The sequence below is a fragment of the Holophagales bacterium genome (genome assembly GCA_016719485.1).
In the GTDB taxonomy this organism is placed as follows: Bacteria; Acidobacteriota; Thermoanaerobaculia; order UBA5066; family UBA5066; genus UBA5066.
Map to the genome: position 1 here is coordinate 173015 of JADJZB010000002.1, position 115343 is coordinate 288357.

Consider the following 115343-nt stretch of genomic DNA (forward strand, 5'->3'; position numbering starts at 1 on the left):
GTTCGACCGCCGCCGTCACGGCATGGTGATCGGCGCGGGCGCCGCGGCTTTCGTCGTCGAGAGCGCCGAGGCCGCCCGCGAGCGCGGCGTCACCCCGATCTGCCGGCTCCTCTCCTCCGTCGCCGGCAACAGCGCTTTCCACGGCACGCGCCTCGACGTGAACCACATCGCCCAGGTGATGGAGACGCTCGTCTCCGGCGCGGAGCGCAAGTGGGGCGTCGATCGCCACGCCATCGCGCCGCACACCGTCTTCGTCTCCCACGAGACCTACACCCCGGCGCGTGGCGGAAGCGCCTCGGCCGAGGTCTTCGCCCTCCGGAGCGTCTTCGGCGCCTCGGCCGACAGCATCGTCATGGCCAACACGAAGGGCTTCACGGGGCACGCGATGGCCACCGGCATCGAGGACGTCGTCGGCGTCAAGATGCTCGAGACGGGGCTCGTCCCGCCGATCCCGAACTTCAAGGAAGTCGATCCCGAGCTGGGCGTGCTCAACCTCTCCAAGGGAGGCCGCTACGACTGCGACTTCGCGCTGCGCCTCGGCGCGGGGTTCGGCTCGCAGATCACCATGACCCTGATGGAGCGCGTCCCGCCCCCGGACGGACGCCGTCACGCGCCCGACGCGCTGGGCTTCGCCTACCGGATTCACGACCCGGCCCGTTTCCGTGCCTGGCTCTCGGCCGTCAGCGGCTACGACGCCCCCGAGACGGAGGTCGAGAAGCGGACCTTCCGCGTGAGGAACGCCGGTGCGCCCCCGCGCCCCTCGCAAAGGCTCGACGCGCCGGCGGCTCCGGCTCGTGCCCTGGCTCCGGCTCCCGTCGCAGCGGTTCCCGTGCCTGCGATGTCGCCGGCGGCCGCACCGGCAAACGCTCCCGCCTCCTTCGCGTCCCTGGCATTTCCGGTCCCGGCGGCCGTGCAGGTCGTCGCACCCGTTCCGGCGGCTGCGCCGGACCGGGACCCCGTCGAGACGCGCGTCCTGGCCATCGTCGCGGAGAAGACCGGCTACGCCTCGGAGATGCTCGCCCTCGACCTCGACCTCGAGGCCGACCTCGGCATCGACACCGTCAAGCAGGCCGAGCTCTTCAGCGCCGTGCGCGAGGAGTGGGGCATTCCCCGCGACGACAGCCGCAAGCTGCGCGAGTACCCGACCCTCGCCCACGTCATCCGGTTCGTGCACGACGGACGACCCGACCTCGCGAAAACGGCGTCCGCGGTGCCGGCGAGCGCCGTCCCCGTCGCCGCAGCCGCGCCGGCCTCGCCTTCTCCGGCCGCGTCCACGGGAGACCCGGTCCTGGTGCGCGTCCTCGCCATCGTGACCGAGAAGACGGGCTACCCAGCCGAGATGCTCGATCCCGACCTCGACCTCGAGGCCGACCTCGGGGTCGACACGGTCAAGCAGGCGGAGCTCTTCAGCGCCGTGCGCGAGGAGTGGGGGATTCCCCGCGACGACAGCCGCAAGCTGCGCGAGTATCCGACGCTCGCGCACGTCGTCCGCTTCGTCTACGACAACCGTCCCGACCTGCCGAAGCAGGGTACGGCTCCCGGTGCTGCGCCAGCGCCGTCCCTCGCTGCGGCCCCGCTCGCGGCAGCCGCATCCACGGCGCAGGCCGCTCCCGCGGCGATCGTCGTGCCACTGGCCGATCCGGTCCTGGCGCGGGTGCTTTCCATCGTCACGGAGAAGACGGGCTACCCGGCCGAGATGCTCGATCCGGAGCTGGACCTCGAAGCGGACCTCGGCGTCGACACGGTGAAGCAGGCCGAGCTCTTCAGCGCCGTGCGCGAGGAGTGGGGGATTCCGCGCGACGACAGCCGCAAGCTGCGCGAGTACCCGACGCTCGCGCACGTCGTTCGCTTCGTCTACGACAACCGTCCCGACCTCGCGAGGCCGGAGGCGGCGGTACCCGCGGCGTCGCCCATGGCGCCTGCGGCCGTACGCGCCCCGGCGCCGGTCGCGCCCTCGGCAGCGGCCGTGGGTGCTCGTGCGCCCGTCGTGTCCGTGGCGGCAGCGTCGACCGAGGACCCGGTCCTCGCCCGCGTCCTGGCGATCGTGACCGAGAAGACCGGGTATCCGGCCGAGATGCTCGACCCCGAGCTGGACCTCGAGGCCGACCTCGGCGTCGACACGGTCAAGCAGGCCGAGCTCTTCAGCACGGTGCGCGAGGAGTGGGGAATCCCGCGCGACGACAGCCGCAAGCTGCGCGAATACCCGACCCTCGCGCACGTCGTACGCTTCGTCTACGACAATCGCCCCGATCTCGTTCGCGGGGCCGGCGCCGCCGGGGCTGCCGCCGGCTCCGCGGCGGCCGCGGCGCACGTCACCGATGGGGCCCTCTCCGTCCCCGCCGTCGCCGGCAGCTTCGTCGAGGCCGGGAAGATCCCGAGAAGGGTCGCCGTGTCGGTCCTGAGGCCAGCGCTGCCTCACTGCAAGGCAACCGGCGTCTCGCTCGATAGCGGGCGTCGCGTGGCGGTCATGTACGACCGCGGTGGCGCCGCCGAGGCCCTCGTCGAGAGACTGCGCACCCGAGGCGTCGACGTCCTGACGCTCGAGAACGGTGCCTCTGCCGAATCGCTCTCAGAGCGGATCGCCGAGTGGCTCGCGGGCGGCCCGGCCCACGGCCTCTTCTGGCTCCCGGCGCTCGACGCCGAGGGCGACCTTCGTTCCATGGATCTCGCGGCGTTCCGCGAGGCGCTCCGGATCCGGGTAAAGAACCTCTACACGACGGCTCGGGCGGTCTACGAGATGCTCGGCGCCGCCGGCACCTTCCTCGTCTCTGCCACGCGCCTCGGCGGCCGCCACGGCTACGACGCCGCGGGGGCCGTCGCCCCGCTCGGCGGCGCAGTCACCGGCTTCACCAAGGCGTTCAAGCGCGAGAAGCCGGAGGCGACCGTGAAGGCGGTCGATTTCGGCCCCGACGCCGCGCCCTCCGTCGTCGCCGACCTCCTCATCGAGGAGGCGCTCCGCGACCCGGGCTGCGTCGAGGTCGGCTACGCCGACGGCCTGCGCACGTCGGTCGGAATGCGCGAGCTGCCGATCCTCGACGGGACGCCCGGGATGACGCTCGGCCGCGAGAGCGTCTTCGTCGTCACCGGCGCGGCCGGGAGCATCGTCTCGGCCATCACGACCGACCTGGCCGCCGCGTCCGGCGGCACCTTCCACCTCCTCGACCTTCTCCCCGAGCCCGACCCGAGCGACCCCGACCTCGCCCGCTTCACGACGGACAAGGACGGCCTCAAGCACGACATCTTCGAGCGCCTCAAGGCGAAGGGCGAGCGGGCCACGCCCGCCCTCGTCGAGAAGGAGCTCGCGCGCATCGAGCGGCTCGCGGCGGCCCTCGTCGCGATCCGCGCCGTCGAGGCGGCCGGCGGAACCGTCCACTGGTACGCGGGCGACCTTCGTGACGCCGCGCGCGTCGGCGAGATCGGCGCGGAAATCCTCGCGAAGAGCCCGCGCGTCGACGTCCTCCTCCACGGCGCGGGTCTCGAGATCAGCCGTTTCCTGAAGGACAAGGAACCGCGGGAGTTCGACCTCGTCTTCGACGTCAAGGCCGACGGTTTCTTCAACCTCCTGAACGCGCTCGGCGACGCGCCGATCGGCGCCACCGTGGCGTTCAGCTCCGTCGCCGGCCGTTTCGGCAACGGCGGGCAGACCGACTACAGCTCGGCCAACGACCTCCTCTGCAAGCTCTCCTCGAGCTTCCGGACGACGCGTCCCGGCACCCGCGGCATCGCGCTCGACTGGACCGCCTGGGGCGACATCGGCATGGCGACGCGCGGCTCGATCCCGAAGATGATGGAGCTGGCCGGCATCGACTTCCTCCCGGCGGCTTCGGGAATCCCGATCATCCGCCGCGAGCTCGTCTCGTCCTCGTTCGCGGGCGAGATCGTCGAGGGGCTCCGGCTCGGCATCCTCGCGAAGGAGTGGGACGAGACGGGCGGCCTGGACCCGGCCGTGGCGCCGATCGTCGCCGCCGGCCCGATGTCGGGCCGGCGTTCGGCCTTCCTCCTGCACGGCGGCCTCGCCGTCGAGACCGAGCTCGATCCCAAGGTCCAGCCGTTCCTCTTCGACCATCGGATCGACGGCACGGCCGTCCTGCCTGGCGTCATGGGCATCGAGGCCTTCGCGGAGGCTGCCGCCGCTCTCGTACCCGGGTTCCGCGTCGCGTCCGTCGAGGACGTCGACTTCCTCGCCCCCTTCAAGCTCTACCGCGACGAGCCGCGGAGCGTCCGCATCGAAGCGATCCTGCGACCCGCGGGGGACGGCGTCGAGGCCGAGTGCCGCCTCGTCGGGCGCCGGGCCCTTCCCGGGCAGGCCGAACCGCAGGAGACGGTCCACTTCCGGGCCCGCGTGAGGCTCGAACGCGGCGACGCCCGCCCGAGGCGGTCGCCGCCGTGCTCGAGAACCCCGGTGCGCCGCTGGCGGCGGCCGACATCTACTCGGTCTACTTCCACGGCCCGGCCTACCAGGTCCTCGAGAGCGCCTGGAAGAACGGCTCGGGGGTCGTCGGACTCCTCGCCGACGCGCTCCCGCCGAACCACGTCCCGGAGGGCCTGCCGACCCTCGTCGCCCCGCGGCTCATCGAGCTCGCCTTCCAGACGGCGGGTGTCTTCGAGCTCGGGACGCGAGGCCTGATGGGCCTGCCACTCCGCGTCGAGCGCGTCCGGTCCGTCCGGCCGCCGGAAACGGCCAGCGGGCGGCTCCACGCGGTCGTGACGCCGTCCCCTTCCGCCAACGGCAGCTTCGACGCGCGGGTCGTGGACGCCGACGGCAACGTCTACCTCGTCGTCGACGGCTACAGGACCGTCGAGCTCCCCGGGGCCGCCTCGGCCGCGCAGCTCGAGCCGTTCCGCGCCGCGATGGCCTGACCTGTTCCTTTGGTGCCCCTCGCGGGGCGGTCCGAGGACCGCCCCGCGAAGCCGCCCCATCTGGAGGAGACATGCACCCCGAGTTCGAGCGCGTGGCGATCGTCAACCGCGGCGAGGCCGCGATGCGCTTCATCAACGCCGTCCGCGAGTTCAACCAGGAGCGCGGCACGCGCATCCGGACGATCGCCCTCTACACCGACCCCGACCGGCAATCCATGTTCGTGCGGGAGGCCGACGAAGCGTTCGGGCTGGGACCCGCCACGGTCACAGATCCGCGCAACGGCGAGAGGCAGCTGGCCTACCTCGACTACCGGCGGCTCGAGGCTGCGCTGGCGGCCTCGAAGGCCGACGCGGTCTGGACGGGCTGGGGCTTCGTCTCCGAGCACGCCGGCTTCGCCGAGCTCTGCGAACGGCTGGGCATCGTCTTCATCGGTCCGCCCCCCGACGCGATGCGCCGGCTCAGCGACAAGATCAGCGCCAAGAGGCTGGCGGAGGAGGCGCGCGTTCCCGTCGTCCCGTGGAGCGGCCGGGCCGTCGCCGGAGTCGCCGACGCGGCCTCCGCCGCCCAGGCCCTCGGCTACCCGGTGCTCGTGAAGGCGGCCGCGGGCGGGGGAGGGCGCGGCATCCGCCTCGTCACCCGGGCCGAGGAGATGCCCGAGGCGTTCGAGGGCGCCCGGAACGAGTCGCTCCGCGCCTTCGGCGACGCGACCGTTTTCGTCGAGAAGCTCCTGCAGGGCGTGCGGCACGTGGAAGTCCAGGTCCTCGGGGACGCGCACGGTACGACGTGGGCCGTCGGCGTGCGCGACTGCACCATCCAGCGGCGGCACCAGAAGGTCCTCGAGGAGTCTCCCGCCCCCACGCTTCCGGCCGACGTGGACCGCGACCTGCGCGCCGCGGCGCTCCGGATCGCGCGAACGGCCGGCTACCGCAATGCCGGCACCGTCGAGTTCCTCTTCGACCCGAAGAGCGTCACGTTCGCGTTCCTCGAGGTCAACGCGCGCCTGCAGGTCGAGCACGCCGTCACGGAGGTGACGACCGGACTCGACCTCGTGAAGCTCCAGATCCACGTGGCCCGCGGCGGGCGCCTCGTGGGCGACCCGCCGCCCCCCTCGGGCCATGCCATCGAGGTACGGCTCAACGCCGAGGACCCCGACGCCGGCTTCGCTCCCGCGCCGGGCAGGTTCGTCTACTTCCGCCTCCCGACCGGTCCGGGCCTCAGGATCGACCGCGGCGTGACGGAGGGGGACTCGGTCGCACCCGAGTTCGACCCGATGATCGCGAAGCTGATCGCGCACGGCACCGACCGGGGCGAGGCGCTCGCGAGGCTTCGCCGGGCCCTTTCGGAGAGCGCCGTCGTCCTCGACGGTGGCACCACGAACAAGGCGTTCCTCCTCGAGCTCCTCGATCGCCCCGAGGTGAGGCGTTCGCAGGTCGACACCGGCTGGCTCGAGCGCTGGGCGGCGGAGCGCGTCGACGCCATCCGCCCCAACGCCGGCGTCGCGCTCCTCGCCGCGGCCGTGGAGGCCTACGACGACGAGCTACGGCTGGAGGAAGAGCAGTTCTACGAGTCGGCCGCCCGGATGCGTCCCGAGATCCGCAAGGAGGTCGGCCGCACGATCGAGTTCCGGCACCGCGGGCAGAACTACCAGCTCAAGGTCTTCCGGCTGGGTCACCACGACTACCGCGTCGAGATGGACGGAGCGCGGAGCGAAGTCCGCGTCGAGCACCTCTCCCGCTTCGAGCGATGGCTCCTCGTGGGCGGGACCCGTTACCGGATTCTCTGCGTCCTCCAGGGGCTCGACTACCTCGTCGAGGCCGATGGCGTGCCGCACCGCTTCTCGCGCGACGACCTCGGCATCCTTCGCGCGCCGTCGCCGGCGGTCGTCGTGTCGATCGGCGTCACCCCGGGCGAGCGGGTCGAGAAAGGGCGCCGCATCGCCACCCTCGAGGCGATGAAGATGGAGATGCCGATCCCGGCGCCGTTCGCCGGCACGGTGAGGACCGTCTTCGTCGTCCCGAACGTCCAGGTCGGGCCCGGGACGCCGCTCGTCCAGATCGACCCCTCGGCCGCGGACGAGGAGCCGAGAACGGTGCAGCGGATCGCCCTGCCCGCGGAGCCGGTCTCAGCGGACTCGGGCGACCCTGCTGGCGCTCTCGACGTTCTCGACGAGATCCACAGGCTCGTTCTCGGGTTCGACGTCGATCCCGGCGACGTCCGCCGCATGGCGCGGACCTACGTCGAGAGGGCCCCGGCCCTCTCCGGCGACGACGCGGTACTGGAAGCGGAGGAGGGGATCCTACGGGTCTTCGCCGACGTCTCGTCGCTCTTCCGCCGCCAGACGGGCTCCGAGGACCCGTCGGGCGTGGCGGCCGTTTCGACCGGCGAGTACCTGCTGACCTACCTGCGGACCTACGACACGCAGACGCCGGACCTGCCGGCCCGCTTCATGGGCCGTCTCTCGCGCGCGGTCGATCACTACGGCGTCGAAGGGGCGAAGAAGAGCGCCTCCCAGAGGGAGGCGCTCCTCTGGATCTGGAAGTCCCGGCAGAGGGCCGAGCACCAGGTCGAGCCGGTCCTCGCGATTCTCGAGCGGCGGCTCGCCGCCGCCGAAGCGGGCGGATCGTCGGGCTCGCCGGCGTTCCGCTCGCTTCTCGACCGTCTCGTGAGCGTCTCGGAGAACCGCTGGCCCGCGCTCGGCGACGTGGCGCGCGACCTGCGCTACCGGGTCTTCGACCAGCCCGCCTTCGAGGCCGCGCGGAAGAAGGTCTACGCCGAGATGGACGAGGTCCTGGCGAGCCTCGTCGCCGGACCCGACGGGCCGGAGCGCGCGGAGCGGGTCCGGCTGCTCGTCGACTGCCCGCAGCCCCTCCAGAGCCTCTATCTCGGCCGCTTCGAGTCGGCGGGCGCGGCGACCCGCGAGGCGATGCTCGAGGTCCTCACGAGGCGCTACTACCGCTTCCGGCCGCTGGAGAACTTCCGCGCCGCATCCTTCGCGGGCCGGGCCGGCGGGCTCGCCGAGTACGCCTTCGAGGGAACGAGGCACCTCGTCGTCTCGACCTACGCTCTCGAGGCCGACCTCGAAGCGGCCCTTCGGGACGTCGCGGCTCACCTCGCCGCCTCTCCCTCCGAGCACGACGTCCTCATCGACGTCTTCTCCTGGCGGCCCGGTCCGCTCGGCGACGCCGACGCGAAGGCCGCGGAGGTGAAGGCCGTCATCGACGCGGTCGGGCTCGGGCCGCGCGTCGCGAGGGTCGTGGTCGGGCTCGCGGGGGCGGGTGCCGGCCTCGGCATGGGCGGGATGCAGCACTTCACCTTGCGGCCCGGCGAGGGAGGGTTCACGGAGGACGAGGTCTACCGCGGGATGCACCCGATGATCGGCAAGAGGCTCGACGTCTGGCGTCTCGAGGGATTCCACCTCGAGCGGCTTCCCTCGGCCGAGGACGTCTACCTCTTCCGCGGCGTCGCCCGCGAGAACCCGAAGGACGAGCGGCTCTTCGTCCTCGCCGAGGTGCGGGACCTGACTCCGGCGTACGACGCTCACGGGCGCCTCGTGAGCCTGCCGCAGATGGAGCGGACGCTCCTCGAGGCGTTCGAAGCGATCCGGCTCTTCCAGGCTCACCGCAGGGCCGAGGACCGCCTCCAGTGGAACCGCGTCTTCCTCTACGTCTGGCCGCCGTTCCCGCACGGGGCCGCCGTCGTCCGCGCCTTCGCCCGCCACGTGGCGCCCGCGGCCGAGGGGCTCGGCCTGGAGAAGGTCGCCATCCAGGCCCGCGTCCCCGACGCCGCGGCCCCGGGCGGCCTGAAGGAGGTCGTCTTCTCGGTCGCGCAGGCGGGACGCACGGGCATCACCGTCTCCGTCACGCCGCCGAGCCGAAACCCGCTGCGCACGCTCTCCGAGTACGAGCAGAAGGTCGTGCGCCTCCGGCAGCGCGGCCTGACGTACCCGTACGAGATCGTGCGGATGCTCACGCCCCCGAGAGACGCCGCCCACGCCGATTTCCCGGCCGGGACGTTCGCGGAGTGGGACCTCGACGAGAAGGACGAGCTCGTCCCCGTGGACCGGCCCCTCGGGAAGAACCGGTCCAACATCGTCGTCGGGCTTCTGACCAGCCACACGGCGAAGGTGCCGGAGGGGATGACGCGCGTCGTCCTCCTCGGTGACCCGATGGGGGCGATGGGCTCGCTGGCCGAGCCGGAGTGCCGCCGCATCCTCGCCGGTCTCGACCTCGCCGAGAAGATGCGGATCCCGCTCGAGTGGTTCGCGCTCTCGGCCGGCGCGAAGATCGCCATGGACTCGGGCACCGAGAACATGGACTGGATCTCCCGCGTCCTGCGCCGCCTCATCACGTTCACGCAGGCCGGCAACGAGGTGAACGTCATCGTCTGCGGCATCAACGTCGGCGCCCAGCCCTACTGGAACGCCGAGGCGACGATGCTCATGCACACGAAGGGGAATCCTCGTCATGACGCGGGACGGGGCGATGGTCCTTACCGGAAAGACCGCCCTCGACTACTCCGGCTCCGTCTCGGCCGAGGACAACCTCGGCATCGGCGGCTACGAGCGCGTCATGGGACCGAACGGCCAGGCGCAGTACTGGGCCCGCGACATCCCCGACGCCTGCCGGATCCTCCTCAGGCACTACGACCACACCTACGTCGTGCCGGGCGAGCGCTTCCCGCGCCGCGCCGTCTCGACCGACGCGATCGACCGCGACGTCTGCCGCTCGCCCCACGGCGGGGACGACCCCGACGCCTTCACCCTCGTCGGCGAGATCTTCTCCGACGCGACGAACCCCGGCCGCAAGCGCCCCTTCGAGATCCGCAAGGTCATGGCCGCCGCGGCCGACCAGGACCATCCGCCGCTCGAGCGGTGGGCCGGCATGCGCGACGCCGAGAACGGCGTCGTCTGGGACGCCCACATCGGGGGCTGGCCCGTCTGCCTTCTCGGCTTCGAGTCGCGCCCCGTCAAGCGCATCGGGTTCGTGGCCACGGACGGTCCCGAGAACTGGACGTCGGGCACGCTGTTCCCGCTCGCCTCGAAGAAGATCGCGCGCGCCATCAACGCGGCCAGCGGCAACCGGCCGCTCGTCGTCCTCGCAAACCTCTCCGGCTTCGACGGCTCGCCCGAGTCGATGCGGAAAGTGCAGCTCGAGTACGGCGCCGAGATCGGGCGCGCCGTCACGAACTTCCAGGGGCCCATCGTCTTCACCGTCGTCTCGCGGTACCACGGTGGCGCGTTCGTCGTCTTCTCGAAGACGCTGAACGACAACATGGAGGTCGCGGCGCTGGAGGGCACCTACGCCTCGGTCATCGGGGGAGCCCCCGCGGCCGCCGTCGTCTTCGCGCGCGAGGTCGACCAGAGGACGAAGAAGGACCCGCGCGTCGTCGCTCTCGAGAAGGAGATCGCGACCGCGCCGGATGCCGCGAAACGCAAGCTCCGCAAGAGCCTCGCCGACCTCGTGAAGTCGGTCCGGTCCGAGAAGCTGGGACAGGTGGCCGACGAGTTCGACGGCATTCACAGCGTCCAGCGAGCGCTCGCCGTCGGCTCTCTGGACCGGATCCTTCCCGCGGCGCAGCTGAGGCCCTACCTCGTCGATGCGATCGAGAGGGGCATGGCGAAGGAGCGGACACGACTCGGCCTCTGAGCACCCTGCACTGGCTCGCCGGGCGACAGGAAGAGCTGCCGCGCGGCGAAGCCTGGCTCACGGGGGCCGAGCGCGAGGTCCTCTCCCGCCTGCGGGTCCCGAAGAGGCGTGGCGACTGGCTCCTCGGCCGGTGGGTCGCCAAGAGGGCGCTCGTCCTGGCCGGGGAGGCCCAGACGGAGGACGGAGTGGCCATCGTGGCTTCCGCGTCCGGCGCTCCCGAGGCGTTCCTCCCGAACGGTCTCCCCGTCGGGGTCTCCCTCTCCCTCACGCACAGCCACGGTGTCGCCGTCGCGGCGCTCGGACCGGCCGGCATCCGCCTCGGCGTCGACCTCGAGGCCATCGAGGAGCGCCCCGCGACGTTCCTCGGGGACTGGTTCACCCCGGCGGAGCAGGCCTTCGTGGCGGAGAGCGAAACGGGGACGGCCGCGCTCGCCGCCACCCTCGTCTGGAGCGCGAAGGAGAGCGTGATGAAGGCGCTCGGCGAAGGTCTCCGGATTCCTCCGAAGGCCGTCGAGGTGGCGCCCGACCGGGGCCCGGCAGACGGCTCGTGGCGAGCGTTCGTCGCGCGAGGTCCGGGGGAGGAGAGCTGGCACGGATGGTGGCGGGCGGACGCGGGTTTCGCCCTCTCCGCCGTGGCGCGTCCCGCCTCCGGACCGCCCCGGCCGATCGGGTAGACTGGCGGCACATGGGACTCTTCGGATCGAAAACGCCACCGCGCCCCGAAGGCGAGCGGCCCTCCCATCCCCACGAAACGCAGCGGCCGGCGGCCGCCCCGGCCCCTGCCGGGCAGAGAGCGCCGGCAGAGGTGAAGACAGCCGTGATCGGACCCAACATTCGCATCCAGGGTGAGCTTTCGGGCGACGAGGACCTCGTCGTCGAGGGGCGCGTCGAGGGAAAGATCTCCGTCACGAAGGGCCTTCGCATCGGCCCGCAGGCGCAGGTGAACGCCGAGGTCAAGGCGCACCACGTCGTCATCGCGGGACGCATCGTCGGCAACGTGATCGCCACGGAGAAGGTGGAGATCCTCCCTTCGGGGATCCTCGAGGGGAACATCCGCGCTCCGAAGATCGCCATCGCCGAGGGCGCGCAGTTCAAGGGGAGCGTCGACATGGGCGGCAAACCCGCCGCCGAGACGGCCGCGGCGCACGCCCCGAACGCGCCGAACGCGCCGAACGCTCCCGACAAGAGGGACCCGAAGGACCACGGCAAGAGCTGACTGCGGTCGCGTCCGCACTGGAACACGGTCCCCCGGCGTCGCGACTGCGGGGCGGGGGCCCCGAGCACGTGAGGGAATCGCGATGAGGTGCCGGACTCTCTTCCTCCTCTCCCTGCTTCTTCCCGGCGTCCCGATCCGCGCGAGCGAGCCCGTCGCGGACGAGGGGTGGCAGCGCATCCGCTCCACCGTCCTGAACGAGGACCGGGAGTTCCAGGTGCGCCTTCCGGAGAGCTACCGGTGGGCGAAGGACCGCCGTTATCCGGTCCTCTACCTCCTCGACGGGAAGTCCCACGTCGACCACACCGCCGCCTCCGTGGCCTTCCTGGCGACCCACGGAGAGATCCCCGAGATGATCGTCGTGGCCGTCGCGAGCACGGTGCGCGTGCGGGACTTCACCCAGTCCGACTGGCCGAAGGCGTGGATCGGCGGGGGCGGTGCCGCCAACTTCCGGCGCTTCCTGTCCGCGGAGCTGATCCCCTGGATCGAGAGGGGCTACCGCGCGAACGGCTTCCGGATCCTTTACGGCCACTCCGCGGCCGGGCAGTTCGCGCTCTACTGCCTCGCTTCCGAGCCTTCGCTCTTCCGGGCCTACTTCGCCTTCAGCCCCAGCCTCGACTGGGACGACAACCTGCCCCGGCGCTCGCTCGAGAAGTCGCTCGAGGCGTCGAAGGGCCTGTCGGCGTTCCTCTATGTCGCCCGCTCGGACGATGCGGGGCGCGCGCTGGCCGACTACGAGGACCTCGTCCGGGCGCTCGAGCGGAAGGCGCCGTCTGGCCTTCGGTGGAAGAGCCGGGCGTGGCCGGAGGAGCGGCACGTCACGATTCCCCTCCTCGGGCAGGTCGACGCCCTCCGCAAGCTGTACGACGGGTACCGGTTCCACGACGACCTCCTCCCGAAGGGTTACCCGTTCGCGAAGAAGCACTACGAGACCGTCTCGAAGACGGTCGGATGGCTCATCGACATTCCGGAGGGGGTGCTGAACGAGCTCGGATACGCCGCGCTGTCCGAAGGGAAGACGCAGGACGCGATCGGGCTCTTCCGGCGGAACGTGGAGGCGAACCCGAATTCGGCCAATGCCTGGGACAGCCTCGCGGACGCCCATGCGAAGGCCGGAGACGCGAAGGCCGCCCTCGAGGCCTCCCGCCGGGCCGCGGCGCTCGCGACGGAGTTCGACCTCCCGAATCGCGTCCTGTTCGTCGAGCAGTCCAAGAAGAGGGAGCGCGAGCTGGCGGAGACGCCGGCGAAGCTCGACTGACGCGGGAAGCCTTACGCCTTCGACGGAACGCTCGTTTCCCCAATTGCGGAGGCGTTTCCCGATCCCGGGAGGTCCCGGGGTCTCCTGGCGGTCAGATCCCCTTCGCAGCGCGGCACGGCCTATGCTGCATCGCCGGCGTTGCCCTCAGGAGGCTCCATGCGCGAATGTCTCAGGCGTCCGGTCCTCTCCACCGTCCTCGTTCTGGCCGTCACCCTCTCGGTCGTGGCCCCGGCGGCGGATGCGCCCCGGGCCGGCTTTCCCGACACGCCCGCCGGCCGCCGCGTGGCCGCGTTCTTTGCGGCGTACCTCTCCGGGACCGAGGAGAGTCTCGCGGCCTTCTTCTCCGGGGCCATCGGACCGGAGGCCCTGAAGCAGCGGACGGCCACCGAGCGCGCACGGCGCATCGTGGCGATGAGGGGCCAGCTCGGCGACGTCGAGGTCCGCCGCGTGGACGCGCCCTCGGCGGAGCAGCTCGTCGTCGTCACGGAAGGCCCGGAAAAGCGGCTCGACAAGTGGGCGTTCTCCTTCGGCCCCCCGCCGGATGCATTCCTCCTCGGGATCGGCGTCGACGACGCGGACGAGAGCGACCTCGCCGGCCCGCCGCCGCCTTTGACCGAGGCGCAGGCCCTCGCCCAGATCGCGAAGGCCGCGGACGAAGCCGCCGCCGCAGATCGATTCTCCGGCGTCGTTCTCGTGGCGCGCGACGGCAAGCCTCTCCTCCATCGCGCCTGGGGCCTCGCGAACCGCGAGCACGCCGTCCCGAACCGAGCGGACACGAAGTTCAACCTCGGCTCGATCAACAAGCTCTTCACGAAGATCGCCATCGGGCAGCTCGCCGAGACCGGCCGCCTCTCGCTCGACGACACGATCGGGAAGCACCTGCCGAGCTACCCGAACGCCGAGGCGGCGCAAAAGGTCACGATCCGGCAGCTCCTCGACATGCAGTCGGGAATCGGCGACTTCTTCGGCGAGGAGTTCGATGCCACGCCGAAGGACCGCCTCCGCAGAAACGCCGACTTTCTCCCTCTCTTCGCGGGCAAGCCGCTCCTCTTCCCGCCCGGGACCGACCGGCGCTACTCCAATGGCGGCTACGTCGTCCTGGGGGAGATCGTCGCGAAGGCGAGCGGCCGGGACTACCACGACTACGTCCGCGAGAACGTCTACGCCCGGGCCGGAATGACCGATGCAGACTCCTTCGAAGCCGACGTCCCGGCGCCGAACCTGGCCGAGGGGTACTCGCGCATCCGGGGCTTCGGGGAGCGGACCGAGGGCCCTCGGCGGCGGAACGTCTACACGCGCCCCGCGCGGGGGAGCGCGGCGGGAGGCGGCTATGCGACGGCGCCCGACCTCCTCCGCTTCGCGACCGCCCTTCTCGGCGACAGGCTCCTTTCGGCCCCCTTCACCGAGTGGATCGTCGCGCGCACCGAGCCCGCTGCCGGCAAGCCCGTCGGCGACCGGCGGCGCGGAGGGCTCGGCGTGGCCGGAGGCGCGCCGGGAATCAACGCGGCGCTCGAGGTCGACCGCGAAACGGGCCTCGTCCTCGTGGTCCTCGCCAACGACGACCCGCCCGCAGCCGAGACCCTGGCGAAGAAAGCCCGGCGCCTCCTCGACGCGATCCGGCGCTGACCGGGACGCTTTGGCGGGCGGACGGTTTCCGGATCAGGCTCTACCGGAACCCGCGGATGAGGACGGCGTCGCTGCTGTCGGTGCCGGCCGAAACGACGAGGCGGCGGCTGTCGGGCATCCAGCGGACGGAGAAGATCTCGAGCTCCGGGAACTTCGTGGCGCGGACGGGCCGAGTCCCGTCCGCCTCGGTCACCCAGAGGTCGACCCCCTCCCGCGTTCGGATCGTGACGGCCAGCTTCCGGCCGTCGGGGGACCAGAAGTGGCCCATCAGCCGGCCTTCGGTGAAGCGCGTCACCTGGACCGGCTCGCCCTCGTCGAGGCCCTGCCGGAAGATGTTCCAGGCGGGGTCGGCGCGCCGGCGGAAGCTGAGGCCGCGGCTGTCCGGCGTCCAGGCGAGGCCGAGGGCGCCGTCCGGGACGGGAAAACTCGGGAGCGCCGACCCGCCCGCGACGGGGATGGCGTGGAGGAGCGGGCGGGCCTGCCCCTTTTCGTCCGGCTCGAGGCGCGTCACCAGATACCGCTTCGAGTCGGGTGAGAACCCGAAGGAATTGCCGGAGCGTTCGAAGAGCTTCGACACTTCGCCGGTCGCAAGGTCGGCGAGGTGGATGTCGCCTTCGGCCTCCCACTTCTCGAAGGCGGCGAATCGTCCGTCGGGCGAAACGTGGCGGATCAGCTCCCCTTTGCCCGAGGTCACCTGCTTGCGGCCGGTGCCGTCGGGCGCCATGCGCCACACGTGGGCACCGGTGTCGTCGAGCCGGTCGAAGAGGACGACCCCGGGGGCGGCCCTGCTGTTGAACGTGTGGGCGGAGTCCGTCGTGAGGATTCTCGCCTCTCCTTCCGCGGCGTCCACGCTCCAGATCCGGAGCTTCCCGTCGCCGGGCACCTCGTAGAGGACCTGCTCCGGTCCGGGGACGGACACGTTCCACGGCGAGCCCTCCGGGCTCGTGACCGAAGTGAGCTTTCGGGCCGCGCCCCCCGACACGTCGGCGATCCAGAGATTCGCGAGGCGGGACGTGCGGACCGCGGCAATCGCCTCGTCGGAGGTCGAGACCGAGACGACGCCGTAGTTGTAGAAGTCGTTCGTGACCCGCTGGAGGCGGCCTCCGGGATACGCGACGAGGAAGACCTGCCCCTGGAGGATCCCGTGCAGGCTGACGCCCGTCCCGACGAGCCCGCTGCCGTCGGCGAGCCAGCCGACGCTCGAGAGCATCGCGTTCGGCAGCATCAGGGTGGACCGGCGGGCGCCGGTCGCGGCGTCGAACGAGTGGATGTTCGAGCCGAGCCCGGGAGGTGGAGCCTGGCTCAGTGTCGCGAGGGTGAGTCCGTCCGGGGACCAGGCCGGCGAGCCCACCACCGGGTCCTCCGGACCAAGGGTGGCGAGGACCTTCTCCTCCGATGTCTCGAGGTCGAAGACGACGAGGTGGCTCTCCTGCTTCTGCGGCACCCCGCGCCAGCAGGCCAGACGCTTGCCGTCGGGAGAGAAGCTCGCCTTCGAATCGACGTCGAAGAGCCGCTCCCGCGGCGCCCCGCCCAGCGAAGGGACGACGAAAAGCCCCTGGTATCTCCTGTCCTCGGGCTTTCGGGCGAGGTAGTAGACGTAGTTCCCGTCGGGGGAGAAGGCGACGTTCGAGAGGCCGGCCTCGCTCGGAGCCAGCACCTCCACGTCGCTCCCGGTCGCCACCTGGCGCACGCGCAGGCCCGCGGACCCGCCGCGGCCGTGGAGGTAGGCGAGGTAGCGGCCGTCGCGCGAGAGGGTGGCGTCGAAGACGTCGCCGCGGCTCGTCTGCGTGGACATCCGCATCGTCTGGAAGGCCTGCGCCGGCTCGGGGTTCTCGCCGCCTCCGCGCCGGCCCCGGAGGCCGAAGGCGAGCCCCGCGACGACGGCCAGCATCCCGGCCCCGGCAGCGACGAGGACGAGAGGCCGCGCCCGCTTCGTGGCGGCGGCGGCACCCGGCCCGGACGCGACGGAGCTTCCCGAGGCGGGGAGCGAGTCCCACTCGTCCACGATCTCGCGGAGCTGGAGCGCGAGGTCCTTCACCGACTGCACGCGCTGGTCGGGGGCCTTCGCGAGGCAGCGGCGGATGACGCGCCGCAGCTCCGCGGGGGCCTTCGGGTTCAGCTCCTCCACCGGGACCGGCTTGTCGTTCAGGATCCGGTGCATCGCCTCGACCGCCGTGGCGGCCTCGAATGGGCGCCGGTGCGTGGCCGCCTCGTAGAGGACGCAGCCGAACGAGAAGACGTCCGACCTGTGGTCCACGGCGCGGCCCGCCACCTGCTCCGGGGACATGTATCCCGCCGTGCCCAGGACGCTGCCTACCGCGCTCCCGGGAGACTCCATCGTCGGCGCGTCGGAGAGGTCCGACCCGCCCTCGCGCGCTTCGGCCAGCTTCGCGAGGCCGAAGTCGAGGACCTTCGTGAAGCCGTCGGTGGACACCATGATGTTCGCGGGCTTCAGGTCCCTGTGGACGATGCCCGCCGCGTGGGCCTTGGCGAGGCCGTCCGCGGCCTGCGCCAGGTAGCCGACGAGGGTTCTGAGGTCAGTCTTCTCCTCGTGGATGAGGCTCGCCAGGGTCCGCCCGCTCACGAGCTCCATGGCGATGTAGCGCACCGGGCCCGAATCGGGCTCGCCCGCCATCCTCACGGGCGCGTTCCCGATCTCGTAGATCGTGACGATGTTGGGGTGGTTCAGCTGCGACGCCGACCGGGCCTCCAGCTCGAAGCGGCGGATGCGGTCCTCGTCCCTGACGAGCTCGGGCGGCAGGATCTTGATCGCGACCCGGCGCTGCAGGCTGCGGTCCTCGGCCAGGAAGACCTCGCCCATGCCGCCCGCGCCCAGCGGGGAGACGATCCGGTAGTGCGCGACCTCGGCCTCCGGGCGCAGGGTGCGCGCGGTCTGGTTCGACATCGTCCGGCCTCCTGGGGTTGCGGGAAGTCTACCGTTCACAACCGCGAAACGCCGCGGAGGGTCGGATTCGGCGTAACCTCCCTCGTTCCCGATTCCGCGCGCCTGCGAGGCGAGAGGTGTTTCGATGATCCGACCGGTCCGGGTTCTCGTCGCCTGCGGGGCGCTTCTCGCCGCGTCGGGCTGCACGTCGCCCGCGAGAAGCCGCGCCCTGACCCTCGCCGACGGCGGCGCCGCGGTGGCGAAGGCCGCCGCGGCCTCGATCGTCGAGACGCAGGCGGCCGTCGACGGCTACATCGAGGGGCAGTACCTCCTCGGCCCGCTCACGGGTCGTCCCGAGCCGGGCGAGGAGACCCTGGCCAGCCTCCGGCGGGTCCGCGACGCCCTCGGCGCCCGCGCCGCCGTCATGCAGAGCCTCGACGCCGCCTACGCGGCGCTCCACGCGCACGCCTCGTTCGACGCCGCCGGGCGCGTCGAGAGGGGGTGAACGGCCTCGCCGGCGCCGTGAACGCGTACGGCGGGGCCCTGCTGGGGAAGCAGCCCGGCGACTCCTCCGGGGCGTGGGGCCTCGGAAAGGCCGGCGGCGTCCTCGCAGGAGCGAAGCAGGAGAGAGAGCTGAGGGCCGCGAGCGCCGCCATCCGCGAGAGCGTGGAGCGCGTCGTCGAGCTTCTCCGAAGAGAGCGTGACATCCACGTCTCCCTGCGGGCCATCCTCGTGGAGGCCAGGGGCGCCGCGGCGCGGCAGCTCTGGCTGCTCGGGCTGGGGCGTCCCGGCGCCCTCCTCCAGCGGCACGTCACGGGGTTCGGCCTCGTCTGGGACGACAAGCAGCTCGACGGCGTCCTCACGCTCCTGCGCAAGGAGCCGTCGATCACCGGCGGGTCGGACCGCAGCCGCGAGGACGACCTGCGCCTCGCCGTCGGGCGGGTGCTCGAATACCGCGTGCAGCGGCAGGCGACCCTCGAAGGAGAGATCCTCGACGAGACGCTCGCAGGGCTCGAGGGGCTCGCCCTGGCCCACGCGGCGTTCGAGGCGAAGGAGGAAGTGGACCTAACGCGGCTGGAGACGCTCGTCGCCGCCCTCCGGGCGACGCTGGACGAGTACCGCGGGCCTTCGGGCAAGTAGGGAAGCAGGGGAGAAGGACGATGGCAACCTCGAAGGCGAGCCACGAGCGACTGCTCTCGAGCATCGAGACGACCTACCGGCTGGCCGAGCGCAACTTCGACAGGCTCTTCGCCGCGGCGGCGACGCCCCAGGCCAGGGAGCAGGTGAGGGACCTCTACGGCGCGGCGCGCGACGCCTACTGGAAGGCCGTCGTCGCCTCGCTCGAAGACCACAGCAGCGTCGTGTCGTCCATCCACGACGACCTGAAGCGGACGAACCGGGAGCTGAAGAAGTCGCTCGAGAGCCTGGAGGACGTTGCCAGAACGCTCGCCGTCCTGACCGAAGCGGTGAAGCTGGCGGCCTCGCTCGTGACGCTCGGGGCGGTGTAGGGCGCGTCGTCCCGCTGAACGATCAGGGCCCTGACGGCGGGGCGAGGAGGAGCCCCAGGAAAGCGGCGTCGGAGAAGCCGGTTCTCTCGCCCCGGAGCGCACGAAGAATCCCCTTCGCCTGCCTCACGACGACCAGGGAACGTCCACGGCTCACGTAGAGCCGCTGGTCGCCCGCACCCGCCGCGAAGACGAGGTCGCGCGGGACGCCGGGCACCTCCCACAAGGAGGCCGCGTTCCGCCGGAGGACGGGAATACTCAGCGCGAGAGGCCGGTCGATCGGCCGGTTCAGCCACCAGCTCAGGCCGTAGCGTGGGTTCGCCGCCGTCCCCTCGAAGCAGGCGTCCAGCGCTTCCGGGTCGAGGAGTGCGACGCCGTTCCGCCTCCCTCCGAGCCTCACGAGCTCCCCGAGCTTCGCCCAGTCTCGCGCCGTCAGCGCCGCTCCCGAGGGGAGGTGCGGGTTGCCGTCCACCCCCCGCCTCCACCGCCCCGCGGAGAGACCGATCGGGTCGAGGACCCTTCGCCGAAGGTACTCGAGCGGCCCTTCGCCCCGCGGAGCGAGCTTGCGGCGCATCACCTCTCCGAAGACCTGGAACGGCACGGCCCCGTAGGAGAAGCGCTGGCCCGGTGCGTCGGCCAGCGGCGCTGCGACGGCGTCGGCGTACGTGGGAACCCGGCCCCTCTCGCCCCCGGTCTTCACGCCGCTCGTCAGGCTCAGGAGCTGCCGAACCGTGACCTTCGCTTTTCGCGGGTCGACCCGCCACTCGGAGATCGAGTCGACGACCCTCTCGTCGAGGCGCAGGAGACCGTCCTTCACCGCCGCGGCCGCCATCACGCCCGAGAAGCTCTTCGTCCCGCTCGCCAGCTCGTGCGGGCGGGTGGCGGCGCCCCCGTTCGGGTAATCCTCGAAGACGACCCGGCCTTCGACCAGCACGAGGAAGGAGATCCCCTCGCGCGCGGCGCTGTACGCGGCGGCGGCGTGCAGCGCCTCGATGGGAGGAGAGGACGGTGGGGTGGCCGTTCCGGCGTTCGCCCGAGCCGCCAGCGCCGCAGCGAGGAGGAGGATGGCGCGTCTCACGGCGGATTCGACGCGCGGGACCCGGTACCGGTTGACCCTTGCCGATCGCCGACGGCGTTCGCGCGGGAATCGGCCCTCGGAGTCCCGTCGCGCTAGACTGATCCGTCCGCGGCGCCGGCCACGACGTACCGTGGACGCGGAGGGCACGATGCGACAGATCGGGCGGGCCCGCTGGCTCCCCATCGTCCTTGCGGCAGCCGTCTTCATCGTTCCGATCCTTCCGTCGGCGCGCGCGTTCCCGGGCTCGGGCAGCGCCCGGGTCGTACCCTTCGGAGCCCTGGCGACTCCGCCGGTCATCTACGTCCCGGCATCCGCGCACGCCGGGGGAGCGAACGGGGCCGACTGGCGCACCGACCTGCAGATCCACAACGCGGGAACGGCGGCGACGACCGCCACGATCGCCCTCCTCGTCCGCGACGCCGCGAACCCCTCGCCCCAGACGCGGACCGTGCCCGTGGCGGCCGGGACCTCGGTCCGGCTGCCGGATGTCCTCCTGAACACGTTCGCGTTCACGGGCGCCGCGGCGCTCCGGGTGACCTCGTCTTCCGATCGCCTCGTCGTCACGAGCCGCACCTACAACCTCGTCGGCCCCGGCGCCGCGGGGCTCCCGCAGGGATCGTCGTTCGGCCAGTTCGTGCGCGGCGTCTCCGAGGAAACCGCCATCCCCTACGGACAGGAAGGCCGGCTCATCCAGCTCACGCAGCGCGACGCCTCGAGCGGCCTCGACTTCCGGACGAACGTCGGCTTCGTCAACCTCACGGCGTCCACGCTGGAGATCCGAATCGACCTCTACCGGTCGGACGGGACCTGGCTCGGGGCGCGCTCGGGGGACGAGACGCGGCTCAGGGCGTACGAGTTCCGCCAGCTCACGGAGGTGATGAAACCGTACGGCACGATCGCCGACGGCTATGCCGTGCTGCGCACGACGACGCCCGGCGGCCGCTTCCTCGCGTTCGCCACCGTCATCGACAACCATCTCTCGGGCGACCCCGTCTTCGTTCCCGCCGCGGTGACGAGCGCCGCCGCCGCGCCCACGCCCACTCCCACGCCCACTCCAACCCCCCCGACGGGCGCCCGGCCGAACCTCGTCCTCCACCAGCCCGCGGGCTGGTCGGAGTGCTTCTCGGCCAGCTCTGCCGCGGGCTGCTGCAACGACACGGTCTGCTGCGTGCCGTCGCTGTCGACCTTCTCGAGCACCTACATCCAGTTCTTCCTCGCGAACGCGGGCAGCGCGATGCTGACCGGACCGGTGGCCTTCGTCCTCCTCATCGACGGCGCCGTCGCGGGGAGGGCGGGCTGGACGAACGGCACGGGGCTCGACTGGGGGTACGGCCTCGTCCTCACCTGGGAGTTCAAGGGCGCCGTTTCGCCCGGCGCTCACAGCCTCCAGCTCGCGATCGACCCGGACGACGAGATACCTGAGTCGAACGAGGGAGATAACGCTTGCAACATCCTGGCCACGTGGGGCGGCGAGCCGCTCGTCACGCTGCCGCTCTCGGCCGGGCCGTTGACCGCCGACCAGCTCGAGGCGGGAGCGCCGATCCCTCTCGGCGGCCGCGTGCCGCGCCGCGCGCTCGCCGCGGCTGGCGAGACCTGGCTTCCGGCCACGGCGCACGCCTCCGGCCTGAACGGAGCGAACTGGCGGACGGACCTCGAGATCCACAACCCGGGCTCGACGGCCGCGAGCTTCGCGCTGCAGCTCCTCCCGCGGGACGCGAACAACACGACGCCGGCGGGGGAGCTCGGCTTCTCGCTCGACCCGCAGAAGTCCGTCCGGTACGTCGACGTCCTCGACTCGGTCTTCCGCTTCACCGGAGCCGCCGCACTCCGCATCGTGCCGACCGCGGGGACGGTCGTCGCCACGAGCCGAACCTACAACCTCGTCGGCGCGAACCCGGTCGGCCTGCCGGTCGGGGCGTCCTTCGGGCAGTTCGTGCCGGGTCTGCCGGAGACCGCGGCGATCTCGTCCACGGAGGAAGGCCGCCTCATCCAGCTCACGCAGCGCGACTCGGGGAGCGGCACGGAGTTCCGGACGAACATCGGCATCGTCAACACCACCGGCGCAACCGTCGACGTCCGGCTCGACTTCTTCAGGGCGGACGGGACGTGGCTCGGCGTGAAGCAGGGGAGCGACACGCGCCTCCCGCCCTTCGGCTTCCGCCAGCTTTCGGAGGCATTCGCGCCGTGGGGCGCCGTCGCCGACGGCTACGTCGTCGCGCGCCCGACCACGGCGGGCGGACGGATCTTCGCGTTTGCGACCGTCATCGACAACCACCTCTCCGGCGACCCGATCTTCATCCCGGCCGAGCGGATGGCCGCCTCGGCGATCCCGACGCCGGGCCCGACACCCACGCCGACCGCGACGCCGACGCCCGGGGCGGGCGTCATTGCAGGTCCGGGTGGGACGACGATCGCCCTGCCGCCGGAGACCGCGTCGAGCGGCGCCTCCGTCACGCTCGTCGCGGGCGACGGGACGACGCTGCCGAAGGCGGGCGAGACGCTCGTTTCCACCGTCGTGAAGACGAGCGTCGACGGCACGGGTGTCGCGATCGGGAACGGGACGTTCACCGTCACGCTCCCCGTGACCGGCGCCGTGTCCGACCCGGAGAAGCTCCTCCTGAAGGTGGCGGTCTCCACCGGCCGCGTCTACCCGGTGGCGGGCGTCTACGACAGCACGAAGAAGACCTTCACCGCCGAGCTGATGAAACTCTGGGACGGCTGGACGATGGGGGTCGTCACGAACCCGGGCCTGACCGTGACCTCGACGACCACGCCGGGCCCCGCTTCCGACGTCTCGACGACGGGCTGGGCCACGCCCACCGACTGGGAGACGTGCGAGTTCCGTGTCGTCGACGACGCGCACGCGGCCTCGGCCGCGTTCAAGAGCGGCATCCCCAGCGGCATGAAGAGGGCGTGCGAACACCTGCGGGGCGCCGAGTTCCGGTCGCCGCAGCTCTGGATGGACCGCAGCCGGAACCGGAAAGAACGCGTGTTGCACCTCGTCCAGGGGACCGGGCCGAACGACCCGGAGACGTCGTTCTCGCTGTCCACCGGAGAGGAGGCCGAGGCTTTCTCGATCGCCGGCTACACCGACGCCCAGATGCAGAGCCTCGGGCAGGTCTACTTCAACTGGGACGGGTGGACCGCCGTCGAGCAGCCGAACGGCTGGTCGTACGAGAACATCACGATTCACGAGCTCCTCCACGCGGTGCAGGCGGGGTACGACTTCCGCGGCAAGTGGTGGCGATCGGGAGAAACGTGGCGGCATTCGGCGCTGGGGATCATGGAAGGGACGGCGACGCTCGTCGGGCAGGCCTTCCAGTCGAACCCGAATGGCATCTACGGCGGCGACATTCCCGTACGCTTGCCGGATCCGCCGGCGAAGGTCGACCAGCCCGTCCTCTGGCCCTCGGGCGTTCAGGCCTACGCCCGCCAGGACTTCTTCGCCTACGTGGCCAAGCGCTGGAACGGCGGGAGCCTGCGCGACCTTCGGTGGCTCTTCCAGCACCTTTCCGACCAGACGGACAAGCAGTTCGGCAAGTCGGCCGAGGAGTACTGGACGCTCTACCGGAAGGCGATGGACATTCATTACCAGAGCGCCTTCGGCATTTCCCTGCCCGAGCTCTACGCCGAGTACGCGCGCGACCGGGCCTACAGGCACGAGACGCCCGCGCTCCTTCGCGCAGCAGACTCGAGCCTGAAGAAGAACTCTCTCGACCGCTCGCTCTTCATCGACGCGCCCACGTTCGATCCCGCCGCAGGCACGCCCCTCGAGCTCAAGGACATCTGGCCGCTGGCGGCCCGCGCGGTCACGGTCCCGGTGTCCGGTGCCGCTCGGGCTGCGAAGAAGCTCACGATGACTCTGTCGCTCAAGGGCGCCACTCTCGGCAGGCAGGGTCTGCGGATCTTCGTCTACCCCGAGAAGGACGGGGTCCTCGAGCCAGGGACCGACCTGGAGCTGACCGACCTCAGCAAGCCCGTGGAGGTCCCCGTCGGTCCGGAGACGGCCATGCTGACGGTCCTCGTCTTGAACGGGTCGGTCGCGCCGGACCTCGCGACCGTGACGTTCTCGTCGTCGAGCGGGCCGTCCATCACGACCGGAGACTTCTGCAACCTCGCCGTCGGCCAGGCTCTGACGGTCGAAGGCTCGGGCTTCGGCGCCGTCCAGGGCAACAGCGTCTTTCACTTCGGTGGGCTTACAGGGAACCTCGCTCGCATCACGTCCTGGTCCGATACCCGGATCACGCTGGTCGTTCCCGATCCGTTCGCCGCGGAGCCCGGAAAGACGTCGGACGCCGGGGGTGCCGGCGTCTGCCGAAGCAGCGGAAGCATCGGGTGCAGCAAGTCCGTGTCCTACGTCATCACTCGCAACGGGACGTTCCCCACTATGGATCCCGTCGGCTACAACTACTGCAAGTCGCACTTCTATTACTGACCGGCCGGGTCGAATCGAGAGCAGCAACATGGTTCCCTGGAGCGCTCTCGGTACCTGGATACGCTCTCCTGACACGGATACGCCGGGAGAGCTCCGAGGTTCAGGGCTCCTGTCGTGCCGGGGGCGAGGGGCCGACCGAATCTACCCGCACCCGTAAGGAGACCATTCGCAGTGGACATCCCACGAATATTCAACGTCACAGAAGGGGCTCACCGCATCCACAACCCGATCACACCCGAGAAGCTCGCCACTCTCGGCGCGGCGCTGCGTCTGGAGTCCGGGGCCCGAGTGCTCGACCTCGGCAGCGGTTCGGGGGAGATGCTGTGCACCTGGGCACGCGATCACGGCGTCGTCGGCACCGGCATCGACATGAGCGAGTCGTTTACCGCGCAGGCGAAGCTCCGTGCTGAAGAGCTCGGCGTCGCCGATCGAGTCCGTTTCATCCATGGCGATGCGGCCGGCTATGTCTCTGCCGAGAAGGTCAGCGTGGCCGCCTGTGTCGGCGCCACCTGGATCGGCGGCGGAATCGTCGGCACGATCGAGCTTCTGGCGCGGAGCCTGCGTACCGGAGGGATCATCCTGATCGGCGAGCCCTACTGGCGGCAGGCACCGCCGACGGAAGAGGTGGCCAGGGGGTGTCTTGCCAACGCAGTCGCCGACTTCCTCATGCTCCCGAAACTCCTGGCGTCCTTCGGCCATCTCGGCTACGACGTCGTCGAGATGGTTGTGGCGGACCAGGACGGCTGGGACAGATACGAGGCGGCAAAATGGCTCACGATGCGCCGTTGGCTCGAAGCGAATCCTGACGACGAGCTCGCGAAAGAGGTTCGGGCGAAGCTGACCTCGGAGCCGGAACGGTACGCCGCCTACACGCGTGAATTCCTGGGCTGGGGTGTGTTCGCGCTGATGCCACGGTAAGGCCACGCGACTGAGATCCCGGCCGAGGAGGTCTGCGCCCATGCCCGGCCGCGACGCGCCTCGTAGAGCCGGCTTCCACCCCGACACCGTACCCAGCTTACGGCCAGCCTCGCGGGGGCGATGGGAGGGAAGCGCGGGGCCCCGGTGGCTACGCGGTCGTCCCGACCGGATGCGTCGGACAGTTGCGGCGATAGTGCTCGCGCGCCTTGACGCGGTTTCCACAGATCTTCATGTCGCACCAGCGCCGTGAGCGGTTCTTGCTGCGGTCGACGAAGAACCTGCGGCAGGTCGGGTGGTTGCAGCGCCGGACGAGCGCGAGAGCCTCGGGCGAGGAGAGGAGCCGTGCCGCCGCGAGGACGACGGGGCCGAGCAGGGACTCGGGTCGCTCGCCTGTGACCGTGAGCCTCGGCGTGAGAGCGCCTGCGGCCGGGCAGAGGACCACCGCCGCCTGAGCGGCGGCGAGGCGCTCGTTGAGCAGACGCAGGTCGTCCGCAGCCGGAGGACGGCCCGCGAGCAGCGCGGTCAGGATGCGGCAGAGGCCGTCCCGGAGCCTGAGGGCGCGCCGGAAGGTCGTGCGCGCCACGCGCGGGGTCGCGGCTTCCAGGGCGCGCAGCGCGCCGGCGACGCGCGGCGTCATCAGTGAGGCCGCCGCCCCCCAGTCGACGAGATCCCGCCAGGACGTCAGTGCTTCCTCCGGCATCGGGCCGTCGTGGTACTCGCGCGTGTTGACGAAGTCGAGGCCCAGGTCCCCGGCGATGAACTCGAATGCCACCGTGTCACGGCCTCCCTGCATAACCAGCATAGCGCACTTGACCGGTTAGGGCGCCGGCTCTACGCTTATAACCGGCGTAGCGCAGTTAGATGGTTAGGAGATCGAGCCGTGAGCCTCCCCCCAGCGGTCCCGTCCTCGTGCCCGCCGTCGCGCATCCTGCTGATCCTCGCGTTTGCGGCGGTCTTCCTCGTTTGGGGCACGACGTTCCTCGCCATCCGCTACGCCGTCGAGACGATCCCGCCGCTGACGACGGCCGCGGTCCGTCACGGGGTGGCAGGAAGCGTGCTGCTCGCGCTCGCCTGCCTGCGCGGGTACCGGCCGCACCGCGCGGACTGGGTGGCGGGCGTCGTGCTGGGAGCGCTGTTCTTCCTCACGGGGCACGGGCTTCTGCACTGGGCCGAGCTGCACATCGCTTCCGGGCTCGCCGCCGTCCTCATCGCCACCGAGCCGCTGTGGATCCTCGCGATCGGCGCCGCCGTGGGCCGGCAGAGGTTCAACCGGGCCAACGTCATTGGGCTGCTGCTCGGGCTCACGGGCGTCGCGCTGCTCACCCTGCCGGAGCTCGGCGTGGTGCGCCCGGCCGGCTGGGCCATCCTCGCGACGCTGCTGAGCTCGCTCGCGTGGGCGCTCGGCGTGGCCGCGGGACCGTTCCTGAGGCTCCCCGTAGACCCGCTCGGGCGTGCCGCCGTGGCCGCGCTCTCGGGCGGCGCGATGCTGCTCGCGCTCGCTGCCGTAACGGGAGATCTGGCAGCGTTCCAGCCGAGCGAGGTGTCCGCCAGGTCCGCTCTCGGGCTCGCGTACCTGATCACCTTCGGCTCGGTCCTCACCTTCGGGGCGTTCATCTGGCTGCTGCAGCACGTGTCACCGGCGGTCGTGGCGACGCACGCGTTCGTCAACCCCGTGGTCGCAATCCTGGCGGGCTGGGCGTGGGCCGGCGAGCCGCTCAGCGGCGAGCTGGCGCTCGCGGCGGCGGCGATCGTCGCGGCGGTGGTGCTGATTCAGAGGGGGGAGCGCTCGCCGGTGGCGGCGAAAGCCCTCTGAGATCGGTCATCCGAGGTACGATTCAAATGAGGTCTTCCTGGACGTGAATACCGCCGCTCTCTGCCTCGCAGTCTGCATCGTGGGCTTCTTCGTGTCGGTCGTGCTGCTGGTTCTCGGAAAGAGCAGTGCGAAGTGGCCGAGGGCCGATGGCGTGGTTCTCTCGTCACGCGTCGTACGCCGCAGGAGCAGAACCCCCTACGTCTCCGCTCGCGTCTCCTATGAGTATCGAGTGCTCGATCGTGTCCACCGTGGTTCCCGAATCGCCTTCGGCTATCAGGGCATGAGTGATTCCGGCGATAGCGCCGAGAGCATCGTGCAGCGCTTTTCCACTGGCACGCGCCTCTCGGTTGCCTATCTCCCAGGATGGCCTTCTCAATCAGTCCTCATTCCTGGCATTCGCAAACGCGTGTTTCTCTGGCTCGTCTTCTCCCTCCTGCTCGGCCTCGTTTGTCTCAGTCTCTACGCGTCGGGTCACACCTAGCTCTGTTCGCGCCGGGGCCATGATCCGATCAGGCGTTTCACATCATCGCGGTCAGGAGGTCACATGAAGGCGGCCACAATCATCCTGCGAAGTCTCATGGGCCTGTTGTTCGTCTTCGCATCGTTGTCCTTCTTCCTCGAGCTCATAACCCCTCCGCCACAGACAGGCGCGATGAAGCCCTTCAGCGACGGGATGGCGGCTTCGGTCTACCTCCTTCCGACGGTGAAGGCGATCGAGCTCATCTCCGGCGTCGCGTTCCTGACGGGCCGGTTCGTCCCGCTCGCAACGGTGCTGATCGCACCGATCATCGTGAACATCACGCTACTTCACGCGTTTCTCGATCCGAAGGGTCTCCCTGTCGCCCTCTTCCTCGTCCTCGCGAGCTCATTCGTGGCCTACGCCAACCGGGAGAGCTACAAGCCCCTGCTGAGGCCATAGGCCGAGCGCCCAGAACCGGGCGAGAACGCGTTCGATCGCAGCGGGCTCATTACCGTTGTCGCCCTCGTTCTCGCCTCTAACTTTCGCCCCAGGAGTCCCATGCCGCTTCCGCTGGATCCGCTCGCACCTCCTGATTTCGACTTCGTGATCGGCGACTGGCGCGTTCATCATCGGCGCCTGAAAGCGCGGCTCGCCGGCTGTTCCGACTGGGATGCGTTCGACGGCCTGTCGTCGACCCGCAAGACGATGGGGGGCTTCGGAAACGTCGAAGACAACCAGATCTTCCTGCCCGGAGGCAGCTACCGGGCTGTCGCGATCCGCTCGTACGATTCGCAGGCCCGCACGTGGTCGATATGGTGGCTGGACGGGCGTTCCCCCCGTGCCCTCGACACACCTGTCGTCGGCAGCTTCAGCGGAGGTGTCGGCACGTTCTTCGCGGATGACACTCTTGACGGCCTTCCCATCAGGATCCGGTTCACGTGGTGCATCTCCGCCGAGGGCAACCCCCATTGGGATCAGGCCTTCTCAACCGACGGGGGCGTCACCTGGGAGGTCAACTGGGAGATGGAGTTCGTCCGTCTCGACAAGACGGACCCTTCTCTCGCACACTGAGTTCACGCGCTGAACGGAGTCGACATGTTCATTCCCGTCTGGCTGCTCGTCGTTCTCGCTTTCGCGGCGCTTGGTCTCGCCGGCTGGACGTACCTTCTCGCGTCGGGGAGGAATCCGCTCCCGTTCCCCGACCCCGGGTCCCGCATCTTCTCGGCCCCGACACCCGAGGCGAAGGAGGCCGTCGTCGCGTTGCTCGGACGCCACGGGCTCCGCGAGCGCTTCCGGTTCGACAGCAGCGGGATCCGGCGCTCGATCCTCCAGGACGGGACGATCATCAACTGCTCGCCGCCGGAGGTGCTTCGCAAGCTCGACTCCGCCGGAGCCAGCATCGGGATCGTCTCGACGGACCCGGTCGCGGACGCCGAAGGCGCCGCTGCGTTCCTTCGCGGCCGGGGTTTCGAGGCCCGTGTGGAACGGGACGCCGAGCCCGAGCTGCCGATCGCATTCGTGGTGACGAACGCCTTGTCGTGCACGGTCCTGAACTTCCGCAGGCACGTGATCCACCTCCCACGGCCGACGCCGGTTCGCGGCGGCGCCGGGGCCTGAACGCGGCGCTCCTGCCGCGGCGTCGCTGCCGCCGCAGACAGCCGGAGTCGGATGAAGATCACCGGCGAACTGCTCCTCCTGCAGCTGGCCTCCGCAGCGCCCATCCTCTCGACGACACCCTCATCCGCGGGGCGCGGTCCGCACACCATCGTGCTCAAGGAGGGAGCGGACGAGGGCGTTCGTCCCGACGATCGACGAGGCCGTCTGCCGGGCCGCTGACGCCCGGGGCTAGGCGCCACACGTACGGTCGTGGTACTCCATCCGTCCGGGAGGTCCTATGAACCCGTTTCTCCGCCTTCTCCTGATCCTTCTTCCCTTCACGACGCTCTCACTGAAGGCAGAATGGCGTGCCACTACGCCAGCAGCCGCAGAGTCCGTGAAGGCGCCCCGCATTGCTGCAGCCCTGAAGGCTGCGATGCGCTTTGACATGGCGATTCTGGCGAAGGACGCCGTCGTGTTCGAAAGCATGTTCTCCGACGATGCCGTCGTGAACAACCCGTTCAACAGGATCGCCACGAAGCAGGACGCGGTCAACAACCTGAGGACCGGCCTGATCGACTACACGAGCCTCGATCGATCCGTCGAGTACGCCGCTCTGCGTGGAACACACGAGGTCGTGCTCATGGGTGAAGAGACACTGACCCCTGTAGGCAAAGCCAGATTCGCTGGCAAGAGCGTCCGCCGCCGCACCACCGAGATCTGGACTGACGTTTCGGGCTCCTGGCAACTCTCCTTGCGCCAGGCGACCATCTATTCCGCGGAGTGATCGAGCACGCGCTCTCGAAGGCGGAACGTCACGCCGAGGCTGCGATCGGGAGGGTGAAGTGGAAGGCGCTCCCCTCGCCCAGCCTGCTCTCGGCCCAGATCCGTCCCCCGTGTCCCTGCACGATGCACTTGGAGATGTAGAGACCGAGCCCCAGGCCGCGACGGTCCGTCGCGTCGACCTGGAGGAACCGTTCGAAGATGGACTCGAGCCGGTCCTCGGCGATGCCGATGCCGGTGTCGCTTACCGTGAACGCCAGCTCGTCCCCGATGCATTCGAGCCGGACGACGACCTTCCCGCCTGCAGGGGTGAACTTGATCGCGTTGCCGAGCAGGTTCGCGAGCACCTGCAGGACCCTGTCGGGATCGAAGGCGCCGGCGGTCGCCGGAGGCATCGTGTCCGCCTCGAGACAGAGCCCGGCCGCCGAGGCCTGCGCGTGGAACGTGTCCACCGCTTCGGCCACGACGTGAGAGGGGTCGGCCACTTCACGCGTCACCGCGAGCATTCCGGCGTGGATGCTCGCGACGTCGACCAGGTCTCCGACGAGGCGGTCCATCCGGGCCGCCGCGCGCTGGATGCGCTGGGTATACGGGAGGATCTGGTCTGGAGGATCTCCCCGTGCGACGAGCCTCGAGATCAGCGCGGCGAGGCTGACGACGCCGCCCAGCATGTTGCGTATGTCGTGGCTGACGATGCCCAGGAATTCGTCGCGCGTCGCGATGACGTCGTCGGAGCGGGCGCGCTCGCTGAGAAGGTCCCTGTCGGTTGCGTCGCGCTCGCGCGAAAGAATGGCCAGGTGCGCGGCTCGTTCGGACCGCACCGTTTCGTCCGCGTCCGCTCTCTCCTTGCGGACGACCTGGTCCTCCCGATCTCTTTCGATCGTGACTCCATCTACAGGCGGCACGCTCGAGGGCCGGAGCCCGCGATCCGTCCGCGCCCGCGTCGCTGCGAGCACCCGGTCCGCGCGCGCCCGGGCGCGGTTGATGACGGCGTCGGCCGTGTCGTCGAGGAGAGCGAGCTCCGCGCCGAAGGCCAGATCCGCCCTCTCGCGTTCGAGGCGCAGGCTTTCGTCCGTCTGCTGGCGTTCGGAGTTCTCGAGGTCGACAGTCATGGTGGAAGTGTACCGGGGAGAGCCTCGCCATCGACGCGTTCGGCGTTTCAAGACCGCCCGAGCGCCATCGCCTGGCTGCTCGAGGAGCTCGCGCCTACACTCGTGTCGGGAGGTACCTCATGAGTTCCGGGAGTACTCACATTGACGGTTCGCCAGCCGCGCGATGCCTCGCCGCGAGAGCCTCCTGCCTGGCGCTCCTGCTCTTCGCGGTCGAGGCGGCCGCCCGGGTGATCCCGAGCGCCCCCGTCTCTCGCTGGCCCGTCATTCCATCCGTCCAGAAGCGCGCCGCGCGGCATGCGGTGGTCGTCGAGCTCGTCACCTATGGAGCGTCGTGCTACTACTGCGTTGCGACCCGCGCCCGGGTCGTCGTCCACGATGCGCTGGGTATCGAGGAGCCACGGGACGTGACGCCAGGCGGAACACCAGCAGACTTCTCCGCGGCGGCGGCCTGGGAGGGTGCCGACGGGACCCTGCGGCTTCTCGTGAGCGGAAACGTCGGCCTTCCGGGCGATCCTCCACAGGCGGGGAGCATCCTCTACAGCCCGAACGGCGGAACGACGTGGAGCCGGGTCGCGCTCCCCGCGGGATCTGGCCTATGGGCCCCGGAACCTCCCTGGAAAGACCTCGGCGGGCCAATGGCGTACGCCGTCGGCTCGCCGATCCGGCTCGGGACGGCCGAAGTTCCCTTCGTCCTCTCGGTCGTGAGCTCGGGCGCCGCTGGCATCTGGGGGGTGCGCGCGGACGGCTCGGCGTACTCCCTCACCCCGCCGAACCTGGGCGGCCAGCTCCTCGGCTCGGACCTGGGTGGAACGAGGTTCCTCGCGCTGCTCTATCCGGCGCCCCCCGCGAATGCCGCACAGAGCCCGTGGACGCTCTCGGTTCTCGACCTCTCCGGGAACATGTCGAAGATCTTCGACACTTTTCATTTCGCGTGGAACCCGTGGATGGAGGGATGGATCACTCCCGACGGGAGCGCGTACATCAACGTGGACTGGACCTGGGGCGGCAACCGCGTCTCCCCCTCGAAGCCTCCGATTCTTCCGTCGACCCGCTCCCTCGTGCTCTGGAAGGACGGGACCCTCAAGGAGGTCGTTTCGTCCGAGACGGGGAGTGTGCTCGGCGTTCCCACCCCGAGCTTCTCGGGAGCGTGGATCGTCCGCCGCGACAACGAGTCGACCTTCCTCGCGTCCCACAGCGACGCCGGTGGCCTCGTCGAAGCCTGGCGGGACGCATCCGGGCCTCGCATATCCGGGATCTTCGCCGCGGACTCCGGGCAACGCCTCCTGTTCCTCAAGACGCACCTGGGGCGAAGCGAGCCCGGATCGTTCGATCTGGCCGTCTGGAACGTCGGTGAGCCCGCGCCCGCCACCTGGGACCGGGTCGCCCTGAGCGCAGAGGGGTCTCCCACGCTCCTGCACCTCGACGTCGATGCGGCGGCAACGGCGGGAGCTTCGGTATTCGTCGACCCCGGGTCGCCACTGAGCATCGCCACACCCTCGGGGGAGCCCTGGCCGCCGACGTCGCCAGCGTTCTTCCCTTCGGCACCGCTGACGCGGTTCTCCCTTTTGCAGCAGCTCGTGATTCCCGCGTCGGCGCGAGTGCCGGGCCTCTTCGGTGCCAGCTGGCGCACCGACCTGATCCTGCGGAACCCGGGAGAGAGCCCTCTCCCGGTCACGGTCCGGTTCCTGCCGAACCCGGAGACTTCGACCTCCGCGCCCGACGCGAGCGTGACCATCGGCCCGCGCGCGATTGCCGTCCTCCCCGACGTGCTCGGAAGCCTCTTCCACCTCGATCGCGGGTCAGGGGCTCTCCTCCTGCTCCCGGCTTCCGGCGGGACGCTCGAGGCGACGAGCCGGGACTACACCGTCTCCTCGTTGGGCGCCTACGGAATGGCCGTCGACGCCGAGGACGTCATCGTCGCCGCCCGCCCCGGGTATTCACAGCCCTTCTCGGCGGGGCTTTTCGGTTCGGGCTTCCGCACGAACCTCCTCTCCTGCGATCTCTCGGGGGAAGGATCTCGCGCATCGCTCGTCCCGTCGGCTGCGGGCGGGACGGCTGGGGGGCCGCTCTCCATCGAGGTCCCGCCCGGCGGCCAGGAGCAGCTCGATGACGTGGCGAACCGGACCGGCACGCCAGGTGCCTCGACCGGCTCCTTCCTCGTCACGTCCGGCTCCGGCGCCGCCCTGACCGGCTTCACCGCCATCGACAACGCGACGAACGATCCGATGTGGTCCGGGCCGGACGTCCGTCCCGGGTTTCTCGACATTCCCGCCGTCGTCCATTCCGATGGCGCGCACGGAGCCCGGTACCGGACGGATCTCTTCTTCTTCAACCCCGATGCCGTCGTCCGCTCGGTCCGGCTGCGCGCCGTACTCTGGGATGAGCCCGGCAGGGAGCTCTGGGCGAGCGTGATCCTCGCGCCGGGCGAGTCGAGGCGCGTTCCGGATGCTCTCTTCACCGTCTTCGGCCTGACCGGCGTGGCCCGGCTGAGCCTCGAGACCGGTTTCCCGAGCGGCGGCGTTTCGACGACGTCGCGCACGTACACGCTCCTCCCGGACGGCTCGACGTACGGCATGCACGTGCCTCCTCTCGTCGCCTCGCAGGTCGCCGGGCGCGGCGAGAAACTCGAGATCCTCGGCCCGACCGGGGGAGCGTCCTCTCGCACGAACCTCTCGCTCGTGAAGCTCGACGCCCGTCCGGGCCTGGTGCATGTCGAGATCCTCGACGAGAACGGGACGCTTCTCGATGCGTTCGACCAGGAGATAGCAGGCCGGGGCGGCGTCCAGGTGAACGACCTCTTCCGCACGCGCGGACTCGGCGACGGCCCGAGGGCGGCCCTCCTCCGTCTTTCGCTGCTTCTCGGCGACCCATACGAATACGGAGCCAGGCTCGCGGCCTACGCCACGACGATCGACAACGGCACGAACGATCCCGTCTACTTCGTCGGCCGCCTCGCGACGGGGGACTGAGGCACTCGCCCCAGCCTTTCCCGCGTTCGTCACGCCGTTCACGGCGCCGGACCCATTCCCGTGGCAGGTGAAGAATCGCGGCCACAACCTGGAGCCGGGAGGTCCGAAGCGGTCCGGCGGCGCGGCGGGAGTCGTCGCAGCTCCGGATCGTGGCCTCCCGGGAGGTTCAGATGAAGGAACCGTGGTTTCGTTGCGCGGGAGCGCTCGCGCTCGCGCTCCTGACAGGTCGCCTCGCGGCGGCCGAGGTCCCGGCCGTGGCCTCGGCGCCCGTCCGCGCGAACGAGCTGGGGCTGGAGGTCGTCCGGCTCAGCCCACGGGTCGTCGTCGCCTATGGCGGCCCCTGGGACAACGGCATCGTCGCGATCGCGACCCGGAAGGGGATCGTCGTGGTGGACGCGCCGTTCTCGAAGAGGATCGCCGGGGCCTTCCGCGAGGCGATCCAGGCGGAGCTCAAGCGCAGCGACGTCGCGTTCCTCGTCGACACGCACGAGCACGTCTGCCACGTGGGAGGGAACGAGGCCTTCGCCGACGTTCCGATCGTCGGGCACGCGTCTCTGCGGAAAGAGATGCTCGCGATGATGGCGGACCCCGGACGGCCGGCGAAGGTCTGCGAGATGGGGGACAGGCAGCTCGCGATGGTGCGCGGGTACCTGCAGAAGGCCGACCCGAAGAAGCTCGAGGGGGCCGAGTGGGCGGCGTACGAGAAGGCCTGGCGGACGATGCAGGAGGACCTGCGCGCCAGCGCCGCCCTCGTCCCGCCGACGATCACGTTCGAGAAGGAGATGACGCTCCACCTCGACGACGTCGACGTCCGCCTCGACTGGTACGGCCATTCCCACGGCGTCGGCGACACGGTCGTGACGGTTCCAGAGGAGAACCTCGTCCTGACCGCCGGGGTGTTCTACCCGACGAAGGTCCCGGCCCTCGACGCCGTCGCGGAGCAGGCCACGCCCGCGCTCATCGACAACTGGTTCGTCTTGATGCGCCGGGTGCTCGCCGAGGCGAACGAAGAGACGAAGTTCCTGGCGAGCCACAGCCGCGCCGTGATGAAGAAGGGGCAGTACCAGGACTTCGTCTCGTACCTCGAGGGCGTCTGGAGCGGCGTGCGGCGCGCGCGGACGGCCGGGAAGACGCTGGACCAGGCGAAGGCCGAGGTCCCGCTCGCGAAGTTCCCCGCGATCGCGAGACTCCCCAACGAGGAGCTCCGGGGGACGGAATGGGAGAACCTCGACATCCACGGCCACAACGTCGAGCGCCTCTGGAAGGTGCTGGATCGGGGCCCCGCCTGACGCCGGAGCGGGCCTCCCGGCCCCCTCGAGGAAACCCGTCCGCCGCTCAGACGTATCGGGAAGGAGATATCCACAGGACTCGGGTGGAGCCCGGGAGTCGAAGCGGGCTTCGCCGTTGCCCTGCAGACAGGAGGGTTCCCTATGCGTCTTTCCAGATTCGTCCTCAGCGTCCTGGTGGTGGCGGCCTCTCCGGGCCTCGCCCAGGTGCCCCCGCTTCAGCTCCCGCCCGGGAGCCCGAAGGCGACGGTGACCCAGAAGGTCGGCCTGACCGACGTCACCGTCCGCTACTCGAGGCCGGCGGTGAACGGCCGGAAGGTATGGGGCGGGCTCGTGCCGTACGGCGAGGTCTGGAGGACGGGCGCCGACGAGAACACGACGCTGTCGTTCTCCTCTCCGGTCACTGTCGGCGGGAAGACGCTGCCGGCCGGCACCTACGGGCTCCACACGATCCCGGGCGAGAGGGAGTGGACGGTGATCCTGAGCACCCAGGCCGCCGCGTGGGGGAGCTACAGCTACGACGCGAAGGAGGATGCCGTCCGGCTTGTGGCGGCCCCGAGAGGAGGGCCCCCACGAGGAGAGGCTTCTCTTCACTCTCGCGGACCCGACGGACCGCTCGGTCACCGTGACGCTCGCGTGGGAGAAGGTCCGGGTCTCGTTCCCGCTGGAAGTCGACACGAAGGCCGTCATTCTCGCGAGCCTCAGGGAGCAGCTCCGCGGTCTCCCGCGGTTCGGGTGGCAGGGCTGGAACGGCGCCGCCGCCTGGTGCGTGAAGAACGACACCGCCCTCGACCAGGCGGAGGAGTGGGTGGACCGCTCGATCAGGATGAACCGCAACTTCACGAACCAGTCGACGAAGGCCTCGCTCCTGGAGAAGAAGGGGGACGCGAAGGGCGCGGCCGAGCTGCGCGAAAAGGCGCTGGCGCTGGCGACCGAGCCGGAGCTGAACCAGTACGGGTACCAGCTCCTCGGCCAGAAGAAGACCGACGAGGCGATCCGTGCCTTCGAGAAGAACACGAAGGACCACCCCGCCTCGTGGAACGCCTGGGACTCGCTCGCCGAGGGCTGGGCCACGGCAGGAGACAAGAAGAAGGCCATCGCCAGCTACGAGAAGGCGCTCTCGATGACCGAGGACGAGGAACAGAAGAAGAGGATTCGCGGGGAGCTGGCGAAGCTGAAGTGAGCGATCGACGATGTCCAGGCGCTTTCTCCTCCCCATCGTCGTCGTCCTGGCCGTCTGTGAGGCCGCGTTCGCCCAGCCTGCCCCTCCTGGTCCGATGAGCCCCGGCGGGGCGCTGAGGGCCGAGGGGGACATCCCGGGAGCCATCGCCGCCTTCGAGAAGAGGTATAGCGAAGACCCCGGCGACCGGAAGAACCTCCTCGAGCTGGCGGGCGCCCTGTCGATCAACAGGCGCCTCGACGACTGCTTCAAGTACCTGGCCATTGCCGTCGAGCTCGACCCGACCGTCGCCCCCCTGATCGATCCGGACCTCGTCACGGCCCGGGACGACAGGCGCTGGGCGGCCTTCGAGGACGGCCTCGTCGCCCGGATCAACGCGAAGCCCGACCCGCCCATCAAGGACGTTGCTTTCGCCAAAGCGCTCTGGAAGATGGCGGCCTGGGACCAGGCGTTCTTCCACGAGGTCGGCATTGCGGCCCGGAAGACCGGCATGAAGTCGTCCGTCGTGGAGGCGCTCTGGAAGCTCAAGCTCCTGGTCCAGCAGAGGAACCAGCGCGAGCTCGAGGTGCTCGTCGCCCGGAAGGGCTGGCCGCGCGCCGGCCAGGTGGGGAAGGAGGCGGCCATGGGGGCATACCTCGTCGTGATGCACTCCGAGGATGGGGCGCAGAAGAAGTACCTGCCCGCCGTCAAGGCGGTCTGCGAAGCCGGGGAGCTGCCCTGGGTGCGCTACGCGAACATGTACGACCGGAGCCTCTTCAACGAGAACCTGCCGCAGCGCTACGGGACCCACACGCGCTACAACGAGCGGACGAAATCGGAAGAGCTCCATCCGCTCGAGGACGCGTCCAGGGTGGACGAGTGGAGGCGAGAGGTCGGACTGCCGCCGCTCGAGGAAGCCCTCGCGCCCCTGGGGATCGTCTTCGTTCCCGGGAAGAAGTAGCCTGCGGGTCGGGCGGACCTCCGACCGGAGCCCGAGCAGGACTCATGACGAAAGCCACGATTGCCGGCGGAGTACTCGCCGCCGCACTCCTCATCCTCGCGCTGGTCTTCGCAGCCCGTCACAGAGCCGGCGAGCAGGGCGTCGCTCCCACCGAACCGGCCCCGGCCGCGATCACCCCGTCGCCCGCGCCGACGGCCGCGGGGGAGGTCCATCCGGGCTTCCTCTACGGCCGCGTCACCACGCTTGGCGGCGCCATTTACGAGGGGCGGTTGCGTTGGGGTGGCAATCAGGAGGCGTTCTGGGGCGACTTCTTCAACGGCCGCAAGGACGCGAACACCTGGGTCGCCCACGTGCCGCCCGAGCGGATACCAAGGGAGCGCCGCGGCTTCTCGATCTTCGGGATCGAGATTGGCGGCCGGAAGAGCGAGGCTGACTTCGTCCGGCTCTTCATGGCGCGATTCGGCGATCTCGCACGCATCGAGGCGCGCGGCGGAGACGTGCGGGTGACCCTGAAGAGCGGGGCGGTGTTCGACCTCGACCGCCTCGAGGCGAGCGACTTCGACGACGGCGTGCGCGTCTGGGACGGCCGGCGCGGCGAGGTGAACCTCGATTCTTCGAGGATCCGCGCGATCGACCTTCTCCCCGCCGGTCCGTCCGTCGCCGTCCCGACCCGGCTGCACGGAACGGTGCGGACGCGGCACGGGAAGTTCACCGGCTTCGTCCAGTGGGACAGGGAGGAGTGCGTCGGCACGGACGAGCTGGATGCCCGAACCGCCGCCGGCGAGCAGAGGCTGCGCTTCGACAGCATCCGATCCATCGCGCAACGCCCGTCCAACGGCTCGCTCGTGACGCTCCTCGACGGCCGCAAGATCGCGCTCACCGGCTTCCGCGAAGCCGGTGACGGAAACCGCGGGACCTACGTCGACGATCCGCGCTACGGCCGGGTGCTCGTCTCCTGGGACGCCTTCGAACGAATCGACTTCAGCCCCGGCGGCAGCGGTCCCGCGTACGGCGACTTCCCGCCGGGGCGCCCGCTCACGGGAAGCGTGACGACCCGCGACGGCCGCCGCCTCGCCGGGCGGCTCGTCTACGACCTGGACGAGAGCGAGGTCACCGAGACGCTCGACGCCCCGGCGCAGGGCGTCGACTACACCATCCCATTCGGCCTGGTCGCCTCGATCGTCCCGGCCGGAGGCGATGAGGGCGGCACACCGCACGCCCGGCTGACGCTTCACGGCGGCGAGGAGCTGAAGCTCGAGCGCAAGGGCGACCTCGGCGAGAAGAATGCCGGGATGCTCGTCTTCGTCGACGGCCAGAAGCGCCCCGAGTACGTGATCTGGGCCGAGGTCGCCAGGGTCGACCTCGAGCGCCCGGAGGCGTTCTACCCGCCGCTCGCGGCGCGCTGAGCTAGTCGACGCTCGGGAGGCTCGACGCCTCGGCCGCACCGTCCTCCTCGGTCCCGTCGCCGTCCTCGCCCGACGGGCTGCGCGGAGGGAGGAGGCGGGCCCTCGAGAGCGCGGCCTTTCCGAACTTCTCCCGGATCCCGTCGGCGGCCCGCGAGAGGTTCCTCAGCTTCTCCTGGCGTCCGTCGCTGAAGAGGGCGGCCTGTCCTGTGCCGGCGGCCTCGAGGCCGCTGACGCCGAGGCCGAGGAGGCGTACGCCGCGGCCCTTCAGGAAGACCCGCTCGCGGAAGAGCTCGCAGGCCGCGGCGAGGACGACCTCGGCGAGGTCGGTCGGTTCGGAAAGAGTCCTGGAGCGGGTCACCGTCTCGAAGTCGCCGGTCCGGACCTTGAGGTGGACGGTGCGGGCGACGAGGGACTGATGGCGCAGCTCGCGGGTCACCCCGTCGGCCCGCGCGAGGAGGGCCTTCTCGATGTCGGCGGGGCGCGTCAGGTCCTCGCCGTAGGTCCGCTCCTCGGAGATGGACTTCGCCTCGCGCCCCGGATCCACGGCGCGGTCGTCGCGTCCGTGCGCGAGAGCGACGAGGTGCTCCGCGCTCGACTCCCCGAGGATGCGCGCGAGGCGCCCTTCGGGCGCGTTCGCGAGGTCCGCGATCGTCACGAGACCCTGCTCCCGAAGCCGCTCGGCCGTCTTCGGGCCCACGCCCCAGAGTCGCTCGACGGGGAGCGGCCAGAGGCGGGACGGGACCTCCTCGAGCGGGAACACGACGAGCCCGTCGGGCTTCTCCAGGTCGGATGCCACCTTCGCCAGGAACTTGTTCGGCGCCACGCCCGCCGAGCCGGTCAGCCGTTCGCGCTCCCGGATCTCCTGCTTGATCGCCGCGGCGATCCGGCGGCCGTCCGCGAGGTCGCGGGCGATGCCCGTCAGGTCGAGGAACGCCTCGTCGATGGAGAGAGGCTCGACGAGAGGGGATTGCCTCTCGAGGATCTCCCGGATCCGGTGCGAGACCTCGACGTAGAGGGCCATCCGGCCGGGCAGCCAGACGGCCGCCGGGCAGAGCCGTTCCGCGATGACCGATGGCATCGCGGAGCGGACACCGAAGCGCCGCGCCTCGTACGAGCAGGTCGAGACGACGCCGCGCCGGCCCCGGTGCCCGATGATGACGGGCCGGCCGGCCAGCGACGGGTCCTCCCGCACCTCGACCGCCGCGTAGAAGGCGTCCATGTCGAGGTGGAGGACGACGCGGGGCGACGGCGGGCGGGGCACGTGAGGAGGTTACCTCCGGGCGGCGCGGTGGCAGAATCCGCGGACCCGAGGAGACAACCATGGCAGAGCTGAAGACGAAGCCGACCGGAGTGAGCGTGAAGGCCTACCTCGACGCCATCGAGGACGAGAGCCGACGGAAGGACTGCAAGACGATCGCCGCGCTCATGAAACGCGTCACCGGCTGCGCGCCGAAGATGTGGGGCCCGAGCATCGTGGGCTTCGGCAGCTACCACTACGAGTACGCCAGCGGTCACTCGGGGGACATGTGCCTCGCCGGCTTCTCCTCGCGAGGGAGGGAGATCGTCGTCTACCTCCTGGTGGGCGACGAGATCTCGGAAAAGCTGTTCTCCTCGCTCGGGAAGCACCGGCGAGGGAAGTCCTGTCTCTACTTCAAGAGCCTCGCCGACGTGCAGCTGCCGGTCCTCGAGGAGCTCGTGGCGCGGTCCTACGCCGAGACGCGGCGCCGGTACCCGGAGGTGGGCCGCGGCGCCTGATGCTGCAGGGCGGCAAGGCCGGCAAGTGCGGGGAGTAGACTGGCTGCGGTGCGCTGCGCATGCCGCAGGCGCCAGCGGATGGACGGCCGCACGGTTCACCGCTGTCCCGTTCGGGTAACCAGGAGGTCCAGCCATGACCGAGTCAGATGCCATCGACGATCCCATAGAGGTGCGCGTGCAGGTGGTGCGAAGCGCGCCGAACCGAGTCCGCGTCTGGGCTCTCGACGGGTCCGGCTCTTTCATCGCCGATCGCAGCGACAAGCAGTTCGCGCAGCTCACGGCGGGCGACACCAACCTCCTCAAGGTCCCGAGCCGGCGCGTGAAAGTCGTCGCGTGGCCCGAGCACCCGACTCACATGTCGCGTCCGGATTTCGAGTATTACCGGGACTCCGAACCGCTTCCGGAGACCACCACCACGTAGGACCGGACTCGTCCCTGCGTCTCCCGTCTTCACCCCGCCTTTTCCGCTTTCGAACACATCCCGGTGGCTTGAAAGCGAGATCGGCCGCACCTTCGAGACCGGGACGAGCGCCGGAGCTTCCGGTCGCTCCCCGCGGCGCCCCGGAGGTGTTTCGTGAATCGACTCTCGACCGGGACCGGCCGGCTCTGCCGGCTCGCTCTCGTGGTCCCGCTCTGGGCCTCCCGGCTCCTGGGCATGGACGGCCCGCGCGAGGCCGCCGGAAACCTGCCCGCGGGGCCCGCGTACCTTGAGGAGGCCCCGTCGTCGGCCCCCATTACCGGCTACATCGACCAGGCGCCTCCCGGGCCCACGCCACGGCTTTTCGAGCTTCAGACGCGCGAACGCTTCTTCGCCAGCGACCGCATCGCCATATCGAAGGACGGCGAGGAGCTCTATTTCACCGAGGTCACCAGCACCTGGAGCGACACCAACATCCGGTACTACGAGTACGCCGACGACAGATGGAACGGGCCACTCGACCTCTTCGCGGGTTTTCTCGGGCCAGCGCTCTCCGTTGATGGCAGGACGATGTACTTCGAGAGATACGGCGACCACAAGACGTGCTGGCAATCGAAGCGGACCGGCACGGGTTGGAGTGCACCCACGACGTGCACCGACCTGCCGGATCCGAAGGACAAGCACTACCGGCAGGACACGGACAGCGGCCGCATCTACGCATCGTCGGAAGACGCTCTGAAAGGGCTCGGACGCATGGACATATCCACGTATGAGAGGTCCGGCGTCAATGGCGCGTATCGCAGTCTCGGGAGCCCACTGAACTCTCCCGGGAACGAGGGCGATTTCTACGTGGCGAGAGATGAGGCCTTCATCGTGTTCGCCTCCCCGCACAGAGGAGGCTTCGGAGGCGCCGATCTCTTCGTCAGCTTCAGGGAGGGTGATGCCTCGTGGTCGGAACCGGCGAATCTCGGCGCGACCATCAACACGCCGGGTTTCGAGTTCGGGCCATATGTCACAGATGACAGGAAGTTCCTCTTCTATTCGAGCTCCTCGGATTTCACTCGCGTCGACATCCATTGGGTTCGGTTCGACAGCCTGCTGGAGACGTTGAGGAAGAGATAGGAGTGGCCGCCTCGCCTGGCCCGGCAGACTTCCTGCTCTCGTGGGACCGGCTCGGCTTCCGCATCCTCGTCTTCGGAGGACTGGGCTCCCTCTGGATCGTTCAGGGAAGGCTGGCGGGCCAGCCCTGGTCGGACCTCATACGGGGTGAGCTGGGCGGGCTGATGCCATGGGCGTTCCTCGCGCCCATAGTTCTCTGGATCGGCAAACGGGTCCGGATCGACCACGTCGGTGTGGGTCGCTTCGTAGCGGCCCATCTCGCCGGCATGGTCCTGGTCTTCGTTCCCTACTGGCTCATGCTGCGTGGGATCTCTCTGATCTGGAGCGGCTTCGTCCTGGGCTGGGATGCGGCCCGGCTCGCGAATCTCATTCCGACCCGCCAGAACCTGCTCGGGGGCTTCCTCAACGTGCCCTTCGTCTATTTCCTGATCCTCCTCGGCGCGGAGGCCATGCAGCATGCCCGGGCCCGGCGGGAGGAGGAGCTCCAGGCCACGCGCCTCGCCGGGCAGCTCTCCGAGGCGCGGCTGGCCCTTCTCCAGCGGCAGCTCCACCCGCACTTCCTCTTCAACTCCCTCCAGGCGATCTCGACCCTTCTCCACCGCGATCCGGAGAATGCGGACCGGCTTCTCATGCGCCTTTCCAGGCTGCTGCGGGCCATGCTCGAGGATGCCTCCGGGCAGACCCTGGACCTTCGGACCGAGCTCGACCTCACGAAGAGGTACCTGGAGATCGAGCAGGTGCGCTTCGGGGACCGGCTCTTCGTCGAGTGGAGCGTCGACGAGTCGATCCTCGATCGCCAGGTCCCCAGCCTGGTCGTTCTCCCGCTGGTGGAGAACGCGATCCGCCACGGGCTCTCGACGAAGGTGGGGCCGGGTCACCTGAGGATCTCCGCCCGCCCAGAAGGCGAGACGCTGGCCCTGGACGTTCAGGACGACGGGCTGGGCGCGACGCTGCCCCTCCGGCAGGGTGTGGGGATCGCGAACACCCGCGCGCGCCTCGAGGCGATGTACGGCGCGCGGGCGAGCCTGGAAGTCGAGACCGTGCCGGACGGCGGCTTCCGCGCCCGGATCCGGATCCCGATTCCGGGAGACCGGGCATGATCCGGGCCCTCGTCGTCGACGACGAACCGCTGGTGCGGGAGCGGCTCTGCGCTCTCCTGGCCGCGCACGCGGACGTGCAGGTGGTGGGCGAGAGGGGAGACGGACCTTCGGCGCTGGAGGCGTTCCGGGAGCTGGCCCCTCAGGTGGTCTTCCTGGACATCCAGATGCCGGGCCTGAGCGGCCTCGAGGTTGCGGAGACGTGGCGAAGCGAGAATGCCCTGCCGGTCATCGTCTTCGTCACGGCCTTCGACCAGTTCGCGGTGGAGGCCTTCCGGCTTCACGCGCTCGACTACCTCACGAAGCCCATCGACCCGGAGCGCTTCGCGGAATCGCTGGACCGGGTGCGGGAGTCCCTGAAGCCGCAGAACCGGGGCGACCTCGACCGGCGCATCCAGGCGATGCTCGAGCTGCACGAGCGCCGGCAGGCCGTGCGGCCGCACCTCGTCGTGAGGGAGCAGGAGCGCTACATCCTCGTCCCCACGGCCTCGGTCCACGCCCTCGAGGCGACGGGCAACTACGTCTGCCTGCACTGCGATCGCGCGAGCCACCTCCTGCGCGGCACGCTCTCCGCGATCGAGGGCCGGCTCGACCCGCGCCGCTTCCTGCGCACCCACCGCTCCTGGATCGTCAACCTGGACCACGTCCGGGAGGCCCAGACAGTGGGAAGGGGGTCCTGGATCCTCCTGACCCGGAGCGGAATGAACGTCCCGGTGGGCCAGCAGTATCGCGAGGCGCTGCTGAAGATCCTGGGGTAGCCCCGCAAGAAGGAAAAGTCATGATCGTGTCGCGATTCCGCCTCTTCGTCTTCCTCGCGCTCGGTGCATCTCGAGCCGCGCTCTGCGCCGATCCCTCGACCCTGCCTCTCCCGGTCGAGTCCGGGAAGCTGGAGTCGGCTCACCTCGGAGAGACCCGCGAGTTCTGGGTCTCGCTGCCCGACGGCTACAGGGAGGCCGGGAAGCGGTTCCCCGTCATCTACATGCTGGACGGCGAGATCAACTTCAATTCGGGGTGCATCGGAGGCGTCCGCCTCGCGGCCCAGATGGAGCAGATTCCGGACTTCATCATCGTGGGGATCAGGAACACCGATCGCGGAAAGGACCTCTACCCGGAGCCGGTCACGTACGCGGACGGCAGCAAGGAGGGGGGCCGGGCCAACCAGTACCTCGACTTCGTCCGCGAGGAGCTGATCCCGAGGGTCGAGAAGACGTACCGCACCGACGGATACCGGGTCTTGTACGGCACGTCCAACACGGGGTTCACGGCCGTCTACGCCCTCTTTCGCAACCCCTCTACGTTCGACGCCTACGTCGCAGCGAGCGCGACGCTGTCGATTCCGTACTTCCGCGAGAAGCGGGAGAGCCTCGTCCGCGAGTTCAAGGGCGGGAAACGGCAGCTCTCCCTCGTCATGGGAGAGAACGACTTCCCCACGGTGATCAGCCAGAACGGCGCGCTGAAAGAGGTCATCGCGACGACGGCGCCCGCCGGGCTGACGTGCCGTCTCGCCGTCGTACGAGGTGCCGGGCACGTTCCGGTGAGCAGCCTCGTCGAAGGGCTGCGCGACCTGTTCGACGGCTGGAAGCCCGCGCCGGACCTCACGAAGAACCCGCCGGCATGATCGCGGGTTGGTCGAGCGGGCAGCGGATCGGTCCTACGTTCCCGTCTCGTGGAACGGCTGGCCTGCGCGGTAGAGGGCGAGGCGGCTCTCGATCTGGCCCGCCAACGGCATGAGGCCGGCGCCGCGCGCGAGGTCGAGCGCTGCGCCGGCCGTGGAGACCGCATCCCCGAACCGCCCCGCCTCGGCGTAGGCGGACGCCAGGACGTCCAGGACCTGCGGGTCACGGTGCCCGGTGAGCTGGGCCGCCCTCTCCGCCAGCGCGACGGCCCGAACGCCGTTGCGGATGCCGGCGTCGCCGCTCACCGCGAGCGTCCGGGCGAGACCGAGGAGCGCGGTCCGCGAAGAGGCGTCCCGCTCGAGTGCGGCCTCGAAGTGGGGAAGCGCCTCCCTCGGCCGGCCGAGAGCCACCAGCGCGAACGCGATGTTGTTGCGCGCTTCGAGGAGGCCGGGCCTGAGCCTCAGGGCCCTGTCGAAATGGCCGACCGCTTCGTCGAGCCGGCCCTTCACGAAGAGGGCGTTGCCGAGGTTGACGTGGGCGTCGGGGTAGTCGGGCCAGACCTGGAGGGCGCGCCTGTAGTACCCGATCGCCTCGTCGACGCGGCCGCGCCGGGCGAGGACGAAGCCGCCGTTGTTGAGCGCCGCCTCGTACTCCGGGTTCAGCCGCAGGGACTCGAAGAAGAGCTTCTCCGCCTCGGCGTCGTCGCCGCGCTCCAGGCAGATGACCCCGAGGTTGTTGAGCGCCAGCCAGGAGCCCGGGTTGCGCTCGAGAGTCCCGCGGTAAAGGGTCTCGCTGCTGGCGTAGAGCCGGCTCTGGCGCGAGGTGAGGCCGGCGAGCGCCGCCAGCACGAGGAGGGACGCGGCCATGCCCGCCGTGTGGCGCCAGCCCGCCTGCCGCCCCCACCACGTTGCGGCGAGCGCGCTGGCGAGGACGATGACACCGAGGCTTGCGAGGTACTGGAAGTGATCGGCGACGTACGAATAGCGGAACGGGTAGACGTCGACGAAGCCGAGCGCCGGGAGGAGAGCGATGACGAAGAACAGCAGCGCGGCGAGGGGTCCTCGCGAGCGCTTTCGCAACGCCCAGGCCCCGATCGCCAGGAGGACTGCGGCAGAAGGGAACAGGATCGCCCGCCACTCGACCCGGCTGAAGTCCCAGCGCGGATAGAAGAAGACGAGGTCGGCGGGCCAGAGCAGCTTGCCGAGGTAGAACCAGAAGGCACGGCCCGCGAGGAGGACGCGGTCCATCGGGCCGAGCCCGAACTGGACCGCGAGCGCACCGATGATGTAGCGCTTCTCGACCCACGCCGTCAGGAGGCCGGCGCCGAGCCCGAGCGCGAAGAACGGCGCCAGCGACGCCACGTCGCGCCGCCACCCGAGGCGTCCATGCCGCCACCAGAGGACGACGAGGAGCGCGGCGGGGAGGACCGCGACGACCGTCTTGGCCATGAGCCCGAGCACGAAGAGCGCCAGGGCCGCGGCCCAGGCCCGTTTCCGGCGGCTGGCGTCGAACCGGAGATAGGACAGCACCGCGGCGGCGAAGAGCGTCCCCGACAGGGTGTTCTTCAGCTCGGTGATCCAGGCGACCGATTCGACGTGGACGGGGTGGAGGGCGAAGACGGCGGCGGCCAGGAACGCGCCCCTGATCCGCAGGGTCCGGAGGATCGCGAGGAGAAGCAGGGCGGTGGCGAGGTGAAGCGCGATGCTGACGAGGTGATACCCGAACGTGTCGTCGCCCCAGAGCCGGTGCTGGAGCCAGAAGGCGGTGTGGGTGAGCGGGTAGTACTGCTGCGTCGCCCCGAGCTCGAGCCAGATACGCCCGAGGCCGTCGATCGACTGCAGCTCGGGACGGGTCAGGTGCGCGGCGTCGTCCCAAAGATTTCCGCCGTGCCACGCCGGCCGGTACGCGAGGAACGTCACGAGCGTCAGCGCCAGCACGAGGAGCCAGAGAGGCACCGCGGGCGCGACAGTGCGCTCGTCCACGGGCACGCCCTTCCGGGCTCTCCTGGCTGTCCGGGGGCGAGGACTCATCGCCGCGCCCGATCGTATCCGAGGGTCGGACGCGGCGGTGCTCAGTAGGCCGTTGGGCTCGGTCCGGGCGACAGGGTCCGGCCGCCGCTGGCCGGAGTCGCGGAGGCGAGCTTCCGGAGGAGGCCGGCCTCCTCGCAGAAGAGGCCGATGCGGTGCTGCTCCAGCTTTCGATACATGTCCAGCCAGACCACCTGCATGGTTCTCGCGGTGAGCACCCGGAGCTGTTCGGCCTCCACCTCGGGATAGCGCTTCCGGAGCTCTCCGGCGATGCTCTGCTGGAGCGCCGTGTCGATCGCGAAGACCTCCGGGTCCGTCAGTTGCAGGAGAGTCCTGATCGCCGGGTCCATGTGCATGAAGACGGACTCGCAGGCGCGCTCGGCAGCAGCGAAGACGTCCCGGACCTCCGCCGCGCCGAGCCGCGACCAGGTGCCGCCCATTGCCGCACCCGCCGTTGCTCCCGCCATCAGGCTCATGGCGTTCAGAACGCGGTGGTAGATGAAGGCGCCCGACTGCCCGGTCAGCACGGACGGTCCGATGATGCCCTGCAGCGGCCCCAGGCTCGGCGTGCGAATCGCCCACTGCATCACGCTCGACACGACGCCGGTCGGCGGCGGCATCCGGGCGATCAGCTCGCGGGTGCGCGCAAGGGAATGGGCGGTGGCGCCCAGGCTGCGGACCGCCGAGAGGGCGAACCCGACGCCGAGGCTCAGGATCCCGGTGATCGCGGTGATCTTCACGTCCTGGACGGCCCGGTCCATCTGCCGCGCGAACGTCAGGTGGCGGTCGGTCTCGACGATGTTCGTGTAGTGCAGCATGAAGGTCTGCGCGAGCTCGCAGCGCGGCCTCACGGTGTCGAGCAGGGCCTTCGTGGCCAGGTAGTCGGAATAGAGCTTCACCGTCAGGTCTTCTCCCACGACGACCTCCTATCCCAATCAGGTCCAATCCGGTCCTGAATAAAGATGGGCGCTACCCATACAGACGTCAACGGTTGATTGCACGGATCTGGTCGCGCCGAAGACTCGAGAATCCGGGAACCCGGGACCTATGGTGGCGAGCCTCTCCGGATCGTTCCCGTCCCCGGCTCAGGAGTCCCCGCCAGGGTGCGGCCCGGAGCCCCCGGGCGCCCACGGGAAGACGAAGCAGGGCTCGTCGAAGAGTGAATAGTCCGCCTTCCCGTTGACAGCCAGGGTCCGGACGACGGCGGCGTCTCTGAGGACCTCGCGGGCGAGGGCGAGTGTTGCGCCCGTTCGGGAACGGTCGTCGACGACGAGGACGCGCCGTCCGCGGTGGTCGAAATCGGGCGGCGCGAGGAGAACGGGGGCGTCGTGCCGGGGGCGGTGGCTTTCATCGCGGAAGTTGACGCGCAGCCCGGCGACGGGAAGGCCGAGCTTCTCGGCGAGGAGGCGCGCCGGCTCACGGCCTCCGTTCAGGACGGCGACGACGAGGTCGAAGTCCTCGTCGAACCGGATCTCGTCGATCCGCCGGAGGACGTCGGCAAGGTCTTTCTTCCGCACGCGAGGGCCAGTGTCTCACCAGGGGAGGGCCGGGTACATCTCTCACACCGGGCGAAGCTGATCGGCCACCGAACGGGTCCTGTCGGTGACCGTCGTGCCCGTGTGGAGCGTCGACTTCCGCTCGATGAGAAGGAGGTGGCACTCGTTCTCGGCCACGGGGTTGTGCCGTACGCCCTTGGGCACGACGTAGAGCTCGCCCTCGCCGAGCTCGACCGAGGTGCCTTCCATCTCGATGCGCAGGTGCCCCGCGAGGACCAGGAAGAGCTCGTCCTCGTCGTCGTGGCTGTGCCACGCGAGCGAGCCGTGAACCTTGGCGACCTTGACGTAGGCGTCGTCGACCTCGGCCACGACGCGGGGTGACCAGAGTTCGACGAGCGAGGCGGCAACGTGCCTGGGCGAAGTGGCTTTCGGCATGGTGACTCCTGATGACGCGCCGCGCGAGGTGCCAGATCGCGTCACCCTGTGACGTCCCGGAGTGTGCCGGCGTTCCGTCCCCCGGTGCAAGGAGGCGCCGCGCAGCTGAGCCATGGACGGACAGGACCGAGACCGGCAGACCGGCTGTCCTGGGCCGACCTGCGGCTAGAATCCCCGCCCAACGAGATGACACTGAACGCGGGTTCCCGGCTCGGTCCGTACGAGATCGTCTCCCTGCTGGGCGCCGGCGGGATGGGAGAGGTCTACAAGGCGCGCGACACGCGGCTCGAACGCGAGGTCGCCGTGAAGGTCCTCCTCCCGGGCGGCACGTCGTCCGACGAGATGCGCCAGCGGTTCGAGCGCGAGGCGAAGGCGATCTCGCAGCTTTCGCACCCTCACATCTGCGCCCTCTACGACGTGGGTTCTCACGAGGGGACGGAGTACCTCGTGATGGAGTACCTCGAGGGCGAGACGCTCGCGACCCGCTTATCGAAGGGCCCGCTCCCGCTCGACCGGCTGCTCGCATTCGGCATCCAGGTCGCGGAGGCCCTCGACCGCGCGCACCGCCAGGGGATCGTCCACCGCGACCTCAAGCCCGGCAACGTCATGCTCACGAAGAGCGGCGTGAAGCTGCTCGACTTCGGGCTCGCACGGACGCTCGCCCCGCAGGCGGGCCCGTCGGGGATGACGTCCCTGCCGACGATGGCGCAGCCGACCCCGCTGACGCAGAAGGGGTCGATCCTCGGGACGTTCCAGTACATGGCGCCGGAACAGCTCGAAGGGGGCGAAGCCGACGCGCGCAGCGACATCTTCGCCTTCGGTGCCGTCCTCTACGAGATGGCGACGGGCAGGAAGGCGTTCGAGGGGAAGAGCCAGGCGAGCGTCATCGGCTCGATCCTGAAGGACGAGCCACCGGCCGTCTCGTCGCTCGCGCCCATGACGCCGCCGGCCCTGGACCGCGTCGTCGCGACGTGCCTGGCGAAGGACCCGGACGACCGCATCCAGACGGCGCACGACGTCAGGCTCCAGCTGCAGTGGATCGCCGAGGGTGGGTCGCAGGCGGGCGTGCCGGCGCCGGTCGTCGCGCGCCGGAAGAGCCGCGAGCGCCTCGCGTGGACGGTCGCCGCCGCGGCGCTCGTCGCGGCTGCGGGGCTCGGCGCGGTCCTGCTCCTCGCCCCGAAGAAGACGGAGCGAGTGTTCCGGTCGGCCCTGCCGCCTCCGGAGGGGACGAGCTTCTGGCTCGAGTCGAACACTCCGGGCCCGGCCGTCGTCTCCCCGGACGGGAGGATGGTCGCGTTCACCGCCGCCGACGGCAACGGGAAGTTCCAGCTCTACGTCCGCTCGCTCGACGCCACCGAGGCCCGGTCGCTCTCCGGCACGGACGGGGCCCAGTACCCCTTCTGGTCGCCCGACAGCCGATCCCTCGGCTTCTTCACGACGGGAAAGCTGAAGACGATCGAGGTCAGCGGCGGCGCGCCGCTGACCCTGTGTACCGCCCCGGAGGGGAAGGGCGGGACGTGGAGCCCGGCCGGGGTCATCGTCTTCGCGGCGAGCCCGACCGCGGGGCTCTTCAGGGTGTCGGACAAGGGGGGCGAGTCGGCCCCCGTCACGAAGCTCGACGTGAAGCGCGGCGACGACTCGCACAGGCACCCGAGGTTCCTCCCGGACGGGAAGCACTACCTCTACGTCGCGCGGAACCAGCGGGCCGCGGGCGAGGGGAGCCCCGTCATCGTGGCGTCGCTCGACGGAGGGGCCGAAAAGGTGCTCCTGCGCTCGCCGGCCGCGGCGATCTACGCCTCCGGTCACCTCCTCTACCTGCGCGAGGCGACGCTGATGGCGCGTCCCTTCGACACCGTCCGCCTCTCCTTCACGGGCGACGCCGCGCCGGTCGCGGAGGGGATCCTGATGCCGGCGCCCGCGACGGCCATCGGGGTCTTCTCTGCGTCGCAGAACGGGGTCCTCGTCTACCAGACCGCGCGGGGCCATCTGACGTCGGCACTTCAGTGGTATTCGCGCGACGGGAAGGTGGACGGAACCCTCGGCGAGCCTGCGGACTACGCAGAGGTCGTCCTCTCTCCCGACGGGAAGCAGGCCGCCGTGACGATCCTGGACGCGGCCACGGGGACCCACGACGTCTGGGTCTTCGACCTCGGCCGCGGCGTGCGCACCCGCTTCACGTTCGACCCGGCGGACGACGTGGCCCCGGTCTGGTCTCCCGACAGCTCCGCGCTCGTCTTCTCCTCGAACCGCAAGGGACACTACGACCTCTACCGAAAGTCCCTCGACGGCTCCGCCGAGGAGGAGGTGCTCCTCGTGTCGGAGCGCGACACGTACGGCGCCACGTTCACCGGTGGCGGAAGCTCCCTCCTCTTCACGCAGGTTTCCCCGGAGGCGGGTTTCGAGATGCAGCTCCTGCCGCTCGGGGGGAGCCGAAAGCCGGAGCTGCTGCGGAAGTCGAAGCTCAACGAGATCGCGTCCCCGCTCTCGCCCGACGGCCGGTGGCTCCCGTACAGCTCGGAGGAGTCTGGGCGCTGGGAGGTCTACGTCACGTCGTTTCCGGGCGCGGGGAGAAAGTGGCAGGTCTCGAAAGGTGGAGGCGCCTACGCGTACTGGAGCGCGGACGGCCGGGAGATCATCTACCACGACCTCGGCGGGACGCTCCACGCCGTCGCCGTCGCGGCGCGCGGCGAGACCCTCGAGGTCGGCGAGCCCAAGCCGCTCTTCCGGGTCCCCGGGCCCAACCCCTCGGGCTCGACCTTCTGGCCGACGGCGGACCACCAGCGGTTCCTCGTCGTCGGCGGAGGGCAGAAGCCGAACGCGTTCCTGGACCTCGTCGTGAACTGGCCCCTCCAGCTGCGCGGCGCGAAGTAGGAGGATGCGGCCGGGGCCTCTCGGGCCTTAGCAGCCTCCTGCTGGCGCCTATCGTGCCTCGGGACTCCCGGGGCGCGCCTCGCTACTTGACCCTCCACTGGCCGCCCTCGAGGACGAAGGGGATCCCCACGGTGGTCGACGTCGACTGGACGACGCCGGGCTCCTTCGACTTGCTTTCGACCGTGATGACGTTGAGGGTCGCCACGTTGTCGTTCTCGATGAAGAGGACGCCCCCGGAGCGAACCCCGGCGGCGAGGTCGGCTCTCTTCGGGATCGTCTTCCTGTAGTAGGCCGCGATTTCCTTGCGTTCGCTCTCGGGCTCGGCCTTCCAGTCCGCCTGCCTCTTCGCAGAGGAGAGCTTCAGGAACGCTTCGGGCTTTCCGGAATGGACCGCGTCGGCGTACTCGAGGGCGAGTGCGTAGATGGCGTGCTTCAGGATTTCCTCGCCCTCGATGCGGACCTGGGTCCCGGGGGCGGGCGCGCCGGCCATCACCATGGGACCCAGCGAGGCGTACCACTTGCCCGCTTCGAGGGTGAACATCGCCATGACCTCTCCGCCGTTTGCGTAGGGCGACTCGAGGCTGGCCCGGTCCGGGAAGACGGTCAGAACTCCTCCCTTCCGGATCGCGGCGGCGAGGAGCTTCGGGTCGGGGGCACGGTCCTTCGCCCGTTGGGCCCAGTCCGCGCGCTCCGCTGCCGATTCCTTCTTCAGCTCAGCCTGGTCCGCGGCGGTCCTCAGACGAATGACGTCGTCGATCTTTCCCGCGGCGAGGAGCTCGGCTGCATGGATGGCGAGCTTCCCGGCAGGGTGAGCCAGGATCGCCTCTCCCTTGATCATCGTCGGCACCTGAGCGGCGACCGGAGCGGTGGCGAGGGCTGCGAGAAGGAGCAGCGGAACGGCCGTGGCGGACACTTTCGCTGATTGCATCGGAACTCCTTTTCTGAAGATGCTACGCCGTCTCAGAACAATGGCCAAGTGACTCTCGGGCCACGAGATCGGAAGTCACGTCGCGCTCTGGCCCGGAGCGTGCGAATCTTCACGCCGTATGAGCAGACACGACGTCGTCGTCGTCGGGGGCGGGATCAGCGGCCTGACGTTCGCCTTTCACGCCGCACGGGCCGGACGGTCCGTCCTCGTCCTCGAGAGCGCCGGAAAGCCGGGCGGCTGCATCACGACCCGGAGGGCGGACGGCGGCTACTGGTTCGAGGTGGGCGCGCACACCTGCTACAACTCCTACCTCGGATTCACCGGGCTGATCGACGCATGCGCGTTGCGCGGTGAGGTACTGCAGCGGGCGAAAACGCACCTGCGCTTCCTCGACGGCGACCGGCTCGTTCCCGGATCGAATCTCGGCGTGATGCTGCGGCTCTTCGGATGGTTCGAGGCGGCGGTGAGCCTTCCGCGGATGATCGGGGCGAAGAAGGAAGGGAAGACGGTCGCTCAGTTCTACTCGAGCATCGTCGGAAAGCGGAACTACGCGAAGGTCCTGGGCCCGATGCTGTCGGCGGTCCCGTCGCAGAGCGCCGACGCGTTTCCGGCCGGGATGCTGTTCAAGATGCGCGACACGCGCCGGAAGGACTTTCCGCGCAGCTTCACGCTCCGCGGGGGCCTGCAGACGATGACCGACGCGCTCGCCCGGCAGCCCGGCATCGAGGTGGCGACGGGGCGGATGGCCGTGAGCCTCGAGGCGAACGGGTCCGGCTGGGCCGTCGTGACGGACGACGGCGAGCGGCACGAGGCGGGCGTCGCGGCGGTGGCCACGCCCCCGTCCGCCGCGGCGGCGTTCCTCGGCGGGGCCGCGCCCGACCTCGCCGCCCAGGTCTCGCGCGTGAAGGACACGGTCGTCGAGACGCTCGCCTTCGCGGTGCGCGCCTCGAAGGTCAGCAGGTTCCCGGTCTCGATGTTCCTGGTGCCGCGGAAGGACGTCTTCCACTCGGCGGTGACGCGCGACTCGGTGCCCGACCCCGAGTGGCGTTCCTTCGCGTTCCACTTCAAGCCGGGACTCACGCCGGAAGAGAGGGTCGCCCGGGTGACGCGGCTCCTCGGGCTTGGAAAAGCGGATCTCGAGGAGCTCGTCGAGAAGAGGACGATTCTCCCGTCGCCGGAGCTCGGGCACGAAGCGATCGTCGCGGAGATCGACCGGCTCTCGGCGGGGAAGAAACTCTCCGTCCTCGGGAACTGGTTCGCCGGCCTCTCGATCGAGGACTGCGTCGACCGCTCGCGGAGCGAGTGGGCGCGGGTCGCCGCGGCCGGTTAGCTTCCCGGGCGAAGCGTCACGGCGTCTTCAGGTCCGCGGTCCAGTCGAGGACGACGGTGATCGGCTCGCTTCTCTGGCCGTCCACGGGCGAGCTGACCAGGAAGCGGCGGCCATCGGAGGTCACGGCGTACTGGCTCGCGGTGCCGACGACGTCCTGGTTCATAGCCTCGGTTCGAAACAGGAGAGTCGGGCTGGAGGCCTCGAACCCTGAAGCGACGCCCGCCGCCATGAGACGGCCGTCGGGGGTGAGATAGAAGAGCTCGCTCCCGTCGCGGCGCCACTGCGGCTGTGATCCCCCGTCCGGCGAGATTCGCCATTTGGCGGCCGAGAGCGGAGAGGTCTGCACGTAGACCTCCTGTCGGCCCGATTCGTCGGAGACGTATGCGATGTAGCGCCCGTCGGGGGAATACACCGCCTGGGACTCGTTGAAGGGCGCCTGGAGAACGGGGGCCGGCTTGCGCTCGCCGACGAGCGGGAGGACCCAGACCTCGCTCTTCGAGGCCATGCCGACCCTCTCGAAGAGCAGGGACTGCCCATCCCGCGACCAGTCTGTCGGAAGCTCTCGATTCTCGGACTTCAGGAGCGCCTCCGCTCGTCCGGCACCGCTGGACAGGGTCTGGAAGATGTCCGTCGAGCCCCACCCCCGACTCGTCGCGAAGGCGATGCGGGTCCCGTCCGGCGACCAGACCGGGGACAGCTCCGCCGCCGACGCAGCGGTGAGCCTCGACGCGACGCCGTGGGCGAGCTCCATGAGCCAGATCTCGCGACCCCCGGGTTCGAGATTCACGAGGTCGAGGGCCACGCGCTTGCCGTCGGGGGAAGGCGCCCGGGAGGGGGGGGGCCCGGGGGAGGGCCCAGGGTCCCCTCGATCGATCCAGGCGAGCTGTCGGAGCGCGGTGGTCCCGCTGCCGTAGGCCAGTACGCCCGTTTCGGAAACGGTAAACGTGCCGGCCGCCAGCGGATCGCTCCCCTTGACCTTCGGTGCGATGGGAATCGGTTCGCCCGCGAGTTCGAGCCTTCGGGCATCGAACGGCCGCGCCACGAGCCATCCATCGTGCTCGAAGAGCAGGAAGCCCCTGGAACTCCCGGACGGGGAGCTGGCATAGAGGACGTTCGAGGTCCCGCTCATCAGGCGCGTGGTCTTGTCCGAATCGAGGGACCCCACGTAGATCGCGCGGTTTTCCGACTGTGCGCTCCGCACGACGAAGAGGAAGTGCCTCCCGTCGGGGAGGAAAGTGGGCCAGCGATGGGAGTTCTCGCGCCGGGAGAGATCGAGCTTCGTCAGGGGAGCAGGCGGGCCTCCGCCCGCGGAGACGCGAAACAGCCCTTCGGTGGGGTACGGAGAGAAGACGATGACGCCGTCGCGATTCCACGTGCCGCCTCGCCCCACCCGCGCGTCACACAGGACCTGGGGCGGGCCGCCGGATGCGTCGATCCTCTTCAGCTTGTCCGGCGTCATGAAGGCGACGGAGTTGCCGTCCGGCGACCAGAAGGGCGAGAAGGCTCTCTCGGTACCCGGCAGCGGCCGGGCCTCGAGGGAGTCGAGGGGGCGGATCCAGAGAACGTTCCTTCCATCCGCGCCCGGGGCGACGAATGCGAGGCGGGTTCCGTCCGGGGAGAGGACGACGCTTCCGGGCTGGAACGCTTTCCCTTCGGGAGGCAGGATCGAGAGCTTCAAGGCGCGCGGCGTCCCGGCGCCCGATCTCGGCTGCCGAAGGTGCAGAAAGACCTGTACGGACAGGGCGATGCCGAACAGGACCGCCGCGATCCAGGCAGCGCGCTTCAGTCCCCCGCGCCTCGCCGGGGACGGCGCGGAAACTTCGGCCGGGGAGCCACCTGCCGCAATCCATTTCAGCTCCCTGGCGACGTCGTGCGCCGACTGCCAGCGTTCCTCTGGGTCCTTCGCCAGGCACGTCCGCACCAGGCGATCGAGCGCTGGCGGCGCCGTCGCCTGAGACACCGAGACCGGCTCCGGCTCCGCCGTCATGATTGCCGAGATCCGACTCGCCCGGCTGCTCCCCTGGAATGCCTTCCGGCCTGTGGCCATCTCGTAGAGGACGGCGCCGAACGCGAAAATGTCGGACCTCGTGTCCGCCTTCCTGCCCTCGGGTTCGGGGGGGGGTGGGGGGGGGGTGCCGAGAATGGCTCCTTCGCGGGTGACCTCCTCTTCGGCTGTCGAGACGGACGTCAGGGCCTCGGCCGGTCCCTGCGCTTCGAACGCCTTCGCCAACCCGAAGTCGAGGAGCTTCGCCCCGGACGTCGTCAGCATCACGTTGCCCGGCTTGAGATCCCGGTGCACGAACCCCATGAGGGCGCACGGCGTCTGCTCGAACGGGAGAGGTCCGTTCGCGAGGCGCTTCGACAGCAATTCGCCCTCCAGCAGCTCCATCACGAGGTAGTCCACGTCGCCCTCTCGCCCCACGTCGTAGAGCGCACAGACGTTCGGGTGCGACAGCGCCGCGATCGCCCTCGCCTCCCGCTCGAACCGCTGTCGGGCCTCCGGAGAGAGGGTGAGGTGCGGCGGGAGCAGCTTCACGGCGACGTCCCGCCCCAGTGTCTCGCGCCCGATACACCTCTCCCATCCCACCGGCGCCGAGGAGGGAGACGATCTCGTACGGGCCAAATCGGGTACCCGCGGATACCGACATGAGGTTTCGTCTCAGGATAGTCGATACGTCGATGTCCGCCGAACAGCCCTCGCCGCGAGGCGCGTCGGGTTCGCGGCTCTCAGCGCCAGGTCTTCAGAGGGAGAGCCCCGCCACCGCGAGCAGTGCCGCGATGTCGGCCGGGATCGGCGCGACGGCGTCGACACGCTGGTGCGTGACCGGGTGGTCGAAAGCGAGGCGGCGGGCGTGGAGGGCCTGGCGGGGAAAGTCGCGGCAGGCGGCCTGGAGCGTGGGGTCGACGATGCCCTTCCAGCGCGGCGAGCCATAGGTGGCGTCGCCGACGATGGGGTGGTGGATCGCCTTGAGGTGGGCGCGGATCTGGTGCGTTCGTCCGGTGACGAGGGTGCAAAGGAGGAGGGAGAGGCCGGCCTTGTCTCCCGTCGACTCACCGAGGCGCTCGTAGAGCGTCGTCGACTCGCGTCCCTCGGTCTTCGACGTCGTCATGCGCTTGCGGTCGTGCGGGTCGCGCAGGATGCGCAGGTCGACCTTGCCCTTCGTGACGGCGGTCCGGCCGTAGGCGACCGCGAGGTACTCCTTCACGAGAGTGCGGGCCTTCATGGCCCTCGCCATGCCGGCGTGCGAGGCCTCGTTCTTGGCGACGACGAGGACGCCGGAGGTGTCTTTGTCGAGGCGGTGGACGAGACCGGGGCGGTCGGCCTCGCCACCCCATTCCTTCGAGTGAAAGAGGAGTGCGTTGACGAGGGTGCCGTCTCGGTGGCCGACGGCGGGGTGTACGACGAGGCCGGGGGGCTTGTCGAGGACGAGAAGGTGCTCGTCCTCGAACAGGATCGAGAGGGGGATGTCCTGCGGGATCAGCTCCGCCTTCGGCGGCAGGGGAGGGGGGAGGACGGTGTCGACGAGGTCGCCGGTCGCGACCTTCGCGGAAGCTTTCGTCACCGCGCGCCCGTTGACGGTGACGAGGCTCGCGTCGATCCACTCCTGGACCTTCGTCCTGGAGGCCTCCGGGAGGTCGGCGAGGTGGCGGAGGAGGACGCGGTCGAGGCGCTCGCGGGCGTCGCCGCGATCGGCGGTGAAGGTCCGGCGCGGGCGCTCGCCGTCCCCGCTCACGCCTCTGCGGGAACCTCGGCGCGCTTGCGTCCGAAAGCGAGTATGCCGAGGCCGAGAACGAACAGACCGATGGCGATGCCCTGCGAGGTGGAGAGGTCCGTCGAGGGCATGTTCCCGCGCGGGTCGCCGCGGAAGAGCTCGACCGTGAAGCGGAGGATTGCCGCACCGATGAGGTAGAGGGAGAAGGTGCGGCCCGCGGCGCGGCCCTTGCCGAACCAGACGATGAGGCCTGTGAGGAGAAAGAGGCCGACCGCCTCGTAGATCTGCGTCGGATGGAGCGGGATCCCCATGGGGACGCCGACGTTCTCGCCTGCCTTGGGGTCGGTGAACGTGATCGCCCAGGGCTTGGTGCACTGCGCGCCCCAGCAACAGCCGGCAGCGAGGCAGCCGATGCGGCCGATGGCCTGGCCGAGCGCCACGGCGGGGGCGGCGGCGTCGGCGAAGGCGAGGAAGGGGACCTTCTTGACCTTGACGAAGAAGACGGCTGCGACGAGCGCGCCGAGGAGGCCCCCGTAGAAGACGCCGCCGGCCCGGAAGAGCTCGAGGAGCCCGCGGAACGAGGTGAGGTAATAGCCCGGGCCCTCGACGACGAGGAGGAGGACCTTGGCGCCGAGGAGGCCGGAGAGGATGAGCCAGATGCCCATGTCGACGGCGGTCTCGCCGTCGATGCCGTACTCCGGTGCCCGCCGCTTGAGCAGGAGGACGCCCAGGAGGAAGGCGACGCCGAGGGCGGCGCCGTAGGCGGGGAGGACGATCGGGCCGAGGTGGAGGAGCTCGGGATGCATCAGGACTCCGGCTTCGTCTCCGCGCCGTCGGGGTTCTTCCAGATGTCGAGCGCGAGGAGGACGACGCCCACGGTGATGGCGCTGTCGGCGACGTTGAAGGAAGGCCACTCCCACTTGTCTGCGGCGTGGAGGCGGACGAAGTCGGTCACGGCGCCCGAGCCGATACGGTCGATGAGGTTCCCGACGGCGCCGCCGAGGATGCCGGCGAGGGCGAGCTGGAGCCGCTTCCAGTGGACCGGGCTCTTGAACGCGTAGACGAGGACGAGGACGAAGACGAGGAACGCGACGGCGTTGAGGAGAATCGGGCGGTACGGAGAGGTCGCTCCCGCGAAGAGGCCGAACGCGGCGCCCGTGTTCTCGACGTGGGTGATGTCGAAGAAGCCGGTGATGACGACGATCCGGTCGTGGAGCGGAACCCAGGCGCGGATCATCATCTTCGTCGCCTGGTCGAGGAGGACGACGAGGGCCGCGAGGGCGAGGTAGAGCGCCCGGAGACGGACCGGGCTCACGCGCCGGCCGCCGTCTCTCCCGCCGTCGCCGACGAGAGGATCGCCTGGCAGCGGCCGCAGAGGCCGGTGTCGTCGCCGTCGCGCTTCACCTGCCAGCAGCGCGGGCACTTCGTCCCTTCGGCGGCGTGGGCCGAGACGGCGGGCAGGCTGGTGTCGCCTTCGGCCGCCGGAACGCGGAAGACGACCTCGGGGACGATGAGGAGCTCGGCGAATCGCACCTCGTCGAGGCCGGTGGTCGCGAGGTCGGCCGTGAAGGCCCCTGTCTTCTCGACCTCGGCGCGAGCCTGCGCGCTCGTGCCGACGACACCGTCGCGGCGGAGCGGCTCGAGGGCTCCGACGAACGCGGCACGGACGTCGAGGAGGCGGCCCCAGGCCGCGTGCTGCTCCTCGGTGAGGGTCGCGAGGACGAGGCTGTCCCACGTGGCGAGGTTCGGGGAGGTCCCCTCGTGGCCCGGCAGGGACTCCCAGATCTCCTCGGCGGTGAAGGGGCAGATCGGGTTGAGGAGGAGGGCCAGGGCCTCGGCGATGCGGTAGGCGGCCGTCTGGGCGGAGCGGCGCGCGGGGTCGTCCTTGCCGAGGACGAAGAGGGCGTCCTTGCGGACGTCGCACCAGAGCGCGGAGAGGTCGGTCGTCGCGAACTCGCGGAGCCGGCGCGCGACGGCGTGGAACTCGAAGCGGTCGTACGCCTTGCGCGCGTCGGCGAGGAGGAGCGCCGCGCGGGCGACGAGAAGGCGGTCCACCGGCTCGAGCTTCTCCGGGTCGACGGCGCTGGTGGCCGGGTCGAAGTCGAAGAGGTTCGAGAGGAGGAAGCGCGCGGTGTTGCGGATCTTCCGGTAGGCCTCGGAGGTCCGGGTGAGGATCTCCTGGTTGAGGCGGATGTCGTCGGTGTAGTCGGTGGAGGCGACCCAGAGCCGCAGGACGTCGGCGCCGTGCTTGGAGATGACCTCGTCGGGCTCGACGGTGTTGCCCATCGACTTGGACATCTTCCGTCCGTCGCCCGCGACGACGAAGCCGTGCGTCACGACGGTGTCGTAGGGGGCCTTGCCGTTGAGGGCGACCGCCGTCAGGAGCGAAGACTGGAACCAGCCGCGGTGCTGGTCGTGCCCCTCGAGGTAGAGGACGTGGGGGGCCTTCGGGTCGGTGTAGGGAGAGGCGACGCCGTAGGCCGACGTGCCGAGGACGGCGGCGTGGGAGACGCCCGAGTCGAACCAGACGTCGAGGATGTCCTTCACCTTCTCGAAGGCGACGCCCTTCCACTTCGACGTCGGCGGGACGAAAGCGTCGGCGGGGAAGCTCTCGTCGTCCCACCAGGCGTCGGCGCCGTGCTTCTCGAAGATGGCGACGAGGTGGTCGAAGAAGAGCTTCAGCTCGGCCGGGTCGTCGGCGGAGGGGTAGTACTCGACGTCGTCGCGCGGCTCGGCGGGGCGGAGGATGGTGATGGGGGAGCCCCAGAGCCTCTGGCGCGAGATCGTCCACTCGAGACGGTTCTCGACCATCGCGCCGATCCGGTTCACGCCGAACGCGGGGACCCACTCGACCTTCTCGCGGATCTCGGTGAGGGCCCGGTCGCGCAGCGCCCCGAGGTCGATGAACCACTGGTGCGTCGCCCGGAAGACGACGGGGCTCTTGCAGCGCCAGCAGTGGGGGTAGCTGTGGACCATGTCGGTTTTCCCGAGGAGGCGCGCGCCCGAGGGGTCGCCCGCCTCGAGGAGGGCGAGGACGGCGCGGTTCGCGTCGAGGTCGGGCGACTTCGCCGCGACGACCCGCTTGCCGCGGAGCGGCTCGGGAACGTGGTGATCGTAGAAGCCGGCCGGGTCGACGGGGCACAGGGCCGGGTCATCCACCGGGAATCCGCTCCGCTTGACGACGTCGTGGTCTTCGCGGCCGTGGCCCGGGGCGGTGTGCACGAGTCCGGTGCCGTCGTCGGTCGAGACGTGCTCGCCGAGGAGGAAGCCAAAGGAGATCCCGTCGACGTCGAACGGGCGCCGGTACGTGGGTCGGGCCATCTCGACGTCGGCGCCCCTGCGGGCCGTGCCGGGGATGGCGGCGAGGTCGGCCCAGCCGAGGGCCTTCGCCGTCGCCTCGACGAGAGGAGCGGCGAGGACGTAGAGCTTCGCGGGCTCGGAGGCGCGGCGGGCGAGGACGTAAGGGATCTCCGGTCCGAGGCAGACGGCGCGGTTCGCCGGAAGGGTCCAGGGGGTCGTCGTCCAGATGACGGCGAAGAGCTCGGCATCGGCGGCGAGCGCCTCGCCCCAGAGGGCGCGGAGCGCGTCGGTGACGGGCATCGGGAAGGCGACGTGGATCGAGGCGTCCTTGCGGTCCTCGTATTCCACCTCGGCCTCGGCGAGGGCGGTCTTGCACTGGACGCACCAGAGGACCGCCTTGAAGCCGAACGTCACGAGTCCCTTCGCCAGGAACTCGCCGAACGACCGGGCGATGGCCGCCTGATAGCCGAAGTCCATCGTCCGGTACGGGGCGTCCCAGGCGCCCAGGATGCCGAGGCGCTGAAAGTCGCTCCGCTGGGCGACGACCCATTTCTGGGCGTATTCGCGGCAGGCCTTGCGGAACGTGACGGGGTCCATCTCCCGCTTCTTCGAGCCGAGCTCCTTGTCGACCTTCAGCTCGATCGGCAGGCCGTGGCAGTCCCAGCCGGGGACGTAGGGCGCCTCGAAGCCCGCATGGGACTTCGAGCGGACGACGATGTCCTTGAGGATCTTGTTCAGGGCCGTCCCGATGTGAATGCGCCCGTTCGCGTAGGGCGGGCCGTCGTGGAGGATGTAGCGGGGGGCCCCCGCCTCGCGGCGGGCCTCGAGGACCTTCTCGTAAAGGCCGGAGTCGAGCCAGCGGGCGAGCCGCTCCGGCTCCCGCTTCGGGAGGTCCGCCTTCATCGGGAAGGAGGTCTTCGGGAGGTGGAGCGTGTCTTTGAAGTCGCGGGCTTCCATAGAGGCCCCGGAGGTTACCGGCCGCACCACCCCGAAGCAAGGAGCGGGCCGCGAGCCGTGCAGGCCGGATGCGAAGATCCGCGGATGGAGCTTCGCGCCGTTCTCTTCGACATGGACGGTGTCCTCGTCTTCTCGGAGGACGCCTGGTTCGCCGTCTACAACCGGATGCTCGTCCAGTTCGGCCGCGCGCCGGTCCCGCGGGCCGAGTTCGACGCGATCTACGGAAACGGCGCGACGGCCGACCGGGACGCCTACCTGCCCGATCGGACGGTGGAGGAGATCGAGGCGGCGTACGCCAGCCTCTTCGAGGAGCACCTGGGTCAGGTCCGGCCGAACGTCGAAGCGAAAGGGGTCCTCGTGGAGCTGCGGCGCAGGGGTATCCGGATCGCCGTCGCCACGAACACGACGGCGCCTCTGGCGCGCCGGATCCTGGACCTCCAGGGCCTTCTCCCGCTCGTCGACGCCACCGCGTCGGCCAACGAAGCCGGCGCAGGCAAGCCGGACCCGGCCGTCGTCCGGCTGGCCGCGGAGCGGGTGGGAACGCCGCTCTCGCAATGCCTGTTCGTGGGCGATTCCCGGTTCGACGCCCAGGCGGCCGCCGCCGCGCCGGTGCGGTTCGTCGGCCTCGGCCACGGCGACGGGGAGCGGATCGAACGGCTCGGGGAGATCCTCGACCTCGTCCCGGACCCGTCGCTCCGCTAAACTCCCTGGTTTGATGCCCGACAAGATCAAGACAGGAATCGCCGGATGCGGCTACCTGGGCCGCCACCACGCCCGGATCCTCACCGAGCTCTCCCTCTCCGAGCCCGTCGGCTTCGTCGAGCCGAACGACGACATGGCCGCCGAGATCGAGGGCAAGTACGGAGCCGCCGGGCTCGTCCGCTGCCGCTCCGTGAAGGAGCTGCTCGAGAGGGGCGCGACGGCCGTCGTCGTCGCGACCCCCACCTCCACGCATGCCGAGGTCGCCGAGGAGCTGCTCTCGGGCGGAGCCGACGTTCTCGTCGAAAAGCCGATGACCGTCACCCTGGACGAGGCCGACCGTCTGATCGCGGTGGCCCGCGGGAACGGCCGCGTCCTCCAGGTGGGGCACATCGAGCGCTTCAACCCGGCGGTCGTCGCCGTCCTGCCGCTCGTGACCGAGCCGAAGTTCATCGAGGCGCACCGCCTCGGCGTCTTCGTCCCGCGGGCGCTCGACGTCGACGTCGTCCTCGACCTCCTCGTCCACGACCTCGACATCGCGCTCGAGATCGTGAAGCGGCCGGTGACCGCGATCCACGCCGTCGGCGTGCCGATCCTGTCGAAGAAGGTCGACATCGCCTCCATCCGCCTCGAGTTCGAGGGGGGGTGCGTGGCGAACCTCACCGCCTCGCGCGTCTCGACGGAGAAGACCCGGAAGTTCCGCTTCTTCCAGCCCGACTGGTACTTCTCGATCGACACGCAGGCGCGGGACGTGACGGCCTACCGTCTCGATCGTCTGAGCGGCCCGCCCCGGATCATGGAGTGGCCCGTCGCGGTGGTCGCCGCCGATCCGCTCACCGCGGAGGACGGAGCGTTCCTCGAAGCGTGCCGCACGCGGACCGAGCCGGCCGTGACGGGAGAGGCCGGTCGCGCGGCCCTGAAGCTCGCCCTCGACGTCCAGGAGGAAGTCCGGCGGAGGCTGGGTTGACGAAGCGGATCGGACTCGTCGGCGGGTCGGGTCTCTATGCGCTGCCAGGGCTCGTCGTCGCGGAAGAGGTGCGGCTCGAGACCCCGTTTGGAGCGCCGTCGGACGCTTTCGTCCTCGGAAACCTGGCGGGCGTGCCGGTCGCGTTCCTGGCGCGGCACGGGCGCGGGCACCGGCTCCTTCCGTCCGAGGTGAACTACCGGGCGAACGTCTGGGGCTTCCGGAAGCTCGGATGCTCGTACCTCGTCTCGTCTTCGGCCTGCGGTTCGATGAAGCTCGAGTACGCACCGGCGGACGTCGTCCTGCCCGATCAGTTCCTCGACCTGACGAAGGGCCGGCGGTCGACGTTCTTCGGCGAGGGGTGCGTCGCGCACGTCTCCTTCTCGCACCCGGTCTCCTCGCACCTCCTCGACGCTCTCGCGAGGGCGGCCGTCGAGACGGGCGCCGTGGCGCACCGCGGCGGAACGTACCTCTGCATGGAGGGGCCACAGTTCTCGACGCTCGCCGAGTCGCGCCTGTACCGCTCGTGGGGCGTGGACGTCATCGGAATGACGAACGCGACGGAGGCGAAGCTCTGCCGCGAGGCCGAGATCGACTACGCCACGATGTGCCTCGTGACGGACTACGACTGCTGGCACGAGGAGGAGGCGCCGGTCTCAGTGGAGGCCGTCCTCGCCGTGCTGAAGAAGAACGCCGAAACTGCGGACCGGGTGCTCGCCCGCGCCGTCGCCTCGCTCGATCCCGAGCGCCCCCCCGACTGCGACGGCGCGATGCGCTTCGCCGTCCTCTCCGACCCTGCCGGGGTCCCCTCCGAAGCGCGCGAGCGCCTCTCGCTCCTGATGGAAAGGTACTGGACATGAGCTCGAGCCCCAAGGTCGTCGTCACCGGCTCGGTGGCGTTCGACTACCTGATGCGATTCCCCGGGAAATTCCAGGACGTCGTCGTTCCCGACCGCCTCCACCGGCTTTCCGTCTCGTTCCTCGTGGACGAGATGCGGCGCGTTCGCGGGGGCGTGGCGCCGAACATCGCCTACGGCCTCGCCCTCTTCGGCGTGACCCCGTCGATCCTCGCGACGGCGGGGCAGGACGCCGCCGACTACCGCTCCTGGCTCGGCGAGCAGGGGGTCGACGTCTCCGGGATGAAGCTCTGCGACGACGTCTTCACGGCATCGTTCTTCGTCTCGACCGACCTCGAGCAGAACCAGATCGCCACCTTCTACGCCGGCGCGATGGCGCGGGCGTCCGAGCTGACGTTCCGGTCGTACGAGCGGGGTTCCGTCGCCCTCGCGCTCATCTGCCCGAGCGACCCGACGGCGATGCGGCAGCACGCCCGCGAGTGCCGGGAGCTGGGCATTCCCTACGTCTACGACCCGAGCCAGCAGGTGGCGCGGCTCGAGGGCGACGACCTCCTCGTCGGCCTCGACGGCGCGGCGATGCTGATCGGAAACGAGTACGAGTTCGGGATCATCGAGAAGAAGACCGGCCTCTCCGAGGCGGAGCTGGCGGCGAAGGTGCCTGTCCTGGTGATCACGCGGGGCGAGGAGGGGGCGACGATCGCCCTCCGGGGCGGCTCGCCCCGGGAACCCGGCGGGGCCCGGGCGATCCGGATTCCCCCGGCGAAGCTCCGGACGGAAGCCCTCGACCCGACGGGGGTCGGCGACGCATTCCGTTCCGGATTGCTGGCCGCACGCCTCCGGGGCCTGCCGTGGGAGGAAGCGGGGCGGCTCGGATCCGTGGCGGCCGTACTCTGCCTCGAGACCCTCGGGCCGCAGGCGCGGCGCTGGAGCTTCGACGACCTCCTCGAACGATACGCCGAGAGCTACGGCGCGCCTCTTCCCGGGCCGCTGGCCGAACGGCTTCGCGGCTCCTCCGAAACCGGGGAAGGAACGCTCTCCGTCCGCCCGGTGGGCGGCTTCTCTCTGCTAGACTGAGGCCGCCATGAACGTGCTCGAGGGACAGCTTCGCGCCGACGGGCGGCGGTTCGGTATCGTCGCCTCTCGGACCAACGACATCGTCGTCTCCCGCCTCCTCGAGGGGGCCCTCGACGCTTTCAGGAGGCTGGGCGCGGCCGAGGGCGCCGTCACCGTGGTCAAGGTGCCGGGCTCGTGGGAGATTCCTCTCGCACTGCGCGACCTCGGAAAGTCGGGACCCTTCGACGCCCTGGTGGCGCTGGGAGCCGTGATCCGGGGCGGGACGCCCCACTTCGACTACGTCGCCAACGAGGTCGCAAAGGGAGTGTTCCAGGTCGGCCTCGAGATGGACCTTCCGATCACCTTCGGAGTCCTGACGTGCGATTCGCTCGAGCAGGCGCTCGAGCGGTCCGGCGCCAAGGGAGGCAACAAGGGGTTCGAGGCGGCAACGGCGGCCGTCGAGCTGGCGGACCTCCGCGCGCGGTTGCGAGCGGGCTCGCCGGTCCGGTAGGGGTCGCCGTGAGCGGCCGGAGGCGTCGCGCCCGGGAACTGGCACTTCAGCTCCTCTACCAACGGGACATCGCGGGGACGGAACCCGAGGAGATGTTCGCCCGGACGGAGGAGTACACCAACGCCACGCCCGACGTTCAGGAGTACGCCTCGCGGCTCGTCCTCGGGACGATCTCCCGCCTCGCCGAGCTGGACGAGCGGCTCGGAAAGCAGTCGGAGCACTGGCGGCTCGGCCGGATGCCGGTGGTGGACCGAAACCTCCTCCGGGTCGCTCTCTACGAGCTGATCCACGAGGACGAGACTCCGGACCCGGTCGTCATCGACGAGGCGGTCGAGATCGCCAAGAAGTTCTCGACGCCGTCCTCGGCGCCGTTCATCAACGGCGTTCTCGACGGCATCCGGCGCAGCCTCTACGGACCGCGGGAGTCCGCGGCGTCGCGGCGGCCGAAACCGACGCCGACGCCGACGGGGAGCCGGTGACCCCGGCGCTGGCGCTCGCGCTCGTTCTCCTCTCGGGCCCCGAGAGGGAGGCGATGCCGCGCCCGAACGGCGTCGAAACGGCGAGATACCTGGTCGAGGGCCCGGAGCCGTGGAAAGCGGTCCGCCCCGTCGAGGGTCCGGGATACCGGGTCGTCCTCTCGTCCCCCGACGGCCAGTCGCTCATCGCCACCGTCGAGGTCGACGGATCCCCCGTGCGGGACGCGGCGGCCTACCCGGTCGACCCGCGGATCCTGCCGACCGAGGCGCGCGAGATCCTCGCCGATCCGCTCCCCGCGGACGACGAGCTGGAAGCCCTCTCCAGAATGCTCCTGCGCGGGGCCACCACGCAGCTCGAGGCGGTGGAGAGGGTCGTCGCGTGGGTCTCGCAGCGCATCCGCTATGACCTTCCAGGTCTCATCCCGGAGAGCGCCGCCTCCTGCCACCGCAGCCGGCGGGGATCGTGCGTCGGCCGGTCGCTGCTGGCGGCCGACCTCCTGCGCCGCGGGGGGCTCCCCGCACGGCAGGTCACGGGAATCCTGACGGCTCGCGGCGCGAGCGAGCTGACGGACAACAGCCGGGAGCTCTTCAACGAAGGGATCAGCGGGGTCCGCCATCGCTGGATAGAGGTACACGTCTCCGGACTCGGGTGGGTCCCTTCGGATCCCGGTGGCCTCGCGAACACGGTCACCGCGCGGCACCTGGCGCTGCCCGGTGCTCCGCCGGACGGCTTCGGCCTGAGGGTCCTTTCCCGCGGACCGGCCCTCGTGCGTCGCGCGCACGACGGCACTCTCGCGAGGCCGCGTCTGCGGATCGTCGAGGCGGTCGATCTCCCCGCGGAGGCGGAGCGCCCGTGACGACCCCCGTCCGGACCCGTCGGCACGTCCTCGTCGTCGACGACTCCGGGCCCGCGCGCCTTCTCATCCGCCAGGCGCTCGACGGCTGGGCGCGCCGGACCGGGCAGAAGCTCGAGATCGTGGAGGCCGAGAACGGCTTCGAGGCGCTTCGCGAGCTGCCGCGGACGCCTTTCGACCTCGTCCTGACGGACGTGAACATGCCGACCCTCTCCGGCCTGGAGCTCATCCGGATGATCCGCGCACGTCCCGAGCAGCGCGGGCTGCCGGTCGTGGCGATCTCCACCGAGCGCGACGCCGAGGACGCGGCGCGCGCGCGGACGGCCGGGGCGGACGGCTACCTCGGAAAGCCCTTCGACACCGAGACGTTCGACCGGCTGGTCGATGAGCTCCTCCTCCCGGTTCGGGCTCCGGAGGAGCCGTGAGCCGGCGGCCGACGCCTGGAGGCTCCTTTTCGAAGGAGTTCCTCGCAGAAGCCGAGATGCTCCTCGAGGAGGCCGGTACCTGCATCGACGGCCTCGACGGCGAGTCGGACGACCCGAATCCCGCGAAGGTGAACGCGCTCTTCCGCGCCGTTCACTCGCTGAAGGGGGTCTCGGGGATGGTAGGGCTCACGGGGATCGCCGAGGCCGCTCACGACCTCGAGACGCTCCTCGACGACGTGCGGATGGGGCGCGTCGTTCCGACCCCGGCGGCGCTCGGGATCGTGCGGGAAGGCCTGACGGCCCTTTCCACTCTCGTCGCCCGGGTCGCGGCGGGTGAAGAGGCTCCGGCGCTCGCCGAGCGTCTCCGGACCCGTCTCGAGGCCGCTCTCGTGTCCAGTCCCGTTGTCCCGGCGGCCGAGGTGCCGGCGCTCCCTGTCGAGCTCGAGGCCTCGCTCTCCGACTACGAACGGCACCGCGTGGGCGAAGCCGCGCGGCGGAGAAAGGGGCTGGTCCTCGTCGACCTCGACCTCGACTTCGACGCCTTCGATACGGGGCTGCGCACGGCGATGGCCGAAGCCTCCGCAGCGGGGGAGCTGATCGGGACGTTTCCTGGAACCGCGACCGACCCGTCGCGGATGGCGTTCCGGCTTCTCGTCGCGCTTTCGACGGATGCCAGCGTGACCGAGCTGCAGGAGAAGTGCGGGGCCTGCCGTGTCACAGTCGTTCTGGCCGAACCGCCCGCCGCTCAGCCGGCTCTGCGGGCCCCGGCGTCTCCGGAGACGCTGAGCGACGTTGCGCCGCAGGTCGCCCGGGGAGTGGTACGTGTCCCGCTGGAAAAGGTGGCCGCCCTCGTCGACCTCGCCGGGGACCTCGCGCTCACGCGCGGGGCGCTCGGCCGCGCGCTCCGGCGCGCGCTGGCGGGGGCTCCGGACCGGAGCGCCCGCTACGAGGCGCAACGGGCATTCTCACAGCTCGACCGGCTCGTCTCAGCGCTCGGACCCACGGCCCTGTCTCTCCGGCTCGTCCCGGTCGAAACGCTGACGTCCCGGCTCGGCCGGGCGTTCGCCCGGACCGCCGCGGCCCTCGGCAAGGAAGCCGATTTCGACGTTCACGGCGTGGAGACCGAGATCGACAAGGTCCTGGCGGATGAGCTCGCTGACCCGCTGCTGCACATCGTCCGAAACGCTCTCGACCACGGGATCGAGTCTCCCGAATCCCGCGTCGCAGCAGGGAAGCCACGGCGCGGACGCGTCTCGATGACGGTGGCGCCACGCGGCCGCGAGGTCGTCCTCACTTTCTCCGACGACGGGCGAGGGATCGACGGAACGGCAATCGTCAGGAGAGCCCGGGAGACCGGCATCCTCTCAGCGGGTGAGCCCGACCCGCGCGACCCGTTCTCACTTCTCTTCCGGCCTGGCTTCTCGACCGCCGAGACCGTCACCGAGTTCTCGGGACGTGGAGTGGGCCTGGATGTCGTGGGGGAGAACCTCGCGAGGCTGGGCGGACGCGTCCGGGTCCGATCGACGCCGGGCGAAGGAACGACGTTCGAGGTCCTGGTCCCGATGACGCTCGTCCTGCTCGAGTCGCTCGTCGTTCGCGTGGGCGACCTGCGATTCGCGGTTCCAGCCGAGAACGTACTGCGCACTCTCCCGTCCCGCCCGGAGGACGCCCTGCTCGTCGACGGAACGCCTTGCCTGAGGGACGGCGACCGAGCCCTGCCCCTCGCCAGCCTCGGCTCGCTTCTCGGTCTCGAGGGGCCGGCCGGGCGGGCCCTCCCCGAGTCCATCGTCGTCGCCGAAGACGGAGAGCGGGCGGCGGCATTCGTCGTCGACTCCGTGGAAGGCGTCTGGGACCTCCTCGTCAAGCCGCTCGCGGACTCCGTTCCGCGCCACAGGGAGATTTCCGGTGCGGCCGAGGTCCCCGGAGGAGAGGTCGCGCTGGTGCTGGACTCAGGGGCCCTCCTCTCGCGGATCTACGCGTCCGCGGCATGCGGGAGGGCCGCGTGAGCGCGGGCGACCTCCTCGCCTTTCGCGCCGGGGGAGAGCGGTTCGCTGTGCCGCTCGACCGGGTCCGCGAGGCGGCGCGGCCGCGCCGGATCACCCCCCTTCCGGGCGCTCCGCCCTGGTGGAACGGTGTCGCGCTGATCCGGGGCGAGGCGCTCGGCATCGTCGATGTCGCGGCGGCGGTCGGACTTCCAGCCTCCCCCCGGTGTCCCTCGCCCCTCGTCGTCGTCCTCCACGGGTGCGACCACGCGCTCCTCGTCGACGCGATCGACGGCGTGGAGCCTTTCCCGGCCGGTCCCGTGTCGCCCCCGCCGCCTGGACGGGGTGCGCTTCGGGGGGTCGTCGCCGAGGAATCCGGCTTTCTCTCCCTTCTCGACGTCGACCGTCTCGGGGCGAGAGGCGAGGCATGACCAGCGAAGAGCGACCCTCCCTCGCGGAACGCGCCGCCGACCCCGACGCTGCCGAGCGCTGGCGCACCGCGCTGGCCCTGGCGAAGGCTCCTGGTGAGGAGGCGGAAGACCTGCTCGTCGCACTTCTGAAGGACGAGGACTACCGCGTGAGGGAGCGGGCGGTCGCGTCGCTCGGGCGCCGATTCAACCCGCGGGTGGCCTCCGCGTGTGCGGTGGCGCTGGCGGACGACGCCGACGCGGGCCACCGGGCCGCTGGTCTCGTCCTGCTGGCGAGAGCGGGAGCGGCTGGCCGGGCCGTTCTCCTCGGTGCCCTGCAGCACCCTTCCGCCGACGTGAGGATCTCGGCCGCGACGGCCCTGCCCGGCCTGGCGCCGGACGCCGGGACCGTGGCGGCGATCGAGGCGGCGGCGCGCCGGGAGGGCGACCCGAACGCCCGCGCCGCGCTCCTGCTGGCGCTCGGACGGACCGGGCGGAGAGAGGCGATCGCGCCCCTGCTCGCCGTCCTCGAGGAAGGAAACCTCTGGCTCCAGGTGCATGCACTGGAAGCCCTGGGGAGCGTCGGCGATCCGGAGATCGCCCCGCGGATACTTCCCCTCCTCGGCAACGACGCGCTCCGGCAGGGGGCGCTCCATACCCTCGCGCGGCTCCGGTCGCCGGTCGCGGCGGAGCCGCTCGTCCGGCGCGCGGCGGCGGGAGAGACCGACGGGTTCCTGCTCGCCGCGGCGCGAGCGGCTCTCGAGGCCTTGCCTGCGAGCACCCTCGCGTCGCTGAGGCCTCTCTGGCCCGGCGCGCGGCAGGCTCTGCTGACCATTCTGGAGGATCCGGAGGGGGACGGCCCGGTCCGCACCGACGCGGCCCATCTCATGGCGCTCCTGGACGTCCCCCGGGCGGCCCTCGCCATCGTGACGCACGGTCCGTTTCGCGACGGCTACGCGGCACTCCGCTTCCTGGCCAGGACGCGTTGCGAGGAAGCCCTCCTCGCCGTCCTCCAGGTGGCCGACCCGGAGCCGGCCCTCGAGCTGCTCGACGCCCTGCGGGGCGGTCCCGACGCCCCGACGCTCCTTCCGCTGCTGGTCCATCCGTCACCGACGGTGAAGGCGGCCGTTCTGTCCTGCGTCCCCGCGGGTCTCGTCCGGGTCTCGGACCTGATCGACGTCCTCGCCGAGGACGACCCGGAAACGGCTCTCGCCGCTGCTCTCGCGCTCGCCAGCGACGAGACGGGGGCTCCCCTCGACCAGCTTCGAACCCGGCGGCGGGCGCTCCTGGATCGCGCCGGTGGACCGGACGGACCCGGCCGCACCGCCGCGCTGACGGCCCTCGGCACTGCAGATGGAGCGGACGTGGAAGCGGCCATCCGCGGCGCGATCGTCTCGCCGGATCCGGCGGTCCGCGAAGCGGCCGTCGCGGCGGGGGCCCAGGGCCGGCGCCTGGGCGACCACGAGCTCGTCGCGCGCCTCTCGGACGAAAGCGCCGCCGTCAGGTCCGCTGCGCTCCGCGGGCTGGCCCTTCGGGCCAATCGAGGCGATGTGCCGGCGGGCGTGACCTGGAGGGACGGACTGGTCTTTCTCGTCGACGAGCCTTCCGCGGCCGCCGCGGGCGGCGCCGCCGTCATTGCTCTCGGAGGGTCCGAGCGGCCCCGCCTCGTCGAAGAGATGCTCGCGCAGGAGCCGGCCGTTCGCGTCGCCGCGCTCGAGGAGATCGAGCGGACCGGCGACGCCGAGGCCGCCCGGAGCGCGATGGCAGCGATCGGCCACGAGGACGTCGAGACGGCGTGTGCAGCGGTCCGGGCGATGGTGGTCGCGGACGCCACGACCGCGGACGAGGTCCTCCCGCAGGCGCTTGGCGACGAGCGGCCCCAGGTGCGATCCGCAGCCGCGGAGACGATCGCGCGGAGGCCGGCGGGCGACGGCGGCACGACGCTCGCGGCGGCCATCGGCGAGGCACTCGTGGCGGAGGGGGATCGCCACGTCCTGCGTTCCCTCCTTCTCGCCGCGGCCGCGGTCGGCGACGAGGCGACGGTGGAGCCGCTGACGCTCGTCCTCTCGCAGGAGACGGTGCCCGCCGAGGCCGAAGCGGCCGCCGTGGCGCTCGCCTCGCGCAGGCCCGACGCCTGCCGTGTCGCGTGGACGCACGCTCCGGCACGCGCGGAGAGACGGTGGGCTCGCGCTCTCGGCGCGGCCACCCGCCAGCGCGGACGCGCTCCGAGGATGCCGTGACGACGCGGTCGCTGGAGCTGGCCGAAACGGTCTTCCGTCTGTACCAGGACCTCCTGAGGCGGCGGACCGGGTTCGTCCTGGCCGACGTCCAGCGGAGCCGGCTCGAGAGCCGTCTCGGGGCCGAAGCGCGGAGCGCCGGCTCCTTCTACCAGCTCTACGGGCGCCTCCGGAACGAACCGACGGGCTCTCCGCTCTTCGGTCGCCTCCTGGATGCGGCCGTGAACGGGGAGACGTATTTCTTCCGCGACCCGGCGAGCCTGAGGGCTTTCTCCGAGGAAATCGCCCCGGAGAGGCTCCTGGCCGGAGGGCACGACGGCATCCTCGACGTATGGTCCGCCGGCTGCGCGACGGGCGAGGAAGCCTACGCGCTCTCCATCGTCCTCCACGAACGCGGAATCCTCCCGGGACGCCGGGTGAGGATCCTCGGGACGGACCTTTCGCCGGCCCACATCCGCCGGGCGCGGGCTGGCGTCTACGGCCCGCAGGCCCTGCGCGCCACGTCGCCGGAGAAGCGGCGCGAGCACTTCGAGGCTGCCGAGGGTGGACTCTTCCGCCTGAAGGCACCCCTCGCGGCGCCGGTCCTGTTCGAGGCCCGCTCTCTCCTCGACGAACCGGCCTCGGGACCGCCCTTCGACGTGATCCTGTGCCGGAACGTCCTGATCTACCTCGACGAGGAAGCCCGCACGCGCGTGGTCGAGATCCTCGCGTCGCGGCTCAAGCCGGGCGGGTACATCCTTCTCGGCGCCAGCGACGCCCTGGCGGCCGCGTCGTCGCCTCTCACGCTCGTCCGCCTCACGAACGACGTGGCGTACCGAAGGTAGAGGCATGCGGGTCCTGGTCGTCGAAGACTCGGCCTACCAGCGGCTGAGGATCGTCGAGGCCCTCCGGGGCGCCGCGGGAGTCGGAGAGGTCGAAGCCGTCGGAACGGGGGAGGAGGCGATCCGCCGGCTCCTGACTCACGAGTTCGGCCTCGTGACTCTCGACCTCGGGCTTCCGGGAATGGACGGTCACGCCGTCCTGCGCTGGATCATGGCGAACCGGCCCCTGCCGGTCGTGGTGATCTCCTCCGACCGGGAGGAGCGGAGCGCCCTGGCGGCGCTGGAGGCGGGCGCCCTGGACGTCCTCCCGAAAGCGGGCGCACAGCCCGAGAGCCTCGCGCGATGGAGAAAGCGGCTGGGCGAGGTCGTCGAGGGAGCCCGGAGCATGTCGATGGAGAGCCTCCTGCGTCGGTCGGCGTCTCGGGCCTCAGAGCCGCCGGTGAGCGGCGCGATTCCGCGACCCGCTCGGCCTCCCCTCACGTCGGTACCCCTGCCGGCCTCGTCGTCGCCGCTTCCACCGGCGGTCCACCGGCCCTCAGAGAGCTCTTCCTCGGCCTGCCCCCGCAGAACGCCGTGGTCGGCGTCGCGCAGCACATGCCGGCTCCGTTCACGCGGTCTCTGGCGCAGCGGCTCTCGTCCGGAACTCCCTGGGACGTGCGCGAGGCCGTGAACGGCGCGGAGGCGGTGCCGGGCGTCGTCTGGCTCGCGCCGGGAGGCGGCCACCTCGAGTTCGTCCGCCACCAGAGCGAGCGCCTCTTCCTGAACGTCGCACCGAACGGCCCTTCGATGAGGTGGTGCCCTTCGGCCGACGTTCTCTTCGCCTCCGCCGCGTCGTCCTTCGGCGCACGCCTCGTCGCGGTCGTCCTGACCGGCATGGGGGATGACGGGGCCGAGGGCAGCCGCGCGATCGCCGCCGCCGGAGGGACGGTCCTCTGCGAGTCCCGCGAGTCGGCCGTGATCGCCGGTATGCCGGACGCGGCCGCGCGCGCCGTTCCGGAGGCCGGCCGTTTCGCGCTGTCGCGGCTCCCGGCCGAGGTCGACCGGCGCCTTTCCAACGCTTCGCGCGCCCCGGGGTAGGGCGCGCCGACTCCCGCGGGTCGGGCCGGTTGCTACACTCCGAGTCCTTTATGGACGCACGCGAAGAACGCACCGCTCTCGAGAGGAAGTGGCAGGCGCGCTGGGCCTCGGACCGCGCCGCTTTCGTCGACACCCACGACCCGTCGTCGAAGGGGACCTACCTCCTCGTCATGCTCCCGTACCCCTCGGGGGACCGGCTCCACGTGGGGCACGCCAGGACCTACTTCCTGACGGACGCGCTCCACCGCTACCTGAAGCAGAAGGGGGAGACGGTCTTCTGCCCGATGGGCTGGGACGCCTTCGGCCTTCCCGCCGAGAACTTCGCGATCCAGCGCGGGATCCCGCCGCGCGCGTCGACGCTCGCGAACATCGCCGCGATGAAGGAGCAGTTCGACGGCGTGGGGCGTCCTCTACGACTGGACGAAGGAAGTCACCACGTGCGAGCCGGAGTACTACCGGTGGAACCAGTGGCTCTTCCTCCGGATGGTGGAGAGGGGGCTCGCCTACAGGAAGAAGGGGACCGTCAACTGGTGCCCCTCCTGCCTGACGGTCCTGGCGAACGAGCAGGCCGAGGGCGGCACCTGCGAACGCTGCAAGAGCCCCGTGGAGCAGCGGGAGCTGGAACAGTGGTTCCTGAAGATCACGGAGTACGCCGAGAGCCTGCTCGCCGGGCTCGACCAGCTCGGGAAGTGGTCCGAGAAGGTCCGGGCGATGCAGAGGAACTGGATCGGCCGCTCCGTCGGCGCGGACCTCGATTTCGACGTGCCGAAGCTCGGGGAGAAGCTGCGCGTCTTCACGACGCGTCCCGACACGGTTTTCGGCGCGACGGCGATGATCCTCGCTCCCGAGCACCCGGCGGTTCCTCGCCTCCTCGAGAATCATCCCGAGAGGGCCGCGCTCGAGGAGTGGGTGAAGGGCGTGAGGAGCCAGGACCGGCTGCAGCGGGAAGCCGAGGGAGCCGAGAAGGACGGCCGGTTCACCGGCGCGTACGCGACGAACCCGTTCACCGGCGAAGAGATGCCGATCTGGATGGCGAACTTCGTCCTCGCCGAATACGGCACGGGAGCGATCATGGCGGTCCCGGGGCACGACGTGCGCGACCACGAGTTCGCGACGAAGTACGGGATCCCGATCCGCGAGGTCATCCGGCGCCCCGAGGGGGCGGACGCGTCGATCGCGTGCTGGACGGGCGAGGGGACGATGACCGCTTCCGGCCCGTACGACGGCACGGCTTCGGAGACGGGACGCGAGGCGATCGCCGCAGAGGCGGCGCAGCGCGGCATCGGTGGCGCACGCGTGCGCTACCGCCTGCGCGACTGGCTGATCTCGCGGCAGCGCTACTGGGGCACCCCGATCCCGATGGTGAAATGCAGGGCCTGCGGATGGGTGCCCGTGCCCGACGACCAGTTGCCCGTCCTCCTTCCGAAGGACGCCCCCTTCACCGGAAAGGGGGGCAACCCGCTCGAGAAGGTCGAGTCGTTCCTGAAGACCGCGTGCCCGCGGTGCGGCGGCGAGGCCCGGCGCGAGACGGACACGATGGACACGTTCGTCGACTCGTCCTGGTACTACCTGCGGTACCTCGACCCGGCGAACGAAACGGCTCCGTTCGACCCGGCCGTCATCGCGCGCTGGGCGCCGGTGACGCAGTACGTGGGGGGTATCGAGCACGCGATCCTCCACCTGCTGTACGCCCGCTTCTTCGCCAGGGTGATGAAGGACCTGGGACTCATCTCGTTCGAGGAGCCGTTCGCGGCCCTCTTCAACCAGGGGATGATCACCCGCATGTCCCCCGGGGGACGCATCGAGAAGATGTCCAAGTCGCGCGGGAACGCCGTCTCCCTCGATCCGCTGATCGCCGCGAAGGGGGCCGACGCCGTGAGGGCCTACGTCCTCTTTCTCGGCCCTCCCGAGTCGGATGCGGAGTGGACCGACGAGCAGATTGCCGGACCGGAGCGCTTCCTCTACCGCGTGATCGCCCTCGTCGAGGCATACCTCCGGACGCACGGCACGGCGCCTCTGGCGCCGGGAGCGCCTGGCTCGCCCGCGGCCCGAAAGCGGCAGATCGCCGTCCGGACGCTCACGCACGACTTCGACGCGTTCTCCTTCCACACCGCCGTGGCGCACCTGATGGAGTTCTCCCACCATGTCGCGGGCCTCGTCGGCGATGCGAAGGCCGAGCCCGGAGAGACGCGCGCCTCGATCCTGACGCTTCTCGCGCTTCTCCATCCCATCGCCCCCCACCTGACGGAGGAGCTCCACGAGCGGATGGGGGAGACCAGGAGCCTCCTCGTCTCCGGCTGGCCGGCGTTCGACCCGGCGCTCGCGGTCGAGGAATCGGTGACGATCGCCCTCCAGGTGAGCGGAAAGCTGCGCGGGCAGGCCGTCCTGCCCCGTGGCGCGACGCGCGAGCAGGCGCTGGCCGCCGCCGAAGGGAATGACGCCGTCGCGAAGTGGCTCGACGGAAAGGAACGGGTGAAGGTCGTTTTCGTCCCCGACCGGCTCCTCAACGTCGTGGTGAAGTGAAGCGTCGGGCGTTGCTCGGGGCGCTCCTCGCCGTGGCGGTCGAGGGGTGCGGGTATGCCCTCGTCGGGACGGGGCGCGGCATTCTCCCCGAGGGGACGAGCTCCGTCTTCGTCGAGTCGTTCGCCAACGACACGCCCCGTGTCGGGCTCGAGCAGCGACTGACCGACGCGGTTCTCAGGGAGCTCGCCGGACGGGCGCGCCTTTCCCCGGTCTCCGATCGCTCCACCGCGGACGTCGAGATCTCGGGACGGATCCTCTCCTACCAGGTGAACCCGGTGCGGTTCGACGACCAGGGCCGGGCCTTGGAGTACGAGATCGCGGTGGTGGCCCGCGTGAGGCTCACGGACCGGAAGACGGAGAAGGCCCTCTTCGAGAACCCTTCGTTCCTCTTCCGGCAACCCTACCCGGTCGCCGCCACCAGCGCGAGCTACGTCGACATCGAGAACGCGGCCATCGAGGCGATGGCCCGCCCCTTCGCCCGGAGCCTCGTCTCGACGATCCTCGAAGGCTTCTGACGAAACCCGGACGAAGACACGCAAGGCCGGGTCACCGGATGGGAAGCCCGTCGAGCTCCACGTCCAGCCGACCCGGCCCGGTCGTCTTCCCCGGGGAAGGGCGTCAGTCTGCCTTGGCGACCTTCTTGTTGGCGCCGGTGGCGAGGCGCGACTTGAGGCGCGCGGCCGTGTTCTTGTGGAGGACGCCCTTGCGGACCGCGACGTCGAGGCTGGAGGCGGCCTTGGGCAGCATCTCCTTCGCCTTGTCGGGTGCGGCGGCCCGGGTCGCCTTGACCGTGCGGCGGGTCTGGCTCTTCACCGCGCGGTTGCGCGTCTTGAGCCTGTCGTTCTGGGCGGCACGCTTCTTCGCCTGTTTCGTGTTGGCCATCGTGTCCTTTCGGCTGGGTGTCTTGCGTTCATCCCTCCGCCTCGCCGGCGGAGGGCGATCGTGGGGTCAGCGGGAATCGGAGCCGAGCGCGCGAAGGCGCTGGCGGGCGCTCTTGGCTTCGTCCGACGTCGGGTACTCGTGAACGACGAACTGGAGCTGGACGATCGCCTGGGCCTTTTCGCCGAGGTCCAGGTGGGCGAGGCCCTTGCGCAGGTGGGCCGAAGACGCCTTGTCGCTCTGGGGGTAGGCCTTCAGGAGCCGGTCGAACGTCTCGAGGGCTTCCCGGGGCTTCTTCTGCGCCGACCAGCACTCGGCCGCCCAGTAGAGGGCGTCGTCGGAAAGGTCGGTCTTCGGATAGGTCTCGACGTAGTCCTCGAAGCCCTGGCGGGCGAGGTCGAAGCGACCGCGCTGGTAGTCGCCGAGCGCCTGGTTGTAGATGTCGGCGGGAGCGGGGCGTCCGGAAGAGGGCTTCGTGGCCGGGGCGGGTATCAGGCCGGGAGCGAGGGCCACGGCCCCCCCGGACGCTGGAGGAGCTCCGGCTGCGGGTGCCGGTCCGGGGCCGCCGTAGCCGGCAGGGGCGGCCGAAACGCCGTCCGTCCGGGTCTGGGCCTCGGCGATCTGCTGGGAAAGCTGGGCGAGACGCCTGTTCGCATCCTCGAGCTTTCCGGCCAGCGTCTGCAGCTCGCGCGTCAGTTCGTCGAACCGGGTCCCCATGTCCGCGTTGGAACGGAGAATCGTGGAGACCTGCTTCGTCAGGTTCTGGTTGAGCTTGTCGACCTCTTCCTTCGAGCTGTTCTGCTGCGCGAGGGTGTCGACCTTCTTCTCGACGTCTCCGACGTGGCGGTGGAGACCCTCGATATCCGTCCCGCTGACACAGCCGGACAGTGCAAACACTGCGAACACTGCGAACACAACGAGGAGCGCCCCCACGCGGGGAGCGCTCCTCCGGACCTCTTCGAAGCCCCGAACGGTCACTTCGCGGTGATGACGAAGTGGCCGCGGCGGTTCTGCGACCATGCGGATTCGTCCTGACCCTCGACGAAGGGCCGCTCCTCGCCGTACGAGATCGTCGTGATGCGGCTCGCGTCGATCCCGAGCGAGACGAGGTAGTCGCGCGCGGCATTGGCGCGCTTGTCGCCGAGCGCCATGTTGTACTTGTTGGAGCCGCGCTCGTCGCAGTGACCTTCGACCTGGAGCTTGACCGTGGGCCACTTGCGGAGCCACTCGGCGTTGCCTGCCATCGCGTCGCGCTGGTCGCCGCGGATGTCGTACTGGTCGTAGTCGAAGAAGACGTCCTTGAGGTAGCCCTTCTTGTTGAGCTCGGCGAGGTCGGACGGCAGCGTCTCGACGACGGGCTCCGGAACGGGAACGGCGATCGGCGCCTCGGTCGGAACGGGCACCGCCGTCGGGGTGGGCTCGGCCTTGACCTCGGGCGCCGGAGCGGGGGCGGGCTTCTTCGTGCAGCAACCCGCGGTCACGAGCAGGCCAGCGGCGAGAAAAAGACCCACGGACCTGAACGGCTTCAACATGGCAAGCATCCTCCGAATCCAGAAAGGGCGCTGGGAGCCCTCCCTATTCCCTGCGATTCTAGCCGCCTGGCACGGCCAGAACAACCAGTCTTCGCCATTTTCATTCCGTCGTCCGTTGCCAGACCGGGTAGCCGTTGTTTCCGGCCGCCGTCAGGACCTTGAAGCCCGATCCGTCGATTCCGGCGGAGACGATCTGCGTCGACCGCCCCCTCTGGAGCTCCCATGCGATCCGGGATCCGTCCGGCGACCAGGACGGGTTCTCGTGAGCGCCCGGCCCGCTGGATATCTGAACCGTCCTGCCCGTCGTCAGGTCGAGGATGCAGATCTGAAAGTCCCCGTCGTTCCGGCACGCGTAGGCGAGCCGGCCGCCGTCGGGGGAAAACGCCGGCTCGTCGCTCCAGTTCCCGGTCAGGGTGAGCTTCCTGACGTTGGATCCTTCGAGGTCCATCAGGTAGATCTGCGGGGTGCCCTGCCGGTTCGACGTGAAGGCGATCTCCCGCCCGTTCGGAGAGAAGCGGGGGCTGGAGTCGATGGCGGAGGAGTCCGTCAGGCGCCGCGGGTTGGACCCGTTCAGCCCGACGACGAAGATCTCGGGGTTGCCCTTGACGCTTCCAGCGTAGGCGACGCTCTTGCCGTCGGGGGAGAACGACGGCGCCGAGTTCAGCTCGGTGGTGAGGGGAATCTTGTTGCGCGGCGCGGCCGCGAGCGAGAACCAGTAGAGGCCCGGAGGGGTGCTCACGAAGGACTGGTAGACGACCTTGTCGCCGTCGTAGGACCAGTCGGGGGCGATGGAGAGCGAACGGTGGAACGTGATGCGCCGCTGGTTCTCGCCGTCGTAGTCCATGACGTAGAGCTCTTTATTGCGCCCCCCGTCCCGGTCGGAGCTGAAGACGATCCGGGTCAGGAAAGGCCCCGGCTTTCCCGTGAACTGACGGACGACGTCGTTGGCGACGACGTGGGCGACCCTCCGGATCGACGCGCCACCGGCCGAGTAGGACTTGCCCAGGATCGGCCGCAGGGTCCTGAGGTCGAGGAGCTGCGCCGAGACGACGACGTTCGTCCCCTCCGACCGGATCTGCGTGTCCAGGAGGAACTGGGCGCCCGAGGCGATCCAGGCGTCCCCCTCCTCGCGCGTGGCGGGCGGCCGGAGCCCCTTCGGATGGAGCGCGGGGTCGGCGAGGACGAACCAGGGAGAGATGCCGAGGTCGCCTGCGAGCGTCTTGTGGAAGGGCTCGACGAGCTCCCGCTGGACGATGTCGGACACGGGAGCGGTCGCGGGCGGCACGGCCAGCGCGATGCGCCGGGCCCCCTCCTGGGAGAGGACGAGTGAGATATCGGTGGGCTGCGCGGGCGGGGCGACCGGCGGGGCCGGCTGCTGCCCGGTGAGGGGGGCGAGGGAGAGAACGAGCGCGAGGCTCGTTACGACGGGAGCAAGACGCATCGCGGACCTCCGGCGGTGCTTCACTGGAAGCGGATGTGGACCCCCAGCTCGTCCCGCTGGAACTCCGGCGGAAGGGGAGGGAGCGGGTTTGCGGAGTAGATCGAGCGGGAAGCGGCCCGGTCGTAGAAGGCGAGGCCGGAAGGAGTCTCGACCTTCACATCGGTCACCTGGCCCGAGCGCTGGATCCGGAAGGTCACGACGCAGACCGTGCCGGCCGGGGCGTCGGGCTTGAGCCAGTTGGCTCCGATGAGAGCCTGGAGCTGTTCGGCGTAGTAGGCGAATGGGAAGTCGGCGTCGAAGCCGGACACGGACGCGCCGAAATCGGTCAGTCCCGGTGCTCCGTCGCCCCCCAGCCCGGCGCCGGCGGACGGGAGGTCGACGGCGGAGCCGTCGGCTGCGGGCCGGGGTGACGACGTCGCCGCTGCCGGCCGGGGTGCGGGTGCCGGCCGGGCGTCTTTCGGCTTCTTCCCCTTATCCGGCAAGGGGAGCGCTTGCTTCGAGGGCACGGGTGCTTCCTCGCGGATCTTCTCGATGACGGGACGCCGGGGCGCCTCGGCGGGGGCTCGGGCCGGCCGGGCCGACAGCCGGGCGAGCGCTCCCGGGGAGACGACCCGGACCGGAAGCGAGACGAGGGGTGCCGTCGTCAGCTTTCTCGGTTGCGAGATGAGGACGAGGAAGACCACGAAGGTGGCGTGGGCCGCCAGCGAGAGCGCCGTCGCGAGACCGTGCGGTGCGTCGGGACGCCGGATCCTCTCTTCCAGGATCTCGGAAACCGTCACGATCCCTTCTCGCTCCTGAGCTCCGTGACCATCCCGAGATTCTCGACCCCGAGCCGGTTGAGGACGTCCATCGTCTCGACGACGACCCCGTAGGGCAGGTTCCGGTCCGCCTTGAGGTAGACGGAGCGGTCCTTCCGGTTCTTCAGGATCAGCTTCAGACGGTCGCGCAGCTGCTGTTTCGGGATCGGCGTCTCGTTGAGGTAGTAGACCTCCTTCCTCGTGATCGAGAGGATGAGGGGGTCCTCCGGGGTCGTCGGCAGGTTCTGGGAGACCGACTTGGGGAGCTTCACCTCCACGCCCTGGTGAAGGAGGGGCGCCGTGACCATGAAGATGATCAGCAGGACGAGCATCACGTCGACCAGAGGGGTGACGTTGATGTCGGAATAGGCTTCGACGTCGTCGTCGATCTTGACGGACATCCGCTCGTTCCTCCCGCCGTATCAGGTGAAGTGGCGCTCGGCGAGGTTCAGAAACTCCAGGGCGAAGTCCCGCATCTCGGAGCGGGTGATCCGGACCTGGCCGTTGAAGTAGTTGTAGGCGATCAGGGCCGGTACGGCGGCGACGAGGCCCGCGGCGGTGTTGACCAGGGCCTCGGCAATGCCCGGGGCGACGGTGACGATGGAGGTCGAGCCGGTGATGCCGATCTGCCGGAAGGCACCGAGGATTCCCCAGACGGTCCCGAAAAGTCCGATGAACGGCGTGGCCGAAGCCGTGGTGGCCAGGAACGGGAGCCGCTTCGTCAGATGGTTCGTCTCGACTCCGGCGGCCCGCTCGAGTGCCCGCTCGATCGCAGGGAGGCTCTTGACGAACAGGCGGCCGGAGTCCGACGGGGCGACGTCCCGGCCCGCCCTCACCTGGGCGTCCAGCTCGGCGTAGCCGGCGCGGAAGAGCCCGACGAGGGGGCTGCTGGGGTACTGGTCGCAGACACCGAGGACGTCAGCGAACTTGCGGCTCTTCCGGAAGTGGGCCAGGAACCGCGTCGAGTGGGAGGCGGCCCGTGAGAAACTCCAGAGCTTTCCGACGATGACCGCCCAGGACCCCAGGGAAAAGAGGGCGAGAACCACCAGGACGGCCCGCGCCGTCCACCCCGCCGTGAGGAACAGCTGAACGATGTTGGCGTTGCCGGCTTCCGTCATTTCTCTCCCGCCCCAGAGGGGACTGAAATCAGGTCAAGGTAGCATGGAATCTCGAAGAGGGTCAAAGCGTTACGTCCTGCTCGCGGCGCTGGCGCTGACCCTCTTTCGGGGCCCTGCAGCCGCTTCTGAGACCCTCCCCGTCGAGGAGGTCCGGGCCGGCATGAAGGGGTACGGGCTGACGGTCGTCCGCGGGCACGACGTCGAGAGATTCGACGTGGAGGTCCTGGGCGTCGTGAAGAACGTCGTCGTGGGGCGGTCGATGATCCTGGTGTCCCTTTCCGGTCTCGACCTGGCGGAGACGGGCATCGCGGCCGGAATGAGCGGGAGCCCCGTCTACCTCGAGGGCCGGCTCGCCGGGGCGGTCGCCTACGGCTGGGGCTTCTCCCGGAAGGCCATCGCGGGCGTGACGCCGATCGGCGCGATGGACTCGATCGTGCCGGAAAAACCCTTGCTCGGGGGTACCAGCCGGACCGCCGGGCCGCCGATCGCGGACCACGCGGCCTTTTTCGCCCGCCTCGCGGCCCTGCCGGAGGAACCCCGGCTGGGGGAGCTGCGTCGCGCGATGCTCGAGAGCCTGCCCTCCGCACCCGCGTATCCATCGGAAGGCTCGACCCTCCTTTCGTTCCAAGGGACGGGGCTTCCTGCTGCGACCGTCGCGGCCTTTCGCACACCCCTGTCCCGCCTCGGGGCGAGCGAGGCGAACCTGACGCTCATGGGGGCTACTTCCCCCGCCGCGATCGGAACGGCGTCGGGGACGCCAGCAACCCTCGTACCGGGAGGCTCCGTCACCGCCTACCTGGTTCGGGGCGACCTGCAGCTGGGGGCCACCGGGACGGTCACGGAGGTCTATCCCGACGGGCGATTCGTCGCCTTCGGGCATGGGTTTCTCGCCGCGGGCGAGATCGACCTCCCCGTCGCATCGGCAGAGGTCGTCGCGATCATCCCGACCCTCCAGCAGTCCTTCAAGGTCGCCAACGGGGGCGAGCCCCGGTACAGGCTCACGAACGACCGGGACAGCGGAGTCGGCGGCCGGACCGACCGAACCGCACCGACCATTCCCATATCCGTCGTCGTCGAGGGGGACGGAAGGCCTGCCCGGGAGTTCCGATACGAGGCGGCGTCGCACCCGAAGCTCTTCCCGCTTCTCGCGGGCCTCGTGGCCGACGCGTCGATGACGGCGGCCGACCCGACGCCTCGCGACAAGCTTCTGGCGTTTCGCGTCGCTCTCGACACGGCGTCCGGTGAGGTCTCCTACGAGGACGTGGCGACAGGGCCTCGCGCGAAGGAGGCCGCCGTTCTCTCCACCGTGGCGCTCGCGGCCGCCGTGGCCGACAACGACCTCGGGGATCCCGGCATTCGAGGCATCCGTCTCCGTTTCGGGAGCTCGACCCAGGAGCGCCGGCTGCGGATCCTCGAGGCCGCGCCGGCCTCGAGAAAGGTAGCGCCGGGAGAGACACTCGTCGTCGCGATCCGCCTCGCGGACCGGCGCGGCGAGGAGAGCGTCCGTGTCGTCCGGCTCGCCGTGCCCACCGGAACACCCGAAGGACGCGCGACGCTCGTCGTCTCCGACGGCAGCAACGCGACGGCCCTGCGCCAGCTTCTCGACCCCTCGGAGCCCCGGACGCTGGGGGAGTTCGCGACGTTCCTCTCCCGGATCGTCCCCGGAAACCGCCTCTTTGCCGGCCTGCTGGTCGCCACACGGGGCGCGGCCACGCGTTCCGCGACGCTCGACGCCCTCCCGCCCACCGCCCTCGCGCTCCTGGCGGGGGCGCGGGAGCAGGGAGAGACCGGGATCGCCGACGTCGAGGCGCGTCTCGTCTCCGAGGAAATCGTCACCTTCGACCGCCCGGTCTCGGGCGGTGTCCGGATCGACGTCGACATCGAGCGGGCTCGCCCGCGAGGAACCCGATGAGCCAGCATCGCCTCAGATCCTTCGCCGTCGGCCTCGCGCTGACGATCGGCTTCACTCCGGCCGCGCCCGCGGGCGCGGCCTCGACCCGCCTGTCGACGGTGGCGTCGGCCCGCGACTTCCTCGCCGGCGACCTGGACGGGACGACGCTGACCTCCGACGGTCGCCTGACGCTCGGATCGGTCTTCACGCCCCGGGCGTGGCCCGAGGAGGCTGCCGGGGCGGTGGTCTTCGGGGCTGCGTCCGATGCCGCGGGCCGGGTCTACGTCGCGACGGGCGGCGGACAGGGCCGGCTCTTCGTCTCCGAGCCGGACGGAACGGTCCGCGTGCTCTTCGAGGCGGAGGAACCGAACGTGACGGCGGTGGCCGTCGGTCCACGCGGGGAGGTCGTCTGCGGAACGTCGCCCGGGGGGCGGCTGTGGCGGGTCGACCCGAAGGCGAAGGAGCCCGCGAAGGCCGGTTCGCCCGCCGGGGAGACCGGCGAGGCGGCCGTCTGGTCGCTGGCGTTCGCACCCGACGGCACGCTCTTCGCCGGAACGGGATCGAAGGGCCGGATCTGGAAGGCGGGCCGGGACGGCAAGGCCTCTCTTCACGCCGAGATCGAAGACACCCACGTCCGCACGCTTCTGGTCCTGCCCGACTCGATGCTCGTCGCCGGGACGTCCGACCGCGGTCTCGTCATCGCGATCGACGCCGGAGGGAAGCTCCGGACGCTCCACGATTTCGCGCGACCCGAGGTGACGGCGCTCGCCTCGGCGCCGGGCGGAGGAATCCTGGCCGTGGCGACGTCCGTGGCCGTACCGCAGCTCTCGCAGCAGCGCAGCGAACCCCGCCAGGCAACGGCTCCCGTAGTCTCTCCGACCGGGGCCGAGGGGCCGGCGAAGGACCCGGTACCGCAGGGGACGGTCTCCATCTCGACGACGACGTCACCCGTGCGCCCGGCGGCCGCGCCGTCCACCTCGAGGGAAGGGAATGCGGAGGTCGTCCTCATCGCGGCGGACGGATTCGTGGAGCCTTCCTGGATTCTCCCGGAGGAGACGGTCTACGGTGCACGGTGGGACGACGGGAGGGCCGCGCTGCTCCTCGCGACAGGGCCTCGCGGACGGGTCTACAGCCTGAACGACCGCAAGCTCCGCCTCGAGGCGCAGGTCGACCAGAAGCAGGTCGTTTCGACCCCCGCCGTGCCCGGCGGCTTCGCCGTCGTGACGTCGACGTCTCCCGGCGTCCAGCGCCCGGCGGGCGCAAAGGCCGCCGGAAAGGGAACCTACCTGTCGTCCGTCCGGGATGCCGGGCGTCTCTCCCGGTCCGGCTCGCTTCGGTTCGAAGGGACCGTCCCGAAAGGGGCGACCGTCGTCCTCTCGGCCCGCACGGGTAACAGCGAGAAGCCGGACGGTACCTGGTCGGACTGGGTCAGGCCAGGTCCGTCGGGCGTCTTCGTCGCCCCGCCCGCGCGGTACTTCCAGTGGCGCGCGGAGCTTTCGGCGGCCCCCTCCGGGGAATCGCCCGTCGTCGAGCGCGTGGAAATGTCCTGGGCGGAGAGGAACGCCCGTCCGATCCTGGAGAACGTGACGGTCCTCGAGCCGGGGGCGGTCTTTCCGCGCCCCGGCGCGACCTCGGGTTCCGCCGTCCTCACCGTGACGAACCCGGACGAGAACGGCGCCTTCGCCGGTCTCGAGCCGGCGCGGGAAGGGACCGACGCGACGGGAAAGAAGCTCTTCCGGAAAGGGTTCCGCACGGTGACCTGGAAGGGGACCGACCCGAACGGGGACGCCCTGCGATACGACCTCGAGGTCCGGCGCGAGGGCTCGACGCCGTGGTTCGGGATCCGACGGGACGTCGACGACGCCTTCGTCTCGTTCGACTCGTCGCCGCTCCCGGACGGACGCTACCGGTTCCGCGTCACGGCTTCCGACAAGAACTCGAACGCCGAAGGTGAGGCCCTCGTGGCGACGGAGGAGAGCGACCTCGTTCTCGTGGACGGAACCCCGCCGGTCCTGACGGTTCTCGAGAGCCGGACAGAGGGGAAGAGCGTCGTCCTGCGCGTGAAGGCCGCGGATGCCCTGTCGCCCCTCGCACGGGCCGAAGGGACCGTCTCGGCCGACCGGTGGCGGCCTCTCGCATCGGCCGACGGGGCGCTCGACGGACGGGAAGAGGAGCTGACGCTCATCGTCCCGAAGCCCGACGGTCCCGCATTTCTATCGATCCGGGTCGTCGACGCCTCGGGAAACAGCGCGTCGGTTTCGGCCGAATACCCGGCGGAGTTCCGGTGAGGCGAGCCCTCGCCCTCCTCTTCCTCGTCTTCGCTCCCGCTTGCGGCGGACCGGTCGGCAAGGAGCAGGACCGTGTCCTCCACCGGAGGCTGGAGGGGGAGCCCCAGACGCTCAATGCCCTCACCGCGACGTCGGACCCCGAGAACGTCGTCATCGCCCTTCTGCAGCGAAATCTCCTGGACTACGACGAGAACCTGAACCTCGTCCCCGGTCTCGCCGAGTCCGTCGAGGCGGACCAGAACAGGCTCGTCTACACGGTGACCCTCCGCGGGGACGCGCGCTGGGAGGACGGTACGGCGGTCACCTCCGACGACGTGAAGGCGACCCTGGACGCACTCGTCGACCCGAAGACGCCCGCCCTCTACAGGAAGAGCCTCTTCGACGGCCTCGAGAGGGTCGAGGTCGTCGACGCCCGAACGGCGAGAGTCACGTTCCGGACGGCGTCTCCGGGCCAGAGGAGCGCGTTCAACCTGCCGCTCCTCCCGGCGCGGCTCTACCGCGGAACCGACGTCGCCACGAACCCCGCGAACCGCCGCCCCCTGGCGACGGGGCCTTTCCGCCTGGCGTCGTGGGAGGGCGGGACGATCCGACTCGTTCGGAACACGCAGTACTTCGGACCGCCGCCCGCGTGGGAGCAAGTCGTCCTGCGCGTCGTCCCGGAGTCGTCGCCGGCGTTCCAGGCGCTTCTCACGGGCGCCCTGGACGAGACGCGGCTGAACGCCGTCCAGCGCGTCGAAGCCGCCGCGGACGGCGCGGTCCGCGAAGTGCGATACGACGAGATCGCCTACACCTTCCTCGCGTGGAACAACCGGCTCCCGCAGTTCGAGGACCCGCGCGTTCGCCGGGCGCTGACGATGCTCATCGACCGGGAGACGATCGCGAGGACCCTCTACGGTGGCCTCGCGCGTCCGGCGAACGGGCCCCTGCCGCCGGGGCTGTGGCCGCACGACGCGACGCTCGCCCCGCTCCCGTACGACCCCGCCCGGGCGGCCTCGCTCCTCGACGAGGCGGGCTGGCGAAAGGGCCGGGATGGCGTCCGGAGCCGGGGAGCCCACCGACTGGCGTTCACCCTTTCGTCCGGGGGCGGAAGCGAACGGCAGCGTCAGATCAACGAGACGACGCAGCGGGCGTTCCGCGAGGCCGGGATCGAGATGGCGCTCTCGCCGCTGGAGTGGGGAGCCTTCGTGGAGAAGGTCGATGCCGGGAGCTACGAGGCCTGCGCGCTCGCCCTGAACCTCGACCCGAACCCGGACCTGCGTCCCAACTGGCACTCTTCGCAGGTTCCACCGAACGGCATGAACCACGCCTACTACCGGAACGCGAGGGCCGACACACTCATGGACGAGCTCGCCACGACGTTCGATCGCGAGAAGGCCAAGACCCTCTACGCCGAGCTGCAGAGGATCATCTCGGACGACCAGCCCTTCTCGTTCCTCCACACCGTCTCGGTCGCCTGGGGCGTGCGGAACAGGGTGGAGAACGTGAAGACCTCGCCCGTCGGGCTCTGGCTCTTCTGGCCCGGGGCAGCCGGGTGGCAGCCCGCCAGGGCGGCGAGGCCGATCTGATCCGGTACGAGTCCCGCGCCGCGTAACATCCCGCAACGTGGCCCGGTTCCTCTCGCGGCGCGTCCTCGCCTCCGCCGGAACGCTCCTCGGCGTCCTCGTCGCCGTGTTCCTCCTCCTTTCTGCGGCTCCGGGTGACCCGGCCCGCCTGACCCTGATCGGGCACGGACCGATCGGCGCGCGGTCGCCCGAGGCGCTGGAGGCGTTTCGGCAGCTCCACGGACTCGACCGTCCGCTCCCCGCCCGCCTCGTCACGTGGCTCGGCGCTGCGGCGCGGCTCGACCTGGGACGATCGTTCCGCGACGGGCGTCCCGTGACGGAGCGGATCGCCGAAACGCTTCCGGCGACGCTCACGGTGAACGCCCTTGCGCTGCTCCTCGCGGCTCTCGTCGCGGTGCCGCTCGGCGTTGCTGCCGCGCGACGACCCGGGAAAGCCGTGGACCGCGTCTCGGGGTTCGTCCTCGACGCGCTCTACTCGCTTCCGAGCTTCGCCCTCGGGCTCCTCCTCCTGCTTCTCTTCGCGGTCGAGCTGAGGTGGGCCCCGATCTTCGCCGACCTGTCCCTCGGTCTGCCGGGCATCGCTCTCCCGGTGGTCACGCTCGCCCTCGTGGCACTCGCCCCGATCGCCCGCGTCACGCGCCGTACGGTGGGGGAGGCGCTCGCGTCGACCGCGGCCCTCTCCGGCAGGGCCCGGGGCGAATCGCCGCGCGAGGAGACGCTCCGCGCCCTGCGGCGCGCAGCACCCGCTTTCGCGGGTCTCGGTGCTGCCCTCGTCCCGCAGCTCGTCGCGGGGTCGGTCCTCGTGGAGAGGGTCTTCGGTCTTCCGGGCACCGGGCAGCTTCTCGCCGATTCGGTCTTCTCGAGAGATCTCCCGACCGTCCTCGGCCTGACGCTGGCGTCGGGGCTCGCCGTCGTCGCCGCGACGCTCGCCGCCGACACCTTCGCCGCGCTCGCCGATCCGCGGATCGCCGAAGGTGAGGAGTCGTGAGCCTCACCCGCTCCGCGAGGCGGAGGCTCCTCGTCCTGGCCCTCTTCCCGCTCGTGGCGCTCATGGCGCCGCTCCTCGCCCGGGAGAGGCCGAAGGACGCGACGGCGCTCGAGAGGCTCGCGACACTCGTCCCGTTCGATCCCGACGCCACCGACCTCGACGCGCGCCTGCAGCCGCCGGGCGCCGACCACTACCTCGGGACCGACGACCTCGGCCGGGACGTCCTCGCGAGGCTTCTCCACGGAGCCCGCGTCTCCGTGCCGGTCGGCTTCGCGGCGGCCGCCCTCGCTCTCGCGGTCGGGACCCTCCTGGGCGGCGCAGCCGGGGCTCTCGGCGCGGGCACCGACCGGCCCGTCCTCTTCGTCACGGGGGTGGTCCAGGCCTTTCCGGCCCTCGTGCTCGTCGCGGCCGGCGCGGCCCTCGCTCCGCCCTCGGCGTGGACGGCCGCGCTTCTCATCGCCCTCACCGGGTGGCCCGAGGTGGCCCGCCTCGTCCGCGCCGAGGCGCTGCGCCTCTCGCGGTCGCCGCACGTCGAGGCGGCGCGTGCGGCGGGCGCTTCCCGCGCGAGGGTCGTCTTCGTCCACGTCCTTCCGGGGGCCGTCGCTCCCGCCCTCGCAATCGTTCCCTACGCCCTCGGCGGGGCCGTCCTCCTCGAGGCTTCGCTTTCGTTTCTCGGGCTCGGGGCGCCCCCGCCGGCGGCCTCCTGGGGACGGGCCCTCGCCGATGCCCGCGAGAGCCTGACGAGCGCCTGGTGGTGCGTGGTGCCGCCCGCCCTCGCGCTCTTCCTCCTCGTCCTCTCGGCGCGCAAGCTCGGCGAGGCGCTTTCCGAAAGCCGCTAGAATCGCCCACTCAATGCGAATCGCCGTCTACCCGGGCTCGTTCGACCCGATGACGAACGGGCACGTCGACCTCGTCCGTCGCGGGTGCCACATCTTCGACCGCGTCCTGGTGGCCGTCCTGTGCAACACCGAGAAGTCGCCGCTCTTCACCGTCGAGGAGCGGGTGGGAATGGTGCGGGACGTTTTCCGTCGCGAGCCGCGCGTGAAGGTGAAGGCGTTCTCCGGCCTGCTCATCAACTTCCTGAAGACCGAGAAGACGAACACCGTCCTGCGCGGCCTTCGCGTCGTCTCCGACTTCGAGTACGAGTTCCAGATGGCGCTCATGAACCGTCGCCTCGACCCCGACGTGGAGACGGTCTTCCTGACCCCGAAGGAAGAGCTCTCGTACCTCTCGAGCCGGCTCGTCAAGGAGGTCCACCGGCTCGGCGGGGACGTCTCCGGGCTCGTTCCCCCGCTCGTTTACAAGGCTCTGAGAAAGAAGCTGCCGAACGGCGCCCCGGGCGCCTGAGGGTCAGCCCCCGGCGAATCCCGTCATGGCAGCGCGGATCGGTTCCGGCACGGCCGTCGGCTTCCCGGATGCCCGGTCGACGAAAAGGTGCACGGTCTGCCCCTCCACCGCAACCACGCCATCCGGCAGGGCGACGCGATATTCGAACGTGCACCCGCGGCTGCGGATCGCCGCGAGGCGCGTCGCCACCCGGACGGTGTCGCCATAGCGGGCCGGACGGCGGTACCGGGCCTCGAGGTCGCTCACGACGATGTTCACGCCCTCGGCTTCCATCCGGGCGTAGGGGTACCCGGCGGCGTCGCAGTACTCCGTCCGCCCCACCTCGAACCAGACGACGTAGGAGCCGTGGTAGACGACTCCCTGCGCGTCGGTCTCGGCGTAGCGGACCTTCACCTCGGTTTCGACCCAGCGTCCGTCTCTCCACGCTCCGTAGACTACCCGAGCGTGGCCTCTCCCTTCGTTCTTCTGCGCGGCCCCGGGTGGCGGCTCCCGGCGCCGCTCGACCTGGGCTCCCCGCTCGAGGTCCGAGCCGTCGCGGCGGATCGGCCCGGCGACCTGCCCGACCTTCTCGCCTGGCTCGACGCCGTGGCCGGCTCGGGCCGGCCGGAGAGGATCGCGGCGGGCTTCCTGACGTACGAGGCCGGGGTGACGATCGAAGGGTCGAGGGAGCTGTTCCGGCCGCCCGCGACGCCTCTCGCCTGGTTCGGGCTCTTCGACACCGCACGACGAAGGGGTCCGGACACGGCGGCGGGACGGCGCGCGGGGGACGACCGCGTCGACGAACGCAGCCGTGGACCCGGAGTGGAGCCGCCGGCCGACATGCACCTTCCGGAGTGGACGGCGGCCGTCGAAGCCATCCGGGAGGGGATCGCCCGCGGCGACGTCTACCAGGCGAACCTGACGCGGCGGACGTCCCGGGCGCTGCCGGTCTCACCTCGCCGGCTCGCCGACCTGCTCTGGGCCGACAACCCCGTCCCGTGGGCGATCTGCATCGACACTGGTACCGAGGCCGTCGTGTCGAACTCGCCGGAGCTCTTCCTGGACGCCGACCTCGCGTCCCGGCGCGTGGCCTCGGCCCCGATCAAGGGAACCGTGCCCCGCTTCCTCGGCGGAAGCGAGGAGGCCGCACGCTCGGCCCTGCTGGCATCGGAGAAGGATGCCGCGGAGCACCTGATGATCGTCGACCTGATCCGCAACGACCTCGGGCGAGTCTGCGAAGCGGGAAGCGTTCACGTTCCCGCCTTCCGGACGGTGAGGAGCTTCCGGCACCTCCACCACCTCGAGTCGACCGTGGCCGGGACCCTCCGCGCCGGGACCCGGCTCTCGGACCTCCTCGTCGCGACGCTGCCGGGAGGGTCGATCACCGGCGCCCCGAAGCGCGCGGCGCTCGGGTTCATCCAAAGGCTCGAGCCGGTGGCCCGTGGACCGTACACGGGTGCCGCGGGCTTCGTTCGCGGAGACGGGACCGCCGTGTTCAACGTGGCCATCCGGACGGCCATCCTCCGGGGAGAGACGGTCTCCTACCACGCGGGCGGCGGTATCGTCTGGGACTCGGACCCCCTGCTCGAGTGGGCGGAGACCGAAACGAAATCCCGCGAGTTCTTCCGGGCGCTCGCCTCCGCGGCGAGAGAGAGCGAGGTCCCGTGAGCCCCGACCCCGTCCCCTTCGATGCCCCGGCCGTCGAGCGCGGCTTCGGCTTCTTCGAGACGCTCCTTCTCATCGGGCGCCGGGCCATCCTCTGGGAGCCCCACGCCCGTCGCCTCCTGACGGCCCTCGAAGCGCTCGACCTCCCGGCACCGTCCCTCGAGGCCCTGGAATCGTCCTCCGGCGCCGCCCTCCAGGGGATCGGGGACGACGACGGAGAGAGGGCACTGCGCCTCTCCTGGATCGCCGTCGGACCCGACGTGGACGCCCCGGCTTCGTGGAGGCTCGACGCGTCGGTCCGGCCGATCCCTGGGAACACCCTGGCCCGCAGGGCCGGCTCGCGGGCCGTGACGGTGCCGGGACGATTCCGACGCGATTCCCCCGGATTCAAGTCGACGAGCTACTTCGGGGCCGTGGCGGCGCTCCGGCACGCCCGCCGTTCGGGCGGGGACGAGGGGCTGTTCACGGATGGGGACCTCTACCTCGAAGGAGCTTCGACCGGACTCGTGGCGTGGAACGGCGGGCGGTTCGCGGGGCTCGCCCCGGGGGCGCTCCCGTCCGTCACGGCCGAGGCATTCCTCGATGGGGCGGGGGAGAGACGAGGCCTGGACCGCGAGGAGCTCCTCGCCGGCGCGATCCTTCTCGGGTCCCTGACGACGGCCGTTCCGCTCCTCGCACTCGACGGCGTCGAGTGCGGCCTCCCGCCGGCGATGCTGCGGGCCTGCGAGGCGTTCCGGCAGCGGCTCCGGACGGACGCCGCAATGCAGAAAACGCTCTAGACTGTTCCGAAGAGAGGCACGGTATGGCCACGAAGAAAGCGCGCCCGACTCCCGCCGCGTCCCACGTCGTTCTCTTCACGGGCTTCCCGGGCTTCATCGGCGCCCGTCTCATCCCGAGGCTCCTGGAGCTGAAGCCCGACACCGTCTTCCACTGCCTCGTGCAGGAGAAGTTCCTCGACCTGGCGCGGAGCTCGGTGGAGCAGCTCGCCGCGACGCATCCCAGGACGAAGGGGCGCATCGAGCTCGTGATGGGAGACATCACCGCTCCGGGACTCGGGATCGGCGAGACCGAGGCCCGCCTCCTGCACCGGAAGCTGACCGGCTGCTACCACCTCGCGGCGGTGTACGACCTCGCCGTGGCCCGGGACGTGGCGATGAGGATCAACGTCGAGGGAACGCGGAACGTCCTCGGCTTCCTGGAGGAGTGCCCGCACCTGCGGCGGTTCGACTACGTGTCGACGGCGTACGTGTCGGGAACCGCGGTCGGCACGTACCGCGAGACCGATCTCGACGTCGGGCAGTCGTTCAAGAACTACTACGAGGAGACGAAGTTCCTCGCGGAGGAGGCGGTCAAGGGGAGCGCCCTGCCGACGACGACCTACCGGCCGGCCATCGTCGTGGGCGACTCCCGGACGGGCGAGACGGCGAAATTCGACGGTCCCTACTTCGCGCTGAACGCGATGCGGCAGCTCCCGTCGCCCGGCGTCTTCGTGAAGGTCGGCCGGGGAACGGCCCCCGTGAATCTCGTCCCGGTCGACTACGTTCTCGAGGCGATGGCGCGCCTCTCGAGCTGGGAGGGCGCGATCGGGAAGACGTACCACCTGACGGACCCGAACCCTCTCTCCGCCTACGAGATCGAAGAGCTCTTCGCGAAGGCCATCGGCAAGCACTTCCTCTTCGTCCCGGTTCCGACGGTCCTCGCGAAGCTCCTCTTCTCGCCGAAGCCGATCCAGGACTACTTCGGCATGCCCGCCGCGACGGTCGAGTACTTCGACCACCCGGTCCGGTACGACAACGCCCAGGCGGCCGCGGACCTCGCGGCGTTCGGCGTGTCCTGCCCGCCTTTTGCCGACTACGTCCAGAACCTCGTCGCCTTCTACCGCAAGCACGTCGAGAAGATCACCCGCGGGGCGATGATTTGAAGGGAGCCCTCTCCCTCCCGACCGGGCCGATCATCGACGGCCAGGACGTCGCGACGGGGACGACGTTCTTCACCCGGAACCCGGCGACGGGGGAGAAGCTCGCCGAGATCCACCGTGCGGGGCCCGCCGAGATCGACGCCGCTGTCGCGGCCGCCCGGAAGGCGTACCTCCACTGGGGCGCCCGGACCCCGAAGGAGCGGCAGAAGCACCTCGCGAGCCTCCTCGAGGTCGTCCGCAGGTCCCACGACGGCCTGTCGCGGCTCATTGCCCTCGAACAGGGAAAGCCGGTCGCCGAGGCGCGAGCCCTCGATCTCGTACCGGCCGCGGACGCCCTCCGGTACCTCTCGAGGTTCACGGAGGAGCTGCTCGCTCCGAAGTCGGTCGACTACCAGCAGATCCTCTTCGCGCACAAGGCGGCCTCGTTTCGCTACGAGCCGCTCGGCGTCGTCGCGGTCATCACCCCCTGGAACTTCCCGTTCGCGATTCCCATGGTCGAGCTGGCCGCGTGCCTTGCGGCAGGGAATACCGTCGTCCTGAAACCCGCCTCCGCGACGGCGCAGACGGGCCTCGCGATCGGCGAGCTCTGCAGGCGGGCAGGCCTTCCGCCCGGTGTCGTCAACGTCGTGACGGCGACGGGCTCCGACGTCGACCGTCTCCTCGAGCACCCGGGAGTCGCGAAGATCCTCTTCACGGGCTCCGTCGAAACCGGATGCCACGTGATGCGGAAAGCGTCGAAAAACGTCACGCCGTTCGTTCTCGAGCTGGGCGGCAAGGACGCGGCGGTGGTCGCGGCGGACGCGGATCTCGATCGAACGGCGAGCGGCCTCGTCTGGGGCGCTTTCGCGAACGCGGGGCAGGCGTGCGGGTCGATCGAGCGCGTCTACGTGGTGAGGAGCGTCGCCGACGAGCTCGTCGCGAAGATCGTCGAGCGGACGAGACGGCTGCGCCAGGGAGACCCGCTCGCCGAGGCGACGGACCTCGGACCGATGACGACCGCCGAGCAGAGGGACTTCGTCGACGCCCAGGTGCGCGAGGCCGTCGCGCAGGGCGCGCGGGCGCTGACCGGTGGCGAGAAGCCCGTCGCGAAGGGGTACTGGTTCCCGCCCACCGTCCTCGTCGACGTGCACCACGGGATGCGCGTGATGACGGAAGAGACGTTCGGGCCGGTCCTCCCGATCGTCGTCGTCGACGACCTCGACGAGGCGATCGCGCTCGCGAACGACTCGGAGTTCGGCCTCACCGCCTCCGGGTGGACCCGCTCGACGAAGACGGCCCAGAAGCTCGTCGAGGAGCTCCGGACGGGGACCGTCACGATCAACGATCACCTCTACTCCTTCGGCGAGCCGACGGCGACCTGGGGCGGGCTCGGCAAGTCCGGGATCGGCCGGAGCCACGGCGTCCACGGACTGATGGAGCTCGTGAACGTCAAGCACGTCGGCGTCGACCTCCAGGACTCGCCCGCGGCCCCCTGGTGGTACCCGTACGACGGCGCCTTCCAGGAGTTCATGAAGAAGGCCTTCGGACTCCTCTACGCCCGAGACGCCCGGACGAAGATGACCGACGGCCTGGGTCTCCTCTCGAGCGGCCGGTTCTTCGGCTACGTGAAGGTGTCGAAGATCGCCGCGAAGCTCGGAAAGGTGTTCTGAGGCCGGGGCGACGGGCGCGCCGCCGGGCTCTCTCTAGAATCCCCTCCGTGGGGGCCCCTCCCGACCTCTCCTCGTACCCCGACCAGCCGGGGATCTACCTTTACCGCGACGCGAAAGGGAAGATCCTCTACGTCGGGAAGGCGCGCTCGATCCGCAAGCGCCTGGCCTCGTACTTCGTCGCAGGACCGAAGCACCCGAAGACGGAGGCGCTCCTCGCCGAGTTCGAGACGATCGACACCGTCGTCGCGAACACCGAGAGCGAGGCGCTCGCCCTCGAGAACGCGTTCATCAAGAAGCACAAGCCCCGGTACAACATCCTGCTGCGGGACGACAAGACCTACCCGTACATCAAGGTGACGACGGGGGAGGAGTGGCCCCGGGCGCACGTGACGCGGCGGGTCCTCAGGGACGGGCACAGCTACTTCGGACCGTTCCTCCCGGCACGAACGTGCCGCGGCGCGATGAAGATGGTGCAGCGGATGTTCCAGGTCCGTACGTGCCGGATCGAGATCGACGGGAACCTGCCCCGCCCGTGTCTCTACTTCGACATGCACGCGTGCCTCGGACCGTGCGTGGCGTCGCTGACGACGAAGGCGGCGTACGACGAGGCCGTCCGTGACGTGCTCCTCTTCCTGTCCGGCCGAAACGACGAGCTGGCCCTGCGCCTCCGGTCGAAGATGGAGACCGCCGCAGAGGCCGAGGGCTACGAGATGGCAGCGGCGTACAGGGACTGCCTGAGAACCGTCGAGGAGCTCGCTCAGAAGCAGCGGGTGCAGTCGCTCGCGGGGGAGGACGTCGACGTCTTCGGCGACTTCAGCGACGGCGGCAACCTCGCCGTCGCGGTGCTCCACGTGCGCGGCGGGACCGTTCTGGACACGCGCGAGCTCTTCTGGGAGGGAATCGGCGACGTCGACCCGGAGGAGTTCTGGGTCGCGTTGCTGTCGCAGTACTACGACGCGACGACCTTCCTTCCCAAAGAGGTCCACCTGCCCTCGGAGGTACCGGAGGAGGCGCTCGCTCCGGTCGAGACGTGGCTCTCGGAACGGCGCGGCGCCAGGGTCGAGATCCGGACGCCGAAGCGGGGCGCCGCGTTCGAACGGGTGAGGATCGCCCGGGACAACGCCCGGACGAGCCACGTCCGGCGCTTCCGGATCGTCCGCGAGGCGGGGGAGAAGGCGACGCTGGCGCTCGCGAAGGCGCTCGACCTCGACCACCGCCCCGCCCGGATCGAGTGCTTCGACATCTCCCACCTTCAGGGGAGCGACACCTACGCCTCCTGCGTCGTCTTCATCGACGGCAAGCCTCAGAAGGACGAATACCGGGCGTTCCGGATCGACCGCCCCGTGCCGGACGACTTCGCCTCGATCGCCGAGGCCGTCACGCGGCGCTACGAACGGCGGAGAGAGGAGGGCGAGCCCTTTCCCGATCTCCTCGTCATCGACGGGGGAAAAGGGCAGCTCTCGGCAGCCCTCGCGGCTCTGGACCGGATCGGGATCGAGATGCCGGCGATCGGCCTCGCAAAACGGGAGGAAGAGGTCTTCGTCCCGGGACGCTCCCTGCCCCTGGTTCTCCCGCGCCGGCACGCCGGGCTGAAGCTGCTCCAGCGCGCCCGCGACGAGGCGCACCGCTTCGGCCTCAGGCACCACCGCCGGGCGAGGACCCGCCGGACGCTCGCGAGCCCGCTCCTCGAGGTCCCGGGTCTCGGGCCGGCTTCCGTCCGGCGTCTCCTGGCCGTCTTCGGGAACGCGGAGGCCGTCCTCGCTGCGACGGCACAGGCCCTGGCTGCAGCCGGAGGAAAGGCCTCTGCCTCGCGAATAGAGAGATGGAGGGCGTCCCGGGAGGACAAGGGCCGGTAGAATCCACGGTCTATGGACACTTCCAAGTCGGGGGGCGGCTCGCTCTCGGGAGGGACGCTCGAGAAGACGGAATTCGCGGAGGTCCTCCGGTCGGCGTATCACGCGAGGAAGAACGCGCAGGTCCTCGTCTCGTCGAAGGGGGAGGAACGGAGCTTCTGGTTTCACCGGGGACGGCTCCTCTCCGCGTCGTCGAACCGGGAAGCCCAGCTCGTCGGGGAGCTGCTCCGGGCGTTCGGGCTCGCCGACGAATCCGTGCTGTTCTCGGCCTTCGAGAAGGCCCTCTCGGATCCGGGCCGTGGACTCGCGAACGCACTCAGGGATTCCGGGGCGGTCGCTCCCTACATTGCCGACGCCTGCGTCAGGGCGCTCGCGGAGAAGGTCCTCTACTCGACGTTCCAGTGGACGTCGGGGATGTACACGATCGTGCCGCTCGAAGGTCCACCCGACATCCCCACGGCCTTCGACCAGACGACGGCGACCCTCATCCTCGAAGGCCTTCGCCGGCTCCCTCCGGTGATCGGCGCTCTCCCGAAGATCGAGCCGAAGGCGCGGCCCCTCCTCGCACCCGATCTCCTGATGCGCTATCAGTACGCGGCCGTCACGCCGGAAGAGGCCGAGGCGCTCGACGCGGTCGACGGGACGAAGTCCGCGGCCGACGTCTGCCTCGACCTGAGGATCCTCGAGAGGCTCCGGGCGGCGGGCTTCGTTACCCTGGCCACGAAGGCCTCCCGGCCCGATGAGCCGCCGGCGCCAGGAGGGGTCTGCTTCCTGAACGTCGAGATCGCCGGTACGCCTCCGAGCCCCCGCATGTCCGAAGCGCTCGAGATGCATGCGCGGCTCGTCTGGAACACGTACCGGCGTCTCGACTGGATCAACGCGTACGAGGTTCTCGGCGTTCCGGAGAACGCACAGGACGCCGATCTCCGGCAGGCCGTCCACGAACGGGCCAAGCTCTTCCACCCCGACAACGCCGTACGGGCCACTCTCGGCGACGCATCGGAAGCCCTCGAAGCGCTCTTCACGAAGGTCAGGGAAGCCGACCGGGCGTTCGCCACCACGGCGGCCCGGGAGGAGTACGACCGCTCGCTGAACCGCGGGACGATGTCGGCTCCTGTCTCGTTCGGCCAGACCAACCCGGAGGTTCAGCGACAGGTGGCCAAGGCGAACTACCAGCGAGCCCGGACTCTGGTCGAGATGGAGGATTACTACCCCGCTTACGAAATGCTCCGGCAGGCGGTGGAGTTCGACCCCGACAGGCCCGAGTACTGGACGTTTCTCGCGAAGGTGCAGGGGCGGAATCCGAAGTGGGTGCGGCAGGCGACCGAGACCCTCCGCCGCGCCGCCGCCCGTCTTCCCGAAAGCGTAGAGGTCTGGCTGGCTCTCGCAGACGCCTGCGCGAACGAGCGAAACGAAGTGGAGCGGGTCAAGGCGCTTCGGGAGGTCCTGAAGCTCGATCCGACGAACCGGAAGGCGGCGAAGGCGCTCGCGGAGATCGCGGCGACGAAGCCTCGCTGACGAGGGCGCAGGGGACTATCCTCGAAGGACGATGGAGTCTGTCGCTCACTTTGGCACGGGACTTGGTCTCGCGGCCGGAGCGGGCCTGAACGCGTACGCCGTCCTGCTCGTCTACGGTGGCATCGCCCGGCTCTTCCCCGAGGACTTTCCGGGCGCCATTGCGCGATTCCTCGCCGAGCCGACGACGCTCGGGGTCCTCCTCGGGCTCTACCTGCTCGAATTCTTCGCGGACAAGATTCCGGGGCTGGACCACGTGTGGGACGTCATCCACACCGTCGTCCGGCCCGTGGCCGGGGCGCTCCTGGCCGTCGCTGCGGTGGCCCCCACCTCCGAGACGCCGATGGCGATCCTGGCCGGTGGGGGAGGCGGGGTCACGGCCTTGGCCTCGCACCTCGTCAAGGGCACCGTCCGGCTCACGTCGACGGCGCTGACGGCGGGCGTCGCGAACTTCGCGCTGTCGCTCGCCGAGGACGTCCTCGCGGTCCTCCAGGCGATCGTCTCGATCTTCCTGCCCCTCGTCGCGCTCGTGCTGGCGGTCGCCGTGGCCGGCCTCTTCCTCCTCTGCGTCCCGAAGCTCGCGAGGGGCGTCGACCTCTTCGCCAATCGGCGTCGGCGAAAGGTCTCGGAGCCTCAAGACGCCGGCTCGTGACGCGGGGCGGGGTATCCTCCAGGCGACTCGGGCCGGACGGGTGATCGTCGCTCGGACGGTTCAACCGTAGCGAGGGGAGGAAAGTCCGGACTCCAGCGAGCAGCGTGCCGGGGAAATCCCGGTCGGGGCAACCCGAAGGAAAGTGGCACAGAGAACAGACCGCCTCGGTTCCCGCGAGGGGCCGCGGTAAGGGTGAAAAGGTGCGGTAAGAGCGCACCGCGAACCCCGGCAACGGGGTCGGCAGGCCAAACCCCACGCGGAGCAAGGCCGAATAGGGGAACGGAAGGGGCGCTCGCCCCCGCGCCGCGAGGCGACGTTTCCGGGTAGGCTGCTCGAGCCCCGCCGAGAGGCGCGGGCCGAGAGGAATGATCGCCGGCCGGAAGGCGCGAGCCGACCGGTCACAGAATCCGGCTTACAGTCCGGCCCGAGTAGGGGGGGGGGGGGCATTTATTCAGGGGAAAAGGGGGGGGGGGGGGGGGGGGGGGGGGGGGGGCCCCCGGGGGGTCCGGCCCGAGTCATTTTTTCGAGGACAAATGGGGGGGTGCCGGGGGGGGCGTGCGGGCAGGTCTGCCTTGCCTCAAAATGCAGGCGTGGCCGAGCTCATCGACGGGAACAACCTCCTCGGCCAGAGGGGCATCACGCGGGAGACCCTGCTGCGGGAGCTGGCGGATCTGGCACGGGCCAAGAGAAGGAAGCTCACGGTCGTCTTCGATGGTCCTCCGGACCACGGCCGACCGAAGGTGCAGCTGCTCGGGGACGTCACGGTCGTCCACGCGGCGCCCCGAAGCGCCGACGAGGAGATCGTCCGCAGGGTGCGCGAAGCGCGCGACCCGCGGGGCGTGACCGTCGTGACCGACGATCGCGTCCTGTGCGAGTCCGTCGATGCCGCGGGGGGACGCACGCTGGCGGTGGCCGTGTTCCGGCAGGCCGGGTCACAGAGACTGACGAAGAAGGCCGCCGAAGGCGAGGACAAGAGGGATCCGGGGGGGAACGCCTCCGACTGGGCCCGCTGGTTCAGCGACCCGAGGAACCGGATCGGGTGAGCGGTCCGCTCCGGCGTCCCCGGCGGCTCGCACCGGGTGCGCTCGTCGGGGTCGCAGCGCTCTCCGGGCCGGTCCGCGAGGAAGACCTCGCGGCAGGCGTTGCCACGCTCGAGTCGTTCGGGTACCGGGTGCGACTCGCCTCGAACGTCCTCTCGCGAGAGCCGCTCCTCGGTCTCGCGGGAGACGACGACGCCCGCCTCGCCGGATATCTGGCTCTCGTCTCGGATCCCGAGGTCGACGCGGTTCTCTTCGCGCGGGGAGGGTACGGTGTGACGCGCCTCCTCGGCCGCCTTCCGGAGGCGCTGCTGCGCGAAACCGCGAAGCTCCACTGCGGCTTCTCGGACCTCACGGCACTGTCGGCCTTCCTCAGGGAGCGGTGCGGGCTCCTCTCGATCCACGGGCCGATGGTGGCCGCCGACCTTGCGACGGCCCTCGACCCGCTCACGGCGGACTGGTTCCCGGCCCTCCTCGAAGCGCGGGCGCCACAGCGCCTCGAGGTCCCGTCCGCCGACGTTCTCGTCCCGGGCAGAGCGGAGGGGCCGCTCGTCGGGGGATGCCTGTCCCTGCTCGCCGCCCTCGCCGGGACGCCGTGGGAATACGATTTCCGCGGGGCGCTTCTCTTCATCGAGGAGGTGGGAGAGGAGGCCTACCGGGTCGACCGGATGCTCGGCACCCTCCTTTCATCCGGGCGCCTGGACGGATTGGCCGGTATCATGGCGGGCTCGATGACACGTGTGACGTTCGGAGGCGTGGAGGATCCGGAGCGGCTCCGGAGGCTCCTCCTCGACCGGTTCGCCCCGCTCGGGGTACCGGTCGCCATCGGCCTCCCCTTCGGTCACGCGGGCCCGAACGTCCCGCTGCCCGTCGGTGCCCGGGCCGCGTGGGACGGCGGGACCCGAACGCTCGTCCTCGAGGAGGAGTTCCTCTCGTGAAAGTCGTGCTGAAGTCGGGCGGCGGCGCCGCGAGTTTCGAGGACTACATCGTGAAGCTCCCTCCGGGCGAGAAGGTCTTCTCCGAGGGAGACGTCGGAACGGAGATGTACGTCATCCAGTCGGGATCGATCGAGATCGCCAAGCGGGTGAAGGACGAGATGAAAACGCTCTCCGTCCTCGAGAAGGGGGACTTCTTCGGCGAGATGTCGATCCTGGAGGACGTTCCCCGGACGGCGGACGCGATCGCCCGTACCGACGTGGAGCTCGTGAGGATCAACCAGTCGACGTTCGACGAGATGCTCCGGCACAACGGCGAGATCGCGGTCCGGATGCTTCGCAAGCTCTCGCGCCGGCTGCGGGAGACGACGGCGCTCCTCGAGCAGACGACGGGCGTCGCTCCGGCGCTCGACGAGTCGTCGGACTTCTTCGAGCGCGTCGGCACGCGCGACGAGATCTACCGGCTCGTGGCCGACGGGAACGTCGAGGAGTTCTACCTGAACCGCGAAGGGGAGACGCTGGTCGGCCGCATCGACCCGGTGACCGGGATCCGTCCCGACGTCGACCTGACGAACCTCGACGGTCCGCGTTCCGTCTCCCGGCGGCACGCGAAGATCATCCGTCCGGAGGGGGAGTTCCAGGTCATCGAGGAGATCGGGACGATGAACGGGACGTTCGTGAACGGGAAGCGCATCGCCACGGGCTCCCCGACGTCGCTCCACGACGGCGACCGGCTCCGGTTCGGCCTCGTCGACCTGACCTTCCGCGTCACGCGGGGCTGAGGAGTGCCGCGCGTCGGGCGCGGCCGGGAACCGCTCTCCCTGGATTCGCCCCTCGCCGGGACGGTCGGCATCGGGCCGGCGAGGGCTCGCGCCCTCGCGGACGCGGGCCTGGCGAACGTGCTCGACCTTCTCCTCGAGCTCCCGCTGCGCCACGAGGACCGGGCGCGCTTCGCGAGCGTCGCGGACCTCGTGCCGGGGGGTCCTCCACTCACGCTGTCCGGAACGGTGGTCGACGCCCGGCTCGTCCGGACCCGGCGCCGCGGATTCTCGATCACCGAAGCCACGCTCGAGGACGGGAGCGGCTCGGTCGGGCTCGTCTTCTACAACCAGCCCTGGCTGGCGCGGTGGCTGACCCAGGGCCTCAGGGTCTTCGTTCACGGCCGGGCGGTGATGAAGCGGCGCGTCGTCCTCGAGGCGCCTTACGTCGAGCCGGAACCGCAGGACGAGGCCGACGCCGCGCTTTCGGTCGGGCGCGTCGTCCCGGTCTACAGGTCCCTTCCGGGCCTTCCGCCGCGCGTGCGTCGGCGGCTGGTCGCCCGGGCCCTGGAAGAAGCGGCTCCCGGGATTCCGGAGAGGCTTCCGGCCGAGGTCGTCCGGCTGCTGGGCCTCCCTCCCGTGGTCGCGTCGCTGAGAGAGGCCCACTTCCCTGGGAGCGCGGGCGGTTCGCCGGACCCGCGGCCCTGGATCGACCGGACCTCGCCGCACCTGAAGAGGCTCGCGCTCGAGGAGCTTCTCGAGTTCCAGGTGGCCCTCGCCCGGCGGCGGCGGGAGCGCGCACGGCGCCCCGCGCCGAGAATCGAGCCGGACGCCGCCATGAGGCGCCGGCTCGCGGCGATCCTGCCGTTCCCGCTGACGGACGCGCAGAAGCAGGTGATCCGGGAGATCGGCGCCGACCTCAGGTCCGGACACCCGATGGCCCGCCTCCTCCAGGGGGACGTCGGGAGCGGAAAGACGATCGTCGCGGTCCTGACGGCGGTCCTGGCCGCGGGGCGGGGCTTCCAGACCGCGCTGATGGCCCCGACGACGATTCTCGCCGAGCAGCACGCGGAGACGGTCTTCCGCCTCCTCGCCGGCTCGGGCGTGACGCCGGCCCTCCTGACGGCGAGGGTCACGGGCCGGCCGAGAGCCGCCCTGCTGGCGGCCCTGGCGGAGGGGGAGATCGCACTCCTCGTCGGGACGCACGCTCTCATCGAGAAGCCGGTCGCGTTTCAGAGGCTCGGGCTGGTGGTCGTGGACGAACAGCACCGGTTCGGGGTCGCACAGCGGGCCGCGCTCCCGGCACGCGTCGCGCCGAACGGCCTTCACCCCCATGTCCTCGTCCTCTCGGCGACGCCGATCCCGCGCTCCCTCGCGCTCGCGCTCCACGGCGACCTCGACGTCTCCACCCTCACCCAGAAGCCGCCCGGGAGGACTCCCATCCTCACGAAAGTCTTCGGAGAGGAGGGACGCGAGGAGGCGTACCGGGCGCTCGCGGGCGAGCTGGAGTCGGGAGGACGGGGCTACGTCGTCGTGCCCCTCGTCGAGGACTCGGAGACGATCGATGCCCGGGCCGTCGCCTCCTGGACCGACGAGGTGGCCCGGCGCCTCCCGGGCCGCCGCGTGGGAGCGGTTCACGGAAAGATGCGCGCGGAGGCTCGCGAGAAGGCGATGCGTCAATTCGCCGCGGGTGAACTGGACGTCCTCGTCGCGACGACGGTCGTCGAAGTCGGGATCGACGTGCCGGAGGCCTCGTTTCTCCTCGTCGAGAACGCCGACCGGTTCGGCCTCGCCCAGCTCCACCAGCTTCGAGGCAGGATCGGCAGGGGAGCCCGGCCCTCGACGTGCATCCTGCTCCAGGGAGAGGGGGCCTCCACCGCGGCGCTCTCGCGCCTCTCCATCCTCGTCCGGACCGACGACGGATTCGCCGTGGCGGAGGAGGATCTCCGCCTGCGGGGCCCCGGAGAAGCCCTCGGCACCAGGCAGAGCGGTCTCCCGGAGTTCCGCGTCGCCGACCCGTTCTCCGATCTGGACCTCCTCGCGAAAGCGCGGGAGCTGGCTCTGCGGCTCGAGGACGAGGGAACGACAGGGCCCTTCGAGAAGGCGCTCTTTCTCCGGTCCGCCCGCCGCTGACCGCGTCCCTGTGGCATCCTCGGCGCGTGGAGGTTTCCCTCGAGACCGACGGGGCGATCGCGGCGCTCAGGGTGCGCGGAGACGTGACGCTGACGGAAGCGTCGACGATCACCGAGTACCTGCGCGTGGCGCGCGAGAACGGCGCGCTCCGCTGCGTCGTCGACCTCTCGGCCTGCACGTCCCTCCCAACGACGATCGTCGCCGTCCTGATGCGGGAACAAGGTCGCTTCGCGACCGCCGGGGGGACGCTCACGTTGTCCGGTGTCGGCGACCAGAACCCGTTCCTCGCGCAGAGCGTGGCGTCCGGCCGGTTCGGCCACTACCGTTCGGCGGAAGAGGGTATCGCCGCAGAGCGCCGTGCGATCGAAGCGTCGATTGACGCCCCCGGGGGCGGCACGTAGCATCGGGCGTTTTCGGAAATCCCTGCCGTGCCCGACGCACCCATCTCCCCCGACAAGGTCCTCGAGATCGTCATCCAGGTGGCCGTCCTCCTGTTCGCGGTCTCCGTGCACGAATCCGCCCACGGCTGGGTGGCGCTGCGCTGCGGGGACACGACGGCCCGGGACCTCGGGCGGATCACGCTCAACCCGGTGAAGCACCTCGACCCGTTCGGAAGTCTCCTGGTGCCGGCGCTGCTCGCCTTCTCGGGCGCCCCGATCTTCGGGTGGGCCAAGCCGGTTCCCGTCTCCCTCCGGGGTGTACCGAACCCGCGCCGGGCGAACCTCCTCGTGTCGGCCGCGGGCCCCGTCTCGAACTTCGCCGTCGCCATCCTCGGCGGAGTCGCCTTCTTCGTCCTGCGGGCGATCGCGCCGGCCGGTCCCGGGCTACGCGACTCCTTCTTCTACCCGCTTCTCCTCGTGGCGCTCTACACCGTCGCGGTGAACGTCTCCCTCGGCCTCTTCAACCTGCTCCCGATCCCCCCGCTCGACGGCTTCGGCGTCGTGGAGAGCTTCGCTCCCGCCCGGTGGATCCGCGGGGTGATGTTCGTGCGGCGTTACGGTTTCATCCTCCTCGTCGTGGCGATCTTCACCGGAGGCCTTTCGGCCGTCCTGGGGCCGCCGCAGAGGTTCCTGTTCCAGCTCCTTCTCGGAGGTCCCTCGTGAGCGAACCGGCGAAGAAGATCGTCCTCTCGGGCCTGCGCCCGACGGGCCGGGTCCACCTCGGCAACTACTGGGGCGCGGTGAAGAACTGGGTCGACCTTCAGGACCAGTACGACTGCCGGTACTTCGTGGCCGACCTGCACGCCCTGACGACCGACTACGCCGACACGTCGGCGATCCGCGAGTCGACGATCGAGGCCGTGACGGACTGGCTCTCGGTGGGCCTCGACCCGGAGAAGGCCGTGGTCTTCGTGCAGTCGCAGGTGCCGCAGACGGCGGAGCTGGCGCTCATCTTCGGGATGATCACGCCGCTCGGCTGGCTGGAGCGGGTGCCCACCTACAAGGAGCAGCTCCAGGAGCTGCGGGAGAAGGAGCTCGGGACTTTCGGGTTCCTCGGCTACCCGGTCCTCATGACGGCGGACATCGCCCTCTACCGCGGCCACTACGTCCCGGTCGGGAAGGACCAGGAGAGCCACCTCGAGATCTGCCGCGAGATCGTCCGCCGCTTCAACGGGATGTACGGAGAGGTATTCCCCGAGCCTCAGGCGCTCTTCACGGCGACCCCGAAGGTCCCGGGCCTGGACGGTCGGAAGATGTCGAAGAGCTACGGGAACACGATCGCCCTCTCCGATTCGGCCGAAGACGTGAAGACGAAGGTCATGTCGATGGTCACCGACCCGAAGCGTGCACGCCGCACGGATGCCGGGGACCCCGCCACCTGCAATCTCTTCCCGTTCCACCTCCTCTATTCGCCGAAGGAGGAGATCGCCCAGGTGGACGAAGAGTGCCGCGCCGCGACCCGTGGCTGCGTCGACTGCAAGAAGCACCTCATCCGGAACATGAACACGGCGCTCGAGCCCGTTCGCGCGAAGCGGGAAGAGATCACCGCGAAGCCGGGATTCGTCCGTGAGGTCCTCCAGGAGGGCGGCGCGAGGGCGCGGGCCCTCGCCTCCTCCACGATGCAGGACGTCGCCGACGCCATGAAGCTCCTCTGATGACGTCCCTTCGCTCGGCGCACGCGCACCATCGGAAGCCGCGCGCCGCGGCGTGCTGCTGAGGGGCGGCGTGGCCGAAGGCATCCGAATCCCGATCCCGCCCGGCGCGGACCTCGTCCAGCCCTACCCGGTGCACGTGCCGCAGTTCGACGGTCCGCTCGACCTGCTGCTCCACCTGATCCGCAAGCAGGAGATAGACCTCCGCGACATCCCCGTCGCCGAGATATGCCGCCAGTACCACGCCTACCTCGTCCTCATGGTGGAGCTCGACCTCGAGGTGGCGGGCGAGTTCCTCTACGTCGAGGCGCTCCTCGTCCAGATCAAGAGCCAGCTCGTCCTTCCGCGGACCCCGGCCGCGGACGGAACCGAGGCGCCCGACCCGCGGGATGAGCTCGTCGCCCGGCTCCTGCAGTACCGGAGGTTCAAGGGGGTCGCCGAGACGCTGCACGTCTACGAGGTGGAGCGGATCGGCATGTACCCGCGCCCGTCCTTCCGGCCCGAGACGGAGCCGGAAGAGGAGGAGACCGACCTTTCCGAGGTCTCGCTCTTCGACCTCCTGACTCTCTTCAAGGGCGCCGTGGACCGTTACCGGTCACTCAACCCTCCGGAGATGTCCATCGCGCACCAGCAGTTCTCCATCCGGGAGAAGATGCAGGACATGGCGGGGCGCATCCGTGAGTCGGGGCGCGTGGCGCTGTCGGAGGTCTTCGGGACCCTCTCGGGACGGGCCGAGGCGATCGCGGTCTTCCTGGCCGTCCTCGAGCTCCTCCGGCTCCTTCTGGTGCGCGCCCTCCAGACCGAGGAATTCGGGGAGATCTACCTCGAGCCGACGGGAGAGAATCTGACTCTCGAAGGCTACGAAGAGGAATACCGCTGAAACGATGACCGAAGACAGAGACGACACCCGTACGGAGGCCGCGGCGGAAGGGATCGAAGAGACGGTGCTGGAAACGGTCCCGGAAGAAACAGCGCAACCCCCGGAAGATCCTCTCGCGGAGGCCCTTCCGCTCGTGGAGGCGCTCCTTTTCGCCGCCTCCAAGCCGGTCTCCCTCGACAAGCTGGCCGAGGCGGCGGAGCTTCCGGAGGAGGTCGTTTCGGCGGCGGTCGCCGCCCTGGAGGACGCCTGCGCCGCTGCGGGCCGCGGCGTGCGTCTCGACCGGGTCGCCGGAGGCGTGAGGCTCGTGACACGTCCCGAGTACGATTACCCCGTCCGCCGGCTTCTGGGCCTCGATGGAAGGACGAAGCTCTCGATGGCCGCGCTGGAGACTCTCGCGATCGTCGCCTACCGTCAGCCCGTCACCGGCCCCGAGATCGCCGAGCTCCGGAGCGTCAACTCGTCGTCGTCCATCCGGACGCTCCTGGACCGGAAGCTGATCACGACGGCCGGGCGGAAGGAGGTCGTCGGGACCCCCTTCCTCTACAAGACCACGAAGGAGTTCATGGTTCACTTCGGCCTGCAGGGCCTCGGCGACCTGCCGAAACCCGAAGAGCTCGAGGCGATCTACGGCCTCGATGCGCCGAAGACGGATCCGGCTCAGACGGAGCTCTTCCGCGTGGACGAGGCGACGGGCGAGGTCGAAGACGCGGGCGACCTCGAATCTCCGGAGGCCGACATCGCCGGAGGATCCGATGCGCCACCCCGGACGGCCGCCCCGGACGACGGTGAAGAGACGATAGAGAACACCAACGAGAACGACGCCGCGACCTCCGCGGCTCCGGAGGAGGAACGCCATGACGGCTGAACGCCTGCAGAAGATCCTCGCCGCCGCGGGCGTCGCCTCGCGCCGGGCGGCCGAGGAGATGATCCTCGAAGGCCGCGTGACGGTGAACGGTCAGGTCGTCACCGAGCTCGGTACCAAGGCCGACCCCGCGGTCGACCACGTCAAGGTCGACGGCAAACGGCTCCGCGCAGCGGCGGCGCTCCGTTACATCCTCATGAACAAGCCCCGGGGCGTCGTCGTGACGCGCGACGACCCGCAGCGCAGGCCCACCGTCTACGTGCTCCTGGGAACCCGCGTCTCCGAGCCCGTCGTCCCCGTCGGGCGCCTCGACTTCGACTCCGAAGGCCTCATTCTCCTGACGAACGACGGGCCGCTCGCGTACAGGATCGCGCACCCTTCCGGCGGCTGCCGGAAGGAGTACGAGGTCAAGGTGTCCGGCGTCCCGACCCCCGCGAAAATCGCGAAGCTCGCCCGCGGCATCCTCATCGACGGGGTGAGAACCCATCCGGCGACCGTGGAGCTGATCGACACGACCCCGGAGAAGAACGGCGTCGGCGGGAACGCCTGGCTCCGGGTCATCCTGGGCGAAGGGCGTTCGCGGCAGGTTCGCAAGATGATGGAGGCCGTCGGGCACAAGGTCTCCAAGCTGCGGCGTGTCGCCATCGGCCCCCTTCGCGACAAGAGCCTGCGACCGGGCGGTTTCCGCGACCTCGTTCCTGCCGAAGTGGAGGCGCTGCGCGCGCTCGAGCCCGCGCCGAAACGGACTGCGAAGCCGGCGATGAGGCTCACTCACGTGAAGGCGAAGGCGAGTCCGGCCGGAAGGACGAGGCCGGAACCGGCTCCGAGGACCGGGACGACGCCCGGAAAGGCCACGCCGACCCATCGGCGCCGCGAGACGAAGAGGTGAAGAGTTGAAGCCCTCCCCGCGCCCGTCGGTACAGAAGCTCGCCCCGTACGTCCCGGGACGTCCGATCGAGGACGTGGAGCGTGAGTTCGGGATCGCCGGCGCCGTGAAGCTCGCCTCCAACGAGAACCCGCTGGGACCCTCGCCGAAGGCGGTGGCCGCGGCCCTCGCGGTCACGCCCTCCGTGCACCTCTACCCGGACGGATCTGCCACGTTCCTCCGCCGCGCGCTCTCGGAGCGCCACAGGCATTCCCGCGGAGCAGATCGTCATCGGAAGCGGGTCCTGCGAGCTCATCGACATCTGCACCCGCACCTTCGTCGACCCGGGAGAAGAGGTCGTGGTGCCTGCCGGGATCTTCCGGATGTTCCCGGTCGCGGCCGGGCGCGCCGGAGCGACGTTCGTCGAGGTCCCGACGCAGCCCGGGTACGTTCCCGACGTCGACGCCCTCCTGCGGCGCATCGGCCCCGCCACGAAGCTCGTCGCCCTCGCCAACCCCAACAATCCGACCGGCGCGTACGTGGCCAGGCGCGACCTCGATCGCCTCTTCGCCGGGCTGCCCGGGCACGTCGTCGCCGTGGTCGACGAGGCCTACTTCGAGTTCGCTCGCGAGAGGGCCGACTATCCGGACGCGCTCGACGACGTGCGCGCCGGACACAACGTCGTCGTCCTGCGCACCTTCTCGAAGATCTACGGCCTCGCCGGCCTGCGGATCGGCTACGCCTTCGCAGCCCCGGAGATCGCGGCCGCGATGAACAAGGTCCGGGAACCTTTCAACACGACGACCGTCGCGCAGGCCGCGGCGATCGCCGCTCTCTCCGACGACGAGCATCGCGAGAAGACGATCACGCTCGTTCGCGAGGAGCGGGCGTTCCTGGCGAGGGAGCTCGGAAAGCGGGGGGCCGCCGTGAGCCCATCCCTCGGAAACTTCCTCCTCGTGGAGCTGCCGATCCCGTTCGGGCCGCTGGAGCCCGAGTTCGCCCGGAGGGGAGTCATCCTGCGACCGATGGGCGGATGGGGCTTTCCCCTCGCGTTCCGCCTCTCGGTCGGGCTGCACCACGAGAACCTCCGCTTCCTGTCCGCATTCGACGAGCTGCTCGGAGCCGGCCGGCTCGGCCTCGACGCCGGGGCAGCCACCGCGGCGGGATGATCGTCGTCGCGATCGACGGCCCGTCGGGGGTGGGCAAGTCCACCGTCGGCAGGGCCCTCGCCGCAAGCCTCGGCGTTCCCTATCTCGATACCGGAGCGATGTACCGGGCCATCGGGCTCCTCGCGAGGCGGAACGGGGTCCCGCTGCCCATCGCCGATCCGGATCGGGTGGGGGAGCTCTCGGAGCGCGCCGAGGTCCGGGTGACGGGGACCGGCGGGAACGTCCGGACGCTCCTCGATGGCGAGGACGTGTCCGAGGAGATTCGCGAGCCCGAGGTCTCCCTGTACGCCTCGGCGGTCGCAGCCATCCCGCGCGTCCGTCGGCGGCTCGCGGCCCGCCAGCGGGAGCTGGCCCTGTCCGGGGGAGGGGTCCTCGAGGGGCGCGACATCGGGACGAAGGTCGTTCCCGAGGCGACCGCGAAGTTCTTCCTGACGGCGCGGCCGGAGATCCGGGCCCGCCGGAGGTTCGAGGAGCTCGTCCGGAAGGGAAGACCCCAGGACCTCGCGTCCGTGCGGACGGAGATGGAGGCCCGGGACGAGGCGGATTCGACCCGCGCCGACTCGCCCCTGGCCTGCGACGAGACGTACGTCGTCGTCGACACGTCCGACCTGGAAGCGGAAGAGGTCGCGGAGCGGCTGCGGGAGTGGATTGCCGCCCGTCAGGCTGTTGACCTCCCGAGGCCGGGCGTCTAACATTCCCGGTTCGGGCCGCTAACTCAAGTACGTTGAGTCTTCTCCGCGAGCCCCTTAGAAGGTGGAATTCATGCCGTCGGAGGACCAGAAGATCACGCCCATTCGGAAGGCGGACGAGGCTGCCGAAGCGAACGGGGAGTTCGCGAGGCTGCTCGCGGAGAGCGAGCGCTCCCTCGCTGAGGGAGAGCTGATCCGCGGGCGTGTCATCCAGGTCACGAACGACGAGATCCTCGTCGACATCGGCTACAAGTCGGAAGGGATGATCCCGCGTTCGGAGTTCGCTCATGCTCCGGACCGGCTTCCGGTGGCCGGCCAGGAGATCGACGCCATCGTCGATCGTCGCGAGGATTCCTCGGGGTACGTCATCCTCTCCCACGAGAAGGCCCGGCGCATTCGCGCCTGGGACGCCATCGAGGTCGCGTTCAAGGAGAACCAGCCCGCCAAGGGCAAGGTCCTCGAGCGCGTCAAGGGCGGCCTTTCCGTCGACATCGGGGTCCGGGCGTTCCTCCCCGGGTCGCTGGCCGACATCCGGCCGCTGAAGAACCTCGACGTCCTCCGGGGCCGCGAGCTCGAGTTCCGGATCGTCAGCTTCGACAAGAAGCGCGGCAACATCGTCCTCTCGCGCAAGGCGCTGATGGAAGAGGTCGCCGAGGCCAAGAAGAACGATGCCGCGCAGGCGCTCGCCGACGGCCGCACGCTCCAGGGCACCGTGAAGAACCTCACCGAGTACGGCGCCTTCGTCGACCTCGGCGGGATCGACGGCCTCCTCCACGTGACCGACATCTCCTGGGGCCGCCTCGGCCATCCGTCCGAAGCGCTGCACGTCGGCCAGGACGTCGAGGTCAAGGTCCTCAAGTTCGACTCCGACTCGGGCCGCATCTCGCTGGGCATGAAGCAGCTCAAGCCGGACCCGTGGCAGGATCTGCCCGCGCACTACCCGGTCGGTGCCAGGGTCCGCGGCAAGGTCGTCTCTCTCACCGACTACGGCGCCTTCGTCGAGCTCGAGGAGGGCGTCGAGGGCCTGATCCACGTCAGCGAGATGTCGTGGACGAAGAAGGTCAAGAACCCGGCGAAGCTGCTCTCCGTGGGCGACACGGTCGAGGCGGTGATCGCCGACGTGAACCCCGAGACGCGCCGCCTCTCGCTGTCTCTCCGCGCGACCGAGCCGAACCCGTGGGAGATGCTCGCCGAGAAGTTCCACATCGGCGACCGGATCCAGGGCGTCGTCCGCAACCTCACCGATTTCGGCGCTTTCGTCGAGATCGAGGAAGGGATCGACGGCCTGGTCCACATCTCCGACATGTCCTGGGGCCGTCGCGTCAAGCACCCGTCCGAGGTCGTCAAGAAGGGCGATCAGATCCAGGCCGTCCTCACGGCCATCGACGTCGAGAACCGGCGGATCAGCCTTTCGATCAAGGAATTCCGCCCGAACGAGTGGGAAGAGTTTTCCCGGGAGCACAAGCCCGGCGACGTCGTCGACGGCCAGGTCGCCAAGGTGGCGGACTTCGGAGTCTTCGTACGCCTGCCCCTCGGTCTCGAGGGCTTGATGCACGTCTCGGAAACCGACGTCCTGCGCGGCCAGAAGCTCTCGGACGAGTTCAGCGAGGGAGATCCCATCCGCGTGAGGATCCTTCGGATCGAGGTCGACGAGCAGCGGATCGGCCTCTCGATGCGCGACGTTCCACAGCCTGACCCGTCAGAGGCTCGACCGGAGCCCGTCGCCGAGGTGACGGACGCTGGCGAACAGGAAGGCGGCGCCGAGCCGGACGTCGCAGCGGCACCCGAGGCCGTGACCGACGACGACGCGTCGACGCAGCCTGCGGACGAGCCTTCGCCGGCCGTTGAAGCCGAGGCCCGGGTCGAGGATGTGGCGGAGCCGATGACGGAGCCCGAGGCCGAGAATTCTGTCGAGGCCGTGAAGTCGGGCGACTGACGTTCGCGACGCCTGCGAGGAGGCGTCGCGGGGAGCGCTGCCCGAATGCGGCGCTTCCCCCGGGGGAGGAGATGGAACGCGACACCCAGGGCGTCAGCCGGGCTGAGGGGACGACCACGAAGGCCGACCTCGTGGAGAACGTCGCCCGCGCCGCCGAGCTGACGAAGAAGCAGGCGGAAGCGGTCGTCGAATCGGTCTTCCAGGGGATCATCGCCTCGCTGCGCGCCGGTCAGAAAATCGAGCTTCGCGGTTTCGGGAGCTTCAAGCTCCGGCAGCGCGGCGCCCGCGTCGCGCGCAATCCGAAGAAGAGCGGCGTGAAGGTCCACGTGCCGCCGAAGCTCGTCCCCTACTTCAAGCCGGGGAAGAAGCTCAAGGAGCTCATCAACGAGGAGGCGCCGGTGCCCGAGGTGGCCTCGAGGGCGTCCTCGGCGCTCCCGGAGGAATGAGCGACGTCCTCTTCACGCCCTGGCGGATGACGTACCTGACGAACGCCGTGCCCTCCGGACCCTCGACGTGCCTCTTCTGTGACCTGCAGGGCCTCGGCGACGCCGAGGCCCTGATCGTCCTGAGGGGCCGGCACGTCTTCGCGCTCCTGAACCGCTACCCCTACTCGAACGGGCACGTCATGGTCGCGCCGTACGCGCACCGGGGCACGCTCCCGGAGCTCACGCCGGACGAGAGAGTGGAGATCATGGACGTCGCCGCGAGGCTCGAGGAGACCCTGCGGGCCGAGTATTCGCCGCACGGCCTGAACGCGGGCCTCAATCTCGGACGGTGTGCGGGGGCGGGAGTGCCGGGCCACCTCCACCTCCACCTCGTCCCTCGATGGGACGGCGACACGAACTTCATGACGGTCCTTTCCGGGACGCGCATCGTCCCGGAGGATCTCGGCGTGACGTATGGCCGGCTCCGCGCGCGCCTCGGCACGCCGGAGGGGGGCTCCTGACCGGCGCGCGCCGCTCCGCCTCGTCCCGCCTGTTCGCCGTGCTGCTCGCGCTCCTCGTTCCGGGCCTCGGGCACGTCTGGGCCGGGCGCCGTGCGAGGGGCGCCGCGTACTTCCTGCTCGTCGGGGTTGCGTTCCTGGCGGGTCTGGGTCTCGGCGGCTCGGTGGGCTCGCTTCCCGTCCGGAGCTTCGGCGGCTTTCTCACGACGGTCGCCACGCACGCCGTCGTGGCTCCCGGGCTCCTGGTCCACTCTGCCGGACTTGCCGCCGGCGATCCAGGATCGCCCTCGTTCGAGGTCGCGATGACGTACCTCATCGTCGCGGGCGTCATGAACGTCCTGCTCGCGTTCGACGCCTGGGACGTCGCCGGGGATCGAAAACCGTGACGACGGCCCCGCTGGCGGACCACGTCCTCCACCTCGTCCTCCTCGCGACGATCGTGTCCGCCTTCTTCGCGCTGCTCTGGCGCGACGAGGGTCCCGAGCGGCGCCGGTTCTTCGCCCGGATGTGGACGGCGATCGTCGGCGGCTCCTTCGCCCTCGCGTGGGCGATGTCCTTCGTCGGGGGGCGGTGAGCGGTGCGGCTCCTCCTCTCGGCAGGCGAGGTCTCCGGGGACCAGCACGGCGCGGCCCTTCTCGCGGCGCTGAAGGAGCGCGTCCCGGGTCTCGAGGCCTTCGGCATGGCCGGCGACCGGTGCGCGGCGGAGGGCATGCGCCTCCTCGCACACCAGAAGGACCTCGCCATCATCGGCGTGGTGGAGGCCCTCTCGAAGATCCGGTTCGCGCGCCGGCTGATCCGCGACCTGACGAACGCCGCGACGCATGAGCCCGTCGACGCCGCCGTCCTCATCGACTCGCCCGACTTCCACCTGCCGCTCGCACGGCGTCTCGCGAGGGCCGGAATCCCGGTCGTCTTCTACGTTTCGCCGCAGGTCTGGGCGTGGCGAAGCGGACGGGCGAGGACGCTGGCACGCCTCGGACGTGGCATCCTGACCCTCTTCCGCTTCGAGAAGCGCTGGTACGACGCTCGAGGGCTCGGCGAATCCGTGAGGTGGG

Annotated in this window: 95 protein-coding genes, 1 other RNA gene and 6 pseudogenes (2 of these 102 running past the window's edge); 79 read left to right on the forward strand and 23 right to left on the reverse strand. The window is 70.3% G+C overall.

Annotation, left to right across the window (positions count from 1 at the left end; translation table 11 throughout):
• From IPN03_00840 to IPN03_00865, 6 genes and pseudogenes are all read left to right on the forward strand, one after another.
• Positions 1-4860, forward strand: a pseudogene (locus IPN03_00840) (SDR family NAD(P)-dependent oxidoreductase) (it extends 4010 nt beyond the left edge of the window).
• A 122-nt stretch (positions 4861-4982) separates the two neighbouring features.
• A pseudogene (locus IPN03_00845) lies at positions 4983-10506 on the forward strand (ATP-grasp domain-containing protein).
• 185 nt (positions 10507-10691) lie between these two features.
• Positions 10692-11180, forward strand: coding sequence for a 4-phosphopantetheinyl transferase family protein (locus IPN03_00850; protein ID MBK9372306.1), 489 nt, complete (start codon positions 10692-10694; stop codon positions 11178-11180).
• Between the two features lie 143 nt (positions 11181-11323).
• Positions 11324-11722, forward strand: a complete 399-nt coding sequence (locus IPN03_00855) for a polymer-forming cytoskeletal protein (protein ID MBK9372307.1) — start codon at positions 11324-11326, stop codon at positions 11720-11722.
• An 82-nt stretch (positions 11723-11804) separates the two neighbouring features.
• Positions 11805-12977, forward strand: coding sequence for a hypothetical protein (locus tag IPN03_00860; GenBank protein ID MBK9372308.1), 1173 nt, complete (start codon positions 11805-11807; stop codon positions 12975-12977).
• Between the two features lie 156 nt (positions 12978-13133).
• Positions 13134-14603, forward strand: a complete 1470-nt coding sequence (locus tag IPN03_00865) for a beta-lactamase family protein (GenBank protein ID MBK9372309.1) — start codon at positions 13134-13136, stop codon at positions 14601-14603.
• A gap of 40 nt (positions 14604-14643) precedes the next feature.
• Here the strand turns inward: IPN03_00865 and IPN03_00870 are convergent, their stop codons facing one another.
• Entirely contained in the window at positions 14644-17508 is a 2865-nt protein-coding gene (locus IPN03_00870; protein MBK9372310.1) for a protein kinase, read from the reverse strand.
• Positions 17509-17632: 124 nt separating this feature from the next.
• Between IPN03_00870 and IPN03_00875 the strand changes: the two genes are divergently transcribed.
• The 3 genes from IPN03_00875 to IPN03_00885 are packed head-to-tail and all read left to right on the forward strand — an operon-like array spanning position 17633 to position 18995.
• Positions 17633-17992: a hypothetical protein gene (locus IPN03_00875; GenBank protein MBK9372311.1), complete on the forward strand. Its 360-nt coding sequence runs from the start codon at positions 17633-17635 to the stop codon at positions 17990-17992.
• Positions 17989-18627: a hypothetical protein gene (locus tag IPN03_00880; GenBank protein MBK9372312.1), complete on the forward strand. Its 639-nt coding sequence runs from the start codon at positions 17989-17991 to the stop codon at positions 18625-18627. Before IPN03_00875 ends, IPN03_00880 begins: the two co-directional genes overlap by 4 nt.
• A gap of 20 nt (positions 18628-18647) precedes the next feature.
• The gene (locus tag IPN03_00885; protein ID MBK9372313.1) at positions 18648-18995 is read left to right on the forward strand and encodes a hypothetical protein; all 348 of its coding nucleotides are present in this window, start codon (positions 18648-18650) and stop codon (positions 18993-18995) included.
• Between the two features lie 22 nt (positions 18996-19017).
• On the opposite strand, the gene IPN03_00890 is transcribed toward IPN03_00885, so the two are convergent.
• Positions 19018-20253 carry a beta-lactamase family protein gene (locus tag IPN03_00890; GenBank protein MBK9372314.1) on the reverse strand — a complete coding sequence of 412 codons (1236 nt, stop codon included), beginning with the start codon at positions 20251-20253 and terminating at the stop codon, positions 19018-19020.
• Here IPN03_00890 and IPN03_00895 point away from each other — a divergent pair.
• Entirely contained in the window at positions 20219-24505 is a 4287-nt protein-coding gene (locus IPN03_00895) for a hypothetical protein (GenBank protein ID MBK9372315.1), read from the forward strand. The genes IPN03_00890 and IPN03_00895 overlap by 35 nt on opposite strands.
• 171 nt (positions 24506-24676) lie before the next feature.
• Complete coding sequence (locus IPN03_00900; GenBank protein ID MBK9372316.1) at positions 24677-25423, forward strand: class I SAM-dependent methyltransferase; 747 nt, start codon at positions 24677-24679, stop codon at positions 25421-25423.
• Positions 25424-25571: 148 nt separating this feature from the next.
• On the opposite strand, the gene IPN03_00905 is transcribed toward IPN03_00900, so the two are convergent.
• Entirely contained in the window at positions 25572-26195 is a 624-nt protein-coding gene (locus tag IPN03_00905) for a CGNR zinc finger domain-containing protein (protein MBK9372317.1), read from the reverse strand.
• Between the two features lie 108 nt (positions 26196-26303).
• Here IPN03_00905 and IPN03_00910 point away from each other — a divergent pair, with 108 nt between their 5' ends.
• The 6 genes from IPN03_00910 to IPN03_00935 all read left to right on the forward strand — a co-directional run bounded on the left by IPN03_00910 (position 26304) and on the right by IPN03_00935 (position 30079).
• A complete protein-coding gene (locus IPN03_00910) occupies positions 26304-27236 on the forward strand; it encodes an EamA family transporter (protein MBK9372318.1) in 933 nt (310 codons plus the stop codon).
• Positions 27237-27279: 43 nt separating this feature from the next.
• Positions 27280-27717 carry a DUF3592 domain-containing protein gene (locus IPN03_00915; protein ID MBK9372319.1) on the forward strand — a complete coding sequence of 146 codons (438 nt, stop codon included), beginning with the start codon at positions 27280-27282 and terminating at the stop codon, positions 27715-27717.
• A 63-nt stretch (positions 27718-27780) separates the two neighbouring features.
• Positions 27781-28155, forward strand: a complete 375-nt coding sequence (locus tag IPN03_00920) for a DoxX family protein (GenBank protein ID MBK9372320.1) — start codon at positions 27781-27783, stop codon at positions 28153-28155.
• Positions 28156-28254: 99 nt separating this feature from the next.
• The gene (locus IPN03_00925; protein MBK9372321.1) at positions 28255-28767 is read left to right on the forward strand and encodes a DUF1579 domain-containing protein; all 513 of its coding nucleotides are present in this window, start codon (positions 28255-28257) and stop codon (positions 28765-28767) included.
• 24 nt (positions 28768-28791) lie between these two features.
• Positions 28792-29313 (forward strand): hypothetical protein, encoded by a 522-nt coding sequence (locus IPN03_00930; GenBank protein ID MBK9372322.1) that lies wholly within the window; start codon positions 28792-28794, stop codon positions 29311-29313.
• 277 nt (positions 29314-29590) lie between these two features.
• Positions 29591-30079, forward strand: coding sequence for a nuclear transport factor 2 family protein (locus IPN03_00935; protein MBK9372323.1), 489 nt, complete (start codon positions 29591-29593; stop codon positions 30077-30079).
• Between the two features lie 28 nt (positions 30080-30107).
• Here IPN03_00935 and IPN03_00940 read toward each other — a convergent pair whose 3' ends face one another.
• Positions 30108-30632, reverse strand: coding sequence for a hypothetical protein (locus tag IPN03_00940; GenBank protein MBK9372324.1), 525 nt, complete (start codon positions 30630-30632; stop codon positions 30108-30110).
• 674 nt (positions 30633-31306) lie between these two features.
• Here IPN03_00940 and IPN03_00945 point away from each other — a divergent pair.
• The 6 genes and pseudogenes from IPN03_00945 to IPN03_00970 all read left to right on the forward strand — a co-directional run bounded on the left by IPN03_00945 (position 31307) and on the right by IPN03_00970 (position 38968).
• The gene (locus IPN03_00945; GenBank protein MBK9372325.1) at positions 31307-34156 is read left to right on the forward strand and encodes a hypothetical protein; all 2850 of its coding nucleotides are present in this window, start codon (positions 31307-31309) and stop codon (positions 34154-34156) included.
• A 170-nt stretch (positions 34157-34326) separates the two neighbouring features.
• On the forward strand, positions 34327-35445 hold the full coding sequence (locus IPN03_00950) for an MBL fold metallo-hydrolase (protein MBK9372326.1): 1119 nt from the start codon (positions 34327-34329) through the stop codon (positions 35443-35445).
• Positions 35446-35586: 141 nt separating this feature from the next.
• Positions 35587-35931, forward strand: a pseudogene (locus IPN03_00955) (DUF2911 domain-containing protein).
• A gap of 55 nt (positions 35932-35986) precedes the next feature.
• On the forward strand, positions 35987-36625 hold the full coding sequence (locus IPN03_00960; GenBank protein MBK9372327.1) for a tetratricopeptide repeat protein: 639 nt from the start codon (positions 35987-35989) through the stop codon (positions 36623-36625).
• Positions 36626-36635: 10 nt separating this feature from the next.
• Positions 36636-37562: a hypothetical protein gene (locus IPN03_00965; GenBank protein ID MBK9372328.1), complete on the forward strand. Its 927-nt coding sequence runs from the start codon at positions 36636-36638 to the stop codon at positions 37560-37562.
• A 44-nt stretch (positions 37563-37606) separates the two neighbouring features.
• Entirely contained in the window at positions 37607-38968 is a 1362-nt protein-coding gene (locus tag IPN03_00970) for a hypothetical protein (GenBank protein ID MBK9372329.1), read from the forward strand.
• A 1-nt stretch (position 38969) separates the two neighbouring features.
• Here the strand turns inward: IPN03_00970 and dinB are convergent, their stop codons facing one another.
• The gene (gene dinB, locus IPN03_00975) at positions 38970-40187 is read right to left on the reverse strand and encodes a DNA polymerase IV (protein MBK9372330.1); all 1218 of its coding nucleotides are present in this window, start codon (positions 40185-40187) and stop codon (positions 38970-38972) included.
• Positions 40188-40288: 101 nt separating this feature from the next.
• Here dinB and IPN03_00980 point away from each other — a divergent pair, with 101 nt between their 5' ends.
• From IPN03_00980 to IPN03_01005, 6 genes are all read left to right on the forward strand, one after another.
• A complete protein-coding gene (locus IPN03_00980) occupies positions 40289-40723 on the forward strand; it encodes a DUF1801 domain-containing protein (GenBank protein ID MBK9372331.1) in 435 nt (144 codons plus the stop codon).
• A gap of 133 nt (positions 40724-40856) precedes the next feature.
• Positions 40857-41144, forward strand: a complete 288-nt coding sequence (locus tag IPN03_00985; GenBank protein ID MBK9372332.1) for a hypothetical protein — start codon at positions 40857-40859, stop codon at positions 41142-41144.
• 153 nt (positions 41145-41297) lie between these two features.
• Positions 41298-42263 carry a PD40 domain-containing protein gene (locus IPN03_00990; protein MBK9372333.1) on the forward strand — a complete coding sequence of 322 codons (966 nt, stop codon included), beginning with the start codon at positions 41298-41300 and terminating at the stop codon, positions 42261-42263.
• A 2-nt stretch (positions 42264-42265) separates the two neighbouring features.
• The gene (locus tag IPN03_00995) at positions 42266-43360 is read left to right on the forward strand and encodes a histidine kinase (protein ID MBK9372334.1); all 1095 of its coding nucleotides are present in this window, start codon (positions 42266-42268) and stop codon (positions 43358-43360) included.
• The gene (locus IPN03_01000) at positions 43357-44115 is read left to right on the forward strand and encodes a response regulator transcription factor (GenBank protein MBK9372335.1); all 759 of its coding nucleotides are present in this window, start codon (positions 43357-43359) and stop codon (positions 44113-44115) included. Before IPN03_00995 ends, IPN03_01000 begins: the two co-directional genes overlap by 4 nt.
• Before the next feature lie 20 nt (positions 44116-44135).
• A complete protein-coding gene (locus IPN03_01005; GenBank protein MBK9372336.1) occupies positions 44136-44975 on the forward strand; it encodes an alpha/beta hydrolase in 840 nt (279 codons plus the stop codon).
• Between the two features lie 33 nt (positions 44976-45008).
• Here IPN03_01005 and IPN03_01010 read toward each other — a convergent pair whose 3' ends face one another.
• The 4 genes from IPN03_01010 to IPN03_01025 all read right to left on the reverse strand — a co-directional run bounded on the left by IPN03_01010 (position 45009) and on the right by IPN03_01025 (position 48931).
• The gene (locus tag IPN03_01010) at positions 45009-46955 is read right to left on the reverse strand and encodes a tetratricopeptide repeat protein (protein ID MBK9372337.1); all 1947 of its coding nucleotides are present in this window, start codon (positions 46953-46955) and stop codon (positions 45009-45011) included.
• A gap of 89 nt (positions 46956-47044) precedes the next feature.
• Positions 47045-47917 carry a hypothetical protein gene (locus tag IPN03_01015; protein MBK9372338.1) on the reverse strand — a complete coding sequence of 291 codons (873 nt, stop codon included), beginning with the start codon at positions 47915-47917 and terminating at the stop codon, positions 47045-47047.
• A 168-nt stretch (positions 47918-48085) separates the two neighbouring features.
• Positions 48086-48517: a phosphoribosyltransferase gene (locus IPN03_01020; protein ID MBK9372339.1), complete on the reverse strand. Its 432-nt coding sequence runs from the start codon at positions 48515-48517 to the stop codon at positions 48086-48088.
• A gap of 42 nt (positions 48518-48559) precedes the next feature.
• Positions 48560-48931 carry a cupin domain-containing protein gene (locus IPN03_01025; protein ID MBK9372340.1) on the reverse strand — a complete coding sequence of 124 codons (372 nt, stop codon included), beginning with the start codon at positions 48929-48931 and terminating at the stop codon, positions 48560-48562.
• A 186-nt stretch (positions 48932-49117) separates the two neighbouring features.
• Between IPN03_01025 and IPN03_01030 the strand changes: the two genes are divergently transcribed.
• Positions 49118-51802, forward strand: a complete 2685-nt coding sequence (locus IPN03_01030) for a serine/threonine-protein kinase (GenBank protein MBK9372341.1) — start codon at positions 49118-49120, stop codon at positions 51800-51802.
• Positions 51803-51884: 82 nt separating this feature from the next.
• Here the strand turns inward: IPN03_01030 and IPN03_01035 are convergent, their stop codons facing one another.
• On the reverse strand, positions 51885-52730 hold the full coding sequence (locus IPN03_01035; GenBank protein ID MBK9372342.1) for a hypothetical protein: 846 nt from the start codon (positions 52728-52730) through the stop codon (positions 51885-51887).
• A gap of 118 nt (positions 52731-52848) precedes the next feature.
• Between IPN03_01035 and IPN03_01040 the strand changes: the two genes are divergently transcribed.
• A complete protein-coding gene (locus IPN03_01040; GenBank protein ID MBK9372343.1) occupies positions 52849-54060 on the forward strand; it encodes an FAD-dependent oxidoreductase in 1212 nt (403 codons plus the stop codon).
• 16 nt (positions 54061-54076) lie between these two features.
• On the opposite strand, the gene IPN03_01045 is transcribed toward IPN03_01040, so the two are convergent.
• From IPN03_01045 to ileS, 5 genes are all read right to left on the reverse strand, one after another.
• Positions 54077-56596 carry a serine/threonine-protein kinase gene (locus tag IPN03_01045; protein MBK9372344.1) on the reverse strand — a complete coding sequence of 840 codons (2520 nt, stop codon included), beginning with the start codon at positions 56594-56596 and terminating at the stop codon, positions 54077-54079.
• Positions 56597-56801: 205 nt separating this feature from the next.
• Positions 56802-57794 carry an RluA family pseudouridine synthase gene (locus IPN03_01050; GenBank protein MBK9372345.1) on the reverse strand — a complete coding sequence of 331 codons (993 nt, stop codon included), beginning with the start codon at positions 57792-57794 and terminating at the stop codon, positions 56802-56804.
• On the reverse strand, positions 57791-58579 hold the full coding sequence (lgt, locus tag IPN03_01055) for a prolipoprotein diacylglyceryl transferase (GenBank protein ID MBK9372346.1): 789 nt from the start codon (positions 58577-58579) through the stop codon (positions 57791-57793). The genes IPN03_01050 and lgt overlap by 4 nt, the downstream gene beginning before the upstream one ends.
• Entirely contained in the window at positions 58579-59088 is a 510-nt protein-coding gene (gene lspA, locus IPN03_01060) for a signal peptidase II (protein MBK9372347.1), read from the reverse strand. The genes lgt and lspA overlap by 1 nt, the downstream gene beginning before the upstream one ends.
• Positions 59085-62030 (reverse strand): isoleucine--tRNA ligase, encoded by a 2946-nt coding sequence (gene ileS, locus IPN03_01065; protein MBK9372348.1) that lies wholly within the window; start codon positions 62028-62030, stop codon positions 59085-59087. Before ileS ends, lspA begins: the two co-directional genes overlap by 4 nt.
• A gap of 84 nt (positions 62031-62114) precedes the next feature.
• On the opposite strand from ileS, the gene IPN03_01070 reads away from it, so the two are divergent.
• The 16 genes and pseudogenes from IPN03_01070 (at position 62115) to IPN03_01145 (ending at position 77430) form a co-directional block, all read left to right on the forward strand.
• A complete protein-coding gene (locus tag IPN03_01070; protein ID MBK9372349.1) occupies positions 62115-62732 on the forward strand; it encodes an HAD family phosphatase in 618 nt (205 codons plus the stop codon).
• A 13-nt stretch (positions 62733-62745) separates the two neighbouring features.
• On the forward strand, positions 62746-63696 hold the full coding sequence (locus IPN03_01075) for a Gfo/Idh/MocA family oxidoreductase (protein MBK9372350.1): 951 nt from the start codon (positions 62746-62748) through the stop codon (positions 63694-63696).
• Positions 63693-64553 (forward strand): S-methyl-5'-thioadenosine phosphorylase, encoded by an 861-nt coding sequence (gene mtnP / locus IPN03_01080; GenBank protein ID MBK9372351.1) that lies wholly within the window; start codon positions 63693-63695, stop codon positions 64551-64553. The genes IPN03_01075 and mtnP overlap by 4 nt, the downstream gene beginning before the upstream one ends.
• The gene (locus tag IPN03_01085; GenBank protein ID MBK9372352.1) at positions 64550-65623 is read left to right on the forward strand and encodes a carbohydrate kinase family protein; all 1074 of its coding nucleotides are present in this window, start codon (positions 64550-64552) and stop codon (positions 65621-65623) included. Before mtnP ends, IPN03_01085 begins: the two co-directional genes overlap by 4 nt.
• Before the next feature lie 7 nt (positions 65624-65630).
• A complete protein-coding gene (locus IPN03_01090) occupies positions 65631-66113 on the forward strand; it encodes a 6,7-dimethyl-8-ribityllumazine synthase (protein ID MBK9372353.1) in 483 nt (160 codons plus the stop codon).
• Positions 66114-66121: 8 nt separating this feature from the next.
• Positions 66122-66592: a transcription antitermination factor NusB gene (gene nusB, locus IPN03_01095; protein MBK9372354.1), complete on the forward strand. Its 471-nt coding sequence runs from the start codon at positions 66122-66124 to the stop codon at positions 66590-66592.
• Positions 66589-67446, forward strand: a complete 858-nt coding sequence (locus IPN03_01100) for a transglutaminase domain-containing protein (GenBank protein ID MBK9372355.1) — start codon at positions 66589-66591, stop codon at positions 67444-67446. Before nusB ends, IPN03_01100 begins: the two co-directional genes overlap by 4 nt.
• Positions 67443-67868 carry a response regulator gene (locus IPN03_01105; protein ID MBK9372356.1) on the forward strand — a complete coding sequence of 142 codons (426 nt, stop codon included), beginning with the start codon at positions 67443-67445 and terminating at the stop codon, positions 67866-67868. Before IPN03_01100 ends, IPN03_01105 begins: the two co-directional genes overlap by 4 nt.
• Entirely contained in the window at positions 67865-69874 is a 2010-nt protein-coding gene (locus tag IPN03_01110) for an Hpt domain-containing protein (protein ID MBK9372357.1), read from the forward strand. The genes IPN03_01105 and IPN03_01110 overlap by 4 nt, the downstream gene beginning before the upstream one ends.
• Positions 69871-70281 (forward strand): chemotaxis protein CheW, encoded by a 411-nt coding sequence (locus IPN03_01115; GenBank protein MBK9372358.1) that lies wholly within the window; start codon positions 69871-69873, stop codon positions 70279-70281. The genes IPN03_01110 and IPN03_01115 overlap by 4 nt, the downstream gene beginning before the upstream one ends.
• Positions 70278-72497 (forward strand): HEAT repeat domain-containing protein, encoded by a 2220-nt coding sequence (locus tag IPN03_01120; GenBank protein ID MBK9372359.1) that lies wholly within the window; start codon positions 70278-70280, stop codon positions 72495-72497. Before IPN03_01115 ends, IPN03_01120 begins: the two co-directional genes overlap by 4 nt.
• Complete coding sequence (locus IPN03_01125) at positions 72494-73318, forward strand: protein-glutamate O-methyltransferase CheR (GenBank protein ID MBK9372360.1); 825 nt, start codon at positions 72494-72496, stop codon at positions 73316-73318. Before IPN03_01120 ends, IPN03_01125 begins: the two co-directional genes overlap by 4 nt.
• A 4-nt stretch (positions 73319-73322) precedes the next feature.
• Positions 73323-73985: a response regulator gene (locus IPN03_01130; protein MBK9372361.1), complete on the forward strand. Its 663-nt coding sequence runs from the start codon at positions 73323-73325 to the stop codon at positions 73983-73985.
• Positions 73970-74392, forward strand: coding sequence for a chemotaxis protein CheB (locus IPN03_01135; GenBank protein ID MBK9372362.1), 423 nt, complete (start codon positions 73970-73972; stop codon positions 74390-74392). The genes IPN03_01130 and IPN03_01135 overlap by 16 nt, the downstream gene beginning before the upstream one ends.
• Positions 74393-74442: 50 nt before the next feature.
• Positions 74443-76915: pseudogene (locus IPN03_01140) on the forward strand (leucine--tRNA ligase).
• Positions 76912-77430 carry an LptE family protein gene (locus IPN03_01145; protein ID MBK9372363.1) on the forward strand — a complete coding sequence of 173 codons (519 nt, stop codon included), beginning with the start codon at positions 76912-76914 and terminating at the stop codon, positions 77428-77430. Before IPN03_01140 ends, IPN03_01145 begins: the two are co-directional and overlap by 4 nt.
• Before the next feature lie 103 nt (positions 77431-77533).
• On the opposite strand, the gene rpsT is transcribed toward IPN03_01145, so the two are convergent.
• From rpsT to IPN03_01180, 7 genes are all read right to left on the reverse strand, one after another.
• A complete protein-coding gene (gene rpsT / locus IPN03_01150; GenBank protein MBK9372364.1) occupies positions 77534-77797 on the reverse strand; it encodes a 30S ribosomal protein S20 in 264 nt (87 codons plus the stop codon).
• A 66-nt stretch (positions 77798-77863) separates the two neighbouring features.
• Positions 77864-78691, reverse strand: a complete 828-nt coding sequence (ybgF, locus tag IPN03_01155; GenBank protein ID MBK9372365.1) for a tol-pal system protein YbgF — start codon at positions 78689-78691, stop codon at positions 77864-77866.
• A gap of 77 nt (positions 78692-78768) precedes the next feature.
• The gene (gene pal / locus IPN03_01160; protein MBK9372366.1) at positions 78769-79326 is read right to left on the reverse strand and encodes a peptidoglycan-associated lipoprotein Pal; all 558 of its coding nucleotides are present in this window, start codon (positions 79324-79326) and stop codon (positions 78769-78771) included.
• Positions 79327-79426: 100 nt separating this feature from the next.
• Positions 79427-80767, reverse strand: coding sequence for a PD40 domain-containing protein (locus IPN03_01165; GenBank protein ID MBK9372367.1), 1341 nt, complete (start codon positions 80765-80767; stop codon positions 79427-79429).
• Positions 80768-80787: 20 nt separating this feature from the next.
• Positions 80788-81546, reverse strand: coding sequence for a TonB C-terminal domain-containing protein (locus IPN03_01170; protein MBK9372368.1), 759 nt, complete (start codon positions 81544-81546; stop codon positions 80788-80790).
• On the reverse strand, positions 81543-81965 hold the full coding sequence (locus IPN03_01175; protein ID MBK9372369.1) for an ExbD/TolR family protein: 423 nt from the start codon (positions 81963-81965) through the stop codon (positions 81543-81545). Before IPN03_01175 ends, IPN03_01170 begins: the two co-directional genes overlap by 4 nt.
• A gap of 21 nt (positions 81966-81986) precedes the next feature.
• The gene (locus IPN03_01180; GenBank protein ID MBK9372370.1) at positions 81987-82682 is read right to left on the reverse strand and encodes a MotA/TolQ/ExbB proton channel family protein; all 696 of its coding nucleotides are present in this window, start codon (positions 82680-82682) and stop codon (positions 81987-81989) included.
• 160 nt (positions 82683-82842) lie between these two features.
• Here IPN03_01180 and IPN03_01185 point away from each other — a divergent pair, with 160 nt between their 5' ends.
• From IPN03_01185 to coaD, 6 genes are read left to right on the forward strand one after another with little or no spacing between them, the layout of a single operon-like run.
• Complete coding sequence (locus tag IPN03_01185; GenBank protein MBK9372371.1) at positions 82843-84594, forward strand: hypothetical protein; 1752 nt, start codon at positions 82843-82845, stop codon at positions 84592-84594.
• On the forward strand, positions 84591-86861 hold the full coding sequence (locus tag IPN03_01190; protein ID MBK9372372.1) for a hypothetical protein: 2271 nt from the start codon (positions 84591-84593) through the stop codon (positions 86859-86861). The genes IPN03_01185 and IPN03_01190 overlap by 4 nt, the downstream gene beginning before the upstream one ends.
• The gene (locus IPN03_01195; protein ID MBK9372373.1) at positions 86858-88426 is read left to right on the forward strand and encodes a hypothetical protein; all 1569 of its coding nucleotides are present in this window, start codon (positions 86858-86860) and stop codon (positions 88424-88426) included. Before IPN03_01190 ends, IPN03_01195 begins: the two co-directional genes overlap by 4 nt.
• A 37-nt stretch (positions 88427-88463) precedes the next feature.
• Positions 88464-89411: an ABC transporter permease gene (locus IPN03_01200; protein ID MBK9372374.1), complete on the forward strand. Its 948-nt coding sequence runs from the start codon at positions 88464-88466 to the stop codon at positions 89409-89411.
• Complete coding sequence (locus IPN03_01205) at positions 89408-90250, forward strand: ABC transporter permease (GenBank protein MBK9372375.1); 843 nt, start codon at positions 89408-89410, stop codon at positions 90248-90250. The genes IPN03_01200 and IPN03_01205 overlap by 4 nt, the downstream gene beginning before the upstream one ends.
• A 13-nt stretch (positions 90251-90263) precedes the next feature.
• Entirely contained in the window at positions 90264-90758 is a 495-nt protein-coding gene (gene coaD / locus IPN03_01210) for a pantetheine-phosphate adenylyltransferase (GenBank protein MBK9372376.1), read from the forward strand.
• Between the two features lie 3 nt (positions 90759-90761).
• On the opposite strand, the gene IPN03_01215 is transcribed toward coaD, so the two are convergent.
• On the reverse strand, positions 90762-91151 hold the full coding sequence (locus IPN03_01215; GenBank protein ID MBK9372377.1) for an acyl-CoA thioesterase: 390 nt from the start codon (positions 91149-91151) through the stop codon (positions 90762-90764).
• A gap of 51 nt (positions 91152-91202) precedes the next feature.
• Between IPN03_01215 and IPN03_01220 the strand changes: the two genes are divergently transcribed.
• From IPN03_01220 to lpxB, 26 genes and pseudogenes are all read left to right on the forward strand, one after another.
• Positions 91203-92405 (forward strand): anthranilate synthase component I family protein, encoded by a 1203-nt coding sequence (locus IPN03_01220; GenBank protein ID MBK9372378.1) that lies wholly within the window; start codon positions 91203-91205, stop codon positions 92403-92405.
• Complete coding sequence (locus IPN03_01225) at positions 92402-93181, forward strand: aminotransferase class IV (GenBank protein MBK9372379.1); 780 nt, start codon at positions 92402-92404, stop codon at positions 93179-93181. The genes IPN03_01220 and IPN03_01225 overlap by 4 nt, the downstream gene beginning before the upstream one ends.
• A 23-nt stretch (positions 93182-93204) precedes the next feature.
• Positions 93205-94323 (forward strand): SDR family oxidoreductase, encoded by a 1119-nt coding sequence (locus tag IPN03_01230; protein ID MBK9372380.1) that lies wholly within the window; start codon positions 93205-93207, stop codon positions 94321-94323.
• Complete coding sequence (locus IPN03_01235) at positions 94320-95969, forward strand: aldehyde dehydrogenase (protein MBK9372381.1); 1650 nt, start codon at positions 94320-94322, stop codon at positions 95967-95969. The genes IPN03_01230 and IPN03_01235 overlap by 4 nt, the downstream gene beginning before the upstream one ends.
• Before the next feature lie 47 nt (positions 95970-96016).
• The gene (uvrC, locus tag IPN03_01240; GenBank protein MBK9372382.1) at positions 96017-97825 is read left to right on the forward strand and encodes an excinuclease ABC subunit UvrC; all 1809 of its coding nucleotides are present in this window, start codon (positions 96017-96019) and stop codon (positions 97823-97825) included.
• 12 nt (positions 97826-97837) lie between these two features.
• The gene (locus IPN03_01245; protein MBK9372383.1) at positions 97838-99340 is read left to right on the forward strand and encodes a DUF4388 domain-containing protein; all 1503 of its coding nucleotides are present in this window, start codon (positions 97838-97840) and stop codon (positions 99338-99340) included.
• A gap of 31 nt (positions 99341-99371) precedes the next feature.
• Positions 99372-99989 carry a DUF4126 domain-containing protein gene (locus tag IPN03_01250; protein ID MBK9372384.1) on the forward strand — a complete coding sequence of 206 codons (618 nt, stop codon included), beginning with the start codon at positions 99372-99374 and terminating at the stop codon, positions 99987-99989.
• A 28-nt stretch (positions 99990-100017) separates the two neighbouring features.
• Positions 100018-100420: RNase P RNA component class A (gene rnpB, locus IPN03_01255), an RNA gene on the forward strand.
• A gap of 159 nt (positions 100421-100579) precedes the next feature.
• Positions 100580-101032: an NYN domain-containing protein gene (locus IPN03_01260; protein ID MBK9372385.1), complete on the forward strand. Its 453-nt coding sequence runs from the start codon at positions 100580-100582 to the stop codon at positions 101030-101032.
• Entirely contained in the window at positions 101029-101964 is a 936-nt protein-coding gene (locus IPN03_01265; protein MBK9372386.1) for an LD-carboxypeptidase, read from the forward strand. The genes IPN03_01260 and IPN03_01265 overlap by 4 nt, the downstream gene beginning before the upstream one ends.
• Positions 101961-102743, forward strand: a complete 783-nt coding sequence (locus tag IPN03_01270; protein MBK9372387.1) for a cyclic nucleotide-binding domain-containing protein — start codon at positions 101961-101963, stop codon at positions 102741-102743. Before IPN03_01265 ends, IPN03_01270 begins: the two co-directional genes overlap by 4 nt.
• A gap of 3 nt (positions 102744-102746) precedes the next feature.
• Positions 102747-104852: an ATP-dependent DNA helicase RecG gene (gene recG, locus IPN03_01275; GenBank protein ID MBK9372388.1), complete on the forward strand. Its 2106-nt coding sequence runs from the start codon at positions 102747-102749 to the stop codon at positions 104850-104852.
• A gap of 26 nt (positions 104853-104878) precedes the next feature.
• The gene (locus IPN03_01280) at positions 104879-105253 is read left to right on the forward strand and encodes an STAS domain-containing protein (GenBank protein ID MBK9372389.1); all 375 of its coding nucleotides are present in this window, start codon (positions 104879-104881) and stop codon (positions 105251-105253) included.
• A gap of 27 nt (positions 105254-105280) precedes the next feature.
• On the forward strand, positions 105281-105955 hold the full coding sequence (locus IPN03_01285) for a site-2 protease family protein (GenBank protein ID MBK9372390.1): 675 nt from the start codon (positions 105281-105283) through the stop codon (positions 105953-105955).
• Positions 105952-106947, forward strand: coding sequence for a tryptophan--tRNA ligase (gene trpS / locus IPN03_01290; GenBank protein ID MBK9372391.1), 996 nt, complete (start codon positions 105952-105954; stop codon positions 106945-106947). Before IPN03_01285 ends, trpS begins: the two co-directional genes overlap by 4 nt.
• A 70-nt stretch (positions 106948-107017) precedes the next feature.
• Positions 107018-107824, forward strand: coding sequence for a segregation/condensation protein A (locus IPN03_01295; GenBank protein ID MBK9372392.1), 807 nt, complete (start codon positions 107018-107020; stop codon positions 107822-107824).
• 4 nt (positions 107825-107828) lie between these two features.
• Entirely contained in the window at positions 107829-108689 is an 861-nt protein-coding gene (gene scpB / locus IPN03_01300; GenBank protein ID MBK9372393.1) for an SMC-Scp complex subunit ScpB, read from the forward strand.
• Positions 108679-109575, forward strand: a complete 897-nt coding sequence (locus tag IPN03_01305; GenBank protein ID MBK9372394.1) for an rRNA pseudouridine synthase — start codon at positions 108679-108681, stop codon at positions 109573-109575. The genes scpB and IPN03_01305 overlap by 11 nt, the downstream gene beginning before the upstream one ends.
• 4 nt (positions 109576-109579) lie before the next feature.
• A pseudogene (locus tag IPN03_01310) lies at positions 109580-110720 on the forward strand (histidinol-phosphate transaminase).
• Positions 110717-111412 (forward strand): (d)CMP kinase, encoded by a 696-nt coding sequence (locus IPN03_01315; GenBank protein MBK9372395.1) that lies wholly within the window; start codon positions 110717-110719, stop codon positions 111410-111412. The pseudogene IPN03_01310 and the gene IPN03_01315 overlap by 4 nt, the downstream one beginning before the upstream one ends.
• 70 nt (positions 111413-111482) lie before the next feature.
• Positions 111483-113257, forward strand: a pseudogene (locus IPN03_01320) (30S ribosomal protein S1).
• A 159-nt stretch (positions 113258-113416) separates the two neighbouring features.
• Positions 113417-113791, forward strand: coding sequence for an integration host factor subunit beta (locus IPN03_01325; GenBank protein ID MBK9372396.1), 375 nt, complete (start codon positions 113417-113419; stop codon positions 113789-113791).
• On the forward strand, positions 113788-114291 hold the full coding sequence (locus IPN03_01330; protein MBK9372397.1) for an HIT domain-containing protein: 504 nt from the start codon (positions 113788-113790) through the stop codon (positions 114289-114291). Before IPN03_01325 ends, IPN03_01330 begins: the two co-directional genes overlap by 4 nt.
• A gap of 38 nt (positions 114292-114329) precedes the next feature.
• Complete coding sequence (locus IPN03_01335) at positions 114330-114674, forward strand: hypothetical protein (GenBank protein ID MBK9372398.1); 345 nt, start codon at positions 114330-114332, stop codon at positions 114672-114674.
• Positions 114671-114862: a hypothetical protein gene (locus tag IPN03_01340; protein ID MBK9372399.1), complete on the forward strand. Its 192-nt coding sequence runs from the start codon at positions 114671-114673 to the stop codon at positions 114860-114862. Before IPN03_01335 ends, IPN03_01340 begins: the two co-directional genes overlap by 4 nt.
• A 3-nt stretch (positions 114863-114865) precedes the next feature.
• On the forward strand, positions 114866-115343 hold the beginning of the coding sequence (gene lpxB, locus IPN03_01345; GenBank protein MBK9372400.1) for a lipid-A-disaccharide synthase. It continues 668 nt past the right edge of the window; 478 of the gene's 1146 nt are visible here — the first part of the coding sequence; it begins with the start codon at positions 114866-114868; the stop codon falls past the right edge of the window.

Bases quoted from the DNA above. Each gene is read 5' to 3' on its own strand.
- IPN03_00860 (MBK9372308.1), top strand. From the start codon at position 11,805: ATGAGGTGCCGGACTCTCTTCCTCCTCTCCCTGCTTCTTCCCGGCGTC.
- IPN03_00865 (MBK9372309.1), top strand. From the start codon at position 13,134: ATGCGCGAATGTCTCAGGCGTCCGGTCCTCTCCACCGTCCTCGTTCTG.
- IPN03_00870 (MBK9372310.1), bottom strand. From the start codon at position 17,508: ATGTCGAACCAGACCGCGCGCACCCTGCGCCCGGAGGCCGAGGTCGCG.
- IPN03_00875 (MBK9372311.1), top strand. From the start codon at position 17,633: ATGATCCGACCGGTCCGGGTTCTCGTCGCCTGCGGGGCGCTTCTCGCC.
- IPN03_00885 (MBK9372313.1), top strand. From the start codon at position 18,648: ATGGCAACCTCGAAGGCGAGCCACGAGCGACTGCTCTCGAGCATCGAG.
- IPN03_00895 (MBK9372315.1), top strand. From the start codon at position 20,219: ATGCGACAGATCGGGCGGGCCCGCTGGCTCCCCATCGTCCTTGCGGCA.
- IPN03_00890 (MBK9372314.1), bottom strand. From the start codon at position 20,253: ATGGGGAGCCAGCGGGCCCGCCCGATCTGTCGCATCGTGCCCTCCGCG.
- IPN03_00920 (MBK9372320.1), top strand. From the start codon at position 27,781: ATGAAGGCGGCCACAATCATCCTGCGAAGTCTCATGGGCCTGTTGTTC.
- IPN03_00925 (MBK9372321.1), top strand. From the start codon at position 28,255: ATGCCGCTTCCGCTGGATCCGCTCGCACCTCCTGATTTCGACTTCGTG.
- IPN03_00930 (MBK9372322.1), top strand. From the start codon at position 28,792: ATGTTCATTCCCGTCTGGCTGCTCGTCGTTCTCGCTTTCGCGGCGCTT.
- IPN03_00935 (MBK9372323.1), top strand. From the start codon at position 29,591: ATGAACCCGTTTCTCCGCCTTCTCCTGATCCTTCTTCCCTTCACGACG.
- IPN03_00940 (MBK9372324.1), bottom strand. From the start codon at position 30,632: ATGGACCGCCTCGTCGGAGACCTGGTCGACGTCGCGAGCATCCACGCC.
- IPN03_00945 (MBK9372325.1), top strand. From the start codon at position 31,307: ATGAGTTCCGGGAGTACTCACATTGACGGTTCGCCAGCCGCGCGATGC.
- IPN03_00950 (MBK9372326.1), top strand. From the start codon at position 34,327: ATGAAGGAACCGTGGTTTCGTTGCGCGGGAGCGCTCGCGCTCGCGCTC.
- IPN03_00965 (MBK9372328.1), top strand. From the start codon at position 36,636: ATGTCCAGGCGCTTTCTCCTCCCCATCGTCGTCGTCCTGGCCGTCTGT.
- IPN03_00970 (MBK9372329.1), top strand. From the start codon at position 37,607: ATGACGAAAGCCACGATTGCCGGCGGAGTACTCGCCGCCGCACTCCTC.
- dinB (MBK9372330.1), bottom strand. From the start codon at position 40,187: ATGGACGCCTTCTACGCGGCGGTCGAGGTGCGGGAGGACCCGTCGCTG.
- IPN03_00980 (MBK9372331.1), top strand. From the start codon at position 40,289: ATGGCAGAGCTGAAGACGAAGCCGACCGGAGTGAGCGTGAAGGCCTAC.
- IPN03_00985 (MBK9372332.1), top strand. From the start codon at position 40,857: ATGACCGAGTCAGATGCCATCGACGATCCCATAGAGGTGCGCGTGCAG.
- IPN03_01000 (MBK9372335.1), top strand. From the start codon at position 43,357: ATGATCCGGGCCCTCGTCGTCGACGACGAACCGCTGGTGCGGGAGCGG.
- IPN03_01005 (MBK9372336.1), top strand. From the start codon at position 44,136: ATGATCGTGTCGCGATTCCGCCTCTTCGTCTTCCTCGCGCTCGGTGCA.
- IPN03_01025 (MBK9372340.1), bottom strand. From the start codon at position 48,931: ATGCCGAAAGCCACTTCGCCCAGGCACGTTGCCGCCTCGCTCGTCGAA.
- IPN03_01030 (MBK9372341.1), top strand. From the start codon at position 49,118: ATGACACTGAACGCGGGTTCCCGGCTCGGTCCGTACGAGATCGTCTCC.
- IPN03_01035 (MBK9372342.1), bottom strand. From the start codon at position 52,730: ATGCAATCAGCGAAAGTGTCCGCCACGGCCGTTCCGCTGCTCCTTCTC.
- IPN03_01040 (MBK9372343.1), top strand. From the start codon at position 52,849: ATGAGCAGACACGACGTCGTCGTCGTCGGGGGCGGGATCAGCGGCCTG.
- lgt (MBK9372346.1), bottom strand. From the start codon at position 58,579: ATGCATCCCGAGCTCCTCCACCTCGGCCCGATCGTCCTCCCCGCCTAC.
- ileS (MBK9372348.1), bottom strand. From the start codon at position 62,030: ATGGAAGCCCGCGACTTCAAAGACACGCTCCACCTCCCGAAGACCTCC.
- IPN03_01070 (MBK9372349.1), top strand. From the start codon at position 62,115: ATGGAGCTTCGCGCCGTTCTCTTCGACATGGACGGTGTCCTCGTCTTC.
- IPN03_01075 (MBK9372350.1), top strand. From the start codon at position 62,746: ATGCCCGACAAGATCAAGACAGGAATCGCCGGATGCGGCTACCTGGGC.
- IPN03_01085 (MBK9372352.1), top strand. From the start codon at position 64,550: ATGAGCTCGAGCCCCAAGGTCGTCGTCACCGGCTCGGTGGCGTTCGAC.
- IPN03_01090 (MBK9372353.1), top strand. From the start codon at position 65,631: ATGAACGTGCTCGAGGGACAGCTTCGCGCCGACGGGCGGCGGTTCGGT.
- IPN03_01120 (MBK9372359.1), top strand. From the start codon at position 70,278: ATGACCAGCGAAGAGCGACCCTCCCTCGCGGAACGCGCCGCCGACCCC.
- IPN03_01130 (MBK9372361.1), top strand. From the start codon at position 73,323: ATGCGGGTCCTGGTCGTCGAAGACTCGGCCTACCAGCGGCTGAGGATC.
- rpsT (MBK9372364.1), bottom strand. From the start codon at position 77,797: ATGGCCAACACGAAACAGGCGAAGAAGCGTGCCGCCCAGAACGACAGG.
- pal (MBK9372366.1), bottom strand. From the start codon at position 79,326: ATGTTGAAGCCGTTCAGGTCCGTGGGTCTTTTTCTCGCCGCTGGCCTG.
- IPN03_01165 (MBK9372367.1), bottom strand. From the start codon at position 80,767: ATGCGTCTTGCTCCCGTCGTAACGAGCCTCGCGCTCGTTCTCTCCCTC.
- IPN03_01175 (MBK9372369.1), bottom strand. From the start codon at position 81,965: ATGTCCGTCAAGATCGACGACGACGTCGAAGCCTATTCCGACATCAAC.
- IPN03_01180 (MBK9372370.1), bottom strand. From the start codon at position 82,682: ATGACGGAAGCCGGCAACGCCAACATCGTTCAGCTGTTCCTCACGGCG.
- IPN03_01185 (MBK9372371.1), top strand. From the start codon at position 82,843: ATGAAGGGGTACGGGCTGACGGTCGTCCGCGGGCACGACGTCGAGAGA.
- IPN03_01190 (MBK9372372.1), top strand. From the start codon at position 84,591: ATGAGCCAGCATCGCCTCAGATCCTTCGCCGTCGGCCTCGCGCTGACG.
- coaD (MBK9372376.1), top strand. From the start codon at position 90,264: ATGCGAATCGCCGTCTACCCGGGCTCGTTCGACCCGATGACGAACGGG.
- IPN03_01230 (MBK9372380.1), top strand. From the start codon at position 93,205: ATGGCCACGAAGAAAGCGCGCCCGACTCCCGCCGCGTCCCACGTCGTT.
- IPN03_01245 (MBK9372383.1), top strand. From the start codon at position 97,838: ATGGACACTTCCAAGTCGGGGGGCGGCTCGCTCTCGGGAGGGACGCTC.
- IPN03_01250 (MBK9372384.1), top strand. From the start codon at position 99,372: ATGGAGTCTGTCGCTCACTTTGGCACGGGACTTGGTCTCGCGGCCGGA.
- scpB (MBK9372393.1), top strand. From the start codon at position 107,829: ATGACCGAAGACAGAGACGACACCCGTACGGAGGCCGCGGCGGAAGGG.
- IPN03_01305 (MBK9372394.1), top strand. From the start codon at position 108,679: ATGACGGCTGAACGCCTGCAGAAGATCCTCGCCGCCGCGGGCGTCGCC.
- IPN03_01315 (MBK9372395.1), top strand. From the start codon at position 110,717: ATGATCGTCGTCGCGATCGACGGCCCGTCGGGGGTGGGCAAGTCCACC.
- IPN03_01325 (MBK9372396.1), top strand. From the start codon at position 113,417: ATGGAACGCGACACCCAGGGCGTCAGCCGGGCTGAGGGGACGACCACG.
- IPN03_01330 (MBK9372397.1), top strand. From the start codon at position 113,788: ATGAGCGACGTCCTCTTCACGCCCTGGCGGATGACGTACCTGACGAAC.